This window comes from Phyllobacterium sp. CL33Tsu (genome assembly GCF_900113985.1).
GTDB lineage: Bacteria > Pseudomonadota > Alphaproteobacteria > Rhizobiales > Rhizobiaceae > Phyllobacterium > Phyllobacterium pellucidum.
In genome coordinates this window covers 57,259-169,051 of the sequence record NZ_FORJ01000001.1, presented here as the reverse complement: position 1 = coordinate 169,051, position 111,793 = coordinate 57,259, and the positions used below count along the sequence as shown (strand labels likewise).

Sequence of the window (111,793 nt, the reverse complement as noted above, 5' to 3'; positions counted from 1 at the left end):
TTTACAGCGATCTAGTCGACTGTGCTAAGCTTGCCGCGGGCACCTTAACAGCCGACTCTAGGGAGACGGACGATGACGGCTTACCTGATTGCTGACGTGAAGGTGACGGACGATAAATGGATACCGAAATACGCGGCGGCGGTGCATGACATAGCGCACAAGCACGGCGGCAAGTATCTGTCGCGCAGCGGCAATATTACCTTGCTGGAGGGAAAGCCGCTCGACACGACGTTGATTGCGATCATCGAGTTTCCTTCGACCGAGGCGGCCGAAGCCTTCGCCAGCGATCCGGAATATGCGCCCTATGCGAGTGCGCGGCAGTCAGGCAGCGAGAGCCGCTTCCGCATCATCGACGATACGGATCTTGCCGGGAGCATCCCCTATCTGCCGAAGGGGTGATTCTCCAATCAGGCTATGCAGCGATGGCGTCGAGGTGTTTCCGCACCTCGGCGAACACGCTCTTGAACATGGCTTCGGTCAGGCGGCCGGTGTTGGTGTTGTAGCGCGAGCAGTGATAGCTCGAGAAAATCTGGACATTGCCAATCTCGGCTCTGCCGCCATGGCTGAATGGATGGGCGGACACCGGCTGCTTCAGCGCACGAATTGTCGATTGGTGCGCAATGGTGCCGAGCGTCACTATGGCGCGCAGACCGGCAAATTGTTCGATGGTCGGGGTCAGGAAGCGGCGGCAATTGCTGATCTCGCCGCCGACGGGCTTGTTCTCCGGCGGAACGCAGCGCACCGCATTGGTGATGGCCGTATCGATCAGTTGCAATCCATCGTCCGGCCGCGCCGCAAAGGTGCCGCGGGAAAATCCGAACTCGCTTAGCGTTCCATAAAGAAGGTCACCGGCGTAATCGCCCGTGAAGGGCCGGCCCGTACGATTGGCGCCGCGCAGGCCAGGCGCCAGGCCGATTATAAGCAGACGAACGGATTGAGCACCACCGGCCGGCAGGAACGTCGGAACGGGCGCGTTGTGCCACCCCGGTTCCTTGTCCCGCCAAGCGGCGATGAAATCATGCAGACGCGTGCAAATAGGGCAGTCCGGAGAAGGCTCCGGACCCGTCAATTCTGCGATCAATAATCGACCTGTTCTTCTTCGACGCGGCGTGGTGTGCGTTCGGAAGGCTCGCGGCCGATTTCTGCACGCAGCGACACAAGGTCGATGAAGTGATCGGCCTGGCGGCGCAGTTCGTCGGAGATCATCGGCGGCTGCGTCGAGAGCGTCGATACGACGCTGACCTTGCGGCCCTTGCGCTGCAGCGCTTCGACGAGGGAGCGGAAGTCGCCATCGCCGGAGAAGATGACGAAATGGTCTACCGTGTCCGTCAGTTGCATGGCATCGACGGCAAGTTCGATGTCCATGTTGCCCTTGATCTTGCGGCGGCCCGCAGAGTCGGTGAATTCCTTCGCCGGCTTCGTTACAACCTTATATCCATTGTAGTCGAGCCAATCGATCAGCGGACGGATCGAAGAATATTCCTGATCCTCAACCAGTGCAGTGTAGTAATACGCACGAAGCAGGTAGCCGCGCTTGTGGAAAGCAGCGAGCAGCTTGCGATAATCTATATCGAAGCCGAGTACCTTGGAAGCCGCGTAGAGATTTGCACCGTCAATGAACAAGACGATCTTTTCTCGTGGATCAAACATAATAACGTTCCATTTCAAAAATCTAAGCTTAACTTCAAATCAGCTTGCTTATAATAGAGCCCGATCTGAACTTAATACGAAAGTAGGATATTTAGTACGTCGGGTCGAGGCAAAAGCCAATAGGTTCGTTGATATTTTGTCGAGGTTTCCGCCGACATGCGGTGATTGGCCCACGGCGCGAAGCTGTAAATTGCGCGAAAGCGTCAATATGCATCGGTGGCTTTTGCTTGTTTTTTGCGTTCATCCGCGTTATGTGCGGAGCAATCCGCTAATTCAGAGAAAAATGAAAGGGGCAGTTTATGGCCCGTGTCACTGTTGAAGATTGCGTTGACAAGGTTGAGAACCGGTTCGAACTCGTTCTCCTCGCCAGTCACCGCGCGCGCCTGATTTCCCAGGGCGCAGCGATCACGATCGATCGCGACAACGATAAGAATCCCGTGGTAGCCCTGCGTGAAATCGCCGATGAGACCCTTTCGCCGGGCGATCTTAAAGAAGATCTGATCCATTCCCTGCAGAAGCATGTCGAAGTGGATGAGCCAGAAGCTGTTGCGGTACCGCAGGTGACTGCCGGCGACAATGTGGCAGCCGATGTCGATGCCGACAGCGAGGCAGAAGACAACATCTCCTTCGACTCCATGTCGGAAGAGGAACTGCTGGCCGGAATCGAGGGTCTCGTGGCCCCGGAAAAGAGCGACGACTACTAAGTCAAATGTCGCGCCCCGGCGCGGTAGCGGCCGGCAAGGCTTTTGATGCGTCGCAGCTTTCTGCGGCGCATTATTTTTGCGGCTCCCGTGGTGCAATACCATATAGTCGCCATAACAATTTCGTGTTCGGCCAATTCTGTGTGTGAGGTCTTCGTCCATGATGCGTCAGTATGAGCTTGTCGAGCGTGTCCAGCGTTACAAGCCTGACGTCAATGAAGCGCTTCTGAACAAAGCTTATGTCTACGCCATGCAGAAGCACGGCCACCAGAAGCGCGCGTCGGGTGATCCCTATTTCTCGCATCCCCTGGAAGTCGCGGCGATTCTCACCGACATGCATCTCGACGAGGCGACGATCGCCATCGCCCTGCTGCACGACACGATCGAAGATACGTCCGCGACCCGCCAGGAGATCGACACGCTGTTCGGTCCGGATATAGGCAAGCTCGTCGAAGGACTGACCAAGCTCAAGAAACTCGATCTTGTCTCGAAAAAGGCGGTGCAGGCGGAGAACCTGCGCAAGCTTCTCCTTGCGATCTCCGACGACGTGCGCGTCCTCCTCGTCAAGCTCGCTGATCGCCTGCACAATATGCGCACGCTGCATCACGTGCCGGAAGACAAGCGGCTGCGCATTTCCGAGGAGACGATGGATATCTATGCGCCGCTCGCCGGTCGCATGGGCATGCAGGATATGCGCGAGGAGCTGGAGCAACTCGCCTTCCGCTACATCAATCCCGAGGCCTTCAACGCCGTCACCAACCGGCTCGCGGAACTGATGGAGAAGAACCGCGCAACGTTGAAGCAGATCGAGACCGACCTCTCCAACCTCTTTGCCAAGCACGGAATCAAGGCCAGCGTCAAAAGCCGCCAGAAGAAGGCGTGGTCAGTGTTTCGCAAGATGGAAAGCAAGGGCCTGTCATTCGAGCAACTGTCGGACATCTTCGGCTTTCGCGTCGTCGTCGATACCGTCGCCGATTGCTACAACGCGCTTGGCATCATCCACACCACCTGGTCTATGGTGCCTGGCCGCTTCAAGGATTACATCTCGACCCCGAAGCAGAACGACTACCGCTCGATCCATACCACCATCGTCGGGCCGTCGCGCCAGCGTGTCGAACTGCAGATACGCACTCGCGAGATGAACGACATCGCCGAATATGGCGTTGCGGCGCATTCGATCTACAAGGATCGCGGCAGTGCCCAGAACCCGCATGTGATTTCGACCGAGACAAACGCCTATGCATGGCTACGCCAGACCATCGAGGCGCTTGCCGAGGGTGACAATCCTGAAGAATTTCTCGAACACACCAAGCTCGAGCTTTTCCAGGATCAGGTCTTCTGCTTCACGCCGAAGGGCCGGCTGATTGCCTTGCCGCGCGGCGCGACCCCCATCGACTTTGCCTATGCGGTCCACACCAATATCGGTGACAGTTGCGTCGGGGCAAAGGTGAACGGTCGCATCATGCCGCTCATGACCGAACTCCACAATGGCGACGAGGTCGAGATCATTCGCTCCAAGGCGCAGACGCCGCCGGCCGCCTGGGAATCGATTGTCGTTACCGGCAAGGCGCGGGCTGCCATCCGCCGCGCCACGCGCATCGCCGTTCGCAAGCAATATTCTGGCCTCGGCACGCAGATCCTCGAGCGCGCCTTCGAGCGGGCAGGGAAGGTCTATTCGCGCGACGAACTGAAGAAGGGGCTGCAACGCCTCGCACGCAAGGAGCTTGACGATGTGCTTGCCGCCGTCGGCCGCGGCGAACTGCCGTCGTCGGATGTGATGAAGGCGGTCTATCCCGAATATCAGGACTCCAAGCCGAAGCCCGCTACCGAGCGCGAGGAGGGCTGGGTCAATTTCCGCAATACATCCGGCATGATCTTCAAGATGCCGGAGGGCGCGGAAGCCGAGGGCATGACGCCCGGCGGTCCCAATGCGTTGCCGATCCGCGGCGCAAGCCCGGACATGCCGGTACACTTCTCGCCGGAAGGTGCAGTGCCGGGCGACCGGATCGTCGGCATCCTGCAGCCTGGCGCGGGCATGACCATCTACCCGATCCAGTCTTCGGCGCTGATGGCCTATGACGATCAGCCGGAGCGCTGGATCGACGTCCGTTGGGACATCGACGATAACAGCCGCGACCGTTTTCCGGCCCGTATCAGTATATCGGCCATCAATGCACCCGGCTCGCTCGCCGAGATCGCGCAGATCATCGCCGAGAACGAGACCAATATTCACAATCTCTCGATGGTTCGCACCGCGCCCGACTTTACCCAGATGATCGTCGATCTCGAAGTGTGGAACCTCAAGCATTTGAACCGGATATTGTCGAAACTTAAAGAGAGCAAATGTGTCAGCGATGCGCAGCGCGTCAATGGCTAGCCATAATTGATTGAGGGAAAGATGAACACGAGCGAAGTTCTGGATGTATTCCGTGATGCGGGAGCGATACTCGAAGGTCATTTCATTTTGACGTCGGGCTTGCGTAGTCCGATCTTCCTGCAGAAGGCGCGGGTTTTCATGCATGCGGACAAGACCGAACGCGTCTGTAGTGCCCTCGCCGAGAAGATCAAGGCGGCAGGGCTTGGCCAAATTGACTATGTGGTCGGGCCGGCCATTGGTGGTATCATCCCGGCCTACGAAACCTCCCGCCATCTCGGTGTTCCGGCGATCTGGGTCGAGCGCGAAAACGGCATATTCAAGCTGCGCCGGTTCGACATAGCCAAAGGCGCGCGGGTGGTTATCGTGGAGGACATTGTAACGACAGGGCTTTCGATCCGCGAGACGGTGACGTGCCTGAAGGAGCTCGGTGCAGACGTGTTGGCGGCCGCCTGCATTATCGACCGTTCCGCCGGCAAGAGCGATGTCGGCGTGCCGCTGGTTGCTTTGGCCGAGTATGAAGTGCCAGCCTATCCCGCGGATAAACTTCCGCCGGAACTTGCCGCAATTCCGCCCGTTAAACCGGGTAGTCGCAACATCTGATCCCTTATTTGGCAGAGGCGACGACGCGGCTTATTGCCGGCGGCGCGGCATATCGAGGATATTGAACCAGAATGCTTTTCAAGAGGCGCAACAAACCTGATTTTCGCGAGCGGCTGCGCCTGGCGCTATGGCCGCGTCGTTCGGTCGGGCGGTCGCTGCGCTATTTCGGCAAGCGGGTGCTTCGGCTTCGGGCGACCCCGCACGCGATCGCGTCCGGCTTTGCTTGCGGCATCTTCGCCGCTTTCATCCCCATTCTCGGCGTGCACATTGCGGTCGCACTCGCCATTGCCTGGCTGATCGGCGGCAATGTTGCTGCAGCCGTCATCGGAACGACGCTCGGAAATCCGCTGGTCCTGCCCTTCATCTGGGCGGCGACGCTGGAGGTAGGCCGGTTCGTCATGACCGGTTCGCTGCAAGGCGAGCCCATGCCACAACATCTCGGCCATATGCTGAGGCATCTCGATATTTCGGTACTGTGGGGTCCGGTGATCGAGCCGATGCTGATCGGCGCGGTACCGCTCGGGCTCCTTGCGGCCGTAATCGTTTATTTTCCCGTGCGCTGGGCCGTCGCCGGCTTTCAGCATCGCCGCAGGCACCTCCATCGGCACCATCACCGGGTTCCTGAGCCAACATGATCATCGGCATCGGCAGCGATCTGATCGATATTACCCGCGTTGAAAAGACGCTGGAGCGCCATGGGGAGCGTTTTATATCCCGGGTTTTCACGCCGATCGAGCGGGCAAAGTCCGAACGGCGCAAACAGCGTGCCGCATCCTATGCGAAGCGGTTTGCGGCGAAAGAAGCCTGCGCCAAGGCCCTCGGTACGGGCCTGGCGCAAGGCGTGTTCTGGCGCGACATGGGCGTCGTCAACCTGCCGAGCGGCGCGCCGACGATGCATCTGACCAATGGCGCCGCCAAACGGCTCGAGACGATCGTTCCAAAAGGCCACACCGCGCGCGTTCATCTCACGATCACCGACGACTTTCCGCTTGCACAAGCATTCGTGATTATTGAAGCGTTGAAAATCGAAGAATAGCCTTATTCAAAAGCCATTGGCTGCATTGCCCCGTGCGCTTCGAGCGGCTAAGAGGGGTCACATTGAGTTTACGGAGATACGACGAGCGTGAGTGACAAAGCTGTTGTGAAGAAATCTGGTGGTCTTGGCGAGACGATCAGCGTCATCGTGCAGGCGTTGCTGCTCGCACTTGTCATCCGGACGTTGCTGTTCCAACCGTTCAACATTCCGTCCGGCTCGATGCGCCCGACGCTGCTTGAAGGCGACTATCTCTTCGTTTCGAAATTCTCCTACGGCTATTCCAAATATTCGATTCCGTTTGCTCCGGACCTGTTTTCCGGCCGCATCTGGAGCGGCGAGCCGAAGCGCGGCGATATCGCGGTCTTCCGCAAGCCGAACGATACCTCGCTCGATTTCATCAAGCGCGTAATCGGCCTTCCTGGCGACAGGATTCAGGTGCGCCAGGGCGTGCTCTATATCAATGATGTTGCCGTTCCGCGCGAGAAGGTCGGCCAGATCGACAATCCGGACGTCACCGAGGTCAATCGCCCGGTCGACGTCTACCGCGAGACCCTGCCAAATGGCATCACCTATGACACGCTCGACCTGACGCCGAACGGCATCGGTGATGACACGCGCGAATTCGTCGTCCCCGCCGGTCACTACTTCATGATGGGCGACAACCGCGACAATTCGAGCGATAGCCGCTTCGATGTTGGCTACGTGCCGCTCGAAAACTTCATCGGCCGCGCCAATATCATTTTCTTCTCGATTGCCGGGAAGGCGAGCCCGCTCGAAATCTGGCGCTGGCCGTCGGAACTCCGCTTCGATCGCCTGTTGCACAGCGTAAACAGCGCGCCAAACACCGTGAAAACCAATTGATGAGCCGATGAACCTGTCCGCCGACGCCGTTCGCAGACTGGAAGAAAAAACGAGGCACACTTTTCGCGATCTCGGCCGGCTTGAGCGTGCGCTGACCCATGCGAGCGCTCGACCCTCGGCCGGTTCCGATTATGAGCGTCTCGAATTCCTCGGTGATCGCGTGCTCGGGCTGGTCATCGCCGAGCTTCTGTTTCGCGCCTATCCGACGGCGAGCGAGGGCGAGCTTTCGCTGCGCCTGAACTCGCTCGTCAATGCCGATACCTGCGCGGCCGTCGCCGACGAGATCGGGCTTCACGAGTTCATTCGAACGGGCTCGGACGTGAAGGGACTGGCAGACAAGCGCTTGAAGAGCCTGCGCGCCGACGTCGTCGAATCGCTGATCGCCACAATTTATCTGGACGGCGGTCTTGAAGCGGCGCAACCTTTCATCGAACGCTACTGGAACGCGCGCTCGCGTGAAATCAATTCGGCCCAGCGCGACCCGAAGACTGAATTGCAAGAATGGGCGCATCAGCAGGATGGCGCGCAGCCGATTTACAGCGTCGTTGACCGGACAGGGCCCGATCATGACCCCCTGTTCACCGTCAAGGTTGACGTAAAGGGCTTTGCGTCCGCCACGGGCACCGGCCGCTCGAAACGTATCGCCGAGCAGAACGCTGCCGTGGAACTACTCTATCGCGAAGGTGTCCGTCAGAAGACGCAGGAAGAAGAAGAGAAATGACCGAACAACAACAGGAAACCGGCGTACCGACGCGTTCAGGATTCGTAGCGCTTATCGGCGCGCCGAATGCCGGTAAATCGACGCTGGTCAACCAGCTGGTCGGCAGCAAGGTATCGATCGTCACCCACAAGGTGCAGACGACGCGGGCGCTTGTGCGCGGCATCGTCATTCACGGGCCGACTCAGATGGTGCTCGTCGATACGCCCGGCATCTTCAAGCCGAAGCGGCGGCTCGACCGCGCCATGGTCACGACCGCCTGGGGCGGCGCCAAGGACGCGGATTTGATCCTCGTTCTCATCGACGCCGAACTTGGCATCAATGAAGAGGCCGAGGCGATCCTCGACAGCCTCCACGAAAAGAAGCGCAAGGTCATCCTCGTTCTCAACAAGGTCGACAGGATCGAACCGCCGAAGCTGCTCGAACTCGCTCAAGCCGCCAATGACAAGGTAAAGTTCGACAAGACCTTCATGATCTCGGCGCTGAAAGGCTATGGCTGTAAGGACCTCGTACAGTATCTTGGCGACAATCTCCCCGAGGGACCCTGGTATTATCCGGAAGACCAGATCTCCGACATGCCGATGCGCATGCTCGCTGCTGAAATCACCCGCGAAAAGCTCTACCTGCGCCTTCACAACGAACTTCCCTATTCCTCGACCATCGAAACCGAAAGCTGGGAGGAGAAGCCGGACGGCTCCGTCCGTATCAGCCAGGTGATCTATGTCGAGCGCGACAGCCAGAAGAAGATCGTTCTCGGTCACAAGGGCGAGGCGATCAAGTCGATCGGCCAGGCGGCGCGCAAGGAGCTGATGGAGATCCTCGAGCAGAAGGTTCATCTGTTCCTCTTCGTCAAGGTGCGCGACAATTGGGGGAACGACCCCGAGCGCTACCGCGAAATGGGCCTTGAATTCCCGCACTGATAGCGCGACCATCTTCAGATGGAATGGCGTGATGAAGGGATAATCCTCGGGACGAGGCGGCATGGCGAAACCAGTGCCATCCTCGAGCTGATGACGTGTGACCATGGCCGGCACCTCGGCCTGGTGCGCGGCGGTCGTTCCCGGCGCATGCAGCCGATGCTTCAGGCAGGCAACCGCGTCGACGTGATCTGGCGCGCGCGCATGGACGAGCACCTCGGCATGATGCAGGTCGAGCCGGTGGCATTCGCGGCAGCGCGGCTGATCGAACAGCCGGTCGCGCTCTATGGCCTTCAGCTTGCGGCCGCCCATTTGCGTCTTCTGCCCGAGCGGGATCCGCATCAGAACCTCTTTGAAATTCTCAATGTCATTGTCGAGCATTGCGACAATTCGCTGATCGCCGGTGAGCTTCTCCTCCGCTTCGAACTGACGATGCTCGAAGAGCTTGGCTTCGGCCTCGACTTGAAGTCCTGCGCCGCTACGGGTGGCCACGAGAACCTTGCCTATGTCTCGCCGAAATCGGGACGGGCGGTATCGCGCGATGCCGGCGCACCGTGGGCTGAAAAGCTTCTCGAAATGCCGCCCTTCATGTCGAGCCCCACGGTGCGCGCCGCGTCGCTGAGCGAAGTCATCAGCGCCTTTCGCTTGACCGGCTACTTTTTCAACCGCCATATCTGGGAGCCGCGGGCGCAGCGATCGCCGGAAGCCCGCGACGGTTTTCTCGCCGCGCTCGGGCGTTCATTGTCAAATGCAGCCGGGGCAACGGCGCCAGTGCAGGAAAGGTCGATCCTTCCATGAGCTATGACGACGTGTCTCCGGTCGAGTTCCCAGGCGGTGTCGGCCTGCTTCCGCTCGCCGACCTCGCCACACGCGGCGGCCTCGACATCCTGCAGGCGATGTTGCGCGGCGACTATCCCGCGCCGCCCATGGCCCAGACGCTGTCCTTTACCTTGCATGAAGTCGAACAGGACCGCGTCGTTTTCAAGGGCTTGCCGCGGCCCGAGCATCGCAATCCGCTGGGCGGAATCCATGGCGGCTGGGTTGCGACGCTGATGGACTCGGCTCTTGCCTGCTGCATCATGACCACGCTCAAACCGGGCGAAGCCTATACGACTGCAGAATTCAAGGTAAACCTCGTGCGGCCGTTGACCGCCGATATGGGCCTCGTTCTGTGCGAGGGGAGGCTCATTCACCGTGGCCGCACGCTTGCAACATCCGAGGCGTTCCTCAGGGACAAGAACGGCAAGCTGCTAGCGCACGGCACCGAAACTTGCGCGATTTTTCCGCTCGAGAGTTTCGTGCGCAGCAAATAGAGCCTCGTGTTCAAAACAGGCAGTCGGATTGTGACGGGTGCCGCAAATGCGCGGCAAGTAAGTCACACTTTCCATAAATTTTGTTGAAAACCCTTTGTTTTTCGCTTCTGTCGCGACTTGGGCGTTTGTCGCACGTTGACGGCTGAAATTTTGCATTGATAAACATTGATATTGGGCAGAATACAAAAGTTCTGCTGGGTGAACGCAGTCCGCGCGACTGCCGGGGAGGAAAACATGGATAGTTTTTTGGCGGGCCTCAAGGCCGCTGTCGACGCAATGGGACCGACGGTCCTCTTGCCGATCGTAATCTTTATCATTGCGCTGGTGCTCGGCGCGAAGCCGGGCAGGGCGTTTCGCGCCGCTGTCACCATCGGCGTCGCCTTCATCGGCATCAATCTCGTTCTTGGCCTGATGCTGACGTCGATTGGCGATGTCGCGAAGGCCATCGTTACCAATACGGGCATTCAGCGCGATATCGTCGATGTCGGTTGGCCGTCAGCCGCGGCGATCGCTTTCGGCTCCTCCGTCGGCCTTTGGGTGATCCCGATTGCCATCGTCATCAACATCATTCTCCTGGTGACGCGCCTGACCCGTACGCTCAACGTCGACGTGTGGAATTTCTGGCATTTTGCCTTCATCGGATCGCTTGCCGTAGCCGCGACCGACAGCCTTGCCTATGGCCTCGTCGTTGCCGCGCTCATGGTTGCGCTTTGCCTGCTCTTTGCTGATTGGTCGGCGCGGGCAGTGCAGCAGTTCTACGGCATTCCGGGCATTTCGGTGCCGCATCTCGCCTCGGCGCAGATCCTGCCGATCGCGATCGTGATCAACTGGATCATCGATCGTATTCCGGGCATCAACCGCATCGAACTCAATACCGAGACCTTCGAGCGCCGTTTCGGCGTGTTCGGCGAGCCGGTCATCCTCGGCCTCATCATCGGTCTCGTCCTCGGCGCCATCGCCTATTACAATGCCGGCGATTTCGGTACGGCGCTGACGAAGATCCTGCAGACGGGCATGACGCTCGCCGCCGTGATGCTGCTTTTGCCGCGCATGGTCAAGATCCTGATGGAAGGTCTGCTGCCGGTTTCCGACGCCGCACAGGAGTTCGTGCGCAAGCGCACCGGCGACCGCGAACTTCTCGTCGGCCTCGACTCGGCGATCCTCATCGGTCATCCGGCGGCAATCTCGTCGTCGCTCATCCTGGTGCCGATCGCGATCATTCTGTCGGTAATCCTTCCGGGCAACCGCGTCATTCTCTTCGCCGACCTTGCGGTCATTCCGTTCATCGTTGCCATGACGGCGCCGCTCCTCAAGGGCAATGTGTTCCGCATGGTCATCGTCGGCACGATAACGCTCGCGGTTGGCTTCTATGTCGCGAACGCGCTTGCACCGCTATTCACGGCCGCTGCCCAATCGTCGGGCTTCCAGATGCCTGCCAATGCGGTGCAGATTACCAGCGTGGTCGACGGCTTCCTGTGGATACCCTATGTCGTCATCGCGTTGATCCAGAACCTCGGCGTCATTGGTCTCGTCGTGCTTGCGGCCATCATCGCCGCCGCATTCTGGGCCTATCGCCGCAACACGGCCGCATGGGAACGCGCCGCGGGTGCCGACGACGCTGTAGACCAGAACGCCTGAACCAAGTGGAGTGAATGAATGGCTGAGGCCTTGTTGAATACGCTTGATCCCGGGGCAATCGTCCTCGGGGTCAAGGCATCGAGCGACGAAGAGGTAATCCGCATTCTCGCGGCGCGCCTCGAAGGGCTCGGATATGTGAAGCCGAGTTACGCCGATGCCGTCGTGGCGCGCGAAGCCGCGCTGCCGACGGGACTGCCGCTCGGCGGCGCAAACAATGTTGCGGTGCCCCATACCGATCCGCACCATGTCATCAAGCCCGGCCTTGCGCTTGCAACGCTTGCCGAGCCGGTGCTGTTCTCGAACATGGAGGACCCCGACGAGAAGCTTCCGGTCAGCGTCGTTTTCGTCATGGCGCTCAACGACAAGGACAAGCAGGTCGAAATGCTGCAGGAGATAGCCGGAACAATCCAGTCGCCGGAAATCATCGCTGCGCTCATCGCCGCAAAATCCGCGGAAGACGTGCTGGGACTTCTCGGCTAGGTTGGATATTTCAAGGAGGAAAAAGAACAGATGGCCAAGCAGAAGACAGTGCTATTTGCCTGCGGAACCGGCATTGCCACCTCGACCGTCGTCGCACACGCGGTCGAAGAGGCGCTCAAGGATCGCGGCATCCGCATCAACACCCGCCAGTGCAAGGCGACGGAAGTGGCCGGACAGATCGATGATGTCGATCTCGTCGTATCGACCACCCAGTTGCCGAAGGACCTCGGCAAGCCGGTCATCACGACGCTGGCGTTCCTGACCGGGATCGGCAAGGCCGATGCCCTCGACAAGATCGAAGCCGCTCTGCGCGACTGAGCGGAAGAGGTTTTTCAAGCGAAATAGCGCGGCATCAGGCTTCTATCGCTTGCCGCGCGGCACTTGCCAAAAAGGCGGCGCGCGTCAATCCGCGCGCCCTTGCTGTTTCATCGATCGCCCGCAGCAAGCCGCGTTCGAAAGTGACATTGGCCCGCACCACGCCGGTATCGTTGTCGATGAGCGGCACAGAGATGAGAAAAGCGCCATTCGCAAGTTCCTCGCGAATGCTTTCCCTCGCCATGATTTCGGCGTGACTTGAAGGAGCGGGAAGCTCCATGTCTTCCGCGTAAAGTCGCAGCGCGTCGACTGCGTTTGACACGATATTGTCAACATCGTCAGAGGCCGAGTAGACGCCGGCTATATCCGGAAACTGGATGCCGTATGCACTATCGTCGTCGTGTTGGACGAGGGCAAAATAGTGGCGCATGGATATTGCTCCTTGTCTTGTCATCAAATCCATCCCGCGTCCTTTGCGATGGAACGTGCCGTTCCAAGCGGCAGGTCCTTTCTGGGATGCGGGATGATGAGGGTAATTTCGCCTTTGCGAAATTTGTGGTGGGAACCGCGAACTGAGACGAGTTCAAACCCTTCGTCCTTGAGGCGTTTGATGATCTTTTTGCTATCGCGTTCCACACGCAAACCCCAACAATGCGCATCTATATACGCATTGTTGCGCAAGTTCGTCAAGTTTGGTGCGCATCGAAATGCGCACTACCAGAACAGTTACTCCGCCGGCTGCAGCGCAGGGCGAACTGCGGGCGTTTCCTCGATCGGCCAGTGCACGATGGCCGCAAAAATGCCGAGCGCCACGCCGAGCCACCAGACGGGATTATAGCTGCCGAAATGATCGTAGAGGTAGCCGCCGAGCCATACGCCGAGGAACGAGCCGATCTGGTGTGACAGGAACACGATGCCGCCGAGCATTCCAAGGTGCTTTGTTCCGAACATGATGGCGACGAGCGAATTCGTCGGGGCCACGGTCGAAAGCCACATCAGGCCCATCAGGATCGAGAAGATGATCACTGAGGTGCCGGTCTGCGGCAGGAGCAAGAAGGCGGTGACGAGCGCCGAACGACCGAGGTAGAGGAAGGAAAGGAACTTCGGCTTCGAATAGCGCTGGCTGATGATGCCGGATGCGAGCGAGCCGATGATGTTGAAGAAACCGATCAGGGCGAGGGCAAGGACGGCGTATTTCGCATCGATTCCGATATCGCCGATATAGGCCGGGAAATGCGCGGTAATAAACGCAACCTGAAATCCGCAGACAAAGAAGCCAGTGGTCAGGAGGATATAGCTCTTGTGCCCGAATGCCTCGCGCAACGCTTCGCCGATCGATTGCTTGTAATGGCTTTCGCTGACCCTGCCGCTCGAGGAATTGCCCCGCAGCGGAATGGCAAGGACCGGGATGATCAGCATGGCAAGGCCGAGATAGACGAGCGCGTCAGACCAGCCGAAACTTTCGATCAGCCCCTGGCTGATCGGCGCGAAGACAAACATGCCTGCCGAACCCGCCGCAGTCCCGATGCCGAATACCAGCGTACGGTTGGCCGGCGTGACATTGCGGGCAAAGGCCGAAAGGATGATGCCGAAGGAACCGGCCGCGACGCCAAGCCCGACCAGCACACCGCCGCCGAGATAAAGGAGGCCGGGTGACGTCGCCCAGGCCATGACGAGAAGACCGCTGCAATACAGAAGCGCCGAAAGAAGCAGGACACGCCACGTTCCGAATTTGTCGGCGATCGCGCCAAAGATCGGTTGGCCGGCACCCCAGAACAGGTTCTGCAACGCCATCGCCATGCCGAAGGTTGTGCGGTCCCAGCCTTTTTCGGAAAGAAGCGGCAACTGGAAGAAGCCCATGGCCGAACGCGGGCCGAAGGTAAGGAGGGCGATCAGGCAGCCGGCAATGATGATGAGCCAGGGCACGCCCGGCTGCTTGGCGGTCGATGCTTGGGCTTGGGACATGGTATGCGCTCCTTTGAGAGCGCTGAGCATTAGCGCTTTCTTCCATGCAATCAATTGAATTGAGTTGATTGTTGCTTAAATGAGTTTGATGGGTTGGGCGTCCTTGCTCGGTAAAATCAAGCAAAATGAGAGATTTGGCATATGCAACCTTCGCTAGCGCTTTTGTCGATAAGTCTGCTTCTTCTCGCCGGATGCGCAAGTTCGGGTGATATCAGCCCGCTGGTGTTCTGCGATCGTCCGACGGATTTCAACGCGAGGATTTTTACCGACTGCACGCCGCGCCTCGGTGGCGACAGCCCGTTCAAACACGATCAGCAGTATCGCTACTACAACGATAACTACCGCCATCGCTGATGATTGCTTCGACGGAAAGAGAGTGCCTTTTCTTTCGAACAACGCTTGAAGCCAGCAAAATAATCTCCTATGTAACTGCCCACGGCCTTGCCGTTTTTCTTTTGCCCATAAATATGCTCAATTTGAGTATAAATGGGAGGCGTGTTCAGGAGGAAATGGATATGACTAACCCCGCCCGCATTTCGGCAGAGCGTTCCACGGTGAGGACCGCGGCGGACCGCTTCGGCGTCGTCGATATGCCCGATCTGTCGTATACGCCCAAGGTAGCGGCCGAGACTGAACACCTCTACCAGCGCGTCGCGCATCACATTCCACGGCTCGAATGGCCGGTCTATGCGCCCTATGTGGCTGCGATCAACCGGCTGAAGAAGCAGCGCAATGCCGTCATTCTCGCGCACAACTACCAGACGCCCGAAATATTCCACTGCGTTGCCGATATCGTCGGCGACTCGCTCCAGCTTGCCAAGGAAGCAACCAAGGTCGATGCGGAGATCATCGTCCAATGCGGCGTGCATTTCATGGCCGAGACCTCGAAGCTGCTCAATCCGCAAAAGACTGTGTTGATCCCGGATATGAAGGCCGGCTGCTCCCTTGCCGAATCGATTACCGGCGCCGACGTGCGCCTGCTGCGCGAGACCTATCCTGGCGTTCCGATCGTCACCTACGTCAACACCTCGGCCGAAGTGAAGGCCGAGAGCGATATCTGCTGCACCTCGGCCAATGCGGTTGAGGTGGTGGAGAGCTTCGGCGTCGACCGTGTCTTGTGCATTCCCGATGAGTTTCTCGCCCAGAACGTCGCCGCGCAAACCAAGGTGAAGATCTTGACCTGGAAAGGTCACTGCGAAGTGCACGAGCGTTTCACGGCCGAGGAATTGCTGGCCTATAAGGCCGCTGATCCGGACATCCAGATCATCGCCCATCCGGAATGCCCGCCGGAGGTCGTTGCCGTCGCCGACTTTACCGGTTCGACCAGCGGAATGATCGGTTATGTGAAGGACAATCGCCCCGCCAAGGTGCTGCTTGTCACCGAATGCTCGATGGCATCGAACATCGAGTCCGAGGTTCCTGGCGTGAAATTCATCAAGCCGTGCAATCTTTGCCCCCACATGAAGCGCATCACGCTGCCCAAGATATTGGAAAGCCTCGTCTATATGCGCGACGAAATTCACGTGGATCCGCTCGTCGCCGAGCGCGCGCGGCTTGCGGTCGAGCGCATGGTGAACCTCAGGCACTAATCGGAGGCTGGCCCCGATGTCCAATCAAATGGAACACGTAATTATCATCGGTGGTGGTCTTGCAGGGCTGTTCTGCGCCCTGAAACTTGCTCCACGGCCTGTCACGGTGCTCGCCGCCGCTCCTATCGGGCGCGGAGCCTCGTCCGCGTGGGCGCAGGCCGGTATCGCAGCCGCTGTCTCGGAAGGTGACACCATTGAGAAGCATGTTTCCGATACTGTCGCCGCAGGCGATGGCATCGTTGACGAGACCATCGCCCGGCTGATGGCAAGCGAGGCGGCGGCGCGGGTGCACGATCTTCTTGGCTATGGTGTACCTTTCGACCGCGACCTCGAAGGCAGGCTCCAGGTATCGCGTGAGGCGGCCCATTCGGAAAGCCGCATCGTCCGCGTGCGCGGCGACATGGCTGGCCGCGCCATCATGCAGGCGCTGGTCAAGACGGTCGAAACGACGCCTTCGATCCGAGTGATGGAAGGTTACGTTGTCGAGGACATCGTTACCGCGCAAGGTTCGGTAAAGGGCGTGATCGCCCGCAGCGAGGCTGGTCGCGGACCCCAGGTTCAGCTCGCCTCTTCCAACGTGGTCATTGCGACCGGCGGCATCGGTCATCTTTATGCGGTCACGACCAATCCGCCCGAGGCACGGGGCGAGGGCATAGGCATGGCCGCTCGCGCCGGCGCGATGATGGCGGACATGGAATTCGTCCAGTTTCACCCGACGGCGATCAACGTCGACAAGGACCCGGCGCCGCTCGCGACGGAGGCCCTACGTGGCCATGGTGCGACATTGATCAACGACGCCGGCGAACGCTTCATGCTGAAGATCGATGCCGATGCCGAGCTTGCGCCGCGCGACGTGGTCGCGCGCGGCATCTATGCCGAAGTTAAGAGCGGGCGGGGTGCCTGGCTCGATTGCACCGAGGCTGTAGGGGCCTCATTCGCCGAAGAGTTTCCGACCGTCTACAAATATTGCCGCGATGCCGGGATCGACCCGGCCGTCCAGCCGATCCCGGTTGTGCCCGCCGCGCATTATTTCATGGGTGGCATCCTTACTGATGCTGATGGCCGCACCTCGATCGATGGCCTGTGGGCCTGCGGCGAGTGCACGTCCACCGGCGCCCATGGCGCAAACCGCCTTGCATCCAACTCCTTGCTCGAAGCTGTTGTATTTTCAGCAAGAATTGCTGCGAGAATCGGCAATGATGGCGAGGCTTTCGCCAGCGACTGGTCGAAGGGATCGGTCGATCGCGACGACCTCACCGCGGAGGCGGATACGCCGGCAATGACGCGTTTGCGCAACACGATGAGTGCGAGCTTCGGCGTCATTCGCAACCGGACGGACATGCTGGAAGGTCTGAAGACAATCCTCGAACTTGAGACCGGCAATCGCGACACGGCATTCCGCAATGTGCTTGCAACGGCCAAACTGGTCGCGGTGAGCGCCTTGCGCCGCGAGGAGAGCCGTGGCGGCCACTTCCGCACGGATTTCCCCGAGGTGCGTCCGGAGTGGCAGCACCGCACCTTCCTGACCTTGGCAGATGCCGACGGCTCAGTCGAAGACATGCGTGAGGTCGCGTGATGGCGCGCCGGCCCCCTGGTTCTGCGTTTCCGCCTTCGCTCCCGCAGCTCCTGATCGAGGAGGCCGTACGCGGCGCCTTGCGCGAGGACCTCGGGCGTGCCGGTGATATAACGACGAACGCCACACTTTCCGAGGAAGCCACTGCGACCGCCGTGCTCTCAAGCCGCGAGGCTGGCACCCTGTGCGGCATGGGCTTTGCACGGACAGCGTTCGCGCTGATAGATCCGAGGCTCGAATTCGAGGCGTTCGCGAAAGATGGCGAGACCATTTCGCCCGGCCAGGATATCGCGCGGGTCTCGGGCAATGCACGGGCCATTCTTTCGTCCGAACGCGTCGCCCTCAACTACCTGATGCACCTCAGCGGAATCGCGACTTATACCGCCAAATTCGTCGATCTTATCAAGGATACCGGCGCTCGCGTCTGCGATACCCGCAAGACCATCCCCGGCATGCGCGCCTTTGCCAAATACGCCGTGAAGTGCGGCGGCGGCGCCAATCACCGGTTCGGGCTCGACGACGCAATTCTCATCAAGGACAATCACGTCGCCGTTGCCGGCGGGGTGACGAGGGCGATAAAGGCCGCCCGCGCCTATGCCGGTCACCTTGTGAAAATCGAGGTCGAAGTCGATGGTCTGGAGCAGTTCGAAGAGGCGCTGGCAGCCGGAGCCGATGTGATTCTGCTTGATAATATGGGCCCGGAACTCCTTGAAAAGGCGGTTGGAATCAATGCGGGCCGCGCGGTCCTCGAAGCGTCCGGCGGGATAGGCTTCGAAACAATTAAAGCTGTTGCGCAAACAGGCGTGGACTATATTTCGACATCAAAAATCACTATGGCTGCGCCAACGCTCGATATCGGACTGGACATTGAAATCGCATGAAAGTCATCGCTACGGTTGCGGAGCTGCGCGCAACGCTCAAGGCTGAACGCCAGAAGGGCAAGGCGATCGGCCTCGTCCCGACCATGGGCTATCTGCATATCGGTCATATGGAGTTGGTCCGCCGGTCCAAAAGCGCGACCGACGTCACAGTCGTTTCCATATTCGTCAACCCGACGCAATTCGGCCCCAACGAAGACCTTTCGACTTACCCGCGCGACATGGACGGCGACCTTGCCAAGCTGAAGGCCGAAGGTGTCGATTATGTCTTTACGCCGGAAGTCGCGGAAATCTATCGGCCTGGCGCGCACACGATCGTCGACAATCTGGTGCTTTCGCGCATCCTCATCGGCAAGATTCGCCCCGGCCATTTCCGCGGTGTGACTACCGTCGTCACCAAGCTCTTCAATATTGTCCAGCCGGACAAGGCGTACTTCGGCGAGAAGGACTACCAGCAGCTGACGATCATTCGCCGCATGGTGGATGATCTGAACATGCCGATCGATATTATAGGTGTCCCGACGGTTCGCGAAGCGGATGGATTGGCTTGCTCGTCGCGCAATGCCATGCTTACGGCAACGGATCGCAAGGCCGCGGTCATTCTGTCAAGGTCGCTGGCCAAGGCGGAGGAAATGGTTGCGCAGGGCCAGCGCTCGGTTCCCGCTATCCGCAATGCGGTGCGCGGCATACTTGAAGCGGAAAAACGCGGTACCATCGAGTCCGTCGATATCCGCGACGCCAAGACGCTCGATCCCGTTTCAGGCAAGTTCCGGCAGCCCGTGGTCATTCTGCTCATCGTGCGCTTCGGCAAGGTCCGCCTGATCGACCAGCGTGTCATCGGCTGACGTAGCAGGGGAGGAGACCCTATGAGCCAGGAAATCGTAACGCGCCGGATCACTGCACCGGAGATCCTCGGCCGCAAGGGCGGCGAGCCCATTGTCGCACTGACGGCCTATCACGCCAACACCGCGCTGATCGTCGACAATCATGCCGACATTCTCCTCGTCGGCGATAGTCTCGGCATGGTGCTCTACGCCATGGATTCGACGCTTGGCGTTCCGCTCGATCTGATGATTGCCCATGGCCGCGCAGTGGTCCGCGGGTCGAAGCGCGGGCTCGTCGTTGTCGATATGCCCTTCGGCTCCTACGAGGAAAGTCCGGCGGTCGCATTTCGCAATGCCGCGCGGATCATGGCGGAGACCGGCTGTGGCGCGGTCAAGCTCGAGGGCGGCGTGCGCATGGCCGATACGATCCGTTTTCTCACCGAGCGCGGCATCCCGGTCATGGCGCATGTCGGCCTGACCCCGCAATCGATCAACACGCTTGGCGGTTTCAAGACGCAAGGCCGGGACACGGCGCTATGGCCCCTCATCAAGGCGGATGCACAAGCCGTCGCCTCGGCGGGAGCATTCGCGGTTGTGCTCGAAGGGATCGTTGAACCGCTTGCGGCGGAAATTTCGCGCGAAAGCAGCATTCCCACCATCGGCATCGGCGGGTCACGGGAGTGCGACGGCCAGATCCTCGTCCTTGAGGACATGCTCGGATATAATCTGAAGCCGCCACGTTTCGTGAAGGTCTATGGCGCGGTCGGAAGTGCCATCGACGTGGCAGTCAAATCCTATGCGGACGATGTCCGCTCGCGGACATTCCCCGGCGACGAGAACGTGTACCCGTTGAAGTAGAACTACTTCAACGGCTTTCCCTGCGTATCGGCGTTTTGCCAATAGTCCATTTTGGCCGCGCGGTCATAGCCTTCACCCATGAGGCGCACGCCGACGCGTCCCGTCTCGGGGTAAAAGATCACGTCGTTCGGGTTCTTCTCGCCGATGATGATGAAGCGGCAGGGCGCATCGCTGTGGTTGAAGAAGGAATGTCCTGCCTTCTGGCCGGCCGGAAAGCACACGTGGTCGCCGGTTTTCATGCGATAGGTCTTATCGCCAAGCCGCAGTGTCATCTCGCCCGCAAGCACGAACGCCTGCTCTTCTTCGAGCATATGATAGTGGTTGAGGCTCGACTCCATTCCGGGCGCCAGCTCTTCGAGCGCCACGCCCACATGGGTTGCGCCGCCGTGACCGGAAAGGTAGCGGAAGCGCGTTCCATAGCGGCTGCCTTCCGACCATTCCTCCCACGGAACGTTTTCTGCCGCAAAGGGCTCGGAAATGCCGTCGGCATTGATCGATACAGGTTTCGTGCTCATGGGTTCCTCCCTAGGTCCGCCCGCCAACCCTGAGGCCCGCGACGCTGCGCTCTTCGAGCACATTATGCCGGAAGCGATAGAGAGCTGCGGGCCGCCCGCGCGGTTGCGATTGCTCGGCGCCAGTGGGCTCCACCAGTTCCGTGGTCTCAACCAGGCGACGAAAGTTCTGCTTGTGCAGGTGGCGGCCGGAAATCGCCTCCACCGTCTCCTGCAGGGCGGTCAATGTGAAGGTGGACGGCATGAGCTCAAAGACGACGGGCCGGTACTTCAGCTTGGCGCGCAGCCGGGCAATCGCGGTAGCAAGGATGCGCCGGTGATCGAAGCTCATCGAAACGCCGAGCTGGCGCGACAGAGCCGTATCGTTGGTCCGCCCGTCGCGCACGGCTTCCTCGATAAGGCCAGCCTCATACAGCAATTCGTACCGCTCAAGCACGCGCTCTTCGTCCCAAGCGATGCCATCCTCCCCGAATGCGAGCCGCAAGCGGCTGAGACGCGCAGGAACACCGCCACTTTCCGCCCAGCTGCGCAGGGCAGGACGAACCGTCTCGTCGATCAATGCGGGCTTGCCGCCGCGCCAATCCTCCCAGGGAAGAAACGAATACCAGCTGCGCCAGCGCGCGCCTGATTTGCGCAGGGACTCCTTGTTGTCGTCGGTAATTCGGGTGAGGGCGAGATAACCTACCGAAACGATGTGAAGATCGCGATCTTCCGCAGTCTTGTGCCGCCCACGATCACCGAACGTATAGAGTTGTTCGACATAACCAAGCCGCAAGGGGGTCTGCTCGGCGACCCATTCGCGCAGGCCCGCCTCAAAGGTGCGGTGCTCCAGCGGATTGAACGGACCGAATGGTAGCTCGTCGCGTTCGATGTCGTCACTGGAAGCTGTGGTTAGGATCAACGGGTCGTTGTTGGCCACAGCCGCAATGGCTGCGCTCAAATTGATCTCGACCGCGTTGGGTGTACCCGTCATACGGAAATGCTCAGGGGCAGGATGAACGGCGTACCCTCGAAGGCCTCTTCGCCTCGCCCGATCGCCTTGACCGCATCGACCATGCGGCCTCTTCGCCCGAGCATGTCGTCGGCAAGGGCTATGAGGCGGCTGTTGGGCGTGGCCGATGGCGCGTTGCGGCGCAGTGCCTGCGCCAGGTCCGCTTCGTCAAGCTCCGGATTGAGGGCGAGCGCCGTGATATAGGCGGCCGCGGTCGAGCGCGATATGCCGGCATAGCAATGGATGAGCAGCGGCGCCTGCCGGTCCCAGCGCCGGCCGAAGATCAGAAGCTGGTGGATATGGTCTACCGCCGGCAAGGTCATGCCTTCGGCGGGCTCGATGATGTCGTTGAACCCCAGGAAAAGGTGCCGTGCCTCGGCGATTTCGGCAGGCCGCATTACCGGCGTGCCGGTGTTGATGAGCGTGATCATGTCGCGAGCGCCGAAGCGGATTGCGGATTCGGCGATGCGGGATAGGGGAGAAACGACGATGTGCGGCATGGATCTAACCTTGGTCTTGTGAACGTCGCCCGTCAAGTTCGGCAAAACGTTGTAAAAAAGCGTCTTGAACATCCTGTGTCGGCAGCGCGGTCACGTCGATGCCATGCGGGCTGATACCGCGCGGGCGGCCGAAGAATTGCACGGCTTCCTTTTCGGCGAATCCGGCAAGTCGGGTCGCTTCGAAATAGGCGGCCACCGCATCGGCGCGTTTGATCAACAGGCGCAGGTTCTGATGGATGACCGGAGCAAGCGCGAAGCGGACATGAATGGCATGCTGCAGCCGCAATTCCACGCTCTTGTAATCGCCGCCGACCACCGCCTTGAACGGCGAAATCATGTCGCCGATCACATATTCAGGCGCATCGTGCAGCAGCGCGATCAGCCGCTGATCGGTTGTCGCCTCCGGCACGATCCTGCCAAATATCTCTTCGACGAGCAGCGAATGTTGCGCAACGGAAAAGGCGTGATCGCCGACGGTCTGCCCGTTCCAGCGTGCAACACGGGCGAGCCCTTGGGCGATGTCGACGATCTCGATGTCGAGCGGCGATGGATCGAGCAGGTCGAGCCTGCGGCCGGACAGCATGCGCTGCCAGGCCCTGAGTTCCGTTCGCTTGTCCGTCTGCGGCTTCGCCGGCATCAACAATTCCCGATCACGCTTCCTGCGTCGTCACCGGAAATGTAAAGCGGTGTTCGGGGGGAATGGCAAGGTGAACCGCAACATCTCCTGCCATAATGGGCACGCCGCTATCTACAGCATCCTTGACCCGGTCGATGCGGACAAGGGCGAGACCGTCTTTCGCTACGACTGTGCCGAGTGTACCAATCTCGCGGCCGCCCGCAGTTAGGGGCGTTCCCTGCGCCGGCAGGTCAACGGCGGCCGCTGCGACCAATATTCGCCGCCGCGCGGTGCCGCGATGCTGCATCCTTGATACGACCTCCTGGCCGACGAAACAGCCCTTCTTGAACGAAACGCCTCCAGTCTGGTCGAAGTTGACGTCGTGGGGAAATGCTTCGCCGAGTGCATAGTCGTCCGGTGCTTCGGCGACGCCGTATGCGATGCGAAGCGCATTCCAGGCGTCAACGTCCGAGCCAGCCTCGGCAGGTTCGCCGTACCGGCGCCTGACGCTGAAGCTTTCGGGAAACCGGCGGTCGGTTAGGATTGAATCAGTTTCAGAGGCACTTGAATCGTCATTCCAGGAAACCGTGACAAGCAACTCTTTATCCACGGCAAATTGAACCTTGGCGCGAAGCCGGTAGAGCGTGAGGCGCTTCACGAGATCGTCTATAGATGAAGCATTGAGATCAAGGCGCAGCCCGGCCCCGTTGCGCGAAACAAGGAATTCAAACAGGATTTTTCCCTGCGGCGTCAGCAGGGCGCCCGGCTTCAATTCACCTTTGCCGAGCGTATCGAGATCGGTCGTGATAATGTTCTGGAGAAAATCTTCGGCGTCGTCGCCCTTGACGTCGAGGAGCGCGCGTCCACTTAAACTTGCCGATGGCATAGCATTGTCCTTGCCTTTATCGTCCCTGTTACCTAATTCGCTCTAGGCAGGTTCGCAAGGCTGGATGGGAAAGCAAATGGTGCAGACGTTCGACACGATTTACCGCAGCGGTTTTGTCGTCAGTCAGGATGGGGTCGGCCTGCGGGATATCGGCGTCAGCAATGGCCGTATCGCCGCGATCGGTAATCTCGGCCACGCCTCGGCAGGCGAGCTCGTCGATGCGGCCGGGCTGCACATCCTGCCCGGCGTCGTCGACAGCCAGGTGCACTTCCGCGAACCAGGCCTTGAGCACAAGGAGGATCTGGAAAGCGGTTCGCGCTCCGCTGTCCTTGGCGGCGTCACCGCCGTCTTCGAAATGCCGAACACCAAGCCCCTGACGACGTCGGCCGAAACGCTTGAGGACAAGATCAGGCGCGGCCGCCATCGCATGCATTGCGACTTCGCCTTCTGGGTGGGGGGCACGCGCGACAATGCCGATCAGGTGGCCGAACTGGAGCGTCTCCCCGGCGCTGCGGGCATCAAGGTTTTCATGGGCTCGTCCACCGGCGACCTTCTGGTCGAGGATGACGAAGGCGTCCGGTCGATCCTCAGGAACACGCGCCGCCGCGCCGCCTTCCATTCGGAGGACGAGTTTCGGCTGCGGGAACGCGAGGGCCTGCGCATTGCCGGCGATCCCGCGTCCCATCCCGTTTGGCGTGACGAAATCGCAGCGCTCAAATGCACCGAACGGCTGGTGCGCATCGCCAGGGAAACCCGGGCGCGCATCCATGTCCTGCATATATCGACGGCCGAGGAAATCGAATTCCTCAAGGATCACAAGGATGTGGCAAGCTGCGAGGCGACGCCGCACCATCTGACGCTCGAGGCAAGCCAGTATGCGACGCTCGGCACGCTGCTGCAGATGAATCCGCCGGTCCGCGATGCACGGCACCGCGATGGCGTTTGGTCAGGCATCACGCAGGGTATCGTCGACGTTCTCGGCTCCGACCATGCGCCGCATACGCTTGAGGAAAAGTCGAAACCCTATCCGGCGTCCCCGTCGGGCATGACGGGCGTTCAGACACTCGTACCTATCATGCTCGACCATGTGAACGAGGGGCGCATGTCGATCGAGCGCTTCGTTGACTTGACCTCGCACGGTCCGAACCGGCTGTTCGGCATGGCGCGCAAAGGCCGCATCGCCGTCGGATATGACGCGGATCTGACGATCGTCGACATGAAGCGGCGCGAGACGATCACCAATGCGAACGTCGGCTCCAAGGCGGGCTGGACGCCCTATGATGGCAAGATCGTAACCGGCTGGCCGGTCGGAACAATCGTTCGCGGCCAAAGGGTGATGTGGGAGGGCGAGATCGTCACGCCATCCACAGGCGAACCTGTGCTTTTCGGTGAGGCGCTGCCTGGGTAACGCCCGCTGCCGCTGCATTGTGCTAAGGATCCATTCTTCTCCGTCATCCTCGGGCCCAACCCGAGGATCCATTCTGTACCACTGCGCAGGTGGGTCCTCGTGGATCCCCGGAACAAGTGCCCCGCGGACGACGGCGGTAAGGGTTGGCGCAAAACGCACCAACCTCCAGCCTTCAAGCACTCCCGCCTGGAATTGCCTGCGCAAACTGCAGGTGGCGCAGTTTCTCCGGATTGCGGACAATATAGATCGCCTTGATCTTGCCGTCCTCGATCTCGAGCGCCGTGGTTTGCGGCAGTCCGTCGAACTCGGTGGTCACAAAGCCGGGAAGGCCGTCGATCAGGCCCTCATACAATAGCGGCGAGAACCGATAGCCGGCGGTCCGCCCGATGCCGTCGAAGAAGCGTCCGACCTTTGCCCGCGAATAGATTGGATTGATCGTGGATGTGCGGTTGCCGCCGCCATCGGCATACATGACGACGTCATCGGCGAGAAGCGCCTGCAGTGCCTGGATGTCGCCGCTGCGCGATGCATTGTAGAAGGCTTGGGCGATATTCTTGCCCTGTTCGTCGGAAACGGGAAAGCGCGGCTTTGCTTGCTGAACATGGGTGCGGGCCCGGCTCGCCAGCTGGCGGCAGCTTGCCGGATCGCGACCTATCGCATGCGCCACCTCATTGAAATCCTGGCCGAAAACATCGTGCAGCAGGAACGCCGCCCGTTCCAGCGGCGACAGCCGCTCCAGCGCCATCATCAGCGTCAGCGTGATATCGGCATCCGTCTCGTCTTCGCTCGGATCAAATATCGGTTCAGGCAGCCAGCTTCCCACATAGGTCTCCCGTCGAACACGTGCGGATTTGAGGTGGTCGAGGCAGAGCCTCGTGACGATGCGAACCAGGAAGGCTTCCTCGCTGCGTACCTCCGAACGATCGGCCTGATGCCAGCGAATAAAACCTTCCTGGACAATATCCTCCGCCTCCGCGACCGATCCGAGCATGCGATAGGCGATGCGGATCAGTCGCGGTCTGAGGCGATTGAATATACTCGACGTGGCTTCAGGCTGCTGCGGCACTATCTTTCGACACCGGATGCACTGACCGGAATCCGATGGCGAGCCGGTTCCAACCGTTGATGGTAACAATGAGCATGCTCAGTTTGACGATCTCCTCTTCGCTGAACTGCGTCTTCAATTCCTCATAGACATTATCCGGTGCGTGCGTCTTGGCAATCAGCGTCAATGCCTCGGTCCAGGCGAGGGCAGCGCGTTCGCGCTCGCTATAAAGCGGCGACTCGCGCCAGGCGTCGAGCAGATAGAGGCGCTGTTCGGTCTCGCCGCGCTTGCGCGCATCCTTCGAATGCATGTCGAGGCAGAAGGCGCAGCCATTGATCTGCGAGGCGCGCATCTTGACGAGTTCGATAAGGCTCATCTCGAGCCCGCTGGAAACGGCGCTCTTCTCCATCTCGATCATGGGCTTTATTGCGTCGTGGTTGTAGGGGTTCAGTCTCGGTTTCATCATTGATCTCCTTGTGCGGCATTGCGTTGCCTGAAAACAAGACGAGACAGCATTTTCTAATGTGACATCGCTCAAAGATTATTTTTGGGACAGGCTGCGTTTGTTGAGCGGAGATCCATTTTTGACGCCCCGCATTGGGTCGGACTAACCTCAATCTGTTGCTGTAGGGCGCGTCGGCTCAAGGGTCGGAGGGGCATCGCCCGCCTACGATAACGTCAACGTAGCGCGCCGACGCTGGCGATCAGGTCATTGTCATTGTTGCAACCGGTGAGATGTATAGGTGGAGGACCGGTGGGATCATTCTCAAGCGCCCGAGAATCGGCTTACGCGCGCTTCAATCCGTGCTGGATCAACCGGTGGATCAGTTCCGGATAGGGTATTCCGGTCCCGCCAAGTACCTTGGGATACATGCTGATATTGGTGAATCCCGGTATCGTATTGACTTCGTTGATCACGGCGCTGCCATCGGCGCGAAGGAAGAAATCAACGCGCGCCATGCCCTCGCATCCAAGCGCACGAAAAGCTTGTTCTGCCATATCCTGTAGAGACTGGGTCTCGTCGGGGCTGATGCGGGCAGGCACGGTAAGGTCCGCTCCATCCGCATCGAGGTATTTTGCTTCGTAGGTATAGAAGTCGTGCGTGTTGGACGGAGCGATTTCACCGGGCACCGAAACAATCAAGGTGCCATCTGCCGCTTCGAGCACGCCGAGTTCGATCTCTCGGCCTTCAATGAACTCTTCGATGAGGACATGGTCGTCGAACTGCAATGCCGATTCAACCGCCAGATGCAGTTCCTCGGCTGTCCTCGCCTTGCTGACGCCGACCGATGAACCCTGCCGGGCCGGCTTGACGAAGACGGGCCACGAAAGCGTTTGGGAAAAGGCGTCGAGATCAATGTCCGAGGAGCGCTTTACCATGATGCCAGATGCAACGGGCAGGCCGTCATGGGCCAGCAGGCACTTCGCCTGATACTTGTCCATGGCGGCGGCGGATCCGAAAATCCCGCTTCCGACATAGGGAATGTTGGCGACTTCCGCCAGGCCCTGCACGGAGCCGTCTTCGCCAAAGGGTCCGTGAAGAATCGGCAGCAGCACGTCTATAGGCGTGATCTCATAGGCCGGGCCGGATATGGGAAGAGCAAGCGCGCGGCCCCGGCCACCCGGAAGCAAGGTAATTTTCGTACCATCGCCCGGTACGGATTGCGGAAAGCCGCCGTCGACGAGCAGCCACTCGCCCTGCCGGGTCACCGCAACGAGAACTGTTTCGTAAACCTCCGGGTCAATCGCCTCGAAGACATTTCTCGCGGACATGACGGAGACATCGTGTTCGGAAGATCTGCCACCAAAGAGAATTGCGACGCGCGTTCTGGACATGGTGGAGTTCTCACGAAAGATCGGCGATGGGGATTCAAGTGGAGCGCTTGGCGCGCCGGCTCAGTCACCAGTGACGAAGAAGCGCCAGCGTCCCTTCGGCGTGATGCCAAGGCGGTAGAAGACATAAGTGCCGAATTGCTTCATCTCGTCATAATCGCCCGCGGTGACGATCTGAAAGAGTTCGACCTTCTGCTTGGCGTCGAGCTTGTCGAGCGGATAGGCGAAAAAGTAGGGCCACACATAGAGCTCGTCCGGCGTGCCGGCATCGAGGTGGACATAGCCGGATTCAAGCACGTCTACGAGGATTGCAAGAATTTCCATGCCGTCTGGATCGCCCGCCAACGACTTCAGATAGGCGAGGGGATCGCCCTCGATCTCGGTGAGCGAGAGCATGGTGACATCGTCGCCGGAGCCGATCAGAGGACGCAGCGCCTCGATATTGCCGGACTTGGCCGCCGTCAGGATCAGTTCGTGCATCTTGCGCACGGGGAACGGCAGCTTGCTGAGGTCGTATTCGACCTGCGCGGCCGCGGCGCCTTCCTTGGCATTCGGCATGGCGATGCTGCTGTCGGGGACGACGGCGCCGTCATTGGCGGCGGGCGTATCCGCATCGCCGTCGCTCGGAGCCGCCGGTTGGTCGGTCACAGCTGGCGGCGTCTCGCCTGCCGGCTTCTGCGTTGCGTCGGGCTTGGCAGGCTCTGCAGGCTTGGGAAGCTCTTCCTTCTTCAGTTCGCTCAAGGCAAGCTGGACGGGTTTGCCGCTGGCGGCGGCAGCAGGAAGGCTGAACGCACAGGACGCGGCCACGATGACAATTGCGCGGGCAATCGCGGGCGCGGAAAAGTGCTTCTCAAGCATGCTGGATCACCCGGGCGTTACTGGAGAACGCGATTCGTTGAAAATTCACCTGCGGAAATACGTTCACGCAACACTTCAAGCAACGCAAGAGCGGAGGCTTCGCCATTGTCGCGGATCAGTTCGATCAGCGCGGTTGCGAATGCTGCCTCGGCCATAATTTCAGGTTCGATACCCTCGAGCGTGCCATCTGCCCAGACTTCATTCTGATATTCGATCGCAACCAGTTTTTTTTCTTCTGCAACCAACCTATCGAGGTCCGTCGATGTCATGTTCATGTCATACCGTCCTTGGCCGAAGCCAATTCTTAAACTACCGCTAAACTCTATCATATGTTTTGTTTAAAATGCGGCCCATTGGCTTCAACAGTTAAAGCACAGTTAATTTCCATAGCCCGATACGATCTCGGATGAAAGCCTCATTCCTTCGGCCTGGTAGCGGTCAATCGCCGCAATCGCCTGGCTGGTGCAGGTGGAGTAAGTCTCGTTGAAAGTGCGGTAGCCGCGGTTGAAGCTGGCGATGAGACGCGCCCGCCGTGCCGGGTCGGGGTTTTCCGCCAGAAGCAGCGTATCCATGCGATCGCGCCACTGGCTGCTCTTCTCGCCACACAGATTGCGCAGCGAATGGATCGATCCCATTACCTCGGCGAGGCGCAGGAGCTTGGCCTCGTAGAGCGGATCGACAGCATATGCCGGGACAGCGCTGGCGAGTGTCGCAAGAAACGCTGTGATCAATGCTGCTCGCCGCACGAAATTCCCCAAGCCTGTTCGCCTTTCGCGACATGTTGCCCGAAAGCAAGGCGCCTTCAAGGCGTCGATCGGCGATACCCTCAACTTTCGAAGGAACGCGCCAGGAAGTGCACGACCTCGAGCACGCTTTCGGTCACGTCAAATGCGGCCATTTCGTCGGCGCGCAGCCAATGCACGGCCGCAGCATCGTCGGCGGCGACGGCGTCTCCCGTTGCGTCATGCGCGAGGAACACAGCGAGGCGGAACGCCTTGGGCGACGGAAACTCGGGTGTCGAGTAATCGAAGGTATAGGTGGTCAGATAAGTGACCTCGTGCGCGATGATGCCGGTCTCTTCGAAGAGCTCGCGCATTGCAGCTTCCTGCGGCGTCTCGCCGTCCTCACGCCGTCCACCCGGAAAGGCGAGCCAGCCTTTCGAGGGCTCGCGGCCGCGCTCGACGAGCAGGAATGCGTGGTCGCGGATACAGACCGCGGAAACGCCATCGACAGTTGCGGAGAGGGGAATTTGATCCATATCTCAGGGGTAAGCGGCATCAACGCATTTGACAAGGTCGCCTTGACGGGCGACCGCAAATCGGGAAGATCGCCGCGGTCACTAAGGGCTCGTTATAAATGTGCGGACGTTTTTCCCTCCTCGGAACACCGGAAGAGATCGAAGCCTGGTTCGATCTTATGGAGCTTGAGGATTTCCCGCCCCGCTACAATATCGCGCCGACCCAACCGATCCTCATGGTCGTCAGCGGGGAAACGCCGCCGCCCGGCAGCAACCGGTCGAACCGGCGTGCGCTTCTGGTACGATGGGGGTTCATTCCGGGATGGGTCAAGGATACGGCAAATTATCCGCTTATGATCAACGCCCGCGCCGAGACCGCGATCGAAAAGGCATCGTTCAAGGCGGCGATGCGCCATCGCCGCGCGCTGATCCCGGCCTCGGGCTTCTATGAGTGGCGCCGCAACGGCGACCGGAAGGCGCAGGCCTATTGGGTGCGCCCGCGCGATGGCGGCGTTGTCGCCTTTGCCGGACTTTACGAGCCCTGGGCGAATGCCGAGGGGTCGGAGATGGATACCGGCGCGGTGCTCACCACGGAGGCGAGCGAGAATCTGTGTTTCATCCACGACCGCATGCCCGTCGTGATCGAGCACAAGGATTTCTCGCGCTGGCTCGATTGCAAGTCGCAGGAGCCACGCCATGTCGCCGACCTCCTGAAACCGGCACGCGAGGACCTGTTCGAGGCGATACCTGTCTCCGACAAGGTCAACAAGTTCGAAAACACCGGGCCGGAAATCCAGGAGCGGGTCGAAGATACACCGCCCGAGGAACGCAAGAGACCGCAGCGTTCAAAGCCGCCGCAATCCGACGCACAGATGAAACTTTTCTAGGCCTTTACGCGCCAACTTCAGGACACAGACGATATGCTTTCAGCCGCTCTTTCCGGTTTTCTCCTTGGCGCGTCGCTCATAATCGCGATCGGCGCGCAAAACGCCTATATCCTGCGGCAGGGCCTGCTGCGCGAACATGTCTTCATCCTGAGCTTCATTTGCGCGCTGTCGGACGCCTTGCTGATCGCGGCTGGCGTTGCCGGCCTCGGCACGCTGATCGCACAGTCTCCGAAACTGATTTCCTTCGTGACGCTGGGCGGAGCGGTGTTTCTCTTCTGGTACGCATCGGTCGCCTTTCGGCGTGCGTTTCATCCGGAAGGCTTGCGGGCGGCGGGTTCTGGCGGAAGCTCACTCAAGGCAGCCGTCGGCACAGTGCTCGCGCTGACATTCCTCAATCCGCACGTCTATCTCGATACAGTCGTTCTATTGGGCGGGCTCTCGGCCCGCTTCGAAGGCGTCAACCGCGCGGCCTATGGCGTCGGCGCGGCGCTCGCTTCGTTCATCTGGTTCTTCAGCCTCGGCTATGGGGCGAGGCTGCTGCAACCGGTGTTCGCCAAGCCTGCGGCCTGGCGTGTCCTCGACATCCTGATCGGCCTTGTCATGGCCGGCATTGCAACGAGCCTGTTAGTCCGTTTCCTGCACAATTGAAGCAAGCTTCAGCTGCGGACGCTTGCGCACGGTGCTCAGCACCGCGGCAAGGATCGCGGCGGGGCCGATGGCATTATATTTGGCAACGAGATTCTCGGCGCGGACGCTTTCGCGCGGCTTTGCCGTCTGCTGGATGGTGTTCATGGGTCTGGTCCTATCCCCTTTTTCGGATAAGTCAGGATTCCCGGTCAAATGAGCCGGAAAAAAGGCACTTTCCGGGAGGATTTTGGGCTATTCGGTTAAGATGGATTAACCACGAGGAAGCAGGCAAAAATGCAACACCCGCGTTTCGCGGCGACACGCTTGACGATCGACCCGCAGTCGATCATAAATGCGGCCATGAAAACGTTGCCCGTAACCATCATTATTACCTGTCGGATCATTATCAGCTAGCACTGCGCTGGCCCGGCCGTTTTCGTCTCAAAATTCAGCAAAAGATGTGAAACGCACCGGTCGCCAGACCAGTGGAATGATATGCGTTTGATGTTGAAACCCGAGATTTTGAGCAAACCGCCATGCCGCAGCAACTGAGCCTCTACAACACGCTCACCCGCACGAAGGAAGTGTTCGTGCCGATCGATCCGAACAATGTGCGCATGTATGTTTGCGGACCCACTGTCTATGACTATGCCCACATCGGCAACGCCCGACCGGTGATCGTCTTTGACGTTTTGTTTCGGCTGCTGCGCCACGTCTACGGCGAAAACCACGTTACCTATGTGCGCAACATCACCGACGTCGACGACAAGATAAATGCGCGTGCCACCCGTGACTTTCCGGAGCTTCCGCTCAATGAGGCGATCCGCAAGGTGACGGAAACGACGAACCGCCAGTTCCAGGCTGATGTGGCGGCGCTTGGCAACCTGCAACCAACGGCCCAGCCACGGGCAACGGAATATATCGCCGAAATGGTGGCGATGATCGACCGTCTCGTCGATCGCTGCATCGCCTATGTCGCCGATGGCCATGTCCTGTTCTCACCGGCGGCGATGAACGCCGCCAGGGGGCCGCGCTACGGCATGCTTGCGCGCCGCTCCGCCGACGATATGCTCGCCGGTGCCCGCGTCGATGTCGCCTCCTACAAGCGCGACGAGATGGATTTCGTCCTGTGGAAACCGTCAAGGGAGGGTGAGCCAGGCTGGGCCTCACCGGCGGGGATCGAAGGTCTTGGCCGTCCCGGCTGGCATATCGAATGCTCGGCCATGTCCATGGCGAAACTGCTCGAGCCGTTTGGCGGCGGACTGCAGTGCGACGATCCGCAGAAGAACATCTTCGACATCCATGCCGGCGGCATCGACCTCGTTTTCCCGCACCACGAGAACGAGATCGCACAGTCGTGCTGCGCGCTCGGCATCGACCGCATGGCCAATGTGTGGATGCATAACGGCTTCCTGCAGGTCGAGGGCCAGAAGATGGCAAAGAGCCTCGGCAACTTCGTGACGATCAACGAGCTTCTCGCGACCGAAACGTTCGGCGGGCGCAAGTGGCCGGGCGACGTGCTGCGCCTCGCCATGCTGATGACCAACTACCGCGAGCCGATCGATTTCAGCGTCAGCCGGCTCGAGGAGGCGGAGAACATTCTTGCCAAGGCGCGCGAATATGTGGGCAATGCCGAACCCGGTGCGATCCCGAATGAGGTGATTGCCCTGCTTGCGGATGATCTCGCCACGCCGAGCGTGATCAACTGGCTGTCTTCGGCGCGGCGCTTGCGCGCGGTCGAGCCTGGCGATTACCGGGCCGCCTTCGCACTTCTCGGCTTCGACTTGCAGGCTGATACAGTGTCGTCAGAGCTTGCGGACGAAATCGAGGCGAAGATCGCCGACCGGCTCGCTCTGCTTGCTGCAAAGAGCTTCGCCGAGGCCGATCGCATCCGCGCCGAATTGCTGGATCAGGGTATACAGCTCAAGGACAGCAAGGATCCTGAAACGGGCGAGCGGGTTACGACCTGGGAGGTGAGGCGGTGATGGACGGGCGTGGATCGCACCCCCCTCTGTCCTGCCGGACATCTCCCCCACAAGGGGGGAGACCAGCCTTTAAAGAGGTTGAGGCCAATCTCCAGGGTTTACATTTGAGCGACACGCTCGATGACAATTCAGTCTCCCCCCTTGTGGGGGAGATGTCCGGCAGGACAGAGGGGGGTGACTGACCATGCCATCCCACACGCCAATTCCGGTGAAGATCCGCCAATATGCGAAGTCCATGCGGCGGGCGCAAACCGAGCCGGAATTGAAACTTTGGAATTGCCTCCGTGCTCACCGACTGATGGGCTTGTCGTTCAAGCGGCAGGTTCCAATCGGCGGTTACATCGTTGATTTCGCCTGTGCTGCGGCTCGCATCGTTGTGGAACTCGACGGTTCTCAACACGGTGAAGATCATAGTCAACAGTATGACGGCGCAAGAACCGAACGCCTGAACCGCGACGGGTGGACGGTTTTGCGGTTTTGGAATGACGATGTGCTTCAAGATATCGATGGCGTCTGTCAGCATATCGTCAGCACAGTTTCCGCAGGGAGCCCCGCCCATGAGCCTTGACAACAAACCCATATACACCGGCGGGTGTCAGTGCGGAGCGGTTCGGTTTCGCGTCGAGGGCCGCGTGGACGACACCTCGATCTGCCATTGTCGCATGTGCCAGAAGGCGTTCGGCAATTTCTATGCGCCGCTCGCATCGGTGCGCGGCGCCCACTTCCAGTGGACGCGCGGCGGACCCAAGCGCTACCAGTCGTCCAATCACGTCAAGCGCGGTTTTTGTGCCGAATGCGGCACGCCGCTGACCTATGAGGCGCCCGACGGCCTCGCGCTGGCGATTGGTGCTTTCGATCATCCGGAGGAACTTGCCCCTGTCCTGCAATGGGGTCTTGAAGGCAAGTTGCCCTATGTCGACGATCTCGGCGCGCTGCCGGGCCATACGTCGGAAGGCGATCCTGAATCGGCTGAATTTCTCAAAACAATGATATCCTATCAGCATCCCGACCATGACACGGATCAATGGCCGCAGGCCGGGGACGGGGAAACGAGCAAGTGACCAAGGAACGCATCTACCTCTTCGACACCACTTTGCGCGACGGCCAGCAGACGCCAGGCATCGATTTTTCGGTCGAGGACAAGAAGGTCATCGCCGCCTTGCTCGATGATTTCGGCTTCGATTATGTCGAAGGCGGTTATCCCGGCGCCAATCCCACCGACACGGCGTTCTTCAGCGAGAAGCGAACGAAGCGTGCCAAGTTCGCGGCTTTCGGCATGACCAAGCGGGCAGGGGTCTCCACCTCCAACGATCCCGGCGTCACGGCGCTGATCCGTTCCGCCGCCGACACGGTCTGCTTCGTCGGCAAGAGCTGGGACTATCACGTGCGCGTTGCGCTCGGCTGCACTAACGAGGAAAACCTTGAAAGCATCGCCGCCTCGGTCACGGCCGCTGTAGAGGCCGGCAAGGAAGCCATCGTCGATTGCGAGCACTTCTTTGACGGCTACAAGGCCAACCCGTCCTATGCGCTCGCTTGCGCGCAAACCGCCTATGACGCCGGCGCGCGCTGGGTCGTTCTGTGCGATACCAATGGCGGTACGCAGCCGGCGGAAGTGGCGACGATCGTACGCGAGGTGACGAAGTCGATCCCCGGCGATCATCTCGGCATTCATGCCCATAATGACACCGAGCAGGCGGTCGCCAACTCGCTGGCTGCGATCGATGCCGGCGTGCGCCACGTGCAAGGCACGCTCAACGGTATCGGCGAGCGTTGCGGCAATGCCAATCTCGTCACGATCATTCCGACGCTGATGCTGAAGCCTGCCTGGGCGGACCGCTTCGAGACCGGCATCAGTATGGAGAAACTGCAGGGGCTGTCGCGACTCTCGCGCAGCTTCGACGAATTGCTCAACCGTGCGCCCAACCCGCAGGGCGCATTCGTCGGGACGTCGGCTTTCGCGACCAAGGCCGGCATCCACGCTTCGGCCCTGATCAAGGAGCCGGCGACTTACGAACATGTCCCGCCGGAGACCGTCGGCAATCGCCGCAAGGTGATGGTCTCCGACCAGGGCGGCAAGTCCAACTTCATCAATGAGTTGGAGCGCCGCGGCATCAGCGTGGCAAAGTCCGATCCTCGGCTCGACACGCTCATTGCCCTCGTCAAGGAACATGAGGCGGAAGGCTATGCCTATGAGGGCGCCGATGCGAGCTTCGAACTCTTGGCCCGGCGCACGCTTGGCACGGTCCCGGAATTCTTCAAGGTCGACTCGTTTCGATGCATGGTCGAACGCCGCTTCGATGCCAACGGCAACATAAAGACGGTCTCGGAAGCGGTGGTGAAGGTCGACATCGACGGCGAGACCCGTATGTCCGTCGCCGAGGGCCATGGCCCGGTCAACGCACTCGATCTAGCGCTGCGCAAGGATATGGGCCGTTACCAGAACGAGATCGATGATCTTGTGCTCGCCGATTTCAAGGTTCGTATCCTCAATGGCGGCACGGAGGCAATCACGCGCGTTCTGATCGAGTCGACGGATTCGAGCAATGCGCGTTGGTGGACGGTCGGCGTATCCGACAACATCATCGACGCCTCCTTTCAGGCGCTAATGGATTCCATTGTCTACAAGCTGATGAAAAACCGCGATCTCGCTGGCAAGATCGCCGCAGAATAGCTGGAAATCGCTCATAATTTGTTCGAATCGCCGTAAAAAACATCAACTGTCTTGATGTATCGATCAGCCGAATTCAATGGACGCGCCGGGAAGCGAGGACTAGGAGTCGGCGCATCATGACTGAACAGATAGCTTCCAATCGCGCCGTGACCGCTGGCCTTGTCACAACCGAAGGTCCAGGCGGCATGTCCGACGGGAAGAAGGGTTTCATCTTTGCGCTCTCGGCCTATCTGCTCTGGGGCGTCCTTCCGTTCTACCTGAAGTCGGTTGCCCATATGCCGGCGCTGGAAGTGGTGGCGCATCGCATCATCTGGTCGGTACCCATCGCCGCGCTGCTGCTGTGGTGGCTCGGATTGTTCGGCGATCTGAAGGTCGCGCTGACGACGCCCCGGATGCTTTTCATGGCGATGCTGACGGCCTCGCTCATCACGCTCAACTGGGGAACCTATGTTTGGGCGATCGGCAGCGGCCACGCCATCGATACCGCGCTCGGCTACTACATCAACCCGCTGGTGAATGTCGTGCTCGGCGGCATTTTCCTTGGCGAGCGCCTGTCGAAGCCGCAGGCCGTGGCGGTCGGGCTCGCCGCCTGTGCCGTTCTCCTTTTGACGGTCTATTCTGGCGGCTTGCCTTGGATTTCGCTGGTGCTAGCCTTCAGCTTTGGCTTTTACGGCTTCTTCCGCAAAACTTTGCCGATCGGCCCAACGCAGGGTTTCATGCTTGAAGTCCTGCTTTTGTCGGTGCCTTCGCTCGCCTTCATCGCCTGGACCGTCTCGCAGGGCACCAGCCACTTCTTCAATGGCAGCGCCCACGACGTCGGCCTTCTGCTCTTCGCCGGTCCGGCAACGGCGGTGCCGCTCATCCTTTATGCATTCGGCGCCAAGCTGCTGCGCTATACGACGATCGGACTGATGCAGTACATCGCACCGACGATCGTCTTCCTCAGCGCCATCTTCGTCTTCGGCGAGCCTTTCTCGCATATCCAGTTCCTCGCCTTTGCGCTGATCTGGACGGCGCTTGCCATCTATACGTGGTCGATGTTGCAGCAAGCCCGCAAGGTGAAGGCGGCTTAACACCTGTTCCCGCCGATCCTGCGCACAATCAGATAAACCGCCGCGGAAATCGCGAGCGCGATGAAAGCGATGATCCAAAAACCGTGCGCGCTTTCTGCAAGCGGTAGCCCGCCGGTATTCATCCCGAAAAGCCCGCTGATGACCGTGCTCGGCAAAAGAACAGCGGTCATCACCGACAAAACGTACAGGAACTGGTTCGATTGGTCGGTGAGCTTGGCCATCAGTTCGTCCTGCAGCAACCGAGCGCGCTGCTGCAACTGGTCACCCTCCGCATGCAGGGTTTCGGCTCGCCGCGACAGGGCCTCGATGAGGTCGTCCAACTCCTCAGGCAGAGCCCTGCGGTCGGCATGGTCGATATGGCGGAACAGGCTGATCGCCGCTGTCAGATAGCGGTGGAAGACCACGATCTGCCGCCGCACCGGCACCAGCCGCTCCCGTTCGCCCTGCCAGTTCTCGCCGACAATGTGATCCTCGATCGAATCGAGCGTTTCCGAAAGCTCGGCAATTTCCGCCTTGAGCAGTTCAAGGAAACGCCGGAAAACCGCATTGAACAGGGTGAGCGGCGATGGAAGCCGGATTTTGCCCCGGCCTATCGCCTGGCGTATGTCATCGACCGACTGCAGCGGATGGCGCCGCGCGCTGATGAAGAGCCCATCATTGAAGGCGAAGCGGAAATAGCCGAGCTCGCGCGGATCGCCGTAGTGCTCATGCTGGAGATCGGGCAATTCGCCGTATAACCAGCCATCATCGAAATTGATCTGGCATTGGTCGCCGGAGGCAAGCAGGACCTCGCGTACCGCTTCGGGCAGGGTAGCGTCGGTTTCGAGGCTGCGCCGTGCTCTTGCATCGGCCAGCGCATAGCTTTTCCACGTCCATATGGCAGGATTGGAAGCGCCAGGATGCGGGATAAGCGCGCCATCCGCACCGAATGCGTGGCTTATGACAAAGTCGTCGCTGGCGAGTTGCTTGCTGTTGGGATCCAAGGCCTTCGTATCCACCTATCGATCCCTTTTCCGTAGCTACATCCGTTCGATGATCGACTCATCGCCTTCCCGGTCACCTCGCGCAGCGGCGTTGAGGATCGCCGGCACGATCTCATCCGGGTTTTCTACCACAAGAGGATTGACCAAATGTGACGTATGCACGAACCCTTCGGCTTTCATGTGGTCGATGAGCGCAAGCATCGGATTCCAGAAGCCGTTGACATTGGCAAAGACCATCGGCTTGCGATGCCGCCCGAGCTGGGCCCAAGTCATGATCTCGACGATCTCCTCGACCGTGCCGATGCCCCCGGGCAGCGTGACGAAGGCGTCGGAGCGCTCGAACATCTTGTGTTTGCGCTCGTGCATGTCTTCCGTGACAATCAGTTCGGAAAGCTGGCCAAGCGCGTGTTCGGTGGCTTCCTTGTTCATCAGGAATTTGGGGATGATGCCGGTCACCCGACCGCCCGCGGACATGACGCCGTCCGCAACCGCGCCCATGATGCCTTTGGTGCCGCCGCCATAGACGAGTTCAAGCCCATGTGCGGCAATCGACTTGCCGAGCAGCCTGCCGCTTTGCTTGTAGATCGGATCGCGGCCCGGCGAGGATCCGCAATAGACACAGATGGATCGAATCTTGCTCATGCGACGAGTGGTGCCTCCTGCATCGCCAAACGTCAAGGCAGTAGTAATGCGACAAAAGTTTGCTACCCCAGATTTGTTCTTGATAAGTCTAAAGACTAGTCCTGAATCTAAAGGGTTTTCTTGTAGCATCGGCGAAAAGGCGCTAGACCAAAAAGAGAACAATAGGAATGGGGAACGATGTTCGAGAATAAAATTGCGGTTTTGGGGCTCGGTACTGTCGTTGCCGCTGGGCTCGTCGCCGCTGTCGTGGCGTTGCTGCCAGGTGAGCCGACTTCTGACAAACCCGTAGCGCTTGCGACCAGTCCTGCACAGACACAGCAGCCAGCCGCTGCACCAGCACCGGCCCCGCAACAAGAGGCCAAGGTAGAGAGCCCGACGCTCCCTGCGGCCAACGCGCCCGCTGCCCAGCCGGACGCTTCGGTTCCGCAAGGCGAAGCGACGATAACTTCGAGCGGACCCACCTTCGACATTCTCCGCGTCGAACCCTCCGGATCGATCGTTGTTGCCGGCAAGGCGGCAAAGAACGCTACAGTCGATCTTTTGTCTGGATCGCAGATCGTCGGCACCGGCAAGGCGACAGATACCGGCGACTTCGTCATCGCCCTCGATACGCCGTTGAAACCCGGCGACTATCAGCTTGTGCTGCGCTCGACACTGCCCGATGGCAGCGCGCTGACATCGCTTGAGACCGCCATTGTCTCCATACCCGAAAACAAGTCCGGACAGGTGCTGGCGCTCGTCGAGCAATCTGGCCAACCGAGCCGCATGATTACGACGCCGCAAGCCACGACACCAGCTGCACCGGCCGAAGCGCAGACGGCAACGGCGACCGCCTCCTCGCCGGCCGGCGACAAGCCCGCCACGCCCGCCGAGAGGGCTCTCGTCGCCGTCGAGGCTGTCGAGATCGAGGGCAACAAGATTTTCATTGCCGGCACCTCGGAGCCAGGCTCGACAGTCAAGCTCTATGCCAATGACGATCCGCTTGGAACGACGAAGACGGCGCCAAATGGCCGCTTCCTGCTGCAGACGGTGCAGGAGCTTGCTGTCGGCGATTACATTATCCGCGCCGAAATGATGGGCCGGGATGGCATGACCATAATCGCGCGTGCGGCAGTACCGTTCAAACGTGAGGCGGGCGAACGCGTCGCAGCGATTGCTGATGCCACGCCCGGCGACAGCGCCACCGGCGCCGTTCCGCAAGGCACGGATCCGGCAGCGCAGAACAGCGAGGCGCCGCTCAAGAATGTCGACGGTTCGGTTATCATTCGCCGGGGCGACAATCTCTGGCGGATTTCCCGCCGCACCTATGGCGCGGGCGTTCGCTACACGACGATCTACCTTGCCAACAAGGAGCAGATCCGCAACCCGAACAAGATCTTCCCCGGTCAGGTCTTCACCTTGCCGGATCAGGAAAAATCGGCTGTCGAGTGACATGATTGCGCTATTCCGGCACCTCAAGCCGGAATAGCGTTTTTACTATTCGGCTTGCTTTGGAAATTTATATCGTTTATCGCCGATGGACGATGAATTGTACCAATCCGTTTGAACGCTCTTTGTCGGACGCGGAAACCGCCCGGATCCTTGCCGCGCTTGCTCATCCGGCGCGCTTGCGCATCGTTCGGCAGCTCGCCTGTCTCGACCGCTCCTGTTGCAAGGATATCGTCGCGCAGCTTGACCTTGCGCAGTCGACGGTCTCGCAGCATCTGAAAATTCTCGTCGAAGCTGGCCTTGTCCGCTATCAGCCCTCAGGCCAGAGCTCGCACTACAGTATCAATCCGGATGCATTCGTCACCGTTGCCGCGTTTGTCAGCGACATGGCGAGCCTTTGCTGTTCCGATGAAGGGATGGTTCGGGGCCGTGCCTCGCTGCACCCCGCGATCCACAAGGAATAAAAGTGGCCAACAAGACCGTTTCCGCCGACTCTGGAAAGACACTCCAGACCATACGCAATCTCTGGCCATACATGTGGCCGATGGAGCGGCCGGACCTGCGCATGCGCGTGATCTGGGCCACGGTCTATCTCGTCATTTCCAAGGTCGTTCTGATCCTTGTTCCGTATTTCTTCAAATGGGCGACCAATGCCTTAAATGGCAAGTTCGAGCCCTCGGACCTCGTGCCAGCTCTGCTCGTTGGCCCGCTTATGCTGGTCGCGGCCTATAATCTGGCCCGTATCGTCCAGGCAGGTCTCAACCAGTTGCGCGACGCGCTGTTTGCCAGCGTCGGCCAGTACGCCGTGCGAAAACTTGCTTATAAGACCTTCGTGCATATGCATGATTTGTCGTTGCGCTTCCACGTCGAACGGCGCACGGGCGGCCTTTCGCGCATTATAGAGCGCGGGACCAAAGGCATCGAAACGATTGTCCGCTTTACGATCCTGAACACGGCGCCGACGATCCTTGAATTCCTCATGACGGCCGTAATCTTCGCCGTAACCTATGGTTTCTCCTATGTCGCCGTGGTCGTTGCCACGGTCTGGCTCTATACGTGGTTTACCGTCCGTGCCAGCGATTGGCGCATCGGCATACGCCGCGACATGAACGCTTCCGATACGGACGCCAACTCCAAGGCGATCGACTCGCTGCTCAATTTCGAGACGGTCAAATATTTTGGCAACGAGGCCATGGAGGCCAAGCGCTTCGACGGAGCGATGGCGCGTTATGAAGTATCGGCGACCCGCATCTGGACGTCGCTCGGCTGGCTCAACTTCGGTCAGGCCGTCATCTTCGGCGCCGGCATGGCGGTGATGATGATCATGTCCGGCAGGGAGGTTCTCGCCGGCACACAGACACTTGGCGACTTCGTCTTCATCAATGCCATGCTGATGCAGCTGTCGATCCCGCTCAATTTCATCGGCTTCATCTATCGAGAGGTGCGCCAGGGCCTGACCGACATCGAGCAGATGTTCGATCTTCTGGATGTGGAGCAGGAAGTCCAGGACAGGTCGGACGCGCGGCCGCTTGACATCGAGCGCGGTTCCGTTCGCTTCGACAATGTTCACTTTGCCTATGACCCGAAGCGCCCCATCCTGAAGGGCGTCAGTTTCGAGGTGCCGGCCGGCAAGACGATTGCTATTGTCGGGCCTTCCGGTGCGGGGAAATCGACCCTTTCCAGGCTGCTTTTCCGCTTTTACGATATCCAGAGCGGCTCGATCAGCGTTGACGGGCAGGATATTCGCGACGTTACGCAGGAAAGCCTGCGCGCCGCGATCGGCATGGTGCCGCAGGATACGGTGCTGTTCAATGACACCATTGCCTATAATATCCGTTATGGCCGGATCGCAGCAAGCGATGAGGAAATGCGCAACGCCGCTGAACTTGCTCAGATCGGTCCGTTCATTCAGACATTGCCGGACGGCTACGAGTCGATGGTCGGCGAGCGTGGGCTGAAGCTTTCCGGCGGCGAAAAACAGCGTGTCGCCATTGCCCGGACGATCCTGAAGGCTCCGCCCATTCTCATCCTCGACGAAGCGACGTCGGCGCTTGATAGCGCCACGGAGCATGAAATCCAGTCGGCGCTCGATCTTGTCAGCCGCAACCGCACAACGCTGGTCATTGCCCATCGTCTTTCGACTGTCATCGGCGCTGATGAAATCATCGTCCTCAAGGATGGCGTGATTGCCGAGCGTGGCACGCACCTGACGCTGCTTGCCCGCGGCGGCCTCTATGCTTCCATGTGGAATCGCCAGCGCGAAGCCACCGAGGCCGAGGAGCGGCTGCGCCGTGTGCGCGAGGAAGACGACCTTGGCGTGGTCCTGCGCGGCGAGCCGGCAGCATAGCGGTTTCAGTGAACTGGCGAGCGAAGCGTTTGCCCCGGCCTCCAATCTCCGATAAGTAACGCGCGAAACGCATTGGCGCGCCTTGGGTTTCGCGTGTGCGTTACCGGGACCAGCAGGAAGCAACGAATGAGCCTTGTCGATACCATCCGCAATACATTTGTGCCGATTCATCGGGAGGGATATCCGTTTATCGCCGGTTTTGCCGGTGCGACGATCATTCTCGGCTATTTCTGGGAGCCGTTGTTCTGGATCGGCTTCGTGCTGACGGCCTGGTGCATCTATTTCTATCGTGATCCGCAGCGCGTGACGCCCATCGACGACAAGCTGGTCATAAGCTCCGCGGATGGAATTGTTTCAGCGGTGGGCCCAGCCGTGCCCCCACGCGAACTCGGCCTCGGCACCGGCGAGATGACGCGCATTTCCGTGTTCATGAACGTTTTCTCGTGTCACATCAACCGCGCTCCGGTGCGCGGACGCATCAAGAAGATCGTTCACAAGCCGGGCAAGTTTTTGAATGCCGAGCTCGACAAGGCGAGCGCCGAGAACGAGCGCAACAGCCTCCTGATCGAAAGCCCGAATGGCGAGATCGCCGTGGTGCAGATCGCCGGGCTGGTTGCGCGCCGCATCGTGTGCTGGGCTGACGAGAACAACGCGCTGTCGATCGGCGAGCGTTTCGGGCTCATCCGCTTCGGCTCGCGAGTGGACGTCTATCTTCCCCAGGGCTTTACCCCCCGCGTCGCAATTGGCCAGATGGCGGTTGGCGGCGAGACCGTCATCGCGGAATTCGGCGGGGCGGCGAGCGCGCCGCTGGTGCGGATCAGCTGAGGTTGCGGCATGAACGACATCGAATCCGATCCGCTGTTTGACGACAAGCCTCGGGCACACGAACCTCGGGGCAGGCGCATTCCGCTGCGCTATCTCGTCCCGAATGTGATCACTGTGCTTGCCATCTGTGCCGGGCTGACAGGCATTAGGCTCGCCTTCGAGAATCGCTTCGAACTTGCCGTCGCCATGGTGCTGCTTGCCGCCTTTCTCGACGGCATTGACGGACGTATTGCCCGTATGATGAAGGGCTCGAGCAATTTCGGCGCCCAGATGGATTCGCTCGCCGATATCGTCAATTTCGGCGTTGCGCCGGCCCTCGTGCTTTATGCCTATATGCTCGATCAGGCGCGGTCCTTTGGCTGGATCGCGGCGCTGCTCTATTGCATCGCCTGCTGCCTGCGCCTTGCCCGTTTCAACGTCATGCTCGATGCCGTAGGCCAGCCCGCCTGGCAAAAGAACTTCTTTACAGGCGTGCCAGCACCCGCCGGAGCGCTTCTGGTAATGCTGCCGGTCTATCTCGGCTTTCTCGGTCTTGCCCCGACGCGGGCTGTCGCCTTCGGGGCGGCCGCCTACACCGTGATTGTCGCCAGCCTGATGATCAGCCGTCTGCCCGTCTATAGCGGCAAGGCGGCGGGTACAAAGCTGCGCTCCGACTGGGTCATGCCGATTTTCCTGTTCATCGTCGTCTACGTTGCGTTCCTGATGAGCTACACATGGCAGACGCTGACACTGACGACGATCGCCTTCTTCATCAGCCTGCCTTTCAGCACACGCGCCTGGAAGCGCTTCGAAGCGGCGGATGCACTCAGCGCCGCCACAGCTTCTCCAAACAACGAGGCCGAAGCCGCATCGTCGTGAGGTTCGGGTTTTCGGCCGTTACTCGGGCCTAGCTTGCCGTCATCCGGTCTCACCCCCGTCATACTCGGGCCCTTGTCCCGAGGATCTATCTTGGACGCTGTTGATCACGCAAAACGAAGCTTGGTCCTCGGGTAAAAAGCCGAGGATAACGGCTGAGAGGAGGATGATGTGAAATCAAACACCTTCCGGCAGAACGATGTTAATGGTCGCCAAGACCGCAATCATGGCTTCTCGCAAGAGCCGTGCTCGAGTCGGCAGAAATTGCAAACAACGCCTGCTCGACCGATACGGCTACGCTAGCTCGGATCGTTGTAGCTCAGAAGCTTGCCTTCGCGCACGTCATAGAGCTTGCCGGTGACATCGAGTGCCGGGTCAAGCATAAGCGCGATCTGGGCGGCAACGTCGTCCGGCGTCGGCAAGGTTTCCGGATCTTCGCCGGGCATTGCCTGGGCGCGCATTGCCGTGCGCGTTGCGCCGGGATTGACCGAGTTGATACGAAGGCGCGTCTGGCGCGTCTCCTCGGCCCAGCTGCGCGCCATTACTTCGACCGCGGCCTTGGAAGCGGCATAGGGACCCCAGTAGGCTCTCGCCGTGTGGGCGACCCCCGAGGAAAGGAACAGCGCACGGCCGGCATCCGAGAGCTTCAGGAGCGGATCGGTGGTGCGGATCAGGCGCCATACACTCGACACGTTGATCGCCATCAGCTTGTCGAACACCTTCGCTTCCACATGGCCGATCGGTGATATCGTGCCGAGGAAACCGGCGTTCGCAACCATGATGTCGAGCTTTCCCCAACGCTCGTGGATCGAGCCGCCAAGCCGGTCGATGGCCGGCAAGTCGGTCAGGTCGAGCGGCACCAGCGTCGCGCTACCGCCCGCGCTCTTGATCTCGTCGTCGAGATCCTCGAGCCCGCCGACTGTCCGGGCGACGGCGATGACATGGGCGCCGCGTGCGGCAAGATCCTTCGCCAGAAAATAGCCGATGCCGCGGGATGCGCCAGTGACAAGCGCAAGCTTGCCGTCCAGCCGGAAACTGCCGTCAGAAATCATTGTGTCGTGAACTCAACCGTTATTTGCGAGAAGCGAGAGCTTGTGGACGTTGCTCGGACCATCCTTGTCGAGAAGGCGGGTCGGATAGTCGCCAGTAAAATAGTGATCGGTGAACAGCGGCGTACGGGAATCGCGCGGCTGGCCGCTGACGGCTTTGTAGAGACCGTCAATCGACAGGAACGCCAGCGAATCCGCGCCGATGTAACGGCACATGGCGTCGAGATCGGCGTATTGGTTGGCGAGAAGCTTGTCGGCGTCCGGCGTGTCGATGCCATAGAAATCCGGGTGGAAGATCATCGGGCTCGCGACGCGTATATGAACTTCGCTCGCCCCGGCATCGCGGATCATCTGCACGATCTTGACCGACGTTGTCCCGCGCACGATCGAGTCGTCGATGAGAACGACGCGCTTGCCTTCGATGACGGCACGATTGGCCGAATGCTTCAGCTTCACGCCGAAAGCGCGGATCGACTGCGTCGGCTCGATAAAGGTGCGTCCGACATAGTGGTTGCGGATGATCCCGAGCTCGAACGGGATACCGCTGGCCTGGGCAAAGCCGATCGCGGCGGGTGTGCCGCCATCTGGAACCGGTACGACGACGTCAGCCTCAAGCGGCGCTTCTTTGGCAAGGTTGATGCCCATGTTCTTGCGCGCGGTATAGACGTTGCGGCCGCCGACGACGGAGTCGGGACGGGCGAAATACACATATTCGAACAGGCAGAGCCGCTCCTGCTTCGGAGCCTGGGGCTTGAAGGCGTCGATGCTGATCGAGCCGTCCGGCTGGATCTCGCAAACGACGACTTCACCGTTCTCCACGTCGCGGATGAACTTCGCGCCAATGATGTCGAGCGCGCAGGTCTCGGATGCGAAGATCGGCTTGCCGTCGAGTTCGCCCATGACGAGCGGGCGGATGCCGATCGGATCACGCGCGGCAATCAGCTTGGTGCGGGTGAGGGCAAGCATCGCATAGCCGCCTTCCATCTGGCGGATCGCGTCGATAAAGCGATCGCTGGACGAGGCATGGCGTGAGCGCGCGATAAGGTGGAGGACGACCTCCGTATCGGAATTCGACTGGCAGATCGCACCGTCGGCGATCAACTGGCGGCGCAGGGTCAGGCCATTGGTGAAATTGCCGTTATGGGCGATGGCGATGCCACCGACTTCAAGCTCGGCGAGGAGCGGCTGCACGTTGCGCAGAACCGTGTCGCCCGTCGTCGAATAGCGCACATGGCCGATGGCCCTGTCGCCCGGCAACTGGGCAAGCGTGGCGGGGTTGGTGTAGTGATCGCCGACAAGGCCCATGCGCCGCTCCGAGCAGAACTGGCGTCCGTCGTAGGAAACGATACCGGCAGCTTCCTGCCCGCGGTGCTGCAGCGCATGCAATCCGAGCGCCGTCAGCGTGGCCGCATCGGTGTGCCCCAAAATGCCAAACACACCGCACTCTTCATGCAGTGTGTCGTCATCGAGGGACATCAATTGGGTATCGTCACGAGAAATGTCGGTCATTACCGCCAGCCTTTCGCCGCAGATTCAATTGAGCCTAATTCGTATTATGCCATAGGAGGCAATCGACTAACAGGGCAGGACCCGCGTCCACGTGTCAATCGAAGCCCCTATATGGTGTATAAGCGCCAAGACTCCAAGTCACTGGTTTGTCGCACCACCTTCCGGCGGGATATCTTCCTTCGGTTCCGGCGCAGTCGTCGCGTCGGGCGATGCTTCCGGCGCGGTCGTGCCGGGTTTCAGCCGCTTCAGGATGGTCGATTCGGGATCTTCCGGCAGAAGGCCGACAAGTTTCGCGCCAAGCTGGTCGATCATCGGCTTCGATTTGGCGTTTCCAACCCAGGCTGGCTGGTTTTCCGGCACGAGCCAGTTGAAGAACAGCATGGCGACGACAACGAGAAGTATGCCGCGCGCTGCGCCAAACAGGAAGCCGAGCGTGCGGTCGAGCGCGCCGATGCGGCTGTCGATGATGAAATCGGCAATCTTCATGGTGATAATAGACACGACGATCAGCGTGACGACGAAGACAAGGCCCGCCGCTGCAATCTGCACGATGGTGTCGTTGCTGATGTACGGGGTAAGGAAGGGAACAACAGGCTTGTAAAAGAGATAGGCGGCCGCTGCCGCCGCTGCCCAGGAAACAACCGACAACACTTCGCGCGAAAATCCGCGCACCATGGCGAGGACCGCCGATACGAGGGTGATGCCCAATAGAATTCCGTCAAGCAACGTAATCGGCATTTACTTTCATCCCCATGTCACTGCCCGATGGCCCCATCCGGTCAGTCTGCGCGTTGTTTCTTGCCTGGTCCCGAAGCCGCGATCCGGGCCACAAGGTCCGGCAACGAAGCCGTTTCGGTCAGAGCGGCATTGCCGTTCTTGGCAACATCGTTGCTTCCCTTGGGAAGAACCGCCTGCTTGAAGCCAAGCTTATCTGCTTCTTTCAGTCTCTGTACAGCATGTGCAACCGGACGCACGGCGCCCGATAGGCTGACTTCGCCGAAATAGACGCAATCGGCCGGAAGGGCAATACCGGCGATAGAGGAAACCAGCGCAGAGGCGACGGCGAGATCAGCGGCCGGTTCAGTAATGCGATAACCGCCGGCGACGTTCAGATAAACGTCGTGCTGGCCGAACCGAACGCCGCAATGGGCTTCGAGCACGGCGAGAATCATCGACAGGCGGTTGCCGTCCCATCCGACGACCGCGCGCCGCGGTGTTCCGAGCGTCGACGGCGCAACCAGCGCCTGGATCTCGACGAGGATCGGGCGCGTGCCCTCCATGCCTGCAAACACCGCTGCGCCCGGGGATTTTTCGTTGCGCTCGCCGAGAAAAAGCTCGGATGGGTTCGCAACTTCGCGCAAGCCGCGGTCGGACATTTCGAAGACGCCGATCTCGTCAGTGGGTCCGAAGCGGTTCTTCACCGTGCGCAGGATGCGGTAGTGATGGCCACCTTCGCCCTCGAAATAGAGCACGGCATCGACCATATGCTCGACGACGCGCGGACCGGCAATCTGGCCTTCCTTGGTCACGTGGCCGACGAGAACGACGGCGGCGCCGGTCTGCTTGGCATAGCGGATCATCGCCTGTGCGCCGGCGCGTACCTGCGTCACCGTGCCGGGCGCCGAATCGGCCGCGTCCGTCCAAAGGGTCTGGATCGAGTCGATGATGATGAGGTCGGGGCGCTTCGAATCGGCGATAGTCGCCAGAATGTCCTCGACATTGGTCTCGGCCGCTAGCTGCACATCGGTGTCCGCAGCGCCGAGGCGCTGCGCGCGCAACCTGATCTGCGCCACCGCCTCCTCGCCCGAGACGTAGACCACGCGGTTGCCACGCCGCGCCAGCGCTGCTGCCGCCTGTGTCAGCAATGTGGACTTGCCGATACCGGGATCGCCGCCGACGAGAATGGCGGAACCGCGTACGAATCCACCGCCAGTCACTCGGTCGAGTTCGCCGATCCCGGAGCGGATACGCGGCGCATCCTCGATCTCGCCAGAGAGGCTGGTGAGGGCGACGGCTCGCCCCTTGCGGGCCGAAAGGCGTCCCGGGCCGCTCCCGATCCCGCCGGAGGTGCCTTCCTCGACCAGCGTGTTCCACTCACCGCATTCGTCGCACTTCCCCGCCCAGCGTGAATGTACAGCGCCGCAGTTCTGGCAGATGAATTGAACCCGGGCCTTGGCCATCAGCTACGCTTTCCCGAATAAAGATAGCGGCGGTGATAGCGATTGCCGAGGCTGGTGAGCATCTCATAGCCAATGGTGCCGGCGGCGCGCGCGGCCTCATCCAGCGCAATGTTGGCGCCGATCAGTTCGATGAAGTCCCCGGGCTTTACGGCGTCTGACGGAAGATCCGTCACATCGAATGAGGTAAGGTCCATGGTGACGCGGCCGATCACGGGCACTCTCTGACCAGCGATGAACCCTTCGCCGCCCTTGGTGACAGCGCCGCGCAACGGCACGCCGCTTCCCGAGGCCGAGCGGAGGTAGCCATCGGCGTAGCCGACCGAACAGATCGCAATCCGCGTATCGCGCTCGAGCGTCGCGGTGGCGCCGTAACCGACCGTCTCGCCTTTGCGGCCGTTACGGATTTGTACGATGCGCGCCTCCACCGTCACCACGGGACGCATCGGATTGGCAACGCCGGAGAGCGGCTCGCCGCCATACAGGGCAACGCCTGGGCGACTCAAATCGAAGCCCGTATGCAAGGTATGAAAGACGCCGGGCGAGTTGGCGATACTTGACTGAATGCCTTTGAAAGCGGCTCGAAGCTTTTGAAATGATTCAAATTGCTTGGCCGTCAAGGCATGGGCTGTGTCGTCGGCCGCCGCAAGATGGGTAATCAGGAGCACCGGGGCGGGTGCGCCGGGCCTTGCGGCATATGCCAGCGCCTCGTCAACCGTCAGCCCGAGGCGATTCATGCCGGTATCTACATTCAAGGCGAATGGCAGCGGCTCGGGACGACCAGAATTTGCGCGCTCCCAAAGCTCGATTTCGTGGGGCGATCCGAGAACCGGGATGAGGTCCGATTGCTCGTAGGCGGGAAATGCGCCCTCGAAAAATCCGTTGAGGACGAAGACGCGCGCATCCGGGGCAACAGCTTTGACCCGCAAACCTTCTTCTGCAAGCGCAACGAAGAAGCTGCGGCAGCCAGCCTGCCAAAGGGCGGGCACGACATGCACGATCCCGAGCCCATAAGCGTCGGCCTTGACCACGGCCGACGTTTCGGCTGGCTTCGATTTCTCCGCGAGCAGCTGCCAGTTGGCAATGAGGGCATCGAGGTCGATGGTCAGACGCCCGCCGGCCAGCCGCGGGTCGGCGCCGGTCGTGGTCACATTGGTCTTGATGTTCAAATCGTCACTCGAATCGTTCTGGAAGATGCGAATCCTCGGCAAGATCGGTGAAGCGCGTGAACTCTGACTGGAACGCAAGCCTCACGGTTCCTGTCGGGCCGTGGCGCTGCTTGGCGATGATGACTTCCGCCTTGCCTGAAGCCTCGTTGAGATCGGCCTGCCACTTGAAATGCTCTTCCGTCCCTACTTTCGGCTCCTTGTTCTTGATATAGTATTCATCGCGATAAACGAAAAGCACGACGTCGGCGTCCTGCTCGATCGAGCCGGATTCGCGCAAGTCCGAAAGCTGCGGGTGTTTGTCTTCACGGCTTTCCACCTGGCGTGAAAGCTGGGATAGGGCGATGATCGGCGTGTTCAGTTCCTTGCCAAGCGCCTTCAGGCCGGTCGTGATCTCGGTGATTTCCTGAACACGGTTTTCCGAGGCGCGCTTGGAAGACCCCTGCATCAGCTGAATATAGTCGATGACGAGAACGTCGAGCCCGCGCTGCCGCTTGAGCCGCCGTGCCCTTGCGGCAAGCTGGGCGATCGAGATACCGCCGGTCTGGTCGATATAGAGCGGCACGCGTTGCATATGCTGCGAGCAGGCGACCAGCTTTTCGAAATCGGCCTCGCTGATTTCGCCTCGGCGGATTTTCGAGGAACTGATCTCCGATTGCTCGGAAATAATACGCGTCGCCAGCTGTTCCGACGACATTTCGAGCGAAAAGAAGCCGACGACGCCGCCATTCTTGGCCTTGAAGCTGCCATCCGCCTGCTGTTCCGGCTCATAGGCCGCGGCGATGTTGAACGCGATATTGGTCGCAAGCGAGGTCTTGCCCATGCCGGGACGCCCGGCGAGTACGATAAGGTCGGAAGGCTGCAGCCCGCCCATGCGCGCATCGAGTGCGCGTATGCCGGTGGAGATGCCGGAGAGGTGGCCGTCGCGCATGAAGGCGGCATTGGCCATGTCGACCGCGGACTTCACCGCGTCGGTAAAGGTCTGGAACCCGCCATCGTACCGGCCGGTTTCGGCAAGCTCGAACAGCCGCCGCTCAGCGTCCTCGATCTGGCCTTGCGGTGCGACATCGACGGGAGCGTCATAGGCGATATTGACCATGTCCTCGCCGATGGTGATCAGCGCGCGGCGGGTCGCAAGATCGTAGATGGCGCGGCCGTAGTCCTCGGCATTGATGATTGTCACCGCTTCGGCCGCGAGACGGGCGAGATATTGCATGACCGTCATGTCACCGACCTTCTCGTCAGCCGGCACGAAGGTTTTCAGCGTCACCGGATTCGCCATCTTGCCCATCCGGATCATGTCGGACGAGATTTCGAAAATCTTGCGGTGCAAAGGTTCGTTGAAATGGGTCGGCTTCAGGAAATCGGAAACGCGGTAGAACGCATCATTGTTGACCAGGATGGCACCCAGAAGGGCCTGCTCTGCCTCGATATTATTGGGAGCCTCCCTGTAGAAGGCGTCGCGCGCCTCATTGATCTTGCGTACCGTTGCTTCAGCCATTTCGCTTTTTCCTGTTATCCCTTCACTATGGCCACCGGGCATTTGACCGCGCAATGCGGGGTCGAAACATACATTTCAATCCACAACAAAAGCAGACTCGGATTGTTTGAAGCTTGACTCAGAGAGGCAGATTCGGGGCGCGATTCGCCTTCCTGAATCTACACCCGGCGTAGGAAATTGTGCAAATGCAGGCGTCAATAAGCTGTGCGACCGCTGGCCACTCCGCACAGCTAAAGTGAGACCAGTGCTGATTCTTTCGTGGGGAATGGATCCTCGGGACGAACCGGATAACGGCAGCATAGGCCCGAGGGTGATCTTGGGCATACCGGGCGCAAGATGACGGCGAAGGGGAAGAGGGGCGGCCTAGCGCCCCGCTACCGACTCCTTCGTATTGACCTGGCTGTTGGCGGAACTGCGCTCGCATTCGAGACGCCTCAGCCGCTTTTCTGCCTCGAATATATAGTCGCGGGTCAGCGGCACGGCCTCCTGCTGATGCGCCAGCTGGATCTGGAACACGACGAGGTTCTGCCAGCGGAAAGCAGCTTCCGAGGCGGCGAGGTAGAATTCCCACATCCGGCAGAAGCGTTCGTCATAGATCGCCTTGGCCTGTTCGCGATTTTCCATGAAGCGCTCGCGCCAGATACGCAGCGTCTCGGCGTAGTGGAGACGCAATATCTCGATATCGGTGACGACAAGGCCTGCCTTCTCGATATGCGGGACGACTTCCGACAGGGCCGGGATATAGCCGCCTGGGAAGATGTATTTCTGGATGAACGCATTCGTGTAGGACGGACCGTCCGAACGGCCGATGGAATGCAGGAGGAACACGCCATCCTTTTTCAGAAGTCGGGCCGTGTGCTGGAAATACTCGGCGAAATGGCCGACGCCCACATGCTCGAACATGCCGACGGAAACGATCCGGTCGAAACCGTCCTCTAGCGTGCGATAGTCGCGCAGATCAAAGCGCGCGCGCGCCGAGAGGCCCTCGTCGAAGGCGCGCTTGTTGGCGACGCCATGCTGCTCCTGCGAAAGCGTGACGCCGGTAACGTCTGCTTCGAGATATTTGGCAAGGTAAAGCCCGAGGCCACCCCAGCCGCAGCCGATATCGAGCACCTTCTGGCCCTTCCTGGCGAGAAGCTTTGCGGAAATATGGCGCTTTTTCGCGAGCTGCGCCTCTTCGAGGGTCGCGTCAGGGCGCTCGAAATAGGCGCAGGAGTACTGCATGTCGCTGTCGAGGAAGAGACGATAAAGGTCTCCCGAAAGGTCGTAGTGCCGCTGCACATTGTTCGATGCGCGGGTCAGCGTGTTCATCTGGTGCAGTCTGCGCGTGGCGCGGCGGATGCCTTCGATTGCCAGCATCCAGGGTTCCCGGGCGACCGTTGCCCCGGTATTCTCGAATATGATCTTGAGGACATCGTAGATATTGCCGTCAAGAACGTCGATTTCGCCGTTCATATAGGCTTCGGCAAAGTGCAGCGACGGGTCGAACGCGATTTTCCGCTCTGCGGCGGCGCTGTTGATGCGAAAGGCGATCGGTTCGCCCGTTCCATCGCCAAACGTCCGGGATTTGCCCGAGGCGTCCGTTATTACAAGGGTACCAGTGTGGATCAGACGTGATAGTGCAGCCTTTAGAATGGCATTCATGAACAATCTCCATCATTGACGATAGAGCTCGGCCATCAGAGCAAAGGATGTCCAAAAGGTATGTCTTCTTGGGCGGAAACCCGGCGTTCCGGGCAGATTCGGAATAAATTCTGCGGGCTTTGGCTCGACCGATGCGATCGGTCTAGCCGGACCCTTTGACCGTATCCCGAATTTCCTCCGGCAGAATGGTGCCATTTGGATATCCTTTGCTCTAGAAGACTCAACCTTGAGTCTAGGTCGGGCATGGGTAGGACAAGTAAATCTACTCAATTTTTTCATTCTGAAAAGCAAAAAAACACCCGGCATCTCTGCCGGGTGTTTTGTGCGACTCAAGTAAAGCAGTTACCTGATGGTAACCGAAGTACTATCAGGCGTTTTCTTCGCCTTCTTCGTCCTCGTCGAAGAATTCGTCCGAAAGCGGTGCTTCTTCAATTCCGTAGATCGCCTGAGCCGAGGTAAGGTCTTCGCCCTTTACCTGACGCTCGGCTTCGTCGGCCGTGCGGGCGATGTTGATCGTGACCGATGCCTCAACTTCCGGATGCAGGGCGAGAACGACCTTGTGGAGGCCGATCGTCTTGATAGGCAGGTTGAGTTCAACCTGGTTGCGGTTGAGCGAGAAGCCTTCGGCCGTGATCAGGTCGGCGATATCGCGCGTCGATACCGAACCGTAAAGCTGACCGGTCTCGCCGGCCGAGCGGATGGCGACGAAGGTCTTGCCGTTGAGCTTGTCGGCAATTGCCTGGGCTTCGGACTTGCGCTCGAGGTTGCGGGCTTCGAGCTGGGCCCGCTGGCCCTCGAACTTCTTCTTGTTGGCTTCGTTTGCACGAAGAGCCTTGCCCTGCGGCAGGAGGAAGTTGCGGGCAAAGCCGTCCTTTACCTTGACGGTGTCGCCCATCTGGCCGAGGCGGCTGATACGTTCGAGAAGAATGACTTCCATTTTGAGTTTCCTTTCAAGTTCAATTGTCGTTGTTGGGTGTTGTATTCGCAGCCTTCGAAACCGGCGCGCTGCGCGATGTGTCGAACAGACCGGCGAGAAGGAAGAAGAAAAGCACGAAGACGAAGAGCATCACGGCGAAGTAGGCGAACCACAGCGCCACCGGACGCCACGCGGCTCCGCGTGTCCGTGCGTGAAGCATGGCAAAGCCGGCCATGATGAAGCAGGCACCAAGGGCGCCGGCAAAGGCGGTTGCGGCATAGCCGATACCGCCCGGAAGGAAGCACGCGGCACAGGCAACTGCAAAAACGGCGAGCGCCGGGCGGGGCATGCGCAGGGCGCGCGGCCAGTCATCCCTCGGACGGCGCAGTTTGCCCGACGCTGCGGTGAGTCGCAGGGCAAGGTAGAGATTGGCGACGATGATCATCACCCAGACGGCCGGCTGCATGGCCGGCAGGACGCGCACGACGAACAGCGCCATGTCCTGAACGGCTTCCGCATTGGCGGCAAGTTCTGGATTGCTCGCGGCAAGCTGCTGTCCAAGCGACGCGGCAAGCTGCGCGGCAAAATCATCGCCGAAGCCGATCATCACCCCGATGGCGACGAAACTTGCGCCGACGATCAGCGCGAGGCGAAGCAGCATGTCGGCGATCGGGTACCAGACATAGGTATCCTTTGGGCCGCCGATCTCTTCGGCAGGACGTGCAAGGCCAATGAAGTAGGAAGCTGCCGCGGCGGGCAGCGCCGTGATAAGCACGACGACGATGGCGGCCGTCGGTGCGGCAAGCACCGAAACGGCAACGGCCATGGAGAGGGCGGCAATGAAGCCCGCGCCGGTGCCCCAGCCGAGGGCGGCAACGAAAATCGGAAGCGGGGAAAAGAGCAGGAGCGCCATGGCGAGCGTCGACTGCGTGATGACGCCGACCGAGAGCAGCGCGGCTGCGAGCCCCGCCATTACTCCAACGCCAATATCTTTTGCAGTCAGTTTCATCTCGCTCGCTGTCCTGCTTCTTCAGCAGTTAGAGGCGGTTCTTCGACCAGAGCCTCAACTTGGGTTTTTTTGTTTGCCAGGCCCACGCCCATCGCGGATGGCAAGGAAGGCGGCGGCTGGGCTGCCGCCTTCGGTCTTGTCTTACTTCACAACGTAGGGCAGGAGGCCGAGGAAACGTGCACGCTTGATCGCCTGGGCGAGTTCGCGCTGCTTCTTCTGGCTGACAGCCGTGATACGGGAAGGAACGATCTTGCCACGCTCGGAAATGTAGCGCGACAGGAGCTTGATGTCCTTGTAGTCGATCTTCGGCGCATTCGCACCCGAGAACGGGCAGGTCTTGCGGCGGCGATGGAAGGGACGGCGGGTCGGGATCTGATTGATATCAACCATTATTCTGCTCCTTCACCGGCTTCGTTGTCACGCGGACGACGCGGACGGCGCGGACGATCGTCGTCGCGGCCACCGAACTTGTTGTCGTCACGGTCACGGCGATCGTCGCGACGTGCGAGCATGGCCGACTGGCCTTCCTCGTGTTCGTCGACGCGGATCGTCATGAAGCGCAGGACGTCTTCATTGATGCGCTGCTGGCGCTCGAGTTCGGCAACAGCCGCTGCCGGAGCAGTGATGTTGAGAAGCGAGTAATACGCCTTGCGGTTCTTGTTGATACGATAGGTGAGGGCACGCAGTCCCCAGCTTTCGATACGCCCGACTGATCCGCCATTGGTCTCGATGATGCCCTTGTACTGTTCTACAAGCGCATCGACCTGCTGCTGCGAAATGTCCTGTCGGGCAAGGAACACATGTTCATAAAGAGCCATTGTCTTTGCCTTTCTTCGTTAATATTGCCCGGTATCAACGGTAAACCTCTGCGAATCTCTCTGCCGGAGGACCGGGGAAGAAAGGACGCTGATGGAGACGATCGAGAGCGGAGACACGGGAGGCTGAAGCTTTAAGCTTCGACGGATGCTTGATCCGGCCCTCCGTTCAGCCCCCAGCTGACGCCGAGCAATGAACGGGCGGCTTATACGGGCAAAAGGTCAAAGAAGCAACCCGTCCGTCCGAGAATATTCGATGCAGCGGGATCAGACGATTGAAAGCCGATTGAGGCCTCAGATTTCGCGCGAGCTTGCCCAAATACAGCCGTCGCAGTCAATATAACAATTGGTTCAATACTGTGGGCTTGCCGGCCGCTGCAGCATCAAAGCTTGACTTCGCGCTTGCCGATAGGCACATCGCGCGTCAGATTGACAAGCGAGCGAACGATTGGAGGCCCTTCCATGTCCATAGCATTCACCTTCCCGGGACAGGGAAGCCAGGCCGTCGGCATGGGCAAGGCGCTGGCGGACAACTTCGCGGAAGCCAAGGCAGTGTTCGACGAGGTGGATGAAGCCCTTGGCGAGAAGCTATCGGCAATCATCTGGGAAGGCCCGGAAGAGACCCTCACCCTGACAGCCAATGCCCAGCCGGCGCTGATGGCGGTTTCCATTGCCGTCCTGCGCGTCCTTGAGGCAAAGGGTGTTTCGCTGAAGGACAAGGTCGCCTGCGTTGCCGGGCATTCGCTCGGCGAATATTCGGCACTTTGCGCGGCCGGCACGTTCTCGCTCGCCGACACGGCCCGGCTTCTGCGTATTCGCGGCAATGCCATGCAGAAGGCCGTTCCCGCCGGCGAGGGCGCTATGGCAGCCATCATCGGGCTGGAGCACGCCGATGTCGAAGCCGTTTGCAAGGAGGCGTCTGCCGGGGGACCAGTACAGATCGCCAACGACAATGGCGGCGGCCAGCTGGTGATTTCCGGGGCGAAGGCCCCCGTCGAGGTGGCGGCGGCGCTGGCAACGGCGAAGGGCGCAAAACGCGCTATCATGCTGCCCGTATCCGCGCCCTTCCATTCGGCACTGATGGCGCCAGCGGCGGATGCCATGCGCGAAGCGCTCGCCGCTGTGCGCATGCAGGATCCGATCGTGCCGCTCATTGCCAATGTGCGCGCAGCGCCCGTCACCTCCGCCGATGAAATCGCCCGGCTGCTGGTCGAGCAGGTCACCGGCCAGGTGCGCTGGCGCGAAACCGTCGAGTGGTTCGGCGCAAATGGCGTGACGACGCTCTATGAGATCGGTGCCGGCAAAGTACTGACCGGACTTGCCCGCCGTATCAACAAGGACATTTCCGGGGTCGCCATCGGTACGCCGGAAGACATCGATGCGGCAGTCGCCGCGCTCAACGCCTGAGACAAGAGGGACATACCATGTTTGATCTGACCGGCCGCAAGGCGCTCGTGACGGGCGCGACAGGGGGCATTGGCGAGGCGATCGCGCGGATGCTGCACGCACAGGGCGCCACAGTCGGGCTGCATGGCACCCGTGTCGAGAAACTGGAATCGCTGGCCGGCGAATTCAGCGACCGCGTCAAGATTTTTCCGGCCAATCTTTCGAGCCGCGAAGAGGTCAAGGCGCTCGGCGAGAAGGCGGAAGCCGACCTCGAAGGGGTCGACATCCTCGTCAATAATGCCGGGATCACCAAGGACGGTCTTTTCGTTCGCATGAGCGATGCCGATTGGGACAGCGTGCTTGAGGTCAATCTGACGGCCGTCTTCCGGCTGACGCGCGAGCTGACGCATCCGATGATGCGCCGCCGCTACGGCCGCATCATCAACATCACCTCCGTCGTCGGGGTGACCGGCAATCCGGGCCAGACCAACTATGTTGCGTCAAAAGCCGGCCTGATCGGCTTTACGAAGTCGCTGGCGCAAGAGATCGCCAGCCGCCACGTGACCGTCAATTGCGTAGCGCCCGGTTTCATCGAATCGGCCATGACCGACAAGCTCAACGACAAGCAGAAGGAAAGCATCATGGCCGCCATCCCGATGCGCCGCATGGGCACCGGTGCCGAGGTTGCTTCGTCGGTTGCGTACCTTGCCAGCAGCGAGGCCGCATACGTCACCGGCCAGACCATTCACGTCAACGGCGGCATGGCAATGATTTGAGCCTGTTAGTGCAGGTATCGGTGGGTATTGGGTCCAATCCCATTTATGAGATTGAGGCGACGAATAAAGCGTGATAAGTCGCGCACCAGTTTGGGCAGTCAAACCGATTTGATGTCCTTTCAAATTCCGCAAGGAAAGAGCCGCATGGGTGGGTGTTTTGGCTGCCGAACAGGGTAAAACAACCATCTTATTGCTTGATTAGAGTCATCCGTGCCGCTAACCAAGGCATAGGAAAAAACAAACAGGTTGAGGTTCCACATGAGTGATACTGCAGAACGCGTCAAGAAAATCGTCATTGAACATCTGGGCGTTGATGCCGAGAAAGTCACCGATGGTGCGAGCTTCATCGACGATCTGGGCGCCGACAGCCTTGATACTGTCGAGCTCGTGATGGCCTTTGAAGAAGAATTCGGCGTCGAAATTCCCGATGATGCTGCTGAGACGATTCTGACAGTCGGCGATGCGGTCAAGTTCATCGACAAGGCACAGGCCTGATTTTCGTTCGGCTCGCCACCGCGTGGATGGTGATGTAAGGTGTTCTGCCTTCCTCGTTCATGCGTGGAGCCGGAAATAATCATGTTGCATATGACATTGAAGGATCGGCCATGAGGCGCGTTGTCATAACCGGCCTTGGGCTGGTGTCTCCTCTCGCATCCGGTGTTGAAGCCACCTGGTCTCGTTTGCTCGCAGGCCAAAGTGGTGCCCGGCGCGTCACGGAATTCGAAGTTGATGATCTGCCCTGCAAGATCGCTTGCCGCATTCCGGTTGGCGACGGCACCGACGGGACGTTCAATCCGGATGAATGGATGGAGCCCAAGGAGCAGCGCAAGGTCGATCCATTCATCATCTACGCCGTGGCGGCCGCCGACCAGGCGCTTGCCGATGCCAAATGGGCGCCGGAGAGCGATGAAGACCAGATTCGCACCGGCGTGCTGATCGGATCGGGCATTGGCGGTCTCGAAGGTATCGTCGAGGCTGGTTATACGCTGCGGGACAGAGGCCCCCGGCGCATTTCGCCATTCTTCATTCCGGGCCGCCTGATCAATCTCGCCTCCGGGCACGTTTCGATCAAGCACAAGCTGCGCGGGCCGAACCATTCGGTAGTTACAGCGTGTTCGACCGGCGCGCATGCGATCGGCGATGCCTCGCGTCTGATTGCCTTTGGCGATGCCGACGTGATGGTTGCCGGCGGTACGGAATCACCGGTCAGCCGCATTTCGCTTGCCGGCTTTGCCGCATGCAAGGCGCTCTCGACGGCGCGCAACGATGATCCCACGGCTGCTTCGCGGCCCTATGACGAGGACCGCGATGGGTTCGTCATGGGCGAGGGTGCTGGTGTTGTCGTGCTTGAAGAGCTCGAACATGCCCTGGCACGCGGTGCAAAGATTTACGCTGAAGTGATCGGCTACGGTCTTTCTGGCGATGCCTATCACATCACCGCCCCGTCAGAGGATGGCGAAGGTGCGCAGCGCTGCATGGAAATGGCCCTGAAGCGCGCTGGTATAACGCCTGACGATATCGATTACATCAACTCGCACGGTACCTCGACCATGGCCGACACCATCGAACTCGGTGCGGTCGAGCGCGTTGTCGGCGATGCTGCATCGAAAATTTCCATGTCTTCGACGAAGTCGTCGATCGGCCACCTTCTCGGCGCGGCAGGTTCCACCGAGGCTGTGTTCTGCGTCCTCGCCATTCGTGACAATATCGCGCCTGCCACCATCAATCTCGACAATCCGTCGAAGGAAACCAAGATCGATCTCGTCCCGCACAAGCCGCGCGAACGCAAGATCGATATCGCCCTGTCCAATTCCTTCGGTTTCGGCGGCACGAACGCTTCGCTCGTATTGCGGCGTTATCAACAGTGATGCGAGCATGGCGGGAGCGCTCATTCGCGCTTTCGCCATATTCGCAATCGATTCTACCGGCTCTAGAGCAGAGGATATCCGAGGTGCTTGAGTGAGCTCAGATCAACAGTCTGGAGACGCGAACGCCGGCAGTGCGCCGGCGCGCAAACCGATCGTGCCGCAATCGGCGTCGGAAGCTTTGCGTCCTGAGCCGGGTACGCCGCCGCCTGCGCCGAAGAAGCGTTCGCGGCGCGCCCGCAGCCAGATCGTCGTTTTCGCGAATTTTCTGTTCTCGCTGGTTGTGCTGGTGGTGTTGGCCGCCGCCGCTGCGGTGTACTTCGGCAAAATCGCCTTCAACGAGGCGGGGCCTACCGAAGTTACAACCAATTACGTGGTGAAGAGCGGTACAGGTTTTGCCGAGATTGCCGACGGGCTTGAGCGCCGGGGCATCATTTCCGATGCCCGCGTGTTTAAATATGCAGTGCGCGCCTACGGCTTTCAGAACGATATGAAGGCCGGCGAATATGAGATCAAGGCCGGGGCGTCGATGCACGAGATCATGGATCTTCTGCGCAGCGGCAAGTCCGTGCTTCATTCGCTGACAATTCCCGAAGGACTGACGGTCGAGCAGATTTTTGAGCGCATTCAGGAGGACGATGTTCTCACTGGTGATCTGCCCGCAGTTTTGCCGGCGGAAGGTTCGCTCTTTGCCAATACGATGCGCTTCTCACGCGGCACGACGCGCGAGGAACTCGTCAAGAAGATGCAGGCCGACCAGAAGAAGCTTGTCGACGACATCTGGGAGCGCCGCGACCCCAGCGTTCCGCTGAAGACCATCGATGAATTCGTCACGCTTGCCTCAATCGTCGAGAAAGAGACCGGCAAGGCGGATGAGCGTCCGCGCGTCGCCGCTGTCTTCATCAACCGCCTCAACAAGAAAATGCGGCTCCAGTCTGATCCGACGATCCTCTACGGGTTGTTCGGCGGCAAGGGCAAACCGACGGATCGGCCTATCCTGAAATCGGACCTCGAAAAGCCGACACCCTATAACACCTATACGGTGAACGGGCTGCCGCCTGGGCCGATTGCCAATCCCGGGCGCGATGCGCTGGAGGCCGTTGCCCATCCATCGCAGACCAACGAGCTTTATTTCGTTGCCGACGGGACCGGCGGTCATGTGTTTGCTGCGACGCTTGAAGAACATAATGATAATGTGAAGCGCTGGCGCGAGGTCGAGAAGAATCGCCTGGATGAGGCGGCCAAGGCGGCGACAGGCGACAAGAACGCCGCACCGGACGTCGATAGCGGCAACTAAACGGACGAGCCCGCATTGAAGCCGGGCTCGAGGGGGCACAATGTCACTGCAAAGCATGACGGGGTTTGCCCGGCACCTTCGCAATATGGCCGGCGCACAGATTTCCTGGGAGATCAAATCGGTCAATGGCAAGGGTCTCGACGTGCGGTTTCGACTGCCGGCAGGGCTTGAAGCAATCGAACAAAAGGCGCGCAATTTCGTCGCGCAGCATTTCAAGCGTGGCAACTTCCAGGCGACGCTGACCGTGGATCGCACAGCGAATATCGGTCGCGCCATCGTCAACGAGCCGCTCCTCAAGGAGTTGGCTTCCATCGCGGCACATCTTCGCGAGGAGTACGGCCTTGCGCCGTCGACGCCGGAGGGCCTGATGGCATTGCGCGGCGTGCTGGACGTGCCGCAGGAGGTGGTCTTGCCGGGCGACCAGAGCGAACTCGAACACGCGGTCCTGGCTGTGCTTGACGAAACGCTCATCGAACTTGCGCATAATCGTCAGGCCGAAGGCAAGGCGCTCGGCGAGATATTGCGGGTGCAGATCACGACGATCGAGATGCTGGTGCAGCAGGCGCGGCTTGATCCGAGCCGCTCGCCAGAAGCCATTCGTGCCCGTCTCGCCGCTCAGGTCGCCCTTCTTCTTGATGCGGCGCCTGCTCTCGATGAGGCGCGCCTGCACATGGAAGCGGCTTTCCTCGCCACCAAGGCGGATATACAAGAAGAACTCGACCGGCTGGAGATGCATGTGGCATCGGCGCGCGCGCTTCTGAAAGAAGGCAATGGCGTCGGCCGCAAGCTCGATTTCCTTACGCAGGAATTCAATCGCGAGTCCAATACGCTCTGTTCAAAGGCCAATGCTGCGTCGATCACGACAATTGGGCTTGACCTGAAGGCCGTTGTGGATCAATTGCGCGAGCAAATTCAGAATCTGGAGTAATCATGTTCAACAGCATCAAGCGACGCGGTCTCATGCTGGTCCTGTCGTCCCCGTCCGGCGCAGGAAAATCAACGCTCGCCCGGTTGTTGCTCAATGATACCGGATTGAAGCTCTCGCTTTCGATCAGCGTGACGACGCGCCCGCGCCGCGCCAGCGAAATCGAAGGCGTGCACTACCACTTCATCTCGGTTCGTGAATTTGAACGCCTGCGCGACAGCGACGCGCTGATCGAATGGGCCGAAGTGCATGGCAATTTCTACGGAACGCCGCGTGAGGCTGCTGAAAATGCTCTCGCCGACGGTCAGGACATGCTTTTCGACATCGACTGGCAGGGCGCCTTGCAGCTCCAGGAAAAGATGAAGGGCGACATTGTCAGTATCTTCATCCTGCCGCCCTCGATGGCGCACCTGAAGCAGCGCCTGCATCGCCGCGCCGAGGACACCGAGGAAGTCATCGACATGCGACTGCGCAATGCGCGCAACGAAATCGAACGCTGGCGTTCGTATGACTATGTCGTGGTCAACGAGGATCTCGACGAAGCATTTCACCAGGTACAGTCGATCGTCACCGCCGAACGGCTGCGGCGTGACCGCTGCCCGGGCCTCTTCGATTTTGTCAGCGGTCTGCTCGAAGAAAAGCTCTAAAGAGCGTTCGCGAGCGCGACGAATTCTTGGATCGAGAGCGTTTCCGCGCGCCGGGTCGGGTCGATCCCGACCTTCTGAAGCAATGCCTCGCCGCCGAGCGGCTTGATGCTCTGCCGCAGCATTTTTCGTCGCTGGCCGAATGCTGCCTGGGTCACACGCCCGAGCGTCGCCGCATCGCACGCGAGTGGCGACTGGCGCGGGACGAGGTGGACAACCGATGAAGTCACCTTGGGCGGCGGTGTAAACGCTTGCGGCGGCACATCGAAGGTGATTTTTGCCTCGGTCCGCCAGCCTGCGAGAACGCCGAGCCTGCCATAGGCGTCGGAACCCGGCCTCGCGACGATCCGTTCGGCCACTTCACGCTGGAACATCAGCGTCAGCGACGCGTAGAACGGCGGCCAAGGCTCGCTGAGGAGCCAGCCTATCAGCAATTGCGTGCCGACATTGTAAGGCAGGTTGGCAACGATCTTGACCTCGCTGCCATTGGCCAACTGCGTGAAGTCGACTTCCAGCGCATCGCCGGGAATGACCTTGAGCGCACCCGGATAGTGGTCGGCTATTTCCTGAAGGGCAGCGAGGCAGCGTTCATCGCGCTCGATGGCGATGACGTTGGCGCCTTGTGCGAGCAGGGCGCGCGTCAATCCTCCAGGACCAGGCCCGACCTCGATGACGGTTTGTCCCGCGAGATCACCCGCTTGCCGCGCAATCTTCGCTGTCAGATTGAGATCAAACAGAAAGTTCTGCCCGAGCGATTTCTTCGCCATCAGGCCATGCCGTTCGATGACTTCTCGCAGCGGCGGCAGGCTGTCGATACTCATGCGGCAGGGCGCTTCAATTGGGCGCGCTTGGCGTGAAGCTCGCCGGCCAGCCGAAGCGCGGCGATGAGGCTGTCGGGCTTGGCTTTTCCCGTGCCGGCTATGTCGAATGCGGTGCCGTGGTCCGGCGAGGTACGGACAAATGGTAAGCCGAGGGTTACGTTAACGCTGTCATCGAAGCCGAGCGTTTTTACCGGAATGAGCGCCTGATCGTGATACATGCAGATGGCTGCGTCATATTGGGTGCGCGCCGCGGCGTGGAACATGGTGTCGGCCGGAAGCGGTCCACGCGCGTCGATACCCTCGGCGAGCAGCGTCTCGACGGCTGGACGAACAATCGTTTCGTCTTCCATGCCCATGCTGCCGTGTTCGCCGGCGTGCGGGTTGAGCCCGGCAATGGCGAGGCGCGGATGAGCGATACCGAACTGCTCTTTCAGGGCGAGGGCGGTGATGCGGGAAACCGTGAGAATTGTCGCTGCATCCAGGATCGTCGCCACTTTGTTCAGCGCAATGTGGATGGTGACTGGCACCGCGCGAAGTTCGGGACCCGCCAGCATCATGACAGGCGTGAACTTATGGCCGAGATGTTCGCCGGCAAGATGCGCAAGAAACTCGGTGTGCCCGGGATATTTGAATCCTGCTTCGTAGAGCGGCTTCTTGGCGATGGGGCAGGTGACGACCGCATGGGCTTCGCCCGCCAGCGTGAGCGCAACCGCGCGCTCTATTGCCTCGATCGTCGCGGCAGCATTCGCGACCAGCGGCACACCCGGCCTGTCGATCTGCGGGTGCTGCAACGGTATGACCGGCAGCGCCCGGTCGAAAACTCCTGCCGCAGCTTTAGGGTTTGTCGGCTCAACCGGAACATCCAGCCCCAACCGCAATGCCCGCGAGCGAACGAAGTCCGGATCGGCGAGGAGGAAGAAGGCAGGGATTTGCATTTCCTGGCGCAATTGCCACGCGGCAATGGCTATGTCGGGGCCAATGCCCGACGGATCACCGGAACTAACGGCGAGAGCAGCATTCATGCGCGTGCAATCCGATCATTCGTTGACGATTTTCGCCTTGCTGCGCAGTTCTTCGATGTATTTCTTATCGACGGCTTCGGCGGTTGCATCCTTCTTGCCGTCGCCCGTGGCCGCAGCGTCCTCCTGCGAGAACACCATGCGGGCAACGCGGTCGTCCGACACCTGGCGCGAGGCGCAGACACCAAGGAATTCAACTCCCTTGCCAGTATCGAGTGTCGTTGTCGCCTGGCCGACCGGCGTCGAGATGACCTGCTTCGACCATTCCGGCGGCAGTTCCTGTTCGATGAACTTGCCGAGATCAAGCACCGTCACGTCGAGTGTGCCCTTGGCGATCTCACGCGTGTTTTCGCAGCCGTTGAAGCGGGCGCGGAGGGCGTTGGCTTCCGCCCGCCGTTTCGCGAGTATGCCGCGATTATTCGCCGGCACAACAAAGATGACTTGCTGCAACTTGTACTCGGTAGAGACCGGTTTCTTGCCGCCATCCTTCAACATGCGTTGGACGGCTTCCTGCTCCGATACGCGAACGCCGCCCTGGGATTTGTTGCGCGTGGAAAGCGCGCGGCCCCAGCTCATTTGAATGCGGATATATTCCTTGAAGTGAGTGGAAGTGACGCCAGACTTATCGAGAATAGTATTGAGCTGATCGAGCGACATCTTGTTGTTGGTGGCAAACCGCGCATAGGCGTCGTTGACTTCACCGTCCGAAACGAGAAGATTGAGCCGCTTCAGTTCCTGGCGCTTGAGCGCTTCGGTCGTCAATTCGTCCCGGGCTTCCTGGTTGAGGTTGCCCTTTTTCTTCTGCAGTTTGAGGAATGCGGCCCGCTTGGTGATGTCGTAATCGGTGATCGGATTACCGTTGACGATGACCTTGACCTCGCTCGCCGCGGCAGGCAGGGCCATTCCGCCCAGGAGCGTAGAGGTTAAAGCGGTAGCAATAAGTGCTACAAGTAGATGTTTCCTCGCCATCATGTTCCACTATATCCGATCATAGGCCATTCTTGACGAATGGATGGTAGTCTTATGGGTTCTCGTGACACTCTATTGTCGCTCTAGTAAGGCAAAAGCATGACTTGCTGCAAGTACAGCCTGTCATGCGAGCGATCAGATACCGCCGATATCAACCGGCTTGCCGAATTCCCACAACGTCCGGAACGAAATATTGAAGCCGAACTTCGTCGTTTCGTCGCCCTTATCACCCGTCGAGGTGATGGGTTGTTCCTGCTGGTAGTACATCATGTAGGTGAAGCATTCGTCGTCATAGGCGAGGGCCGCCGTACGCTTGACCAGCGCTTCATGGAAGATGTCGTACGTGCCGGATCCGAGAACCCGCCAGTTCGGTGTCATCTTCAACGATCCACCGACCGTTGCCTCATGCCTGTCGTCAGAGAAGCCATAGGTCGGCTGCGCGTCGATGAAAGCATATTTGACGAAGAGCGTGCCGTATTTGCCCGTTTCGGTGCTGGCAACTTCGGCGCGCCGGACTGCAAACGAGTCCTTGTCGAAACGGCCGCCGGTTGTCAACGTGAAGCCACCGCGATTGGCGCCGATCATTGCCACATAGTCGGATCGCGCCGAATCAAGCCCGGATTCGGCACCAGCATTGACGAAATCGGGCCCGGCAAAGGAATTCAGGCCACCAAGCTGGAAGGATTGGCCGGCGATACCGTTGAGCGACCAGCCATTGTTGAACGTGCCGGAATAACGGAAACCGAGATTGGCGCGCGTGCCGCCTTCAATGCGGTCATAACCGGAATATTTGTCGCGGTCGAAAAGGCTGGAGGCGTCGAAGACGAAGCTCTGCGCGTCTTCGTTCGGCATGTCGCCATTATAGGGCTCGTCGTTGCGCACGAAGAGCTGCGCAGTGGGCTCGAGAATATGCGTCGAACTCGTCGTGGAGAAGAGTATCGGCCATTTGGTTTCCATGCCGGCTGTCGCCATGCCCCGGAAGGCCTCGGATCGGGTCACGCCGATCGAGTCGGAATCGACGTACATGCCATCAGCGCGCAAAGCGAGAATTGGGGTGATCACCAAGCCGTTATCGGCGATGAATGTGCGTTTCCATTCAGCTTCGCCAGTAATGCGGCCGTCATTGCCCTCGATACCCGAGAGATAACCGGCACGGTTCAAGCCGATGGGCGTCGTGCCGTCCTCTTCATCGCGATGCAGATTCTGCAAATTCACGTCGAAACTAAGTTCGCCGCCGGCCACTGATTGTGGCAGGTAATAGGCATAGTCGACGACTGGCAGGACGTATGGCTGCTTCGGCTGCGAGGAACCATTCGGCGTTCCGTCGGGGTTCTGATCCGGAATGCTTTCCTGGACGTGGAAGCGATAGAGCCGCGCATCAAAATAGTTACGATCGTTAAGTCCAGTCAGATAAATCTGGTCGGTGATGTTGTAACCCGAATAGCCTTCGATGCCATAGCGGTACGCGAACGACTTGTCCGACTGGGCCATGAGATTCCAGCCGTAGGACCAGCGTGGATTGATCTGGAACGCGCCCGTCGACCCGATCATGCCGCGATTCGTTTTTTGATCTTCGGGCTCGCTGTCGGAGAATGTACCTGGATCCTGCTGGCTGATGCCGGCGAGCCTTAACGTATAGGCGCCGTTGGCCAGCCTGTGCCGCCACTCAACATCGCCCAGAAAGCCCTGCTTGGTATAGTAGGTGCCAGTCGTCGTCAGGTCGTAGTTCGGCGCAAGGGCCCAGAAATAGGGAACAGAAATGCCCGAGCCAAGCTCGGTTTCATGCTGGTAACTCGGCATGAGGAAGCCGCTCTTGCGCTTCACGGTCGGGTCGGCAATTTCGAATGATGGCAGATAAGCCAGGGGCATGCCGAACATTTCGAAGCGGCCGCGCTCGAAGCGGATGGTTTTCTTCTTGCCGTTCCATACGATCTTCTGGGCGCGAACCTGCCAGATCGGCGCACGATCGGGCTTGGCGCGGCACGGTTCGCACGCCGTATAGATACCATTGTTGAAGACGGTCAGCTCGCCGCCGATACGTTCGGCGCTCTCTGCCGCAAATCGGGTATTGTCGGCTGCTTCAACGCGCAAGGCATTGACGAAGCCTTCGCGGAAATCGTCGGTGACGTCGAGATTTTCGGCATAGATGCGATTGCCGTCTTTTTCGACGAGTTCGACCTTGCCCATCGCCTTGAGACGCCCAGTCTTCTGGTCATAGGTAACCTGACGCGCAACAAGCCTGTTGCCGTCATAATCGATCTGTACACCGCCGACTGCGGAAATGGTCTTGGCGTTGATGTCATAGACGAGTTCGTCCGATTCCAGCAGAAGCTGGGCATTCGGGTTGGTCTGGACATTTGCGGTAAGCGCATCAGCGCCGCCCATCTGGGCATAGGCTGGGAGTGAAATCCCGCCCGCAAGGCATAGAACCGCCGTCCCGCACGCCAGCCGTGCGAACCACGTCGGCAACACCGAGCGCGTTACATTCAATCCCACTCTAACCATCCTCCTTGTGCAACAGAAAGGAGACCCCAAAAAATGTTGCAATCAGCACGGGTGTCCATGCGGCGACGAAAGGCGGGACGAATCCTGCGTTCCCGAATGCCTTGACCACAACAGTGACGACATAAAGCACGAAGCCTGCGAGGACGCCACCCAGAATCATCGTCCCCGATTGTCCGAAACGAACAAATTTCAACGAAACGGTTGCAGCGATTAAAGTCATCGCCATCAGAAGAGCCGGCAAAGCCAGCAAAGACTGGAAATGCATGTCAAAAGCGTTGGCCGGATAGCCAAATGAGCGGGCTGCGGCAATTTTGTTACGCAGCTCAAAAAAAGGAATGGTCTCGGGCCGAGCGAGGCTTTCTTCAACGAATTCAGGGCGAAGATGCGTCGGGATCCGAACCTCGTCCTGCGCGACAGGGGTCGAGCCGAGGACGAATTTGGTAACGTCGGCGAGCTTCCAGTAGCCCTCTTCAAGGTCGGCTACCTTGGCGTCGAGCCGCTCGAGAATGTCCTGATTCTTGTCGAGCCTGATGAAGGTCGCATCGACCAGGCGCAACCCACGATTGACCACTGACTTTGCACCGATAATGGTCTCGCCATCTTCGGTCTTTTGCCGCAGCCAGGGCACCCGATCGGCCTGCACGTCATTGGCCTTGCCGGCACGCCAGTTTGCCGTGATCTGCTCGCTGCGGTCGAAGCCCCAGGCGGCGAGGGGGTTGACGACCAAAATAGCGACGAGGCCGAACAGGAGTGCGCCGGTGCAGGCGGGCAGGAGGAACTGCCAGGCGGAAACGCCGACCGAACGCGCGACGACCAACTCATATTTGCGATTGAGCGAAATCAGCGTCGCCATTGCCGAGAACAAGGCGAGGAAGGGAAACACCTGCTGCATGATGTAGGGAACGCGCATCACCGAAAGGCCAAAGGCCTGGATTGCCGAATAGTCGGGGAGCGAAGAGAGCTTTCCCGAGAGTTCGGTGAAGTCGAGAATCAGCGCCAGTGCGAAGCTGCCGAAGAGGAAATACATCGTGATCTGCACATAGCGCAGGAAGAAGTAGCGCCCGAGGGTCCAGCCGATCATGAGCGTCCTCCGCGTCCGCGACGGAAGAGCCTGGCGCCGGCTCCGGCAAAGGCGGTCTGCGGCGTCGCAAAGGCATCGCGAACCCAGTTGCTCCACTTTACCGGGACGCCAATCTGGCGGTTGGTAACAAGTGCATAGGTCGCCAGCAAGGCCGCGCCGATCGGGAATGCAAAGAGCAGGGGCAATACCGAGGCATTCTTGTCGCTGCTCTGCCCGGCGGAATAGCCGAGCCAGAACACGATCAGGCTAAGCGTGATCGCCGTAAACGATGCCGATACCCGGGCTTCGCGGTGCGAGCGCGAATCCGCCGCGGCTGCGAGCGAGATCAACGCAAAAACAATGGGATACATCCAGTCGGTCAGCCGCTTGTACAGTTCGGACTGGTAGCGCAGCGGGTTCTGCTGGAAATATTTGTCGTTGGGATCCGGGCTCAGCAGATAGGTCAGTGGCCGGTCCTTCGGAAACAGGGTGACATTGTCGTCGTCCGCCGGCAGCATTGCTGCAAGGTCAAGCGCGTAGGTGTTGAACTTGATGATCGAGACATTGCCCGTCTGGACGTCGCGGCGATCGATCTCGCCATCCTTCATGATCAAAAGGTTTTGCTCGCCCGTATCGAATACAAGACCGTCCTTGGCGTAGTAGATGAGGTCGGTCGTCTTGTCGCGCGAATCGGAGACGAAAAGCCCCTTTATCGCGCCGTTTGCGTCGCGGTTTTCGATCTGCAGATAGAGGTCCGTGTCGATCTCCTTGAACGTGCCCTGTTGCACGACGAGGTTGATGACGTCGGAGCGCGCTTCGGCAACCATCTGCCGCATGTTCATCGATGAGTAGGGGACGATGAAATTGTTGATGAGGAAAGACGCTGCCGAAATGACGACCGCAAACAGCAAAACGGGGCGGATGACGGCGGAGCGTGGCGCACCGGCGGCATTGATGACGACGAGTTCCGAATCCTGATTCATGGTCGAGAGCGTCTGCGCCACCGCGATCACGAGTGCGAACGGCATCACGATCGGAAATGCTGCCGGCAGCAGGTTCGAGCTGAATTTCAGGATGTAAAGAAAACTTTGGCCGCTGGTGGTCAGGAAGTTGATGCGGTTCAAAACCTGAACGATCCATGTGATCCCGACCGCCGATAGCAGCACGGAAAAAAACATGACGACGATCCGTCGCAAGATATATATCTCAATCAGGCGCATGTCATGTTTCGCAAAAGAGTACCGCCACTTTGTTCGACCGACCGGCGACAAAACACCGGTTGCTTAATCCATGCCATGAACTCCATGGCATTATTTTTGCCGCACTATGGGACGAACCCGTTACATGTTCAATAAACCCGACATATGTTCACTCTAGTCAGGCTTGGCTAAAAATAGGCGAAGAAAGCTGGTTAACAAGGTGTTAGTCAAGGTTCTTCGCAACCATCCCTTCTTTCACCGCTCTGGTGAATAGGAAAATCACGTTTTTGTTCGATCTGGAGATATCATGTCCAAACGCCCATCCATCGGTTTCGCCAAATTTGCAGCCGTCGAAAAAGGTACTGCCATCGTGCTTGTCGCCGCAGAGGGCAAGACCGCTGCAGAGGCCGAATCTATCGTCGGGCAGGCGCTGCTCTCGCGTATCATCGGTGTCTCGGATTTCAAGGGAAAACTCGCTGCAACCGTGTCGACTGTAGCGCCCTCCACCGAACTCGAAAGTCTCGTCCTCGTCGGCACCGGCGACCCGGCCAAGCTCAAGGCGGATGACTGGTTGAAGATCGGCGGCGCGGCGTTCTCCAAATTGGGCAAGTCAAAGGATGTTTCGGTGATCCTGGCTTTGCAGGCCAGCGAAATTTCCGCCGAAAACGCTGCCGAGTTCGCGCTGGGCATGCTGCTGCGCGCCTATACCTTCGACAAATACAAGACGAAGAAGGGCAAGAACGAGGATGAGGCCAAGGAGAGCAAGTCGGCGGCCAGCATCACCATTCATGTTGCCGATCCGCAGGCGGCAAAGAAGGCTTTTTCGGACGTCGAGGCCATCGCTGACGGCGTGACCCTGGCGCGCGACCTTGTGAACGAACCCGCCAACATTCTTGGCCCGGTCGAATTTGCCGAACGTGTCGAGGAGTTGAAGAAGCTCGATGTGAAGGTCGAAATCCTCAGCGAGAAGGACATGAAAAAGCTCGGCATGGGCTCGCTTCTGGGCGTTGCCCAGGGCTCTGTCCGTCCGGCGCGCCTTGCGATCATGGAGTGGCACGGCGGGAAGGGCAAGGACAAGCCGATCGCTTTTGTCGGCAAGGGCGTTACCTTCGATTCCGGCGGCATTTCAATCAAGCCCGCGGCCGGCATGGATGAAATGAAAGGCGACATGGGCGGCGCCGCTGCCGTGACCGGTCTCATGCACGCCCTCGCGTCGCGCAAGGCCAAGGTCAACGCGGTCGGCATCATCGGTCTCGTCGAGAACATGGTGAATGGCGAGGCGCAGCGCCCCGGCGACATCGTCACGTCGATGTCGGGCCAGACGATTGAAGTGCTGAATACCGACGCGGAAGGCCGTCTCGTCCTCGCCGATGCGCTCTATTATTGCAACGACCGGTTCAATCCGAAGTTTATGGTCAACCTTGCAACGTTGACCGGCGCAATCATGGTGGCGCTCGGCGTCTACCGCGCCGGCCTTTTCTCCAACGACGATACGCTTGCCACGCAACTCTTCGATGCAGGCGAGGCGACTGGCGAGAAGCTTTGGCGCATGCCGCTCGGCGATGAATATGACAAGCTGATCGACACCAAGAACGCCGACATGAAGAACATTGGCGGGCGTCACGGCGGTGCGATCATCGCCGCGCAGTTCCTGAAGCGCTTTGTCGGCGATACGCCTTGGGCCCATCTGGACGTTGCCGGCACGGCGATGGGCTCACCGGCAACCGAATACAGCCAGTCCTGGGCCTCGGGCTTCGGCGTTCGGCTCCTCGACCGCCTGGTAAGGGACAATTTCGAAGGCTAGTCTGGTGGACGTCACACTCTACGGTCTCGATGAAAGCGTCTATACGCGGATCGTGCGGCTCGTCCTTCACGCTAAGGGCTTGGCGTTCGATCTGGTCGAGACCGATCCGTTCGAAGGCGGAACAGTGCCGGGGGGTTACGATCTACGCCATCCCTTCAAGCGCATTCCGGCCATCGAGATCGATGGCGTTCGCCTCTATGAGACGGACGCCATAGTCCACTATATCGATGCCATCGTAGAACCATTGAGCCTCACTCCGACGGACGTGGAAATGGCGGCGCGCATGCGCCAGCTGATGCGCATCATCGACAATTACGGCTATCGGCCGCTCGTGTGGGGCATATACGTTCCGCTCTGGTGGCGCGACGGCGAGCAGCCTTCGAGCGAAAGCATTGAAGACGGGCGGCGCGTCCTGCGGGCTCTTGAGGGATCTGTCGCCGCATCGCCCGGTGCCGCGTTTGCCGACCCGACGCTGGCGACGTTTTATCTCGCAAGCGTGCTTGCTGCGGCCGACAGCGTGGCGATCGGCTCGAACCTCATTGACGAACAGCCGCGCTTGCGTGAATGGTGGAACGGTGTTCGAACGTTGCCGATCTTGGCGTCCACGCGTTCGCAACATACGAAATTCTGATCGCCGAGACCCCATGACCGAGATCCTTTTCTACCATCTGACGGAATCGACGCTCGAAAACGCGCTTCCCGGCTTGATCGAGCGATCGGTGGAGCGCAAGTGGAGGGTGGTTATCCAGACAGGGTCGGAAGAGCGCCGCGACAGCCTCGACAACCATTTATGGACTTGGTCAGACGCCTCGTTCCTCGCTCATGCCACCGATCTGGAGCCACACCCGGAAGAACAGCCGATCATCCTGACGACCGGCGACGGCAATCCGAATGGCGCAACGGTGCGCTTCCTTGTCGATGGCGCCGCACCCCGCAACGTGGAGAAATACGACCGGCTGGTGCTCATGTTCGATGGCCACGACCAACAGCAACTCGAACAGGCGCGGGAACAGTGGAAAGCGTTGAAGGCCGAAGGTCACACGCTGACCTACTGGCAGCAGAACGCAGAGGGCCGTTGGGAGAAGAAAGCATGAGCGCTGTCAGATGCGGCTGATTCTGTTTCTCATTCTCCTGGCCGGAATCGCCCTTGGCGTAGCCTATCCCTGGGCGACCACCAATTTTTCCGGTGAAGAGATCGGATCGTGGCGCGTCTACGACCGGCCCGGTCCCTACAAGCCGGTTACGGTCCGCCTCGACGTTAACGATGCGCCGGTGCGCGCTTTTGTCGATATGCAGCCCTTGCGCAATTTTGTGCCGACGCAGGGGCGCACGGCCCTGACGGCAGTGGTGACGCGGAACGGCAAGGACATTCTCGTCAAGACGCTGGATTATCTGAACGGGCGGGTCGGCAACAAGGGCTCGCCGCAGGGCCCTCAGTTCTATCGCGCCAGCATCGGCGATATCGATCCGGTCGAATCGGGCAATTATACCTTCACCATCGGTCCCGGCGATTTTGACGGGCTCGAGGTCGCCGGGGTCGATCTGATCCTGCGCCGCGGTGCAAGGAGCATAGATTGGCGTATCGTTTCGGGCGGCGTTGCCTTGATCGCGATCGGTGTTTTCGGCCTCATCCGGTCGCGCCGCCGCAAATCCGTTGAACAAGTACCGACGCAGCCGAAATGGGGCCGGTGATGGACCGGTCGTTTCCGGTAATTACGACGAAGCGGCTGCGCTTGCGGCAGTTCGAGGCCCCCGACGACCGCGGTCTCCACGCTTGCCTCGGCAATGAACGCCTCATGCGCTACTGGGATTTCGTCGCCTGCGAGGATATCGACGAGACGCGGCGCTGGGTGCGTATTCTTGCGAAGACGACATCGCCCTATGACGCGCTTGCCTGGGCTGTCGCCGATGCCAAAACCGATGAATGCATCGGCATGGTCAATTATCATCATCGCGAAGCGCGCAACCATCGCCTGGAGATCGGCTATATCCTCAACGCAAATTGGCATGGGCGCGGACTGATGCGCGAAGCCGTGCAGGGACTGGTGGCGCACTGCATCGAAAACCTCAAGACAAGGCGGATCGCTGCGATCATTCACCCGGATAATGCCCCTTCGATCCGGCTGGTGACCAAGCTCGGATTTGAATGCGAGGGCGGTCCATTGCGCGACTACTGGCGAACTGGGACCACCTATATGAGCCCGATGCTCTACAGCTTCATCGCCAGCTGACCCTTGCTGGTTGGCCTGATCCGGTAGGCGCAGCGGCGAGCGCCCTTGAGGATGTGCTCGAACCTTTCGACCGTGACATCGGGCCCAAGCGCGGCCTGAAACACCTCGAGCTCCGATCTGCACAGTTTCTGGCAGGCCTTGGCCGCAACACAGATCGGACAGTGATTCTCGATGAGTATCAAATCGCCATTGGGGTCGCGCCTGGCTTCCGCCATGTAGCCCTCCGCCGAGCGGATTTCGGCGAGCTGCTCGACTTTCCCTTCGATAGAGTGAATTGGGTCAAGTGCCGCGCGGTACTGGCTCAACGTCGCCTGCTCGCGGTGCGAGATCAGCCGGTCAAGGCCCGCTTCGCCGAACACGGATGAAACCGAGGCCAAGAGATCGGCGGTAAAACCGGCATGATTGTCGGGGAATTGCGCATTGCCGGCATCGGTCAGGTGCCAGAAGCGCTTGGGCCGTCCGACGCTTTCGCGGCTGTCTTCAAAGGCGACAAGGCCGCCCTCATGCAATCGCCCAAGCATTTGACGGACAGCGACGGCGGTAATATCCAGTCGGTCGGCGAGGGCGGCGGCGGTCTGCGGACCAGCCACTTTCAGTGAATATAGCATGCGGTTTGTCGTACGGTCCTGCATGGCTTGAGCTTATGGAAAAAAATTAAAAAAGCTATTGCTTGTTTAATTGGACGGAATATAAAAATACAAAACTTATTAAATCAGGAATTGCCATGTCGGAAGTAAAGGAAAATGCCGGCGACGCTGGCTGGTCGGAACTGCTGGATCCGCGCTACTCGGCTGCAACGACGACGCTCTGCCTCGGCGTTGCGCTCTTTGCCTTCAACGGCTTCCTCGTCTCGACATCGCTGCCGACCGCTGTTCGCGAAATCGGCGGTCTGGAACTGATCTCCTGGGCCTTCACGCTTTATCTGGTGCTGTCGATCGTCGGTGGCGCCAGCGGCGCGCTTCTGAAGGGAAGGTTCGGCGCGCGCACGACACTCGTCGGCTCCGGGCTGATTTTTCTGCTCGGCACGCTCATCGCCGCCTTTGCGTCTTCAATGCCGGAGGTGCTCGTGGGCCGCGCCTTGCAGGGACTGGGCGAGGGCATCATCGCCGCCATCTGCTATGCGCTCATTCCCGAACTCTTCCCGTCGCGGCTGGTCGCCAAGGTTTTTGGTGCCGAGGCCCTGGTCTGGGCCACCGCGGCCTTTGGCGGCCCGCTGGCATCCGGGCTTTTGACCGAGCATTTTTCCTGGCGCGCCGCCTTCCTCGTCAATGTTCCGCTGGGGCTGATTTTCATCGCCCTTGTTTTGCGCATCGTGCCGAAATTTTCCGGTGAAGTATCACGCCATTCTGTGCCGATCTTTCGCCTCGCGGCGATCGGTACTGGTATCATGCTCGTTGCTCTTGCCGGCATCGCCAACAATCTCGGGCTTGAGGTCGTGTTCGTTGCAGCGGCCGGCCTGGTGCTCGTCTGCGTTATCATCCTCGACCGCCGCAGCCACACGCCGCTCTTTCCTTCGGACGCCTTTGCTTTGAATTCGACGGTCGGTATCGGCCTCTGGGTCGTCCTGCTGATGCCGGTGGCACAGGCATCGACATCCGTCTACCTGGTGATGACTCTGCAGGACCTCTGGTCCTACGGTCCGACCAAGGCAGGTGCCTTCAGCGCGACCTTTGCCATCGCCTGGAGCACCTGCGCTATCCTCGTGGCCAATATTCAGAGTCCGTCTCGCCGCGCCTTCTTGATCCGGCTTGGGCCGGCCCTGCTGGTTGCTGGCCTCGCCGTCATCGTCGTCGGCTTCTCGCTGGATCTTCCGCTCGTCGTGATGCTCGGCCAGATCAGCATTGGCACCGGCTTTGGCGTAAGCTGGGGCTTTCTGAGCCAGAACGTCATGGAGGCTGCCCGCAGCGGTGAGCGTGACCGCGCCTCGGCGCTGCTGCCGACCTTGCAATCGGCGGGCTATGCGATCGGCGCAGCAGTGGCGGGTCTTACCGCCAATGCCGCCGGTTACCCCGAGGCGACGACGCCCGATGGCCTACGCGATGCAACGATTACCATATTCACGGTTTCGGCGATCATTGGCCTCGGCGCAATGATCGCGGGCTTTGCCCTGCCGCTTCGCAAGAAGAATCCGCTGGCGATCGAATTGCACAAGCCGCTATAGATAGCGCATGGCGAATGAAGACGATTTGAAAGCCGATCCGGCGATTGTCGGGATTTGGGCGAAAGGATGGGCGCTGACACGGCAGGTGGCGGCGCCCGTTTTCGAGCATGGCGCTTACCGCATCGAGGTCGGCTTGCCTGACCAGAAGCGGCGGCACTTGTTTCCGGCATATTCCGACCATGTCCTGGAGCACGCTGAAGCCATCCGCGAGCCTTTCGTCTTCCTGAAAGTTTGCGCGCCTGCGCAAACGGTCGGGTTAAATCTGCCGCGCCGATGGCACATCGGGCCGCCGGGATACATGATGCTGCTTTCCGGAGAAATGTTCGGGCAAGATGCGTCGCTGCCGGACGGCTATTCCTTTTCCCGCGAGGAGCTTGGCGCGGGTGTAACGCTTCTCAATATTCTGGACGGTGGCGGTGAGATCGCTGCGACCGGGCGCATCGCATTTCCCGGCGAACTCGCCGTTTATGACCGCATCCGCACGCATGAAAACCACCGCCGCCGCGGGCTCGGCCGTGCGCTCATGAAGCAGCTGGAGCGTCTTTCGCACGAGAACGGCATTCGCCATGCCGCCCTTGTCGCAACGCCGGATGGACGTGCGCTCTATCAGACCTTAGGCTGGCAATTGCACTCGCCCTATACGACCGTGCTGATCCCGCCCGAAGCTTAGGCACAGTTTACTGCGCCAGTTCCGCCATCGCTTCCTCATATTCGCCCGATAGCGTCAGCCATTCCTCTTCGGCGCGGGCGAGCGAAGTCTTGGCATAGCCGATCTCCTTGCCGATCTGCGTCGCCTTGGCAGGTTCGCGCGAATAGATGACCGGATCGGCGAGCTGCGCCTGCAACGTGTCGATCTTCTTCTGGAAGCGCTGAACCTGCGCCTCCGCCTCATGAATCTTCTTCTGCAGGGGCTTCAACGCTTCGCGCCGCTGCGCCGCCAGCTTGCGTTGCTCGGCCTTGGTCAGCTTCTGCCCTTCATCGACGGTCGCCTTGCCGCTACCGGAGCGTTCCGCCTTTGCATCGGCAAGCACGAGTGCGCGATAAGCGTCGAGATCGCCATCATAGGGCGCAACCCCGCCGTCACGAACGAGCCACAGCCTGTCCATCGTCGCCTCGATCAGGTGGCGGTCGTGGGCGATGAGGATGACCGCGCCGTTGAAATCGTTGAGCGCATACATCAGCGCCTCGCGGCTATCGATGTCCAGATGGTTGGTCGGCTCGTCGAGGATGAGCAGGTTTGGACCGTGGAAGGTCGCAAGGCCCATCAGGAGGCGCGCCTTCTCGCCGCCGGAAAGGTCCTTTGCCGCCGTGTTCATCTTGACCGTCGCAAGACCCATCTGCGCGACGCGCGCGCGTACCTTCGCTTCGGGCGCATCCGGCATCAGTTTGCGCACATGCTCGATCGCATTGTCTTCCGGCACCAGATCATCGAGTTGGTGCTGGGCGAAGAAAGAGATCTTGAGATTGGGCGCAACGGTCATGCGACCGCTCTGCAAGGGCAGGCGACCGCCGATGAGCTTTGCGAGCGTCGACTTGCCGTTGCCGTTCGAACCAAGGAGGGCGATGCGGTCGTCGGCGTCGATGCGCAGATTGAGGTGCCGCAATACAGGCTTGCCCGGCGTGTAGCCGACTTCGCCGTTCTCGATGGCGATGATCGGCGATGCCACGACCTTTTCGGGCTCGGGAAAATGGAACGGCCGGACATGATCCTCGATGACGGCGGCGATGGGCTTCAGCTTTTGCAACGCCTTCAGGCGCGATTGGGCCTGCTTTGCCTTGGATGCCTTGGCCCGGAAGCGCTCGACAAAGGATTCCATGTGCTTGCGCTGGGCTTCCTGCTTGGTGCGCTGCTTTTGCTGCAGCTCCAGCGCTTCACTGCGCAGGCGCTCGAACTGGTCATAATTGCCCTGCCACAGCGTCAGCTTGGTCTGGTCGAGATGGATGATCGCGTTGACCGAGGAATTCAAAAGGTCGCGATCATGGCTGATGAGGATGACCGTATGCGGATAGCGGCGCACATAATCTTCGAGCCACAAGGTGCCTTCTAGGTCGAGATAGTTGGTCGGCTCGTCAAGGAGCAGAAGATCGGGTTCGGCGAACAGCACTGACGCCAGGGCAACGCGCATGCGCCAGCCGCCCGAAAAAGACGAGGCTGGCCGCTTCTGCGCCTCCGCGTCGAAGCCGAGACCCGAAAGGATCGCGCCGGCGCGCGCTTCCGCCGAATGCGCGTCGATATCGGCAAGCCTTATATGAATATCGGCGATGCGATGCGGGTCCGTTGCGCTCTCGGCTTCCGCCAAGAGGGCGCTGCGCTCAGTATCGGCGGCCAGCACGATCTCGATCAGCGAGTCTTCGGTACCCGGCGCTTCCTGCGCCACCTGGCCGATGCGCACGTTCTTCGGCAGCGAGAAATCGCCCGTCTCGGCGTGAAGCTCGCCGGTGATGACCTTGAACAGTGTCGACTTGCCGGCGCCGTTGCGCCCGACCAGTCCGGCCTTCGTGCCCGAAGGCAGGTTGAGGCTGGCGTGATCGATCAGTAAGCGGCCGGCCATGCGCACGGATATATTGTCGAGAATAAGCATGGCCGCGCTTTTGCACGGGAAATGCCGATTTCGCAAGCCGCTCCTGTTGCAGATATGTTCCGAACGGACCGGAAAATGGCGTCAGCCGTAGGGGCGGCCTTCTTCCGTTCGCTGAAACTGGATCAGATCGAAGGATGGAGCCGTCTTGCCGAGCGCCGTCAGAATGGCATGCGCCTGTCCGCGATGATGCGTCTGGTGGTTGAACAGATGCGCCAGCGCCGGGGCAAGCCTTTGGCTGATCGTGCGCATATCGCTCACGGTAGTATAGGTGAAGCGCCCGCCGATGGCCGCTGCATCCAGGCTGCTGACCCAGTCGATGATGCGGGCATCTTCCTTTACGCGCGCAATCCTGAGATCCTCGAACGTGTCGAAGAGGATCGCATCGAGTGCCTTCGGCGCTTCGCCTTCACCAGTGAACCTGAAAAGCCAGATGCGGTCGGTGACGAGAAGATGGTTGAGCGTCCCATGCATCGACGAAAAGAAAGCGCGCATATCGCGGCAATACTCCTCGTCACCGAGTTCGGCCGCTACCGCGTATAGCCGCTCGTTCGCCCAGCGGTTATAGGCTGCGAACATGCGAAAATGCTGTTCCATGACGTTGACGTTCCGCCGATAAGAGTCAGTCCTGCTGACACATTATCCAAACGATAGCGTCTTTCCACGCGATTTTATTCTGCGCCAAGGATGGGCGCGCCCGAGCATGGCAGGCAGCGATGAGTTTGGCGGCTTTCGTCTTTATCGCGGCGAGCCCTTGGCAAAAGCACTGCCTGCCGCTATAGGGTCGCCACCAATTTCCCTCATGACAAGGTTTACTCCCATGGCGATTGAACGCACTTTCTCGATGATCAAGCCCGACGCGACGCGTCGCAATCTCACCGGTGCCATTATCCAGAAGTTCGAAGAGGCCGGCCTTCGTGTCGTTGCTTCGAAGCGCGTTTGGATGAGCCGCCGCGAAGCCGAAGGCTTCTACGCCGTACACAAGGAGCGCCCGTTCTTTGGCGAGCTCGTCGAGTTCATGTCCTCGGGCCCAACGATCGTTCAGGTTCTCGAAGGCGAGAACGCGATTGCCCGCAACCGTGAAATCATGGGCGCGACCAACCCGGCCAATGCCGACGAAGGCACGATCCGCAAGCTGTTCGCCCTGTCGATCGGCGAGAATTCGGTACACGGCTCGGATGCTCCCGAAACCGCTGCCGAGGAAATCTCCTACTGGTTCTCGGGCACCGAAATAGTCGGTTGATACCTGATAATCGAATTGAAAAAGCCGGGCCAAGTGCCCGGCTTTTTTGTTTCTGAGGTCTATCGCGACAGGCGGGCGACGATCTTGCCGTCCTTGTCGTAGAGAAAGAGCTTTCCCGTAGCGGCCTCGACCGAATAGGTCCGCGCCTCTTCCAGGACAGCAAAGAATTTCTGCTCCTGGTCCATCACGGCAGGCGCACACATCATACGCGTCGCCGCAGCTGGCTTGAAGCTAATCTTCGCCCCGTTGATCGTCGCAGTCGTTGCGAAACGATTGCACCCTCCCGAGCCGCTCGCGGCGCCCGACGGCCCGATGAGCAGCGTCGTCTGCGCATAATCGATGACGCCGCCGCCATTGAGATCTTCCGCAACCCAGTTGATGTCGGTCAATTGCCTGGCGGCTTCCGCACTGCGCGCTGTCAGCGACAGTCCAAGAAGTACGACGGCGGCGATGAAGCCGATGACGAGCGATCCGATTGCTATCCGGTTCATTTGGTTTTCTTCTGCCAGCGCCTTAGCGCTTCCTTGTCCGTTGCCTTGGCTTCCACCCAGCTGTTCTCGCCATCCCTGCCCACGAGATGCTGTTTTTTCCAGAAAGGTGCGGCATTTTTTAGGTAATCCATCAGGAACGACGCGGCTTCGAAAGCCGCCTGCCGATGCGCCGAGGCCGCCACCACGAGGACGATGTTTTCGCCGGGCTTGATGAAGCCATAGCGATGGATGACCGTCAGCCCGTCCAGGCTCCAGCGCGCCAGGGCCTCGTCGGCAATGCGGGTGATCTCGGCTTCGGCCATGCCGGGATAATGCTCGATCTCGAGCGCGGCGAGCGTTCCTGCCTCGTCGCGGCAAAGGCCGCTGAATGTTACGACGGCGCCTATGCCGCGGCGGTTTTCGGTCAGGCGGGCAATCTCGGAGGCTGTATCGAAATCCTCACCCTGAATCCGGACGAGGGGCTTGACCGAACCCATTTCATCCCCCGGTCATCGGCGGGAAGAGGGCGATTTCGCGCGCACCCTGGATCGGCGCGTCGTGCTCGACATGCTCCTGGTCGATAGCGACCCGGATGACCTCGGGATATTCGAATGCCGCCTCATATTCGTCGCCGCGTTGCTTCAGATGCGCGAGAAGGTCGCCCACGGTCACGATCGATGGAGCAAGTTCGAGTTCTTCCTCGCCTTTGCCGATCCGCTCGCGTACCCATGCGAAATAGACGAGCTTGGTCATATCGAAACCTTTCTAATCGACGACGTGTTTCAGGCCGGCGCGGAAATAGTCCCAGCCAGTGTACAGCGTAATGAGCGCGGCAATCCACAATAGAATAATGCCGGTTATAGTCACGATCGGCACGATCTTGTCGCCGGCCGGGCCGGTCAGCAAGAACGCGATTGCGATCATCTGGATCGTCGTCTTCCATTTCGCCAGCCGGCTGACCGGCACGCTGACCTTGAGTTCGGCAAGATATTCACGCAGGCCCGAAACAAGAATTTCCCGGCAAAGGATGATGATGGCCGCCCAAAGGCTCCAGCCTGCTATCGTTCCGTCCGCAGCGAGAAGGAGGAGGACGGCGGAAACCAGCAGTTTATCGGCGATGGGATCGAGCATACGCCCGATCGTAGAAGTCTGTTGCCAGATACGGGCGAGATAACCATCGAAAAAGTCGGTAATGCTGGCGATCAGGAAGATGGCCAGCGCGCCCCACCGCGCAGCGTCGCTCGATTGCAGCCTGCCTTCGAGGAAGAAGCAAATGACGACGAGGGGAACCGCGATGATACGTGCATAGGTTAACAGGTTCGGCAGTGAGTAGGCGTTGTTTCTGGGCATGTTTCCAACCAATCAAATCAGTGCCGATCAAAGTGGCTCGACCGTCAAACGTCAAGCCAATCAATAAGAAGTCAGGCGCATTTATGTCCGAAAATCAGCTATGTACGGAAATGGTCGCGAATTGTAATCGCCATCGCTTCAGATATGCCGTCGACCTTCATCAAATCTTCGACAGCGGCGCGTGAAACTGCCTTTGCCGTGCCGAATTGATGCAGGAGCGCGCGCTTGCGCGACGGACCGATACCGGCGATCTCGTCGAGCGGATTCTTCACCATTTCCTTCTTGCGCTTGGCCCGGTGGGTGCCGATGGCAAAACGGTGTGCCTCGTCGCGCAGGCGCTGCAGGAAATAGAGAACAGGGTCGCGCGGCGGCAACGTGAACGACGGCTTGCCTTCCATGAAGAACCGCTCGCGTCCGGCATCGCGGTCGACGCCCTTGGCAACGCCGATAGCGGTCACCTTGTCAGCGATGCCCATCTCGTTGAGGATGCCGCGCACCGCGCTCATCTGCCCCTGTCCGCCGTCGATCAGGATGATGTCCGGCCAGGCGGGGAAGGCATCGGTATCTTCCTCGAATTCATCGACCTCAAGGTCCTCGGCCGGTGCATCGCGGTTCTCGGGCGTTCCGTGCTCTTTGACCAGCCGGCTGAATCGCCGCTCGATGACTTCGCGCATCATGCCGAAATCATCGCCCGGGGTAATCTCGGTCGAGCGGATATTGAACTTGCGATACTGGTTTTTGACGAAGCCCTGCGGCCCGGCGACGATCATCGCGCCGATCGCGTTGGTTCCCATGATGTGCGAGTTATCGTAGACCTCGATGCGACGGGGCGTCTTTTCCAGTCCGAACGTATCGGCGACGCCCTTGAGCAGGCGCGATTGCGATGAGGTCTCCGCGAGTTGCCGTCCCAGCGCCTCGCGTGCATTGCTCAAGGCGTGTTCGACCAGATCCCTCTTTTCGCCGCGCTGCGGCACGGTGATCGAGACCTTGCGGTCAGATTTTGCGGTGAGGGCAGCGCAGAGCAGTTCCTGGTCTTCTACTGTTTCCGACAGCATGATCAAGGCGGGGCATGGCTTGTCGTCATAGAACTGCGCAAGGAATGCGCCGAGAACCTCTGCGGCGGACAGCGAAGAGTCTGCCTTGGGATAATAGGCGCGATTGCCCCAGTTCTGTCCGGTGCGGAAGAAGAACACCTGAATGCAGGTCACGCCGCCATCCTGGTAGATGGCGAAAACGTCGGCTTCCTCGACGGATTGCGGATTGATGCCGGAATGCGATTGCACATGCGAGAGAGCCGAGAGGCGGTCGCGATAGATGGCGGCGCGTTCGAAGTCGAGTTCGGCCGAAGCCTCGCGCATCGCGTCGGAAAGGTGGGTTTTGACCGCCTGGCTCTTGCCCGAGAGGAACGCCTTCGTTTCGCGCACGAGTTCGTCGTAGTCGCCCTCGCTAACTTCGCCGGTGCACGGGCCCGAGCAGCGCTTGATCTGATAGAGCAGGCACGGCCGGCTGCGGTTCTCGTAAAAGGAATCGGTGCAGGTGCGCAAAAGGAAGGCACGCTGCAACGCATTGATCGTGCGTCCTACCGCCCCCGCCGAAGCGAAGGGGCCAAAATAGTCGCCCTTGCTGGAGCGCGCACCACGATGCTTGAAGATGCCGGGCGCCAGCCATTTTTCGCCGCGCTTCGGGGCGGTGAGCAGGATATAGGGGAAGGACTTGTCGTCGCGCATCAGCACGTTAAAACGCGGCCGTAAGCGCTTGATCAGATTCGCTTCAAGGAGAAGCGCCTCCGTTTCGGTGCGTGTGACGACGAACTCCATTTTGACCGTCTCGCGGATCATCCGGGAGATGCGGTTATTGTGCCCCTGTCCGCGCGCATAGTTGGAAACGCGCTTCTTCAGACTGTGTGCCTTGCCGACATAAAGAACGTCGCCGCTCGCATTGAACATGCGATAGACGCCGGGCTTGTTGGGAAGCCGCTTGACGAGGTCCGCAATCACGTCGGGACCGCTCGAGCCCTCGGAAACGACGCTGGTATCCCATTCGATCGCGCTGATCAGCGCGGCGACGTCGCGGACGGGCTCATTGCTTTCCTCGACAGGCTCGTCTTCCTCGTCGACGCCAAGGATGATGTCGTCATCGTTGGTATTGTCGGCGTGAAGCTCGTTCTTCTGGTTCTGATTGGCCGGGTCGCTCATTCAATAATTCCTGATACATCGGGCGTTTCCCACGCCAGATGCTGTCCGCCGTCAAGGGCGATCATCTGCCCTGTGATCGAGCGGGTCTCCCAGAGGTAGCGGATTGTGTGGCCAAATTCTGACAAATCGGGGCCGCGCTGCAACAGGAGCGCGTGAACCTGCTTGTCGAACGCGGCGGTATCCTGGCGGGAGCTCGGCAGGGTAGGGCCTGGGCCGATGCCGTTGACGCGAATACGCGGCGCCAGCGCCTGCGCCAGCGTTTGCGTCGCGGCCCACAGTGCCGCCTTCGACAATGTGTAGGATGTAAACGTCGGCATGAGCTTCAGGACGCGCTGGTCGATCATGTTGACAATCAGTCCCTCCGCTTCCAGTGAAAGGGCCGCGGCCATGGCGTCGGCGAGCAGCACCGGCGCCTTGACATGCACCGCAAAATGGCTGTCCCAGATCTCGTCATTGCCGAGATCGCCGATGCCGTCCGCGTGAAACACCGAAGCGTTGTTGACGAGGAGTTGCACCGGGCCCAGCGCGGCCCCGACATCGCCGATCAGCCGGCGAACCGCGTCGCTGTCGCTGAGATCGGCTTTCACCACGCAGCCCTTGCCTCCGCGCGCCTCGATTGAGCGAAGCAGGCCGCGCGCTTCATCAAGGCCGTTATGGCCATGAATGGCGACGGCAAAACCATGCGCCGCCAGGTCTTCGACAATCGCCTTGCCGATCCGTTTCGCGCCGCCGGTTACGAGAGCAACGGTTCGGTCAATCTTCAAGGTCCACTCCATCCATGCTGTGATTCAGGTCCGAATATAGGGTTCGGCGACGAAAAGCGCGAGGGTGAAAGGTCAGCAGTGAACAGAAGCAGTGGAACGGTGTTCTTTCGCTACGGCTTGCTCGCCGAAAGTTGCGTTGTTTGACGGGGGCAATGTCTCGCCGTCGATCTGTGCAAATATTAAGTAAATATTAAGTATTCTAATCGGAATTTAACCATTCTACGCGAGATAGTTTTGTTTATTATCAAATGTTTGTGAGCAATTCTTTCACAGCTAGACTGACATACTATTGCGCTTGGCCGCAATGTAGGATGTTGCGTAAAAAGCACATCGCATTTCGGCCACGATCTCGTCGGTTTCTTATCACACTGCCGCGCAAGTGCCGCCACAATGCGGCGCGAATGTCCGCCTCGTTAAGCGGACGCAATCCATGGTTTTCCCCCCGACCAGTGCCCGCTCCGTGTAAAAGAGTTTAAAAAAAGGAGATTGCCATGCGCACTCTTAAAACAACCTTCCTCGCGTCGGCCGCCGTGCTGATGCTTTCCGCTCCCGTATTTGCCGCCGACGCTGTCATGGAACAGCCGCCAGCGCCTGCTCCCGTGGAAGCAGCGCCTGTCGCATCCGACTGGTCAGGCGCTTATCTCGGTGCCTATGGCGGCTACGGCTGGAACAAGCACAAGACCGATGACGGCAAAATCAATGCCGACGGTTTCAAAGGTGGTGCTTATGGTGGTTACAACTTCCAGAACGGCCAGTTCGTATACGGTGGTGAAGCCGATCTCGGCTATTCCGGCGGCGATGAAACCCGCAACGGCATCAAGGCCAAGCAGGGCGTAGAAGGCTCGGTACGTGCCCGTGCCGGTATCGCCCTTGACCCCGTGCTGCTTTATGGCACCGGCGGTCTTGCCGTGACGAACAGCAAGCTTTCGGCCGATACCGGCAGCGATTCCAACACGCTGCTCGGCTGGACGGTCGGCGCAGGCGCCGAAGCCAAGATCACCAACAACATCGTTGGCCGCGTCGAATATCGTTACAACGATTTCGGACGCAAGGACTACGATCTTGGTGGCCTCAGCGACGTTTCGAGCAAGCTGACCACAAACGAAGTCCGCGTTGGCGTTGGTTACAAGTTTTAAGCCAGCCGGATGAAGAAAGGGGTCGGACAGGCAACTGTCCGACCCTTTTTTTGTACTATTTCGGCAGCAGCGCCGCAAGTTCGGGGTGCAACTCCTCGAAGCGCTTCTGCCAGCGCTTCAATTTGGAGCGGCCCTTTTCCCATTTGCCCTCGAAGCGCAGGCTTGCATAGGCGAGGGCCGCTGCGAGCGCGATATGCCCGCCATGGATCTTCTTTCCTAGGCGCGGCGGCGCGGCATTGAGGTGATCGAGCACGCGCACCGCCTTGCCCCATTGGCGATCGAGCCATGGCTGATGAATTTTCTCTTCCGGATGAAACCGTCTTTCATAGACATGTGCGAGCAGTACATCGCAAAGCCCGTCGGCTATCGATTCGAGCTGTTCGGCCTCAAGGCGCTTTTCCGCGTTGCGGGGGAAAAGCTTGTTGCCGGACAGGCGGTTGAGATATTGCGTGATCACCCGGCTGTCGAAAATCGCCTTGCCATCATCGAGGATGAGCGTCGGAATCTTGCCGAGCGGATTGGCGTCGATCAGTTCGGCCGGCTCGGCATTGCTGTCGACGAGTACGCTGTCGATCGGCACGCCGGAATAAAGCGCGGCCATGCGAACCTTGGTGCTATAGGGCGAGGCGGGGGAATAGAGAACTTTCGTCACGATGACGCTCCAGCGTGTTGCGATTCGATGGTGAAACGTAAACGCCGCGAGCGTTTTCGCAAAGCGGTCCCGATTATTGGGCAGCGGGCATTGCGACGGCGCGTTGCCGGCAACTCGAACGGTCAACCTCAGGGCACGCCCGGAAATTCAGATCCTTGGTCAGGCAGATGCGCACTTCGCGAAGATAATCACGGTCGCATGTCACGGCGACGCCCGCTTTCGGCATGCCGGGATTGGCGGATATGAATGCCTGTTCGATAACGAGCGGATTGACTTGCGGGTGCGCGGTCGGCTGGCGATATGCTCCGGGGATCGACACCCGATCCACCGCGCGGCGCATCACGGCGAAATAATCCTGCTGGCTGAGGCCACTGCAGGCGCCGTGCTTGCGCCATTCGTACGTGACGAGCCCGACAGAAGGCATGATGTCCGAAAGCTGCTTCGCTAAGGCGTAAGGCACATCACGTGGCCAGGTAGTGTCGCAATCCTCGGGATAGCCTTGCTCATATTGCGGCCACAGTCCGTGCACCACGAAGCCGTAGGGGCGGCCGGAACTGCATTGCTGCCGGTTGGCCTTCGCGCCCTCCGCCGCGCAGTAGCTCGGCGACCAGGAGAGGGCAAGGACATAGAAATCGAACCCCGAACCTATGGCGACTGGCTTTGCGTCCTTTGGAGTGGATCGTTGCGCTTCCTCCGAGATTTCGGGGACCGGCGCCGCCTCGGTGATTTGCGGCGCATTCTGTTCACGCAAATAGGTGAGAACTGAAATCGCGAGCAGTGCCGCAAACAGTGCGTAGCCGGCCCATTTGCCGATCGGCATCACCTAACGGGGTTTCGGCGGCTCAGTACAGCGTGCGGCACTGGCCGTCATAGACGTGCCAGCGATCGAACCCGGCCACGCAGAACTCGACATTGTTGCCGATGCCGACAAAGCCCATGCCGTCCTCGACCACGTACCAGACCGGGCGCTGGACGCCGTCGCTCAGATGCGCGGTCGCCTTGCAATAGTGGCGCTCGACGGCGGCAAGTTCGGGCTCGCGACTCGGCTCAAAGCGCGTCATGCGAACATCGCTGAAATTCTGTATGCCGACCTGCGGCAGGTTGGGCACGTGCCGCACCTGATAGGCAAACCGGTTCACGATGCGGTTGAGCACACTTGCCTGGCCGCAGGTATCGTCGTAGCCGCCCTGAACGTAGTCCGCTGCCCTAACCGGGATCCCTGAGGACAATACGACGCTGACCGCAAAGCCAACCGCAAGGAGGGGTGATAGGCGTGCCATGTATGTACTCTCCACTAATCTTTGCCGCAATTTCGACCAGCAGTTGCCTCCGGTCAAGCGTCAACTTGTTCCCCGCGTACCCAATCGACTGTAAAGCCTGCATTTTTTTCCTCAGTGAGGATTTTTGACAACGCCGGAAAGAGAATGCGCAGTTCCGCTTCCAGCGTGAAAGGCGGGTTGACGATGATCATGCCGGTGCCGTCGAGCCGCGGCTCGGCTGACGGCGCGCGAATCATAAGCTCCGTGCGCAGGATCTTGGGAATGCCGGTATCGCGCAGCGCTTCCGCGAAACGCCTGACTTCCTGGCGGTCCTTGACCGGGTACCACAGCGCAAAGGTTCCCCCGGAAAAGCGCTTGTATGCTTTCGTAAGGCTGTCGACCAGCCGGTCGAACTCGCCCGCAACCTCGAATGGCGGATCGACGAGGACGAGGCCGCGCTTTTCCTTCGGAGGCAGATGCGCGCCCATGGCGAGCCAGCCGTCGAGCTCGGTTACGCGCACCTGCACGTCGCCGGCAAAGAGTTCGCCGAGCTGCTCTGCATCCACTGGATGAAGTTCGAGGGCGGAAAGCCGGTCCTGACGCCGCAGCAAGTGGCGCACGATGAGCGGTGAGCCGGGATAGTGCCGCATCGCTCCATCGGTATTTTCGGACCGGACGATGTCGAGGTAAGGAGACACGAGCGCGGCGACGTCGGGATCGAACTTTGCCTCCAGCAGCCTGCCAATGCCGTTCTGCCATTCATTGGTCTTGCCGGCCTCGACACCCTTAAGGTCGTAGCGGCCGACCCCCGCATGGGTATCGATGACGCGAAACGCCTGTTCCTTCCGCTGCAGGTAAAGCACCAGCCGCGTCAGGATGATGTGCTTGACCACATCCGCGAAGTTGCCGGCGTGATAGGCGTGGCGATAGTTCATGCGCTGCTTGTTTCACGATGTCCCGCCGCTCGCAAGTATCCGGTGTGACCGCTGCCTTATTTTGATGCTGCGCGTGGACTGGGGCAGGGCCCGCACCCACAATCATTGCCGTATTCACCCACCACCATCCACCCACCACTACCGTCATCCACGGGCTCGTCCCGAGGACTCGGAAAAAGGCCGAATGCAAACCTTCAATTTCCCTGAACCTGTGCTTTCAAGCAACCAATTTGCCAAATGTCATAAATCTGTCCTATAGGGCCGCAGGGCACACTCGTATCGCTGGCGTGCTACGGGTTAGCAACATGTCCGGGACTGTCATTGTCATTGTGCTCTTTGCCGCGTTCATGCACGCGAGCTGGAATGCCGTCGTCAAATCCGAAGGCGACAAATTTCTCAACACGGTCGTCGTTGTCACGTCGGCAGGCCTCATCGCGGCAGTATGCCTGCCATTCCTGCCGCCGCCGGCGCGGGAGAGCTGGCCGTTTCTCGCCGCATCGGGCGTCGCGCAGGTGATCTACCTCATCCTCGTCGCGGCTGCCTATCGCAGCGGCGATATGAGCCAGGCCTATCCGATCATGCGCGGCACGGCGCCGCTGATCGTAGCGATTGCCAGCGGTCCGTTGATTGGCGAGGTGCTTTCGGTGCAGAAATGGGCAGGCATCGCGCTGATTTGCGGCGGCGTCCTCGCACTGGCGCTGGAGGCGAGGCGGCGGGCTTCCGCCAATCGCGCCGCGACGATGTTTGCGCTCGTGAATGCCTTCGTCATCGCCACCTATACGCTCATCGACGGCATCGGCGTGCGCCATTCCGGCGCGCCCGCCTCCTATACGATGTGGGTTTTCGTCCTCAATGCTGTACCGCTCTTCTTGTGGACCGTGGTGATGCGTCGCGGCGAACTCTGGCCGCATTTCACCAGGCGCATACGCCTTGCCACCATCGGCGGCGTCGGAACGCTTGGCTCCTACGGCCTCGCGCTCTGGGCGATGACGATGGCGCCGGTGGCGACGGTCGCGGCATTGCGCGAGACCTCCATTCTTTTCGCCGTTGCAATTTCCGCGCTGGTTCTCCACGAGCGCGTTGGACCGAAACGTATTGCCGCCGTGGCGTTGATCGCGGCGGGCGCGGCAGTCATGCGGCTCGCCTGACCACCTATTCGGGCCGCATATCGAAGTAGGGCCTTGCTTCCTCCACGGCGCGCGCGAAAGACGGCCGCTGCATCAGCCTGTCGAGATAGGCCGACACACCGGGATATTCGGCGCCGAAAGGCACGGACAGGTTGGCATAGAACAGCGCCGGGGAGGCCGCGCAATCGGCCATTGTATAACGCTCGCCCGTCGCCCAGGTCTTGCCGCCGAGTTCCTTTTCAAGCACGCCGTAGGCCGTATTGAGCTTCACTTTTGCCTCCTCGACGCCGAAACTGTCATTCTGGCCCTCGGGGCGAAGCTTGTCGGTCACGGTCTTTTGCATCGGTACCTGCACGTGCAGATCGAAGAACCGGTCAAGTCTGCGCGCCTCGAAAGCTTCCTCGCGATCCTCCGGCAATAGTTGCCCTTTGCCGGGATAATGCTGGTCGAGATATTCGATAATCAGGCTCGACTCCGGGATTATCCTGCCGCGTGCCGTATCGCGCAGCACTGGAAATTGGCGGATCGGCCAAATCTCGGTGAAGCGTGCGTTTTCCGCCGCATCCATGAAATTGACGACGTGCTTTTCGAAGGCGATGTCCTTCTCGTAGAGTGCCGTCAGAACCTTCTGGCAGAAGGATGACAAGGGGTGAAAATACAGCGTCAGCGACATTTCTTCCTCCGCTTTGATGATTACTAAAGTAATTGCTTAACTAACAACGATGATGGGACGCGGTCAAGCTTGTCACCAAGACAAAAAGCGGCATTTGTGCGGATGTGATTTTGCGCTATGGATCGAACATGAACAAAGCTGTCCTTCTTCGTACCGGCCATTCCGCATGCCCCCACGACTGCCCGTCGACCTGCGCGCTCGATGTGGAGGTTCTCGACACGGGCCATATCGGGCGGGTGCGCGGCGCCAAGGAAAATAGCTATACGGCCGGCGTCATCTGCGCCAAGGTCGCCCGCTATGCCGAGCGCATCCACCATCCGGAGCGGCTTTTGAAGCCGATAATCCGTGCTGGCGCCAAAGGCGAGGGGCTGTGGAAGGAGGCGAGCTGGGATGCTGCGCTCGACCTCGTCGCCGAACGGTTCCTCAAGGCTGAGGCAAAGTACGGCTCGGAAACCGTGTGGCCCTACTACTACGCCGGCACGATGGGGCTTGTGCAGCGCGACTCGATCCATCGCCTGCGCCACGCCAAGAAATATACCAACCAGTTCGACAGTATCTGCACCAATCTCGCCTGGAGCGGCTTTTATGCCGGCACCGGCAAGCTTGGCGGCGTCGATCCGCGCGAGATGGCAAAGTCGGATTGTGTCGTCATATGGGGCACGAATGCCGCAGCGACACAGGTCAATGTCATGACCCATGCCGTGCGCGCCCGCAAGGATCGCGGTGCAAAGATCGTCGCCATCGACATCTATGAGACCGCGACGGTGCGGCAGGCCGATCTAGGCCTCGTGCTCAAGCCCGGCACCGACGGAGCCTTCGCCTGCGCCGTCATGCACGTGCTCTTTCGCGATGGCCTCGCCGATTGGGACTATCTCAATACCTATACGGACGATCCGAAAGGACTTGAACAGCATCTCAAGGATAAGACGCCGCAATGGGCCGCGGCGATCACCGGCCTTTCAGTTGCAGAAATCGAAGAATTCGCCCGTCTTGTCGGCACGACCAAGAGGACGTTCTTCCGCCTTGGCTATGGATTTGCCCGCCAGCGCAACGGCGCAGTCAATATGCATGCGGCGCTGTCGATCCCTGCCGTCACCGGCGCCTGGAAATTTGAAGGCGGCGGCGGCTTCCATTCCAATTCCGGCATTTTCCGTATGGACAAGCGCGAGATCGAGGGGCGGGCCTTTGCCGATCCCTCGATCCGCCACATCGACCAGTCCCGCATTGGCCCCGCATTGACTGGCGACGCATCGGCGCTCTATGGCGGACCTCCCGTCACCGCGATGCTGGTGCAGAATACGAACCCCGCCAATGTCGCGCCCGAGCAGCGGCTGGTGAAACAGGGCATGCTGCGCGATGACCTCTTCATGGCCGTGCATGAGCAGTTCATGACAGATACGGCAAAGCTCGCCGATGTCGTGCTGCCAGCGACGATGTTCATGGAACATGACGACATTTATCGTGGCGGCGGCCAGCAGCACATCGTGCTTGGGCCAAAACTGATCGACGGACCCGGCGAGACACGCCCCAATCTTTTCGTCATCAACGAACTGGCCACGCGGCTCGGCGTCGCACACCTGCCGGGCTTTGATCTCGATGCAAAGACCCTAATCGACAATATGATGGCGGCGAGCAGTCTGCCGAGCTTTGACGCACTCAAGGCCATGCGCTGGCTCGACATCCAGCCCGACTTCGAGACCGCGCATTACGAAAAGGGCTTTGCCTGGCCGGACGGCAAGTTTCGCTTCAGGCCGGATTGGGTGAATGGACCGTCGCCCAACCGTCCGCCGCAATCTATGGGGCTGCAGGGGCCTTACAGCACGCTGCCGACATTTCCGGACTATTGGGAAGCGATCGAGGTGGCCGATGAAAAGCACCCGTTCCGGCTGGCGACATCGCCCGCGCATAACTTCCTCAATTCGACTTTTTCTGAAACGCCGACCTCGACCGCCAAGGAACAGCGTCCCGAACTTCTGATTCATCCGGAAGACGCTGCGGCGCTCGGCATTATCGATGGCGCGCGCGTCGAGATCGGCAATGAACGCGGCGAAGTCATTCTACACGCTCGCGTCGAAGCGCGGACGAAGCGCGGCGTCGTTATCTCGGAAGGCATCTTTGCCAATTCCGCCTTCGAACGCGGTGAGGGCATCAATGTGCTGACCGGCGCCGATTCACCGGCTCCCAATGGCGGCGCGGCTTTTCACGACAACAAGATTTGGGTGCGGCTGGCCTGAACCGGCCGCGCGCTTGTGAAAAAGCGAAGCCTAGTCGCTGAAAACGGTGCGCCCTTCGTGCATCGTAGCCTTGCCGCTGGCAACCAGCGCAAGCGCGCGCGCATAGGTTTCGTGCTCGACGGATAGAACGCGCTCCGCCAAGGTCGCCGGCGTGTCGCCGGACTTTACGGCAACTGCGGTCTGGGCAATGGCCGGACCCTCGTCCATGCCTTCGGTGACGAAATGCACGGTGCACCCATGCACACGCATGCCGGATGCGAGCACCTGTTCGTGGGTGTGAAGCCCCCTGAACAGCGGCAGCAGGGAAGGGTGGATGTTGAGCATCCGGCCTTCCCATTGCCTGACGAATTCCGGCGAGATCAGCCGCATATAGCCGGCAAGACAGACAATATCGGCGTTTGCCGCATGGAGCGCGGCGGAGACCGCGGCCTCGTGCTCAGCCTTGGAGGTAAAGTCGCGATGTGGGATGGCGATCGCTTCGATCCCTTCGGCGCGCGCCGCCGCGAGCCCGGCGGCATCGGCCTTGTTGGCAATGACGACAACGACTTCCGCCGGATAGTTGGGCACCTTTGCTGCTTCGATAAGCGCGCTCATGTTGGAGCCGCGCCCGGAAATCAGGATCGCCACCCGCTTCTTCTGCATTCCGGCGCTCACAGCGCCAGCTTACCCTGGTAGACGACGCCCCGATCGGCGCCGGCCACCATGGCCCCGAGGCGCACCGCATCTTCGCCCTGTGATTTCAATGCGGCGATTACCACGTCGACATTCTCAGGCGCTACGACTGCGATCATGCCGATCCCGCAATTGAAGGTGCGCAGCATTTCATCGCGCTCGACGCCGCCGGTGCTGGCGAGCCAGGAGAATACGGACGGAACCTTGATCGCGGAAAGATCGATGCTGGCGGTCAAGTGCTTCGGCAGCACGCGGGGAATATTGTCCGGAAAGCCGCCGCCGGTAATATGGGCGAGCGCCTTGATCGCCTTTGTTTCGCGAATGGCTGCAAGGAGCGGCTTTACGTAAATTCGCGTCGGCGTCAGCAATGCTTCGCCAAGCGGCGTACCGGATTTGAACGGTGCATTGTCATCCCAGTCGAGCCCGGAAAGTTCGACTATGCGGCGCACCAGCGAAAAGCCGTTGGAATGAACGCCCGAAGAGGCAAGTCCGAGAATGACATCGCCTTCGACGATGTCGCCGGACGGCAGCAGTTCGTTGCGCTCGGCCGCGCCGACGGCAAATCCAGCGAGGTCATAGTCGCCGTCGCGATACATGCCCGGCATTTCCGCCGTTTCACCGCCGATAAGTGCGCAGCCGGCCTGCAGGCAACCTTCGGCGATGCCGCTTACGATCGCGGCGCCCTGATCGGGGTCGAGCCTGCCGGTGGCGAAGTAGTCAAGAAAGAACAGCGGCTCCGCGCCCTGCACGACGAGATCGTTCACGCACATGGCAACGAGATCGATGCCGACCGTGTCGTGGACACCGGCATCGATGGCAATCTTCAATTTGGTGCCGACGCCGTCATTGGCCGCCACCAGGACCGGATCGGTGAAACCTGCCGCCTTGAGGTCAAAAAGGCCGCCGAAGCCGCCGATTTCACCGTCGGCGCCGGGCCGCCGCGTCGAGCGCACGATCGGCTTGATCTTTTCGACGAGCAGATTGCCGGCATCGATGTCGACGCCTGCCTGCGCATAGGTGAGGCCATTCTTGCCGGCTTGGTTCTTGTCACTCATCGTCAGCTCCGGATTTTGATGGCGAAATGGCACGACTCACGCGTGGCTGCAAGAACTTATGCCGGCAGCGGCGGAGAAAACGCCACTTATTGACACTTTGCCCTGCGCGAGTACTTGAGCGTCAGCGTTCATCGCGCCATGTAGAGCAGAGATGCATGCCTTGAGGAAGACGCGTGACCATTCCCAACTACATCACCATCTTCCGTTTTATTCTGGTTCCGTTCATCGTCATGGCGCTGTTGTCCGGCTACGTCGGAGCAGCTCTTGCTGGATTTATCGTTGCCGGTGTTTCGGACGGTGTCGACGGGTTCATCGCGCGCCGCTACAACCAGAAATCCGACCTTGGCGCCTATCTCGATCCGATTGCCGACAAGGTATTGCTCGTGTCGCTGTATGTGGTCCTTGGTTTCCTCAAGGAGTTGCCGGTCTGGCTCGTCGTCATTGTCGTTTCACGAGATATCTTCATCATTGGAGCTGTGGTGCTCGGCACTGTCATTGACAGGCCGGTCGCAATGCATCCATTACTGGTCTCAAAGGCGAATACCGTATTTCAAATCATACTCGTCGCGGTGACGCTTGCCGATATTACATTTGATTATTCATTTACCGGCATCCGCGCCGTGCTCACCTGGGGCGTTGCCCTCTTGACCGTAGCTTCCGCGACTGCCTATCTCGTCGCCTGGACAAAACACATGGCTGGATATGACAAAGACTGAAAGCAAGGGCGTAGTCACGACCAAGACACAGGCGATCCCGGTCGAAATTCCCGATCGTGACATCCATGTGGAAGTTGAGGTCAACACGCTTGCCAGCAGCGTGCGCCGTCAGGCGGTGTTCTGGACAGCCGCTCTCCTTTTCCTCGGCCTTTTCCTCTATATGTTCTCCTCCATCCTGCTGCCATTTGTGGCAGGCATGGTGCTGGCCTATTTCCTTGATCCCGTGGCAGACCGGCTGCAGCGGCTCGGCCTGTCGCGACTGCTTGCGACGGTGGTCATCCTTGTCCTGTTCATCGTGACATTCGCGCTGCTCCTCATCATCCTCGTGCCCGTTCTCGCTTCGCAGATGAGCGATTTCATCGCGCGCCTGCCAAGTTACGTGGCGCGCCTGCAGGAGTTGATCGCCAACCGCGATTCGCAATGGCTGAAGAATTTCATCGGCGTAGACGCTTCGGTGATCCGCAACAGCCTCGATTCGCTGCTGCAGCAGGGCGCGGGTTTCCTGACCACGCTGCTGCAATCGATCTGGAGTTCGGGCAAGACGCTGATCGATGTCTTTGCGCTCTTCGTCGTCACGCCCGTCGTGGCATTCTACATGCTGCTTGATTGGGACCGGATGGTTTCGAAGATCGACAACCTGGTACCGCGCCAGCACGTCTATACGATACGTGCCATTGCCCGCGACATGAATAAGGCGATCGCCGGGTTCGTCCGCGGCCAGGGCACCGTCTGCCTCCTGCTCGGCGTCATCTATGCCGTCGGTCTTACCATTGTCGGGTTGAACTTCGGCCTTCTTATTGGCCTCTTTGCCGGCCTGATCAGTTTTATTCCCTATGTCGGATCGCTGGTCGGCCTTGTTGTTGCGCTCGGCGTGGCCATGGTGCAGTTTTGGCCCGAATGGGGCCATATTCTCGGTGTCGCCATCGCCTTTGGCGTCGGCCAGTTCATCGAAGGCAATATTCTTCAGCCGAAACTCGTCGGTTCGTCCGTCGGCCTGCATCCGGTATGGCTCATGTTCGCGCTGTTCGCATTCGGAACGCTCCTCGGCTTCACCGGCATGCTGATCGCCGTACCTACCGCCGCTGCCATCGGCGTTCTCGTGCGGTTCATGATCGGACGCTATCAACAATCCCCGCTCTACACAGGCGACTACGCCAAATCCGATGAGCCCAAACAATTGAGGTGACAGGGCAGGAGAGCTGGCTGTATTTCATCGCCATGACCAGCACGACTTCGCCCCGCCAACTCCCGCTCGATCTCGGCCATGAGCCGGGATATTCCCGCGACGACCTTATCGTGTCCTCATCCAACATGGCGGCCGTGGATATCGTCGATCGCTGGCCGGAATGGATTGCGCCCGTCGTGGTGCTCGCAGGGCCGACCGGTTCGGGCAAGACGCACCTTGCTGCAATCTGGAAGGCCGAGGCCAATGCCCTCGTCGTCGATCCGCGACGGATCGGCGCCGCTGCGGGTGAGGCGGGTCCATTCCTCATCGACGATATTGGCGACGCCCCAATCGACGAAGCCGGTCTCTTCCACCTCATCAATAACGTCCGGCAGAGCGGTTCGAGCCTGTTGATGACATCGCGCAAATGGCCGGCCAACTGGCCGGTGACGCTGCCGGACCTTGCCTCGCGCCTGAAGGCGGCGACGACGATGGAAATCGGCGAGCCCGACGACATGCTGTTGTCCGGCGTCCTCTACAAGCTTTTCGCCGACAGGCAGATTGCCGTCGAACCCAGCGTAATCGGCTTTCTTGTAAGCCATATCGAGCGATCGCTCTCGACGGCAAATCGGATCGTTGAGCGGCTGGACAGGGCAGCTCTTGAGCGCAAATCGAAGATAACCCGCGCGCTCGCCGCCAGCCTGGTGACGGCTATCGACGAAGGGCAGGCCGCTTTCGATCTTTAGTTTAGAAGGGGTCCTACCGAGCCCGAAGACGATCGACAAGCGCATTATCTATTGCCACGACGCTCAAGCGCAGTCGCGGGGCGGTATCAAAATAAATGCGAGATACCAGCCAGCGATCGCAATGTGGGCGATAGCGACTGGCCAGAGGCCGATGCCGAATAGTCCATGGCGGAACGCCACCAGCACCAGAACTGCGGAGACACCGAAATTATAGACAAGCATGGCCGCGACCAGCCCGCGCGTGGCATCGCTCGACACGTCGGCGCTTGCCCGCCAGCAAGCAATGCCAAGGGCAAGCAGCGCAACACCGGCTACACGCGCGACCGTGGCAGCGGTCGCATCGAGGCCCGTGCCGAGGAGCAGTTCGACAAGCATTGCAGGCGCAAGCAGAAGCGCCACTCCGGTCGCGCCCTCGGCCGCAGCCATCACGGAGAGAAGCGGCTTCGGATCTGCGAGCCCCGGCATTATCGGTTGCCCCTTTCTCTACTGCCCGAGCCTGAAGGTCACTCTGTCGATCGTTCCCGTAAACTTGAACGGGGAATCGTAGCGGTATTCGACGAGCGAAACTCCGGTGCGGGTATCGAGGCCAACATCAAAACTCTCATCCTCGGGGAAGGTAACCGGAATGGTGTGATCCATGGTGTTGCTGGCAACTTCCTTGCCATCTACTGAAAGGACGCCGGTCCCGCCCGTGCCGAGACCTTTACCGTCCGATTTGAAATCAAAGACAATTGTGTGCTTGCCGGGTTCCAGTTCCGGGCCTTCCCACATGGTCCGCTTGAGGTCGAGAAGGTTGTAGAGAAACACGATCTTGCCGCGACCGACGCCGAATTCGCCTTTGCTCAGGAACAGCCCGTAGCCGCCGAACCTTCCGCCCTCGGTGACGATCATACCTTCGGCACCGCCTGCGGGTATCTCCACGTCAGCACTGATGGTGTAGGACTTGTTGAGCGTACCTGGCGCGGCACTCGCCGGAACCCCGCTTAGTTCGCCAGAGTAAGTAAATTCCGTCCGGCCGGCCGTGAGACTTGGCCGCGGCGTGTTCCATCGCGAAAGCGTCGAATTGTCGAGCGGCAGGACGTCATACTTCGTTGCCTCCGCATAGAACAGGTCCTGAAGTTGCTTGAGCTTGTCCGGCATGGCTGCCGCAAGATCGTTGAACTGGGTCGGATCCTCGTCGACATTGTAAAGCTCCCATTTATAACCGGATATCACATCGGGCGGCGTTGCGGTGCTGAGCTCCCATGGCCGGGTTGCAGGCGTTGTCGCCGCGACCCAGCCATTGTCGTAGATGGCGCGATTGCCGAGCATTTCAAAATACTGCGTCGTGTGCCGGGTCGGCGCGGTGGCGTTTGCCTTGTCCCACGTATACAGCATGCTCGTCCCCTCTATGGGGCGCTGCTCGATCCCGTTGACCGTTTCGGGCGCTGAGATGCCGGTTGCTTCGAGCAAGGTCGGCACGATATCGATGACATGATGGAACTGGCGTCGGATACCGCCGACGTCCCCAATGTGGCCGGGCCAGGACATGGCGACGCCTTGTGAAGTGCCGCCGAAATGCGATGGCACCTGTTTGACCCATTTGAATGGCGTATCCATCGCCCATGCCCAGGCTGCCGCATAATGCGGGAACGTTCGCTCGGATCCCCAGAACGGATACCAGAGATACTGGTCCTTTACGGGCACGTCGACGCCGTTGAAGGTGGTGAACTCGTTCGGCGTGCCGTTGAGCATGCCCTCGGCACTCGCGCCGTCATCACCGCCGATATAAATGATCAGCGTGTTGTCCAGTTCGCCGAGGTCTTCGACGGCCTGAATAACCCGGCCAATCTCGTTGTCGGCGTAGGCAAGGTATGCCCCATAGACATCCGCTTGCCTGATGAAGAGCTTCTTCTCCTCCAAACCGAGCGAATCCCATTCGGGCAGTTCCTTCGGCCAGGGCGTCAGCCGGGCGTTGTCGGGCATGATACCGAGGCGCTTCTGGTTGGCGAAAATGGTCTCGCGAAGCTTGTTCCAGCCCTCGTCGAACAGGTGCATGGCGCTGATCTTCTTGATCCATTCCGGCGTCGGGTGGTGCGGGGCATGCGTGGCGCCGGGCACGTAATAGACAAAGAACGGCTTTTCGGGCGCGATTTCCTTCAACTGCTTCATATACAAGATCGAGCGGCAGCGCAAGGCCGATCAGATTGTTATCGACGCCTTTCAGGTGCAACTGAAATGCGCTCGTGCCGCCGAGGCGGAGAAGGTCGAACAGCATGAAACAAAGATTGCGGATTATGAGGCGAAACTTAGGGCCGCTGGCCGTTCCTGTCTTGTTGACCATGCTGATCGCGACTGGTTGCTCAAGCCTTGACAAGCAGTTGCACGATGCAGCGACGGTGCAAGGTGAAGCGCAAGCCGATCGCAACCTCCCGACTTGGCCGGACGATTGCCGCAAGATCGAACCTCATGCGCCGGTTGTTGTCGGCGCAAAAGCCCTGTCAAGCTGGAAGAGGGAACGACAGGCACTCGACAGGGCAAACGCGCGGGTGGGGCGCTGTGCGGGCTTCTATGACGATTTGGCGGGAAAGCCGCGATGATGGGCGAGCTCAACCTGAACGATATCTATAAGTCTATCGGCATCCTGACCGCAGAGGTTCAGGGCCTGCGCCGCGATATGGAAGCTTCGGAGCGACGAGCCGCGCTTGAAAACCGCGAAGCCGACGAAAAGCGCGCCATTGTCCATCGCCGGATCGATGAGATAGTTAGCGAGGTCGGGGACATCAAAACCGATATCGCCACGATCACCGAGCAGGTAAAGGACAGCAAGGTTGTCACCGACGAGGTTCGCAAATGGAAACTGATGGGCCTTGGCGCGCTCGGCGTCGTCGGCATCGCCGGAACCGCACTTGGCGTCAGTATTGCCAACTCATTCGAGTGGTTTTCACGCCTGTTCCATAAATAGCAATAGCCCGGGTTCGATACTGCCGGGGGCCTTGTTCCCTGGGCTGCGGCTAATTATTGCCTGTTGAACCATTTCTGACTATCTTCTGCTTTCTTGCCTACCGCTCTTGTTGCGTGGCGCCTTAGTGATTTTGAAGCAATAGTTTTTGCTTGTGCCTAAGGCAGCGCGTTGCGAGAAACACTAGTACGCCGATATGATCCGTTGTTTGATCCTCAAGGCGACCGTCTTGAGGAGACCGACCGTTGAAGTTTCGAGTACGAGCGGACCGGGATGAGGAGTAGATTCCTGAACGTTGTCCCATTCAACCCACGGTGTGTTCTTACCCACCTTCTCGTGAAAGTTATGGGCGGACATTCCTCGCTTTACTAGCTCTTCACTCGGTATTTCCAATAATAGTTCAATGCCGAGCTGATTGAACATAGTCTCATACATGCCGTGGTATTCTAGGAGATACCTCGCCTTCTCAAATTGCAACGCATGCGGTTGCTCTTCACGTACTGAACCAATATCGGTGAAACCGAAAGCAGCGTAAAAAATAGGCAATTAAAGATAATGGTCGGAGGGTCCAAATCGGCGCATTTGTTCGGGGGAGAATGAGTATGAATTCGTCACTTATAAATCGGGAATGTTTTCTGACGGCAGACGTATGGACGTATTTTAGATGTATAACTTCGTCCACCGCCTTCATTCTGGATGCGAATGAACTGCGCTGCGAGTGGAGCATATGGTAAAGAGAAGAACGGTAGTAGCTAAGGTGAGTGCTGTTGCCGGGTTGATGCCATTTCTCCTTAGCGCGCTCAATATTGTATTTATACTAATTCTTTCATATTTTATCGATTTCACACCGGTTTTGAACTCCTGGTACGCAAATGTATGGCCCTTAAATTATAGATATATAGAGGCCTTGCGAGGTTATTCTTTTACAGACAACAATATCGCCTATGCGGTGTTGGTTTTATCTAATACGGCAGCGATTGCGTATCTATACAGTATCATCATACTTGTGGCGTACATGATATCTATATTGTCTAATATGGTTTCTCTCAAATATTACAGAGATATTCTAGACGTACGTCAGGCTTGGTCTCTCATGTTATTTGCTATGATGTGCGCGGCATTCTTTCTGGTGTCAAATTTTGAGGACACCTTAAGCCTATATCGTTTATCTATACATCGGCCGTTGACTATTTCTATTATAATTATGGCGGTGGGAATTTTATGTTTGGTCAGTTCGGTTGCTGTTATTGCAGTCGTTCTGGCTAATCAGTTACTAACCACTATAACCCATGCTTGGGGAAAGCTCCGCAAGTAATTTTTCATCGACGCGCTTTCGGTGTGGGTTTTACTGTTGCCCATCACATGTCATGCCACTGGCTCGACCGGTAAAAGCAAAAGGTCTTAGATAGCATGACTGATTCACCAAAGACCTACGACGAAACCAGTCACTCGGGCGGTGGCGATCGGGTGAGTTCTACCGCGCGGATTTAGCGATTGAGACTGCCTCCTTGGCCTGGACTCAGCCCCCAGCAGGAAGAGCAGCGAGTCATCGCAGTGGAGAATATGCGACTCACTCTACTTTCTTCGTTGGCTGTCATCGCAGTCGCTCCGGTATTTTGGTTCCTTTACCGCGGGCCGTTGCAACCATTTCTGTGCATTTTTCGGGACAATCCCTACTTGCTAAAGTTGTGGCCTTCAAATCAGAACTATGTTTTAAATTTTGCGCAAGGTGCTTTTTCCCCCGAGGACCAATGTTTCTTCTTTGCCATGACATCAAGTTTCAGTTTTCTATGGCTGGTTTGGCTAGCTTTGCGTACTTTCCGCGAATTGCGTCGTGTAGACACGTTCTATATTAAACCTTGGTTGAGTGGTTACATGATTGCTACTCCGGTATGTATGCTTGGGTCTTACTTCAACTACTTCGGAGTTAGCGGGCATTTGCTACAACCAGGCCTATCAGAGCCCATCGCAATAGGTACACTGAAGATTTTGTTTTGCATTACAGCATTCTACTACATGCTCGGGGCGCTTTTTGAACAGTTGCTTCTTTATCGTCGTCGAGACAAGACGATTCCTAAATTTAGACCTTAGTCAGCGCTCCGGTGGCCGCATCGCCCTCATCGACTGCGGCACCAGTTCGAGTGTCTATGCGGAAAGCCTGCGCCAGGTAGATTGAGGATAAAACACCGGGTGGCCGCACATTAGCATCTATTGTGAAACAAAACGCTTCTGCTCAAGATCGACACGCTCCGATGGATAGCAAGCCTTCGCCCAGCCATAAGCAATTGCGGCACCATGGAATTTCCCGTGGAACTCGTCGACAGACCACTGGAGCAAACCTCCTTTCCAGAACATACCTGCCAGCTTCTCGCAACCGAAGCGTACACATCGGAATTGGACGGCGTTGGAGGGCGTACAAGTAAAGCCAAATTTCTGCAGCTTATTGGCTAGGAGAGTTCGATTGCCGTTTGCATCACTTGTCAGATTGTCAACCCATTGCTGATATTCGTTGACCCGAAGCGGCGGTTGCTCGTCAGCATTTAGGCTTGTTGCGCTGGCGGGGTAACACCAAGCAGAAATACAAATTACGAGGAGCAACCAATAATCACGATAACTGCTCAAAAGGGGCCTCCTGGTACAAATCATCTCGGAGCGCATCATTCGGTTTCCGGGTCCTGCACTTAAAGCAATGACGGCTGCTCTTCTTCGGCGGCCGGTTTAGGCAGCAGGATCAACTGCTCGTCAGCCAACGGCCGCTGCAATTTCAGGGCCTCCTCGGCTGGAGCATTCATCCATACGTCAATTTCATCAGTACTGGTCAGAATAACCGGCATTGCCTTTGGATGGATCGGCGCAACGATGCTGTTGGGATCAGTGGTTAGGAAGGCGAAAATATCGGCCTGGACCGGGCCTTCCTTCTTCGTGCGGATGCTGTACCAACTCGTCCAAATGCCGGCGAACCAGAAGAGCGGCCTTTCCTCGTTGCGCGCAAACCAGTGAATCGGCTTTTTTTTGGCGACGGGATCGGCGACCTCGCCATATTCCGAAAAGCTGGTCGCCGGAACGACGCAGCGGCTTTCGGGGCCCATCCACCGGCGCCAGTGCGAGGACGTGGGATTGCGGATATTGGTCACACCGCTATCGATCTCGGATTTAAGGTACTGTCGGGGCGTCGGCATGCCCCAGCGGGCGAGGGCAAGCTCGCGTTCACCCTCGCCATTCTTGCGGCCGATTGGTGCGTGATAGTCGGGGAAAATATCGATCTGCGGCGTCAGGCGATTGGTAAGGTCATGGATCGGCAGGAAGAGCTGCCGCATCGCTTCGTGGGTCGTGGTGGCATTGTACAGATTGCACATCAGGCTTACTGGTCCGTGGAGATTGGTGCACGATATCCGATCAGCCACCTGGCGCAAGCGTGGTAAGTCACGCGGCTGATCGCTCGTGCCAAATTCGTTGCCGCGCCGCGCCCCGCATGCCCGGCATACAAGCCTGCGGGAATATCTTGCGGCATCACATCGGCGCCGTAGCGTATGAACAACGCGGATTTTTCGATCTGGCCGATTTTGCCGCACTGAATGCAGGAGCCGAATAAATGATCCCACGCTTCAAGCTCCGAGAGCCGCGTCCTCTCCCTGATCGGCCGAAGATGCCGCTCCTTCATGGTCGCTTCAGCCAAAGCAAATACCACGAAAGACTGATCCGGCGGGTTAGTGACGCTTATGAAGGCCGCGTGCATTATGAGAAACGCACATATTCGACAGGAGCAATTTTTGACGCCCGAGCAATTTAAGGAATGCCTTTCACTCTTGCGCTGGACTCAGATCGACCTTGCTGCGGCATTGGAATGCGACATTTTTCTCACGAACGCTTGGGGCAACGGGCTTGAGCCGATCCCGGCGGATATTTCCGCGTGGCTCGAGAAACTCGCTAAGGCTCACCACAAAGCCGGTATTCCCGATGCATATAGGGGCGCAGTGCTGAAGATGAAGGTGGGAGGTTAGAAAGGAGGCCTTTACCCATTGATCCGCGAGGCTTTTGTGGTCCCGGTGTTAATGAACTGGCGCAAACGTGACAGCTCAACTTCGAGTTGGCACCGTTTGTCTTTGTGGACTGCGAGAGGCCCGATTAGCGGTCCAATAATTGCGGCCTCACAGATCAGACTATCCGTCCGAGCCACGCTGTCCCGCCGCATCGGGAGGACGTTCTTCCACTCAGAGGCTAAGGGCTCCGTTCATTGCAGCATTTATCAGGTATGTCAGCATGCCGAAATGTTCGTTGGCGGCTTTGGCCTATTGTGGCACCCGAAATGATTTATCAGATGATGAAATTCGCCCCCGGTGCCGCCATGGCGTTCGGGGGGTCTTTTCTTTCAGCGCCCGATCGTCTTTATGGATGCAGCACTACCTTGATTACGCCATCCTCTTTGTCGCGCAATTTCTTATACAGGGGCGGCGTTTCGGGATTCCGAATCAATAAATTTATTTATTGGGGGAACAGTCGCCTTGTCTGGACGCCGGCTCCGGCCAGTCTTGGTGGTTCAGTCGTTATTGGAAATTGACTTTGTCTACTCTCTCGGCAATCGCGCTTGAATTCATATTCCACCCCGTGATTTCGTTGTATTTCTGTAATAAAGTGCAATTCGTTCAATAGTGAGTGCCAATGTTAAGTAAACTCCTAGTATTATCGACGTTGTCTTAATAATTAAAATATAAATTGAATCACGCGTTGTTATAGAGAATAAACTATTCTTGTTACCGACGCCCAAAAGTAATATAACAATAAACAGCAGCATGCATAATAATAACCATTTTGTCGGCCACGGATTATATATGATTGTATCCTTTCTAAATATCAGCATAATTGACTGCCATAATATGAGAATCCACACAAATAATCCAAGAACAGATTGCATCGCAAAAAACATACATTTCTCATAAGTCGTATAATCTGAAGTTATGATCTCGTTTTGATTTATATAATTAATTGGCCCTATGTAGAAAATTGCTCTAACAGAAATGAACTTACATGCAATATCAGGATAAGAAGATAAGTACACACCTACACATAAAAGAAGTATTGGTATAACTAGAAATCCGATAAAGATCGGCTTCAAGTGTTCTCCATACGCTGTGATTAACTGCTTTTCAATTGTCATCGGTCCGTCACCTGTTGTCGCTAGGGAGACTATTCCGCCGCCAAATCATCATCATGATGGAACCCCGCCTCGTGAATATACAAACTCGGATCGGGCTGCTGGCGAACCTTCACATTGGCGGCTTTTGATCTCTATCATAGGTAAAATGTTCGGTTGCGGTATCGCCCGATTCAACACCATAATCACGCACAACGTTGAAGGTCCGCTCCACTTTGAGGAGCTTACCGTTTTGCTTGGATATCCAGGCCTTTGCGATCGCGAAATTCGGTTCGTAGCGCCAATCACCGGTTATGGTGATAGCAGCGGTTCCGCCCACGTCTTCGTCAGCCTGGCGCCGGCAACCATAAAACCGCGGAACGTTATTCACCATGGATTGCAACATATCCCGGTATTGCCTTGTCCACGCACCACCTGCCACTTTCCAATACCTGTTAATTCCATCCCACCGTTCTTCCGAATGTTGTTCAGGAGGCTTACCGGGCCTCTGCACATATATCACCTCCTGATAGCGGCTGGTGTTCCTGGTTTTGTCATAGGCCGCCAGGAGATCATGGCAGTCAGGATCATAGTTCGGATCGCCCGCGCGTGCGGTCTCGGCAGTGACCAACAAGCTTAAAGCGAGTGCGGGAATCAAAGCAGATTTCATAGGATGTCTCCCCTGGAGCAGCTCTAGCATCGGAGCTTAGGACCAGCGTAATCGCTAGTGCGCAAAGGTTTCGAAGCATTTGATTTCCCCAACTCTTTTCCCTCATACAAGCTTTTTTCTGAGTTCCTCAAAAGAAAAATCTGAGCTCCCTCTGGGAGGCGTCAAGGTTATTCTCTGCAGGGGGCAAGCAGACTAGCGCCCTTACTAGCGAATCTGTTGCGGGACGCGACTCCGTGGACGCCAACGGCTCTTCTTGCGGTCCTCTGGCGTGAGCCATTCGGCGCATCAGGCAGCCTGAAACACCTCGGCATTCGCACGGCTCGAGAAACAATAGACGCTGTAGTGAGCGGTTTCTTCATCGAAATAAAAGTGATGGCCGAGGGCGGATGCGCCGAGCTGCACAGCTTGGCCGCTGATGGCCCAGAGATGCTTTCGCATCTTCGCATCGTTCTTCAGCATGACCTGGTGCGGATAGTAGCGATCGACCATTGTCTTGGTCAGTGCGCCGCGACTTCGGCTCATTGAGGCGTCCTTTCAGATGCCCGTGCTCGCCCATCCCCGAACAGGGTTTTAAGAGTTTCAAATTGTGGTTGGACGGTCGTCGCTGCCGAATGTGTTCTATAAATGTTCTGGTTGGTCGCAGATGTCAATCTGGCCCGAAATAAAAAGCAACGCTATTGAAACCTGCCCCGTCGTCGTGCTCTTCTACATAGTTGTCAACACGGGGGTGGCATGCCGAACGGACTGCACTTAATCGCAAATGCCATCACCGCAATATGCAGCCTCATCTTAATCGTTAGCTTGTGGCGCAGAATCGCAAGGCGTGGGGACTTCTGGGCCGATCAGTACTATTCTTTCGGCAGGAGAGACCTTGATCGCAACCCTTTTATAACCTTCAAGCGAATGCGCGACCACAGGCTGCCGATCATATTGCAGGAATTCAAAGCGTTCTACGCTTCCTCACTCGGCAAAGCTGTCTGCTTTCTCGCAGCTGTCTCGTTGTTCCTATAGACCGCCGCATTTGCCGATGTCGCCGACATGACCAGTGCGAGTATCGGAACTTTCATTTGGATACATCTCGTTTTGGAAATCGGACGCGAAGTTATGCCCTACGAAGACGACCGGGATCGCGTCAACAAGAAGCGCGTCATCTGGCGACCAGTGAAGAGTGAAGAGCGTAACGACACGATTCGGTGCGACGATAGACAACCGGGTATGCGACTGAAAGCGAACTGGCGCTCGCGACAGGTTCAACTCGGGGCGAACGTATTCGTAGGGCGTGATAGGCCAAATGAGCGGCCAATAGCTATTTCTTGGGCGCTATCCGGGGCAGCCTGCCGTTTCCCAGCAAGTCGAGCATGAGATGATACGCTGCTGGATCGGACTGCTTAAGAATGTCATGCGGCCATTCCTGCGGATCACGCTTGCCGGCCTCGGTTGTCAAGAAGTGCGCGAACCTATGCTCAACCCAGTCTATAGCCTCACGCATGGTCAGGCATGAATCGGTGGCTGCATTTCCGATCTGCATTTTTACAGACCAAACACTGAGGTTGTCCGAATCCCTGTTGCGAAAGATGCGCGCGATCGTGATGTTCTCGACGTAGGCGCAGAAGTCGTAAGGAAGCTCATCCCTACCGATGACCCTGCGTTTCCAAGTGATGTGCATAACCGAGCATACCATCGCCTTGCGGAACGTCCAGTGAACATCCGGTGGGACTTTGGTGGGACTTTTTGTGCCGTAAGGTCCCACCGTTTGCCTTATTTTCCATATTTGTTCTTTTTGTCGCTTTGTGCTCTTGCCTTCTGAGGGCGAAAACTCTAGTGAAACCAGCGTCCAAGAACGGACGGAGCGTAGCGCAGTCTGGTAGCGCATCTGGTTTGGGACCAGAGGGTCGCAGGTTCGAATCCTGCCGCTCCGACCATTTTCAGTGAAGTTGCTGCTGGAGTTCGGCAAAAGCCTGTAATATATCGGCATTGCAGACAAAGGGATTCTTCGATGGCAGCGCGCATTTATCGTCCAGCAAAAACAGCTATGCAGTCAGGGAAGGCGAAAGCCGACACCTGGACGCTCGAATACGAGCCGGAACAGCCCCGCAAGGTTGAACCGCTGATGGGCTATACCTCGTCGCGCGACATGAAGAGCCAGATTCGCCTGACTTTCGAGACCAAGGAAGAGGCGATTGCCTACGCGCAAAAAAACGGCATCGCTTTCACGGTACTGGAACCCAAGGAAACGCGACGCCGCGCCGTCTCCTATTCGGAAAACTTTCGCTTCGACCGCAAGCAGCCCTGGACGCATTGATTTACTGAATTTTGCGACTATCCGTGAGGATGGGCGCGCCGATACCAAACGGTCCCGTAGCTCAGCTGGATAGAGCACCGGCCTTCTAAGCCGACGGTCGCTGGTTCGAATCCAGCCGGGATCGCCAAAATTAGTGCCCGGGCGAGCACTAGGACGAGGTAGCCAATGAACCGCCTTTTTGGGCCCGAGCGTTCTGGATCTGCTGCCAATCGAGTTGGCCCGGATATTTCAGACAGCGGCCGCGTTACAGATTCCGTGGACACTTCCAAGCTGATCGCCTTCTATCTGCCCCAGTTTCATCGGGTGAAGGAAAATTCCGCTTGGTGGGGTCCCGGCTTTACCGAGTGGACCAATGTCGCGCGCGGCCGGCCCAATTTCGACGGCCATTACCAGCCGCATATCCCGCGCGAGCTCGGCTTCTACGATCTGTCCTATGTGGAACCCCTCGCGGAACAGGCTGCGCTGGCGCGCAAATATGGCATCCACGGTTTCTGCTTTTACCATTACTGGTTCAGCGGACGACGCATTCTTGAGCGTCCCGCAGAAAACTTTCTCAAATCGGACATCGATATTAAGTTTTGCCTCTGCTGGGCCAACGAAAACTGGACCCGCACCTGGGACGGCGACGCCAGGAGCGTGCTTCTCGAACAGAAATATGCCGAAGGCGACGATGAGGCCTTCATCGCAAGCCTCATCGATTACTTCAAGGACGATCGCTATATCAAGATCGACGGCAAACCGCTGCTTGTCGTCTATCACGCCAAGGAAATTCCAAACCCGAAGAAGAGTTTTGCCGTCTGGCGCGAGTTTGCGAAGCGGCAGGGGTTTCCGGACCTGCACATTGCCGCGGTGGATTTTTATGATATCTCGGCGCCTGAAGAGTGCGGGGCCGATGCACTGGTCGAATTCCCGCCGCACAAATTCATCGGTTCGGAAAGCCGGCCCGACCGGTCACCGGTCACGACCAATCCGGAGTTCTCCGGCCGCTTTGTCGACTATCGCAAGATGGTGGCCCAAAGCGTCAACCGGCCGGTGCCCGCGTTTCGGCTTTATCGTGGAATTATTCCAAGCTGGGACAACACCGCGCGTCGCCAGAACACGGCAACGACAATAATAAATTCCAACCCGTCACTCTATAGCAGATGGCTGCGCTATTTGCGGGCCTATACGCGAACCGAGTTTGACACGGGCGAAGACAATTTCATCTTCATCAATGCCTGGAACGAGTGGGGCGAGGGGTGTCATCTCGAGCCCGACCAGAAGTGGGGATTGTCGTATCTTGAAGAAACGCGCGGCTCGTCCTTCTACAAGCGCGATGACGCAGCAGAACAGTCTATCGACGCCGCGCGCTCCTCTGCGATTGAAACTCTGACCCAGGCCTTTCTGGACTCAGACCCTGCCACCGACGCCAGGACGATTGCCGAGAAACTTTCAGACTACCGGCCTCCCAGCCAGTTCACGCGGAAATTGTCCGGCATATTGGTGAGATGGCCCTGGCTGCATCGCACGGTCAAGACAATCTTCCAAAAGATCAATGCGTGATCCTTGTAGCCATCCGGCTCGGCCCGCGCCGCGAAGCTGGCTCCAAGGCTGGCGCCGCCGCCGCCCACGTTCTGGACAATGACTGCTGGCCGAGGAGACCGGACATCTTGGCCGCGATCACGCGGGCGACAACATCCGTCGAACCGCCCGCAGCAAACGGCAAGACCAGCGTGACCACATGGATCCGGGAAACTACCTGCCGCTGCTGGCGCGTGGAAGGTATACGACTTTGGATCGCAATTGCCTGCTACGTTCACGACTTCGGTTAATTACCCGACCCTGCGATATACTAGATCGAAGTCGTGCGCCCAGTACGTGCCGTCTTGCGAGCGTTGCCACGAACCTTTGATCGTGTTTCCTCCGGTGTCGAACGTACCAAAATAGCGCTGAAAGAAACCCGGGGAATTGCGCCAAAGCTTCCACACGCCGTCACCTACCGTCATGTTGACGACGCGGTGTACGTGCCGCGCATCGGTGTAAAGCATCGTGAAAAGCCCGGTGGCATCATCGAGCCCTATGATGGACGTGATAGGAAACGGAGAGTTTTCGGTCCATTCACGCGGAAGGCTCGGCGCCATCTCCGCGTCGGCCCGCTGGATCACGAACTGCCTGTTGGCCAGCCATTCAAAGCGGGTATGACCGCTGGCCATGGGCTTGCCGCCAATGGTTGCGTCCGTGCGCCACTCTCCGATAAAAGGCATCAAGCGCTCGAGCAAGGCATCGGACATTTATCGCTCCCCGTTTTCGCCTCCTGCTTTTGGACCAATCCCGCCAGTTGTCGCAAGATGCGCTGCGTCATCGCTGACCTTATTGGTGCGACCGTCCCGACCCACCCATATAGGCGTCGCCGCCGCGCGGCAGGTAGATCTTCTGGTCCCCGTAACCGCCGTCGTTATTCGAGGACGGACGGGGATTTGATGGCGGGTTGACGTTCGGGCGGTTGTTGTCGCTGTTGCTGTAATGGCGGCGGTCGTCATTGCCATTGCGATCGTAACGGGAGCGATCGTATCTGTAGCGATCGTACCTGTAGCGGTCATTCCGGTAAGGGTTATAGCGGTAGCCGTTATAACCGGGACCATCATAAAATCCGCTATAGACGGTCGTCCCGTAATAGCCGCCATATCCGCCATAGCCGCCGTAATAAGGACCTGTCGTCTCGACGCAGCCCGAAAGAAAAACCGCAGAGAGACCCGCTGCTGCAGCCAGCGTCAAATATTTGATGGACATAGAAGTCTACCTCCCATACGGACCCGTTATTCTATCACTGTTCAACAACTGCGCGCCGG

Annotated in this window: 122 protein-coding genes, 2 tRNA genes and 2 pseudogenes (1 of these 126 cut by a window edge); 62 read left to right on the top strand and 64 right to left on the bottom strand. The window is 59.1% G+C overall.

Features of this window, described 5'->3' with window-relative positions; translation table 11 throughout:
- Positions 1–15, top strand: partial view of an SDR family NAD(P)-dependent oxidoreductase gene (locus tag BM074_RS00935; protein WP_091919130.1) — the final stretch only. 753 nt of this gene lie to the left of the window's left edge; only the last 15 of its 768 coding nucleotides appear in the window; the start codon falls outside the window, past its left edge; the stop codon is at positions 13–15.
- Positions 16–72: 57 nt separating this feature from the next.
- Positions 73–399 carry a DUF1330 domain-containing protein gene (locus BM074_RS00930; RefSeq protein ID WP_027229865.1) on the top strand — a complete coding sequence of 109 codons (327 nt, stop codon included), beginning with the start codon at positions 73–75 and terminating at the stop codon, positions 397–399.
- 13 nt (positions 400–412) lie between these two features.
- Here the strand turns inward: BM074_RS00930 and BM074_RS00925 are convergent, their stop codons facing one another.
- Positions 413–1,078, bottom strand: coding sequence for a uracil-DNA glycosylase (locus BM074_RS00925; RefSeq protein WP_091921346.1), 666 nt, complete (start codon positions 1,076–1,078; stop codon positions 413–415).
- Positions 1,078–1,650: a LabA-like NYN domain-containing protein gene (locus BM074_RS00920; protein ID WP_027229863.1), complete on the bottom strand. Its 573-nt coding sequence runs from the start codon at positions 1,648–1,650 to the stop codon at positions 1,078–1,080. The genes BM074_RS00925 and BM074_RS00920 overlap by 1 nt, the downstream gene beginning before the upstream one ends.
- A gap of 299 nt (positions 1,651–1,949) precedes the next feature.
- On the opposite strand from BM074_RS00920, the gene rpoZ reads away from it, so the two are divergent.
- The 13 genes from rpoZ (at position 1,950) to BM074_RS00855 (ending at position 12,609) form a co-directional block, all read left to right on the top strand.
- Complete coding sequence (gene rpoZ / locus BM074_RS00915) at positions 1,950–2,354, top strand: DNA-directed RNA polymerase subunit omega (RefSeq protein WP_091919128.1); 405 nt, start codon at positions 1,950–1,952, stop codon at positions 2,352–2,354.
- Positions 2,355–2,511: 157 nt separating this feature from the next.
- Positions 2,512–4,728, top strand: coding sequence for a RelA/SpoT family protein (locus BM074_RS00910; RefSeq protein WP_091919126.1), 2,217 nt, complete (start codon positions 2,512–2,514; stop codon positions 4,726–4,728).
- A gap of 21 nt (positions 4,729–4,749) precedes the next feature.
- A complete protein-coding gene (gene pyrE, locus BM074_RS00905; protein ID WP_091919124.1) occupies positions 4,750–5,328 on the top strand; it encodes an orotate phosphoribosyltransferase in 579 nt (192 codons plus the stop codon).
- 71 nt (positions 5,329–5,399) lie between these two features.
- The gene (locus BM074_RS00900; RefSeq protein ID WP_027229859.1) at positions 5,400–5,963 is read left to right on the top strand and encodes a DUF2062 domain-containing protein; all 564 of its coding nucleotides are present in this window, start codon (positions 5,400–5,402) and stop codon (positions 5,961–5,963) included.
- Positions 5,960–6,364, top strand: a complete 405-nt coding sequence (gene acpS / locus BM074_RS00895; protein WP_091919122.1) for a holo-ACP synthase — start codon at positions 5,960–5,962, stop codon at positions 6,362–6,364. Before BM074_RS00900 ends, acpS begins: the two co-directional genes overlap by 4 nt.
- Before the next feature lie 87 nt (positions 6,365–6,451).
- A complete protein-coding gene (gene lepB, locus BM074_RS00890; RefSeq protein ID WP_027229857.1) occupies positions 6,452–7,225 on the top strand; it encodes a signal peptidase I in 774 nt (257 codons plus the stop codon).
- A gap of 7 nt (positions 7,226–7,232) precedes the next feature.
- Positions 7,233–7,946 (top strand): ribonuclease III, encoded by a 714-nt coding sequence (rnc, locus tag BM074_RS00885; RefSeq protein ID WP_027229856.1) that lies wholly within the window; start codon positions 7,233–7,235, stop codon positions 7,944–7,946.
- Entirely contained in the window at positions 7,943–8,863 is a 921-nt protein-coding gene (era, locus tag BM074_RS00880; protein WP_091919120.1) for a GTPase Era, read from the top strand. The genes rnc and era overlap by 4 nt, the downstream gene beginning before the upstream one ends.
- 18 nt (positions 8,864–8,881) lie before the next feature.
- Positions 8,882–9,658: a DNA repair protein RecO gene (gene recO, locus BM074_RS00875; protein WP_091919118.1), complete on the top strand. Its 777-nt coding sequence runs from the start codon at positions 8,882–8,884 to the stop codon at positions 9,656–9,658.
- Entirely contained in the window at positions 9,655–10,173 is a 519-nt protein-coding gene (locus BM074_RS00870; protein WP_091919117.1) for a PaaI family thioesterase, read from the top strand. The genes recO and BM074_RS00870 overlap by 4 nt, the downstream gene beginning before the upstream one ends.
- A 234-nt stretch (positions 10,174–10,407) precedes the next feature.
- Positions 10,408–11,811 carry a PTS galactitol transporter subunit IIC gene (locus BM074_RS00865; RefSeq protein ID WP_027229852.1) on the top strand — a complete coding sequence of 468 codons (1,404 nt, stop codon included), beginning with the start codon at positions 10,408–10,410 and terminating at the stop codon, positions 11,809–11,811.
- A gap of 18 nt (positions 11,812–11,829) precedes the next feature.
- Positions 11,830–12,291 carry a PTS sugar transporter subunit IIA gene (locus BM074_RS00860; RefSeq protein ID WP_027229851.1) on the top strand — a complete coding sequence of 154 codons (462 nt, stop codon included), beginning with the start codon at positions 11,830–11,832 and terminating at the stop codon, positions 12,289–12,291.
- Between the two features lie 30 nt (positions 12,292–12,321).
- The gene (locus tag BM074_RS00855) at positions 12,322–12,609 is read left to right on the top strand and encodes a PTS sugar transporter subunit IIB (protein WP_027229850.1); all 288 of its coding nucleotides are present in this window, start codon (positions 12,322–12,324) and stop codon (positions 12,607–12,609) included.
- Between the two features lie 34 nt (positions 12,610–12,643).
- Here BM074_RS00855 and BM074_RS00850 read toward each other — a convergent pair whose 3' ends face one another.
- The 3 genes from BM074_RS00850 to BM074_RS00840 all read right to left on the bottom strand — a co-directional run bounded on the left by BM074_RS00850 (position 12,644) and on the right by BM074_RS00840 (position 14,571).
- The gene (locus BM074_RS00850) at positions 12,644–13,036 is read right to left on the bottom strand and encodes a type II toxin-antitoxin system HicB family antitoxin (RefSeq protein WP_027229849.1); all 393 of its coding nucleotides are present in this window, start codon (positions 13,034–13,036) and stop codon (positions 12,644–12,646) included.
- A gap of 23 nt (positions 13,037–13,059) precedes the next feature.
- Positions 13,060–13,242 carry a type II toxin-antitoxin system HicA family toxin gene (locus BM074_RS00845; RefSeq protein ID WP_027229848.1) on the bottom strand — a complete coding sequence of 61 codons (183 nt, stop codon included), beginning with the start codon at positions 13,240–13,242 and terminating at the stop codon, positions 13,060–13,062.
- A 90-nt stretch (positions 13,243–13,332) separates the two neighbouring features.
- Positions 13,333–14,571, bottom strand: coding sequence for an MFS transporter (locus BM074_RS00840; protein ID WP_091921344.1), 1,239 nt, complete (start codon positions 14,569–14,571; stop codon positions 13,333–13,335).
- Positions 14,572–14,712: 141 nt separating this feature from the next.
- Between BM074_RS00840 and BM074_RS00835 the strand changes: the two genes are divergently transcribed.
- The 6 genes from BM074_RS00835 to panB all read left to right on the top strand — a co-directional run bounded on the left by BM074_RS00835 (position 14,713) and on the right by panB (position 20,293).
- Positions 14,713–14,925, top strand: coding sequence for a hypothetical protein (locus tag BM074_RS00835; protein ID WP_091919115.1), 213 nt, complete (start codon positions 14,713–14,715; stop codon positions 14,923–14,925).
- Positions 14,926–15,086: 161 nt separating this feature from the next.
- On the top strand, positions 15,087–16,160 hold the full coding sequence (nadA, locus tag BM074_RS00830) for a quinolinate synthase NadA (RefSeq protein ID WP_175498850.1): 1,074 nt from the start codon (positions 15,087–15,089) through the stop codon (positions 16,158–16,160).
- A 16-nt stretch (positions 16,161–16,176) separates the two neighbouring features.
- Positions 16,177–17,736 carry an L-aspartate oxidase gene (locus tag BM074_RS00825; RefSeq protein ID WP_091919113.1) on the top strand — a complete coding sequence of 520 codons (1,560 nt, stop codon included), beginning with the start codon at positions 16,177–16,179 and terminating at the stop codon, positions 17,734–17,736.
- Positions 17,736–18,614, top strand: coding sequence for a carboxylating nicotinate-nucleotide diphosphorylase (nadC, locus tag BM074_RS00820; RefSeq protein ID WP_091919111.1), 879 nt, complete (start codon positions 17,736–17,738; stop codon positions 18,612–18,614). Before BM074_RS00825 ends, nadC begins: the two co-directional genes overlap by 1 nt.
- The gene (gene panC / locus BM074_RS00815) at positions 18,611–19,456 is read left to right on the top strand and encodes a pantoate--beta-alanine ligase (protein ID WP_091919109.1); all 846 of its coding nucleotides are present in this window, start codon (positions 18,611–18,613) and stop codon (positions 19,454–19,456) included. Before nadC ends, panC begins: the two co-directional genes overlap by 4 nt.
- A 21-nt stretch (positions 19,457–19,477) precedes the next feature.
- Complete coding sequence (gene panB, locus BM074_RS00810; protein WP_091919107.1) at positions 19,478–20,293, top strand: 3-methyl-2-oxobutanoate hydroxymethyltransferase; 816 nt, start codon at positions 19,478–19,480, stop codon at positions 20,291–20,293.
- Positions 20,294–20,295: 2 nt separating this feature from the next.
- On the opposite strand, the gene BM074_RS00805 is transcribed toward panB, so the two are convergent.
- From BM074_RS00805 to BM074_RS00785, 5 genes are read right to left on the bottom strand one after another with little or no spacing between them, the layout of a single operon-like run.
- Positions 20,296–20,808: a cupin domain-containing protein gene (locus BM074_RS00805; protein ID WP_091919105.1), complete on the bottom strand. Its 513-nt coding sequence runs from the start codon at positions 20,806–20,808 to the stop codon at positions 20,296–20,298.
- Positions 20,809–20,818: 10 nt separating this feature from the next.
- Positions 20,819–21,778 (bottom strand): NUDIX hydrolase, encoded by a 960-nt coding sequence (locus tag BM074_RS00800; protein WP_091919103.1) that lies wholly within the window; start codon positions 21,776–21,778, stop codon positions 20,819–20,821.
- Complete coding sequence (locus BM074_RS00795) at positions 21,775–22,296, bottom strand: tyrosine phosphatase family protein (protein ID WP_027229836.1); 522 nt, start codon at positions 22,294–22,296, stop codon at positions 21,775–21,777. Before BM074_RS00795 ends, BM074_RS00800 begins: the two co-directional genes overlap by 4 nt.
- A 4-nt stretch (positions 22,297–22,300) precedes the next feature.
- Entirely contained in the window at positions 22,301–22,933 is a 633-nt protein-coding gene (locus BM074_RS00790; protein WP_027229835.1) for a YfbR-like 5'-deoxynucleotidase, read from the bottom strand.
- A gap of 13 nt (positions 22,934–22,946) precedes the next feature.
- Positions 22,947–23,798: a CAF17-like 4Fe-4S cluster assembly/insertion protein YgfZ gene (locus BM074_RS00785; protein ID WP_091919101.1), complete on the bottom strand. Its 852-nt coding sequence runs from the start codon at positions 23,796–23,798 to the stop codon at positions 22,947–22,949.
- Between the two features lie 76 nt (positions 23,799–23,874).
- Here BM074_RS00785 and BM074_RS00780 point away from each other — a divergent pair, with 76 nt between their 5' ends.
- Positions 23,875–25,206 (top strand): dihydroorotase, encoded by a 1,332-nt coding sequence (locus tag BM074_RS00780; protein WP_091919099.1) that lies wholly within the window; start codon positions 23,875–23,877, stop codon positions 25,204–25,206.
- A 172-nt stretch (positions 25,207–25,378) separates the two neighbouring features.
- Here the strand turns inward: BM074_RS00780 and BM074_RS00775 are convergent, their stop codons facing one another.
- From BM074_RS00775 to BM074_RS00745, 7 genes are all read right to left on the bottom strand, one after another.
- Entirely contained in the window at positions 25,379–26,272 is an 894-nt protein-coding gene (locus tag BM074_RS00775) for a sigma-70 family RNA polymerase sigma factor (protein WP_210186466.1), read from the bottom strand.
- A complete protein-coding gene (locus tag BM074_RS00770; RefSeq protein WP_027229831.1) occupies positions 26,256–26,714 on the bottom strand; it encodes a carboxymuconolactone decarboxylase family protein in 459 nt (152 codons plus the stop codon). Before BM074_RS00770 ends, BM074_RS00775 begins: the two co-directional genes overlap by 17 nt.
- A gap of 323 nt (positions 26,715–27,037) precedes the next feature.
- Complete coding sequence (locus BM074_RS00765) at positions 27,038–28,087, bottom strand: D-alanine--D-alanine ligase family protein (protein ID WP_091919098.1); 1,050 nt, start codon at positions 28,085–28,087, stop codon at positions 27,038–27,040.
- 60 nt (positions 28,088–28,147) lie between these two features.
- Positions 28,148–28,942, bottom strand: coding sequence for a hypothetical protein (locus BM074_RS00760; protein ID WP_091919096.1), 795 nt, complete (start codon positions 28,940–28,942; stop codon positions 28,148–28,150).
- Positions 28,943–28,959: 17 nt separating this feature from the next.
- Positions 28,960–29,217 carry a hypothetical protein gene (locus BM074_RS00755; RefSeq protein WP_027229828.1) on the bottom strand — a complete coding sequence of 86 codons (258 nt, stop codon included), beginning with the start codon at positions 29,215–29,217 and terminating at the stop codon, positions 28,960–28,962.
- 102 nt (positions 29,218–29,319) lie between these two features.
- Entirely contained in the window at positions 29,320–29,670 is a 351-nt protein-coding gene (locus BM074_RS00750; RefSeq protein WP_228019501.1) for a TIGR02301 family protein, read from the bottom strand.
- A 98-nt stretch (positions 29,671–29,768) separates the two neighbouring features.
- Entirely contained in the window at positions 29,769–30,200 is a 432-nt protein-coding gene (locus BM074_RS00745; RefSeq protein ID WP_027229826.1) for an NUDIX domain-containing protein, read from the bottom strand.
- Positions 30,201–30,298: 98 nt separating this feature from the next.
- Between BM074_RS00745 and BM074_RS00740 the strand changes: the two genes are divergently transcribed.
- Together BM074_RS00740 and BM074_RS00735 are read left to right on the top strand one after the other, a co-directional pair.
- Entirely contained in the window at positions 30,299–31,066 is a 768-nt protein-coding gene (locus tag BM074_RS00740) for an SOS response-associated peptidase (RefSeq protein WP_091919094.1), read from the top strand.
- A gap of 33 nt (positions 31,067–31,099) precedes the next feature.
- Positions 31,100–31,714, top strand: coding sequence for a LysE/ArgO family amino acid transporter (locus tag BM074_RS00735; RefSeq protein WP_091919092.1), 615 nt, complete (start codon positions 31,100–31,102; stop codon positions 31,712–31,714).
- Here the strand turns inward: BM074_RS00735 and BM074_RS22900 are convergent.
- Positions 31,691–31,858 (bottom strand): hypothetical protein, encoded by a 168-nt coding sequence (locus BM074_RS22900; RefSeq protein WP_155810791.1) that lies wholly within the window; start codon positions 31,856–31,858, stop codon positions 31,691–31,693. The genes BM074_RS00735 and BM074_RS22900 overlap by 24 nt on opposite strands.
- A 371-nt stretch (positions 31,859–32,229) precedes the next feature.
- Here BM074_RS22900 and cysS point away from each other — a divergent pair, with 371 nt between their 5' ends.
- From cysS to rarD, 5 genes are all read left to right on the top strand, one after another.
- Positions 32,230–33,678 (top strand): cysteine--tRNA ligase, encoded by a 1,449-nt coding sequence (gene cysS, locus BM074_RS00730; protein WP_091919090.1) that lies wholly within the window; start codon positions 32,230–32,232, stop codon positions 33,676–33,678.
- A 184-nt stretch (positions 33,679–33,862) separates the two neighbouring features.
- Positions 33,863–34,246: an endonuclease domain-containing protein gene (locus BM074_RS00720; RefSeq protein WP_027229822.1), complete on the top strand. Its 384-nt coding sequence runs from the start codon at positions 33,863–33,865 to the stop codon at positions 34,244–34,246.
- Entirely contained in the window at positions 34,236–34,739 is a 504-nt protein-coding gene (locus BM074_RS00715) for a GFA family protein (RefSeq protein WP_091919088.1), read from the top strand. The genes BM074_RS00720 and BM074_RS00715 overlap by 11 nt, the downstream gene beginning before the upstream one ends.
- Complete coding sequence (gene cimA / locus BM074_RS00710) at positions 34,736–36,349, top strand: citramalate synthase (protein WP_091919086.1); 1,614 nt, start codon at positions 34,736–34,738, stop codon at positions 36,347–36,349. The genes BM074_RS00715 and cimA overlap by 4 nt, the downstream gene beginning before the upstream one ends.
- Before the next feature lie 185 nt (positions 36,350–36,534).
- The gene (gene rarD, locus BM074_RS00705) at positions 36,535–37,422 is read left to right on the top strand and encodes an EamA family transporter RarD (RefSeq protein ID WP_091921340.1); all 888 of its coding nucleotides are present in this window, start codon (positions 36,535–36,537) and stop codon (positions 37,420–37,422) included.
- Here rarD and BM074_RS00700 read toward each other — a convergent pair.
- Both BM074_RS00700 and BM074_RS00695 read right to left on the bottom strand, forming a co-directional pair.
- Positions 37,419–38,420, bottom strand: a complete 1,002-nt coding sequence (locus BM074_RS00700; RefSeq protein ID WP_091919084.1) for a CorA family divalent cation transporter — start codon at positions 38,418–38,420, stop codon at positions 37,419–37,421. The genes rarD and BM074_RS00700 overlap by 4 nt on opposite strands.
- Positions 38,421–38,441: 21 nt before the next feature.
- On the bottom strand, positions 38,442–39,047 hold the full coding sequence (locus BM074_RS00695; protein ID WP_091919082.1) for an LOG family protein: 606 nt from the start codon (positions 39,045–39,047) through the stop codon (positions 38,442–38,444).
- A 177-nt stretch (positions 39,048–39,224) separates the two neighbouring features.
- Here BM074_RS00695 and BM074_RS00690 point away from each other — a divergent pair, with 177 nt between their 5' ends.
- The 5 genes from BM074_RS00690 (at position 39,225) to pssA (ending at position 44,505) form a co-directional block, all read left to right on the top strand.
- Positions 39,225–40,478: a LysM peptidoglycan-binding domain-containing protein gene (locus tag BM074_RS00690; protein ID WP_091919080.1), complete on the top strand. Its 1,254-nt coding sequence runs from the start codon at positions 39,225–39,227 to the stop codon at positions 40,476–40,478.
- A 122-nt stretch (positions 40,479–40,600) separates the two neighbouring features.
- The gene (locus tag BM074_RS00685) at positions 40,601–40,939 is read left to right on the top strand and encodes an ArsR/SmtB family transcription factor (protein WP_228018711.1); all 339 of its coding nucleotides are present in this window, start codon (positions 40,601–40,603) and stop codon (positions 40,937–40,939) included.
- Between the two features lie 71 nt (positions 40,940–41,010).
- Entirely contained in the window at positions 41,011–42,822 is a 1,812-nt protein-coding gene (locus BM074_RS00680; RefSeq protein ID WP_244532758.1) for an ABCB family ABC transporter ATP-binding protein/permease, read from the top strand.
- 93 nt (positions 42,823–42,915) lie between these two features.
- Positions 42,916–43,647 (top strand): phosphatidylserine decarboxylase, encoded by a 732-nt coding sequence (locus BM074_RS00675; protein WP_280139071.1) that lies wholly within the window; start codon positions 42,916–42,918, stop codon positions 43,645–43,647.
- 9 nt (positions 43,648–43,656) lie between these two features.
- A complete protein-coding gene (gene pssA, locus BM074_RS00670; RefSeq protein WP_051614487.1) occupies positions 43,657–44,505 on the top strand; it encodes a CDP-diacylglycerol--serine O-phosphatidyltransferase in 849 nt (282 codons plus the stop codon).
- Between the two features lie 296 nt (positions 44,506–44,801).
- Here the strand turns inward: pssA and BM074_RS00665 are convergent, their stop codons facing one another.
- The 11 genes from BM074_RS00665 to rpsF form a co-directional block, all read right to left on the bottom strand.
- On the bottom strand, positions 44,802–45,554 hold the full coding sequence (locus BM074_RS00665) for an SDR family NAD(P)-dependent oxidoreductase (RefSeq protein ID WP_091919073.1): 753 nt from the start codon (positions 45,552–45,554) through the stop codon (positions 44,802–44,804).
- A gap of 12 nt (positions 45,555–45,566) precedes the next feature.
- Positions 45,567–47,060 (bottom strand): amidophosphoribosyltransferase, encoded by a 1,494-nt coding sequence (purF, locus tag BM074_RS00660; protein WP_091919071.1) that lies wholly within the window; start codon positions 47,058–47,060, stop codon positions 45,567–45,569.
- A 138-nt stretch (positions 47,061–47,198) separates the two neighbouring features.
- Positions 47,199–47,798 (bottom strand): CvpA family protein, encoded by a 600-nt coding sequence (locus BM074_RS00655; RefSeq protein ID WP_027229810.1) that lies wholly within the window; start codon positions 47,796–47,798, stop codon positions 47,199–47,201.
- 41 nt (positions 47,799–47,839) lie between these two features.
- Complete coding sequence (gene radA, locus BM074_RS00650) at positions 47,840–49,240, bottom strand: DNA repair protein RadA (RefSeq protein WP_027229809.1); 1,401 nt, start codon at positions 49,238–49,240, stop codon at positions 47,840–47,842.
- Positions 49,240–50,406, bottom strand: coding sequence for an alanine racemase (alr, locus tag BM074_RS00645; RefSeq protein ID WP_091919069.1), 1,167 nt, complete (start codon positions 50,404–50,406; stop codon positions 49,240–49,242). The genes radA and alr overlap by 1 nt, the downstream gene beginning before the upstream one ends.
- Before the next feature lie 4 nt (positions 50,407–50,410).
- The gene (locus BM074_RS00640) at positions 50,411–51,904 is read right to left on the bottom strand and encodes a replicative DNA helicase (RefSeq protein ID WP_027229807.1); all 1,494 of its coding nucleotides are present in this window, start codon (positions 51,902–51,904) and stop codon (positions 50,411–50,413) included.
- 363 nt (positions 51,905–52,267) lie between these two features.
- Positions 52,268–53,548: an SAM-dependent methyltransferase gene (locus BM074_RS00635; RefSeq protein ID WP_027229806.1), complete on the bottom strand. Its 1,281-nt coding sequence runs from the start codon at positions 53,546–53,548 to the stop codon at positions 52,268–52,270.
- A gap of 367 nt (positions 53,549–53,915) precedes the next feature.
- The gene (rplI, locus tag BM074_RS00630; protein ID WP_091919068.1) at positions 53,916–54,485 is read right to left on the bottom strand and encodes a 50S ribosomal protein L9; all 570 of its coding nucleotides are present in this window, start codon (positions 54,483–54,485) and stop codon (positions 53,916–53,918) included.
- Positions 54,486–54,504: 19 nt separating this feature from the next.
- Positions 54,505–55,473, bottom strand: a complete 969-nt coding sequence (locus BM074_RS00625; RefSeq protein ID WP_091919066.1) for a DUF2232 domain-containing protein — start codon at positions 55,471–55,473, stop codon at positions 54,505–54,507.
- 141 nt (positions 55,474–55,614) lie between these two features.
- Complete coding sequence (rpsR, locus tag BM074_RS00620; protein ID WP_027229803.1) at positions 55,615–55,863, bottom strand: 30S ribosomal protein S18; 249 nt, start codon at positions 55,861–55,863, stop codon at positions 55,615–55,617.
- The gene (gene rpsF / locus BM074_RS00615) at positions 55,863–56,291 is read right to left on the bottom strand and encodes a 30S ribosomal protein S6 (protein ID WP_027229802.1); all 429 of its coding nucleotides are present in this window, start codon (positions 56,289–56,291) and stop codon (positions 55,863–55,865) included. Before rpsF ends, rpsR begins: the two co-directional genes overlap by 1 nt.
- A gap of 459 nt (positions 56,292–56,750) precedes the next feature.
- Between rpsF and fabD the strand changes: the two genes are divergently transcribed.
- The 7 genes from fabD (at position 56,751) to gmk (ending at position 63,184) form a co-directional block, all read left to right on the top strand.
- A complete protein-coding gene (gene fabD, locus BM074_RS00610; RefSeq protein WP_027229801.1) occupies positions 56,751–57,695 on the top strand; it encodes an ACP S-malonyltransferase in 945 nt (314 codons plus the stop codon).
- A 17-nt stretch (positions 57,696–57,712) separates the two neighbouring features.
- Complete coding sequence (gene fabG / locus BM074_RS00605) at positions 57,713–58,450, top strand: 3-oxoacyl-[acyl-carrier-protein] reductase (protein WP_091919064.1); 738 nt, start codon at positions 57,713–57,715, stop codon at positions 58,448–58,450.
- Positions 58,451–58,708: 258 nt separating this feature from the next.
- On the top strand, positions 58,709–58,945 hold the full coding sequence (locus BM074_RS00600; protein ID WP_008128530.1) for an acyl carrier protein: 237 nt from the start codon (positions 58,709–58,711) through the stop codon (positions 58,943–58,945).
- 110 nt (positions 58,946–59,055) lie between these two features.
- Positions 59,056–60,318 (top strand): beta-ketoacyl-ACP synthase II, encoded by a 1,263-nt coding sequence (fabF, locus tag BM074_RS00595; RefSeq protein ID WP_027229799.1) that lies wholly within the window; start codon positions 59,056–59,058, stop codon positions 60,316–60,318.
- A gap of 91 nt (positions 60,319–60,409) precedes the next feature.
- Positions 60,410–61,612 (top strand): endolytic transglycosylase MltG, encoded by a 1,203-nt coding sequence (mltG, locus tag BM074_RS00590; RefSeq protein WP_036813190.1) that lies wholly within the window; start codon positions 60,410–60,412, stop codon positions 61,610–61,612.
- A gap of 40 nt (positions 61,613–61,652) precedes the next feature.
- On the top strand, positions 61,653–62,540 hold the full coding sequence (locus BM074_RS00585) for a YicC/YloC family endoribonuclease (RefSeq protein WP_027229798.1): 888 nt from the start codon (positions 61,653–61,655) through the stop codon (positions 62,538–62,540).
- Positions 62,541–62,572: 32 nt separating this feature from the next.
- Complete coding sequence (gene gmk / locus BM074_RS00580) at positions 62,573–63,184, top strand: guanylate kinase (RefSeq protein WP_027229797.1); 612 nt, start codon at positions 62,573–62,575, stop codon at positions 63,182–63,184.
- Here gmk and rsmA read toward each other — a convergent pair.
- The 6 genes from rsmA to BM074_RS00550 form a co-directional block, all read right to left on the bottom strand.
- On the bottom strand, positions 63,181–64,002 hold the full coding sequence (gene rsmA / locus BM074_RS00575) for a 16S rRNA (adenine(1518)-N(6)/adenine(1519)-N(6))-dimethyltransferase RsmA (protein ID WP_027229796.1): 822 nt from the start codon (positions 64,000–64,002) through the stop codon (positions 63,181–63,183). The two genes, gmk and rsmA, sit on opposite strands and share 4 nt — an antisense overlap.
- Entirely contained in the window at positions 63,999–65,024 is a 1,026-nt protein-coding gene (pdxA, locus tag BM074_RS00570; RefSeq protein ID WP_091919062.1) for a 4-hydroxythreonine-4-phosphate dehydrogenase PdxA, read from the bottom strand. The genes rsmA and pdxA overlap by 4 nt, the downstream gene beginning before the upstream one ends.
- Before the next feature lie 15 nt (positions 65,025–65,039).
- Entirely contained in the window at positions 65,040–65,993 is a 954-nt protein-coding gene (locus BM074_RS00565; RefSeq protein ID WP_091919060.1) for a peptidylprolyl isomerase, read from the bottom strand.
- A 132-nt stretch (positions 65,994–66,125) separates the two neighbouring features.
- Positions 66,126–68,486 carry an LPS-assembly protein LptD gene (locus BM074_RS00560; RefSeq protein WP_091919059.1) on the bottom strand — a complete coding sequence of 787 codons (2,361 nt, stop codon included), beginning with the start codon at positions 68,484–68,486 and terminating at the stop codon, positions 66,126–66,128.
- Between the two features lies 1 nt (position 68,487).
- Positions 68,488–69,576 (bottom strand): LPS export ABC transporter permease LptG, encoded by a 1,089-nt coding sequence (gene lptG, locus BM074_RS00555; protein ID WP_027229793.1) that lies wholly within the window; start codon positions 69,574–69,576, stop codon positions 68,488–68,490.
- Entirely contained in the window at positions 69,573–70,775 is a 1,203-nt protein-coding gene (locus BM074_RS00550; RefSeq protein WP_036813177.1) for an LptF/LptG family permease, read from the bottom strand. The genes lptG and BM074_RS00550 overlap by 4 nt, the downstream gene beginning before the upstream one ends.
- A 286-nt stretch (positions 70,776–71,061) precedes the next feature.
- Here BM074_RS00550 and BM074_RS00545 point away from each other — a divergent pair, with 286 nt between their 5' ends.
- The 5 genes from BM074_RS00545 to BM074_RS00525 are packed head-to-tail and all read left to right on the top strand — an operon-like array spanning position 71,062 to position 74,789.
- Positions 71,062–72,558, top strand: coding sequence for a leucyl aminopeptidase (locus BM074_RS00545; protein ID WP_091919057.1), 1,497 nt, complete (start codon positions 71,062–71,064; stop codon positions 72,556–72,558).
- 4 nt (positions 72,559–72,562) lie between these two features.
- Positions 72,563–73,189, top strand: coding sequence for a glutathione S-transferase family protein (locus BM074_RS00540; RefSeq protein WP_051614483.1), 627 nt, complete (start codon positions 72,563–72,565; stop codon positions 73,187–73,189).
- A gap of 13 nt (positions 73,190–73,202) precedes the next feature.
- A complete protein-coding gene (locus tag BM074_RS00535; protein ID WP_027229791.1) occupies positions 73,203–73,652 on the top strand; it encodes a DNA polymerase III subunit chi in 450 nt (149 codons plus the stop codon).
- Positions 73,653–73,662: 10 nt separating this feature from the next.
- On the top strand, positions 73,663–74,250 hold the full coding sequence (locus BM074_RS00530; RefSeq protein ID WP_027229790.1) for a hypothetical protein: 588 nt from the start codon (positions 73,663–73,665) through the stop codon (positions 74,248–74,250).
- A complete protein-coding gene (locus tag BM074_RS00525; RefSeq protein ID WP_175498846.1) occupies positions 74,250–74,789 on the top strand; it encodes a GNAT family N-acetyltransferase in 540 nt (179 codons plus the stop codon). Before BM074_RS00530 ends, BM074_RS00525 begins: the two co-directional genes overlap by 1 nt.
- Here the strand turns inward: BM074_RS00525 and BM074_RS00520 are convergent.
- On the bottom strand, positions 74,768–75,397 hold the full coding sequence (locus BM074_RS00520; protein ID WP_234576077.1) for a helix-turn-helix transcriptional regulator: 630 nt from the start codon (positions 75,395–75,397) through the stop codon (positions 74,768–74,770). The two genes, BM074_RS00525 and BM074_RS00520, sit on opposite strands and share 22 nt — an antisense overlap.
- Before the next feature lie 116 nt (positions 75,398–75,513).
- Here BM074_RS00520 and BM074_RS00515 point away from each other — a divergent pair, with 116 nt between their 5' ends.
- Entirely contained in the window at positions 75,514–76,950 is a 1,437-nt protein-coding gene (locus BM074_RS00515) for an MFS transporter (protein ID WP_091919053.1), read from the top strand.
- A 7-nt stretch (positions 76,951–76,957) separates the two neighbouring features.
- Positions 76,958–77,620: a GNAT family N-acetyltransferase gene (locus BM074_RS00510; protein WP_091919051.1), complete on the top strand. Its 663-nt coding sequence runs from the start codon at positions 76,958–76,960 to the stop codon at positions 77,618–77,620.
- Between the two features lie 7 nt (positions 77,621–77,627).
- Here BM074_RS00510 and BM074_RS00505 read toward each other — a convergent pair whose 3' ends face one another.
- Together BM074_RS00505 and BM074_RS00500 are read right to left on the bottom strand one after the other, a co-directional pair.
- On the bottom strand, positions 77,628–79,532 hold the full coding sequence (locus tag BM074_RS00505; RefSeq protein ID WP_091919050.1) for an ABC-F family ATP-binding cassette domain-containing protein: 1,905 nt from the start codon (positions 79,530–79,532) through the stop codon (positions 77,628–77,630).
- An 81-nt stretch (positions 79,533–79,613) separates the two neighbouring features.
- Positions 79,614–80,126 carry a DinB family protein gene (locus BM074_RS00500; RefSeq protein WP_091919047.1) on the bottom strand — a complete coding sequence of 171 codons (513 nt, stop codon included), beginning with the start codon at positions 80,124–80,126 and terminating at the stop codon, positions 79,614–79,616.
- Between the two features lie 223 nt (positions 80,127–80,349).
- Between BM074_RS00500 and ndk the strand changes: the two genes are divergently transcribed.
- Complete coding sequence (ndk, locus tag BM074_RS00495; protein ID WP_027229784.1) at positions 80,350–80,772, top strand: nucleoside-diphosphate kinase; 423 nt, start codon at positions 80,350–80,352, stop codon at positions 80,770–80,772.
- Positions 80,773–80,831: 59 nt separating this feature from the next.
- Here the strand turns inward: ndk and BM074_RS00490 are convergent, their stop codons facing one another.
- The 6 genes from BM074_RS00490 to BM074_RS00465 all read right to left on the bottom strand — a co-directional run bounded on the left by BM074_RS00490 (position 80,832) and on the right by BM074_RS00465 (position 85,563).
- Positions 80,832–81,263: an META domain-containing protein gene (locus tag BM074_RS00490; protein WP_091919046.1), complete on the bottom strand. Its 432-nt coding sequence runs from the start codon at positions 81,261–81,263 to the stop codon at positions 80,832–80,834.
- Positions 81,260–81,739, bottom strand: coding sequence for a molybdenum cofactor biosynthesis protein MoaE (locus BM074_RS00485; protein ID WP_091919044.1), 480 nt, complete (start codon positions 81,737–81,739; stop codon positions 81,260–81,262). The genes BM074_RS00490 and BM074_RS00485 overlap by 4 nt, the downstream gene beginning before the upstream one ends.
- A gap of 1 nt (position 81,740) precedes the next feature.
- Positions 81,741–81,995: a molybdopterin converting factor subunit 1 gene (moaD, locus tag BM074_RS00480; RefSeq protein ID WP_027229782.1), complete on the bottom strand. Its 255-nt coding sequence runs from the start codon at positions 81,993–81,995 to the stop codon at positions 81,741–81,743.
- 12 nt (positions 81,996–82,007) lie between these two features.
- Positions 82,008–82,592, bottom strand: a complete 585-nt coding sequence (pgsA, locus tag BM074_RS00475) for a CDP-diacylglycerol--glycerol-3-phosphate 3-phosphatidyltransferase (RefSeq protein ID WP_027229781.1) — start codon at positions 82,590–82,592, stop codon at positions 82,008–82,010.
- Positions 82,593–82,690: 98 nt separating this feature from the next.
- The gene (gene uvrC, locus BM074_RS00470; protein ID WP_348271656.1) at positions 82,691–84,721 is read right to left on the bottom strand and encodes an excinuclease ABC subunit UvrC; all 2,031 of its coding nucleotides are present in this window, start codon (positions 84,719–84,721) and stop codon (positions 82,691–82,693) included.
- Between the two features lie 62 nt (positions 84,722–84,783).
- Positions 84,784–85,563: an SDR family oxidoreductase gene (locus BM074_RS00465; RefSeq protein ID WP_091919042.1), complete on the bottom strand. Its 780-nt coding sequence runs from the start codon at positions 85,561–85,563 to the stop codon at positions 84,784–84,786.
- 479 nt (positions 85,564–86,042) lie between these two features.
- On the opposite strand from BM074_RS00465, the gene BM074_RS00460 reads away from it, so the two are divergent.
- Complete coding sequence (locus tag BM074_RS00460; RefSeq protein WP_027229778.1) at positions 86,043–86,687, top strand: outer membrane protein; 645 nt, start codon at positions 86,043–86,045, stop codon at positions 86,685–86,687.
- A gap of 55 nt (positions 86,688–86,742) precedes the next feature.
- Here BM074_RS00460 and BM074_RS00455 read toward each other — a convergent pair whose 3' ends face one another.
- From BM074_RS00455 to BM074_RS00440, 4 genes are all read right to left on the bottom strand, one after another.
- Positions 86,743–87,339 carry a glutathione S-transferase gene (locus BM074_RS00455; protein WP_027229777.1) on the bottom strand — a complete coding sequence of 199 codons (597 nt, stop codon included), beginning with the start codon at positions 87,337–87,339 and terminating at the stop codon, positions 86,743–86,745.
- 73 nt (positions 87,340–87,412) lie between these two features.
- Positions 87,413–88,159, bottom strand: coding sequence for a ribonuclease T2 family protein (locus BM074_RS00450; protein WP_091919040.1), 747 nt, complete (start codon positions 88,157–88,159; stop codon positions 87,413–87,415).
- Between the two features lie 22 nt (positions 88,160–88,181).
- Positions 88,182–88,619 carry a hypothetical protein gene (locus tag BM074_RS00445; RefSeq protein WP_027229775.1) on the bottom strand — a complete coding sequence of 146 codons (438 nt, stop codon included), beginning with the start codon at positions 88,617–88,619 and terminating at the stop codon, positions 88,182–88,184.
- Between the two features lie 53 nt (positions 88,620–88,672).
- The gene (locus tag BM074_RS00440; protein WP_091919038.1) at positions 88,673–89,533 is read right to left on the bottom strand and encodes a 23S rRNA (adenine(2030)-N(6))-methyltransferase RlmJ; all 861 of its coding nucleotides are present in this window, start codon (positions 89,531–89,533) and stop codon (positions 88,673–88,675) included.
- 305 nt (positions 89,534–89,838) lie between these two features.
- Between BM074_RS00440 and BM074_RS00435 the strand changes: the two genes are divergently transcribed.
- Positions 89,839–90,681, top strand: a complete 843-nt coding sequence (locus BM074_RS00435; RefSeq protein WP_091919035.1) for an EamA family transporter — start codon at positions 89,839–89,841, stop codon at positions 90,679–90,681.
- A 4-nt stretch (positions 90,682–90,685) separates the two neighbouring features.
- On the opposite strand, the gene BM074_RS00430 is transcribed toward BM074_RS00435, so the two are convergent.
- Positions 90,686–91,333, bottom strand: a complete 648-nt coding sequence (locus BM074_RS00430) for a glutathione S-transferase family protein (protein ID WP_091919033.1) — start codon at positions 91,331–91,333, stop codon at positions 90,686–90,688.
- Positions 91,334–91,461: 128 nt separating this feature from the next.
- On the opposite strand from BM074_RS00430, the gene BM074_RS00425 reads away from it, so the two are divergent.
- Positions 91,462–93,567 (top strand): molybdopterin oxidoreductase family protein, encoded by a 2,106-nt coding sequence (locus tag BM074_RS00425; protein ID WP_091921336.1) that lies wholly within the window; start codon positions 91,462–91,464, stop codon positions 93,565–93,567.
- A 30-nt stretch (positions 93,568–93,597) separates the two neighbouring features.
- Here BM074_RS00425 and purN read toward each other — a convergent pair whose 3' ends face one another.
- Both purN and purM read right to left on the bottom strand, forming a co-directional pair.
- Complete coding sequence (gene purN / locus BM074_RS00420; RefSeq protein WP_091919031.1) at positions 93,598–94,209, bottom strand: phosphoribosylglycinamide formyltransferase; 612 nt, start codon at positions 94,207–94,209, stop codon at positions 93,598–93,600.
- 8 nt (positions 94,210–94,217) lie between these two features.
- Positions 94,218–95,294: a phosphoribosylformylglycinamidine cyclo-ligase gene (purM, locus tag BM074_RS00415; RefSeq protein ID WP_091919029.1), complete on the bottom strand. Its 1,077-nt coding sequence runs from the start codon at positions 95,292–95,294 to the stop codon at positions 94,218–94,220.
- Between the two features lie 173 nt (positions 95,295–95,467).
- Here purM and BM074_RS00410 point away from each other — a divergent pair, with 173 nt between their 5' ends.
- The 3 genes from BM074_RS00410 to hdaA are packed head-to-tail and all read left to right on the top strand — an operon-like array spanning position 95,468 to position 97,921.
- On the top strand, positions 95,468–96,010 hold the full coding sequence (locus tag BM074_RS00410; protein ID WP_027229768.1) for a CDP-alcohol phosphatidyltransferase family protein: 543 nt from the start codon (positions 95,468–95,470) through the stop codon (positions 96,008–96,010).
- On the top strand, positions 95,997–97,196 hold the full coding sequence (locus BM074_RS00405) for an AI-2E family transporter (RefSeq protein WP_091919018.1): 1,200 nt from the start codon (positions 95,997–95,999) through the stop codon (positions 97,194–97,196). The genes BM074_RS00410 and BM074_RS00405 overlap by 14 nt, the downstream gene beginning before the upstream one ends.
- Before the next feature lie 32 nt (positions 97,197–97,228).
- Complete coding sequence (gene hdaA, locus BM074_RS00400) at positions 97,229–97,921, top strand: DnaA regulatory inactivator HdaA (RefSeq protein ID WP_091919016.1); 693 nt, start codon at positions 97,229–97,231, stop codon at positions 97,919–97,921.
- Between the two features lie 63 nt (positions 97,922–97,984).
- Here the strand turns inward: hdaA and BM074_RS00395 are convergent, their stop codons facing one another.
- Both BM074_RS00395 and BM074_RS00390 read right to left on the bottom strand, forming a co-directional pair.
- Positions 97,985–98,386: a hypothetical protein gene (locus BM074_RS00395; protein ID WP_091919014.1), complete on the bottom strand. Its 402-nt coding sequence runs from the start codon at positions 98,384–98,386 to the stop codon at positions 97,985–97,987.
- Between the two features lie 18 nt (positions 98,387–98,404).
- Positions 98,405–100,084: pseudogene (locus BM074_RS00390) on the bottom strand (sulfatase-like hydrolase/transferase); the annotation flags it as partial.
- Between the two features lie 415 nt (positions 100,085–100,499).
- On the opposite strand from BM074_RS00390, the gene BM074_RS00380 reads away from it, so the two are divergent.
- Positions 100,500–100,865 carry a DUF1515 family protein gene (locus BM074_RS00380; protein ID WP_175498844.1) on the top strand — a complete coding sequence of 122 codons (366 nt, stop codon included), beginning with the start codon at positions 100,500–100,502 and terminating at the stop codon, positions 100,863–100,865.
- Between the two features lie 1,491 nt (positions 100,866–102,356).
- The gene (locus BM074_RS00365) at positions 102,357–102,953 is read left to right on the top strand and encodes a hypothetical protein (RefSeq protein ID WP_139217605.1); all 597 of its coding nucleotides are present in this window, start codon (positions 102,357–102,359) and stop codon (positions 102,951–102,953) included.
- Positions 102,954–103,070: 117 nt separating this feature from the next.
- Here BM074_RS00365 and BM074_RS00360 read toward each other — a convergent pair whose 3' ends face one another.
- Genes BM074_RS00360 through BM074_RS00350 form a run of 3 tightly spaced genes read right to left on the bottom strand, consistent with a single transcriptional unit; the run spans position 103,071 to position 104,538 of the window.
- A complete protein-coding gene (locus BM074_RS00360) occupies positions 103,071–103,484 on the bottom strand; it encodes a hypothetical protein (protein ID WP_139217604.1) in 414 nt (137 codons plus the stop codon).
- Positions 103,485–103,543: 59 nt separating this feature from the next.
- Positions 103,544–104,218: an SOS response-associated peptidase gene (locus BM074_RS00355; protein ID WP_091919004.1), complete on the bottom strand. Its 675-nt coding sequence runs from the start codon at positions 104,216–104,218 to the stop codon at positions 103,544–103,546.
- Between the two features lie 5 nt (positions 104,219–104,223).
- Positions 104,224–104,538: a hypothetical protein gene (locus BM074_RS00350; RefSeq protein WP_139217603.1), complete on the bottom strand. Its 315-nt coding sequence runs from the start codon at positions 104,536–104,538 to the stop codon at positions 104,224–104,226.
- A 94-nt stretch (positions 104,539–104,632) separates the two neighbouring features.
- Here BM074_RS00350 and BM074_RS00345 point away from each other — a divergent pair, with 94 nt between their 5' ends.
- A complete protein-coding gene (locus BM074_RS00345) occupies positions 104,633–104,863 on the top strand; it encodes a hypothetical protein (RefSeq protein WP_027232348.1) in 231 nt (76 codons plus the stop codon).
- A gap of 1,263 nt (positions 104,864–106,126) precedes the next feature.
- On the opposite strand, the gene BM074_RS22635 is transcribed toward BM074_RS00345, so the two are convergent.
- From BM074_RS22635 to BM074_RS22630, 3 genes are all read right to left on the bottom strand, one after another.
- Positions 106,127–106,663, bottom strand: coding sequence for a hypothetical protein (locus BM074_RS22635; RefSeq protein ID WP_139217602.1), 537 nt, complete (start codon positions 106,661–106,663; stop codon positions 106,127–106,129).
- 285 nt (positions 106,664–106,948) lie between these two features.
- Complete coding sequence (locus BM074_RS00330; RefSeq protein WP_091918998.1) at positions 106,949–107,185, bottom strand: hypothetical protein; 237 nt, start codon at positions 107,183–107,185, stop codon at positions 106,949–106,951.
- Between the two features lie 784 nt (positions 107,186–107,969).
- Positions 107,970–108,536 (bottom strand): hypothetical protein, encoded by a 567-nt coding sequence (locus tag BM074_RS22630; protein ID WP_139217601.1) that lies wholly within the window; start codon positions 108,534–108,536, stop codon positions 107,970–107,972.
- Between BM074_RS22630 and BM074_RS00315 the strand changes: the two genes are divergently transcribed.
- The 4 genes from BM074_RS00315 to BM074_RS00300 all read left to right on the top strand — a co-directional run bounded on the left by BM074_RS00315 (position 108,509) and on the right by BM074_RS00300 (position 110,507).
- A tRNA-Pro gene (locus BM074_RS00315) sits at positions 108,509–108,585 on the top strand. The two genes, BM074_RS22630 and BM074_RS00315, sit on opposite strands and share 28 nt — an antisense overlap.
- Before the next feature lie 74 nt (positions 108,586–108,659).
- On the top strand, positions 108,660–108,965 hold the full coding sequence (locus tag BM074_RS00310; protein ID WP_027232353.1) for an ETC complex I subunit: 306 nt from the start codon (positions 108,660–108,662) through the stop codon (positions 108,963–108,965).
- A 50-nt stretch (positions 108,966–109,015) separates the two neighbouring features.
- Positions 109,016–109,092 (top strand) — tRNA-Arg (locus BM074_RS00305).
- Positions 109,093–109,130: 38 nt separating this feature from the next.
- On the top strand, positions 109,131–110,507 hold the full coding sequence (locus tag BM074_RS00300; protein ID WP_210186465.1) for a glycosyltransferase WbsX family protein: 1,377 nt from the start codon (positions 109,131–109,133) through the stop codon (positions 110,505–110,507).
- Between the two features lie 5 nt (positions 110,508–110,512).
- On the opposite strand, the pseudogene BM074_RS00295 reads toward BM074_RS00300, so the two are convergent.
- From BM074_RS00295 to BM074_RS00285, 3 genes and pseudogenes are all read right to left on the bottom strand, one after another.
- Positions 110,513–110,764, bottom strand: a pseudogene (locus tag BM074_RS00295) (tripartite tricarboxylate transporter substrate-binding protein); the annotation flags it as partial.
- A 12-nt stretch (positions 110,765–110,776) separates the two neighbouring features.
- The gene (locus BM074_RS00290; protein ID WP_091918994.1) at positions 110,777–111,235 is read right to left on the bottom strand and encodes a hypothetical protein; all 459 of its coding nucleotides are present in this window, start codon (positions 111,233–111,235) and stop codon (positions 110,777–110,779) included.
- A 79-nt stretch (positions 111,236–111,314) separates the two neighbouring features.
- Positions 111,315–111,734, bottom strand: coding sequence for a hypothetical protein (locus BM074_RS00285; protein WP_091918992.1), 420 nt, complete (start codon positions 111,732–111,734; stop codon positions 111,315–111,317).
- Between the last annotated feature and the right edge of the window lie 59 nt (positions 111,735–111,793).

Coding starts and splice junctions, on each gene's coding strand:
- BM074_RS00930 (WP_027229865.1), top strand. CDS start 73: ATGACGGCTTACCTGATTGCTGACGTGAAGGTGACGGACGATAAATGG.
- BM074_RS00920 (WP_027229863.1), bottom strand. CDS start 1,650: ATGTTTGATCCACGAGAAAAGATCGTCTTGTTCATTGACGGTGCAAAT.
- rpoZ (WP_091919128.1), top strand. CDS start 1,950: ATGGCCCGTGTCACTGTTGAAGATTGCGTTGACAAGGTTGAGAACCGG.
- BM074_RS00910 (WP_091919126.1), top strand. CDS start 2,512: ATGATGCGTCAGTATGAGCTTGTCGAGCGTGTCCAGCGTTACAAGCCT.
- pyrE (WP_091919124.1), top strand. CDS start 4,750: ATGAACACGAGCGAAGTTCTGGATGTATTCCGTGATGCGGGAGCGATA.
- BM074_RS00900 (WP_027229859.1), top strand. CDS start 5,400: ATGCTTTTCAAGAGGCGCAACAAACCTGATTTTCGCGAGCGGCTGCGC.
- acpS (WP_091919122.1), top strand. CDS start 5,960: ATGATCATCGGCATCGGCAGCGATCTGATCGATATTACCCGCGTTGAA.
- rnc (WP_027229856.1), top strand. CDS start 7,233: ATGAACCTGTCCGCCGACGCCGTTCGCAGACTGGAAGAAAAAACGAGG.
- era (WP_091919120.1), top strand. CDS start 7,943: ATGACCGAACAACAACAGGAAACCGGCGTACCGACGCGTTCAGGATTC.
- recO (WP_091919118.1), top strand. CDS start 8,882: ATGGAATGGCGTGATGAAGGGATAATCCTCGGGACGAGGCGGCATGGC.
- BM074_RS00870 (WP_091919117.1), top strand. CDS start 9,655: ATGAGCTATGACGACGTGTCTCCGGTCGAGTTCCCAGGCGGTGTCGGC.
- BM074_RS00865 (WP_027229852.1), top strand. CDS start 10,408: ATGGATAGTTTTTTGGCGGGCCTCAAGGCCGCTGTCGACGCAATGGGA.
- BM074_RS00860 (WP_027229851.1), top strand. CDS start 11,830: ATGGCTGAGGCCTTGTTGAATACGCTTGATCCCGGGGCAATCGTCCTC.
- BM074_RS00855 (WP_027229850.1), top strand. CDS start 12,322: ATGGCCAAGCAGAAGACAGTGCTATTTGCCTGCGGAACCGGCATTGCC.
- BM074_RS00850 (WP_027229849.1), bottom strand. CDS start 13,036: ATGCGCCACTATTTTGCCCTCGTCCAACACGACGACGATAGTGCATAC.
- BM074_RS00840 (WP_091921344.1), bottom strand. CDS start 14,571: ATGTCCCAAGCCCAAGCATCGACCGCCAAGCAGCCGGGCGTGCCCTGG.
- BM074_RS00835 (WP_091919115.1), top strand. CDS start 14,713: ATGCAACCTTCGCTAGCGCTTTTGTCGATAAGTCTGCTTCTTCTCGCC.
- nadA (WP_175498850.1), top strand. CDS start 15,087: ATGACTAACCCCGCCCGCATTTCGGCAGAGCGTTCCACGGTGAGGACC.
- BM074_RS00825 (WP_091919113.1), top strand. CDS start 16,177: ATGTCCAATCAAATGGAACACGTAATTATCATCGGTGGTGGTCTTGCA.
- nadC (WP_091919111.1), top strand. CDS start 17,736: ATGGCGCGCCGGCCCCCTGGTTCTGCGTTTCCGCCTTCGCTCCCGCAG.
- panC (WP_091919109.1), top strand. CDS start 18,611: ATGAAAGTCATCGCTACGGTTGCGGAGCTGCGCGCAACGCTCAAGGCT.
- panB (WP_091919107.1), top strand. CDS start 19,478: ATGAGCCAGGAAATCGTAACGCGCCGGATCACTGCACCGGAGATCCTC.
- BM074_RS00805 (WP_091919105.1), bottom strand. CDS start 20,808: ATGAGCACGAAACCTGTATCGATCAATGCCGACGGCATTTCCGAGCCC.
- BM074_RS00800 (WP_091919103.1), bottom strand. CDS start 21,778: ATGACGGGTACACCCAACGCGGTCGAGATCAATTTGAGCGCAGCCATT.
- BM074_RS00795 (WP_027229836.1), bottom strand. CDS start 22,296: ATGCCGCACATCGTCGTTTCTCCCCTATCCCGCATCGCCGAATCCGCA.
- BM074_RS00790 (WP_027229835.1), bottom strand. CDS start 22,933: ATGCCGGCGAAGCCGCAGACGGACAAGCGAACGGAACTCAGGGCCTGG.
- BM074_RS00785 (WP_091919101.1), bottom strand. CDS start 23,798: ATGCCATCGGCAAGTTTAAGTGGACGCGCGCTCCTCGACGTCAAGGGC.
- BM074_RS00780 (WP_091919099.1), top strand. CDS start 23,875: ATGGTGCAGACGTTCGACACGATTTACCGCAGCGGTTTTGTCGTCAGT.
- BM074_RS00770 (WP_027229831.1), bottom strand. CDS start 26,714: ATGAAACCGAGACTGAACCCCTACAACCACGACGCAATAAAGCCCATG.
- BM074_RS00765 (WP_091919098.1), bottom strand. CDS start 28,087: ATGTCCAGAACGCGCGTCGCAATTCTCTTTGGTGGCAGATCTTCCGAA.
- BM074_RS00760 (WP_091919096.1), bottom strand. CDS start 28,942: ATGCTTGAGAAGCACTTTTCCGCGCCCGCGATTGCCCGCGCAATTGTC.
- BM074_RS00755 (WP_027229828.1), bottom strand. CDS start 29,217: ATGAACATGACATCGACGGACCTCGATAGGTTGGTTGCAGAAGAAAAA.
- BM074_RS00745 (WP_027229826.1), bottom strand. CDS start 30,200: ATGGATCAAATTCCCCTCTCCGCAACTGTCGATGGCGTTTCCGCGGTC.
- BM074_RS00740 (WP_091919094.1), top strand. CDS start 30,299: ATGTGCGGACGTTTTTCCCTCCTCGGAACACCGGAAGAGATCGAAGCC.
- BM074_RS00735 (WP_091919092.1), top strand. CDS start 31,100: ATGCTTTCAGCCGCTCTTTCCGGTTTTCTCCTTGGCGCGTCGCTCATA.
- BM074_RS22900 (WP_155810791.1), bottom strand. CDS start 31,858: ATGAACACCATCCAGCAGACGGCAAAGCCGCGCGAAAGCGTCCGCGCC.
- cysS (WP_091919090.1), top strand. CDS start 32,230: ATGCCGCAGCAACTGAGCCTCTACAACACGCTCACCCGCACGAAGGAA.
- BM074_RS00720 (WP_027229822.1), top strand. CDS start 33,863: ATGCCATCCCACACGCCAATTCCGGTGAAGATCCGCCAATATGCGAAG.
- BM074_RS00715 (WP_091919088.1), top strand. CDS start 34,236: ATGAGCCTTGACAACAAACCCATATACACCGGCGGGTGTCAGTGCGGA.
- rarD (WP_091921340.1), top strand. CDS start 36,535: ATGTCCGACGGGAAGAAGGGTTTCATCTTTGCGCTCTCGGCCTATCTG.
- BM074_RS00695 (WP_091919082.1), bottom strand. CDS start 39,047: ATGAGCAAGATTCGATCCATCTGTGTCTATTGCGGATCCTCGCCGGGC.
- BM074_RS00690 (WP_091919080.1), top strand. CDS start 39,225: ATGTTCGAGAATAAAATTGCGGTTTTGGGGCTCGGTACTGTCGTTGCC.
- BM074_RS00680 (WP_244532758.1), top strand. CDS start 41,011: ATGTGGCCGATGGAGCGGCCGGACCTGCGCATGCGCGTGATCTGGGCC.
- pssA (WP_051614487.1), top strand. CDS start 43,657: ATGAACGACATCGAATCCGATCCGCTGTTTGACGACAAGCCTCGGGCA.
- BM074_RS00665 (WP_091919073.1), bottom strand. CDS start 45,554: ATGATTTCTGACGGCAGTTTCCGGCTGGACGGCAAGCTTGCGCTTGTC.
- purF (WP_091919071.1), bottom strand. CDS start 47,060: ATGACCGACATTTCTCGTGACGATACCCAATTGATGTCCCTCGATGAC.
- BM074_RS00655 (WP_027229810.1), bottom strand. CDS start 47,798: ATGCCGATTACGTTGCTTGACGGAATTCTATTGGGCATCACCCTCGTA.
- radA (WP_027229809.1), bottom strand. CDS start 49,240: ATGGCCAAGGCCCGGGTTCAATTCATCTGCCAGAACTGCGGCGCTGTA.
- BM074_RS00640 (WP_027229807.1), bottom strand. CDS start 51,904: ATGGCTGAAGCAACGGTACGCAAGATCAATGAGGCGCGCGACGCCTTC.
- BM074_RS00635 (WP_027229806.1), bottom strand. CDS start 53,548: ATGAATGCCATTCTAAAGGCTGCACTATCACGTCTGATCCACACTGGT.
- rplI (WP_091919068.1), bottom strand. CDS start 54,485: ATGGAAGTCATTCTTCTCGAACGTATCAGCCGCCTCGGCCAGATGGGC.
- BM074_RS00625 (WP_091919066.1), bottom strand. CDS start 55,473: ATGAAACTGACTGCAAAAGATATTGGCGTTGGAGTAATGGCGGGGCTC.
- rpsR (WP_027229803.1), bottom strand. CDS start 55,863: ATGGTTGATATCAATCAGATCCCGACCCGCCGTCCCTTCCATCGCCGC.
- rpsF (WP_027229802.1), bottom strand. CDS start 56,291: ATGGCTCTTTATGAACATGTGTTCCTTGCCCGACAGGACATTTCGCAG.
- fabD (WP_027229801.1), top strand. CDS start 56,751: ATGTCCATAGCATTCACCTTCCCGGGACAGGGAAGCCAGGCCGTCGGC.
- fabG (WP_091919064.1), top strand. CDS start 57,713: ATGTTTGATCTGACCGGCCGCAAGGCGCTCGTGACGGGCGCGACAGGG.
- BM074_RS00600 (WP_008128530.1), top strand. CDS start 58,709: ATGAGTGATACTGCAGAACGCGTCAAGAAAATCGTCATTGAACATCTG.
- fabF (WP_027229799.1), top strand. CDS start 59,056: ATGAGGCGCGTTGTCATAACCGGCCTTGGGCTGGTGTCTCCTCTCGCA.
- BM074_RS00585 (WP_027229798.1), top strand. CDS start 61,653: ATGTCACTGCAAAGCATGACGGGGTTTGCCCGGCACCTTCGCAATATG.
- gmk (WP_027229797.1), top strand. CDS start 62,573: ATGCTGGTCCTGTCGTCCCCGTCCGGCGCAGGAAAATCAACGCTCGCC.
- rsmA (WP_027229796.1), bottom strand. CDS start 64,002: ATGAGTATCGACAGCCTGCCGCCGCTGCGAGAAGTCATCGAACGGCAT.
- pdxA (WP_091919062.1), bottom strand. CDS start 65,024: ATGAATGCTGCTCTCGCCGTTAGTTCCGGTGATCCGTCGGGCATTGGC.
- BM074_RS00565 (WP_091919060.1), bottom strand. CDS start 65,993: ATGATGGCGAGGAAACATCTACTTGTAGCACTTATTGCTACCGCTTTA.
- lptG (WP_027229793.1), bottom strand. CDS start 69,576: ATGATCGGCTGGACCCTCGGGCGCTACTTCTTCCTGCGCTATGTGCAG.
- BM074_RS00550 (WP_036813177.1), bottom strand. CDS start 70,775: ATGCGCCTGATTGAGATATATATCTTGCGACGGATCGTCGTCATGTTT.
- BM074_RS00545 (WP_091919057.1), top strand. CDS start 71,062: ATGTCCAAACGCCCATCCATCGGTTTCGCCAAATTTGCAGCCGTCGAA.
- BM074_RS00535 (WP_027229791.1), top strand. CDS start 73,203: ATGACCGAGATCCTTTTCTACCATCTGACGGAATCGACGCTCGAAAAC.
- BM074_RS00530 (WP_027229790.1), top strand. CDS start 73,663: ATGCGGCTGATTCTGTTTCTCATTCTCCTGGCCGGAATCGCCCTTGGC.
- BM074_RS00525 (WP_175498846.1), top strand. CDS start 74,250: ATGGACCGGTCGTTTCCGGTAATTACGACGAAGCGGCTGCGCTTGCGG.
- BM074_RS00520 (WP_234576077.1), bottom strand. CDS start 75,397: ATGCTATATTCACTGAAAGTGGCTGGTCCGCAGACCGCCGCCGCCCTC.
- BM074_RS00515 (WP_091919053.1), top strand. CDS start 75,514: ATGTCGGAAGTAAAGGAAAATGCCGGCGACGCTGGCTGGTCGGAACTG.
- BM074_RS00510 (WP_091919051.1), top strand. CDS start 76,958: ATGGCGAATGAAGACGATTTGAAAGCCGATCCGGCGATTGTCGGGATT.
- BM074_RS00505 (WP_091919050.1), bottom strand. CDS start 79,532: ATGCTTATTCTCGACAATATATCCGTGCGCATGGCCGGCCGCTTACTG.
- BM074_RS00500 (WP_091919047.1), bottom strand. CDS start 80,126: ATGGAACAGCATTTTCGCATGTTCGCAGCCTATAACCGCTGGGCGAAC.
- ndk (WP_027229784.1), top strand. CDS start 80,350: ATGGCGATTGAACGCACTTTCTCGATGATCAAGCCCGACGCGACGCGT.
- BM074_RS00490 (WP_091919046.1), bottom strand. CDS start 81,263: ATGAACCGGATAGCAATCGGATCGCTCGTCATCGGCTTCATCGCCGCC.
- BM074_RS00485 (WP_091919044.1), bottom strand. CDS start 81,739: ATGGGTTCGGTCAAGCCCCTCGTCCGGATTCAGGGTGAGGATTTCGAT.
- moaD (WP_027229782.1), bottom strand. CDS start 81,995: ATGACCAAGCTCGTCTATTTCGCATGGGTACGCGAGCGGATCGGCAAA.
- pgsA (WP_027229781.1), bottom strand. CDS start 82,592: ATGCCCAGAAACAACGCCTACTCACTGCCGAACCTGTTAACCTATGCA.
- BM074_RS00465 (WP_091919042.1), bottom strand. CDS start 85,563: ATGGAGTGGACCTTGAAGATTGACCGAACCGTTGCTCTCGTAACCGGC.
- BM074_RS00460 (WP_027229778.1), top strand. CDS start 86,043: ATGCGCACTCTTAAAACAACCTTCCTCGCGTCGGCCGCCGTGCTGATG.
- BM074_RS00450 (WP_091919040.1), bottom strand. CDS start 88,159: ATGCCGATCGGCAAATGGGCCGGCTACGCACTGTTTGCGGCACTGCTC.
- BM074_RS00445 (WP_027229775.1), bottom strand. CDS start 88,619: ATGGCACGCCTATCACCCCTCCTTGCGGTTGGCTTTGCGGTCAGCGTC.
- BM074_RS00440 (WP_091919038.1), bottom strand. CDS start 89,533: ATGAACTATCGCCACGCCTATCACGCCGGCAACTTCGCGGATGTGGTC.
- BM074_RS00435 (WP_091919035.1), top strand. CDS start 89,839: ATGTCCGGGACTGTCATTGTCATTGTGCTCTTTGCCGCGTTCATGCAC.
- BM074_RS00430 (WP_091919033.1), bottom strand. CDS start 91,333: ATGTCGCTGACGCTGTATTTTCACCCCTTGTCATCCTTCTGCCAGAAG.
- BM074_RS00425 (WP_091921336.1), top strand. CDS start 91,462: ATGAACAAAGCTGTCCTTCTTCGTACCGGCCATTCCGCATGCCCCCAC.
- purN (WP_091919031.1), bottom strand. CDS start 94,209: ATGCAGAAGAAGCGGGTGGCGATCCTGATTTCCGGGCGCGGCTCCAAC.
- purM (WP_091919029.1), bottom strand. CDS start 95,294: ATGAGTGACAAGAACCAAGCCGGCAAGAATGGCCTCACCTATGCGCAG.
- BM074_RS00405 (WP_091919018.1), top strand. CDS start 95,997: ATGACAAAGACTGAAAGCAAGGGCGTAGTCACGACCAAGACACAGGCG.
- hdaA (WP_091919016.1), top strand. CDS start 97,229: ATGACCAGCACGACTTCGCCCCGCCAACTCCCGCTCGATCTCGGCCAT.
- BM074_RS00395 (WP_091919014.1), bottom strand. CDS start 98,386: ATGCCGGGGCTCGCAGATCCGAAGCCGCTTCTCTCCGTGATGGCTGCG.
- BM074_RS00380 (WP_175498844.1), top strand. CDS start 100,500: ATGGGCGAGCTCAACCTGAACGATATCTATAAGTCTATCGGCATCCTG.
- BM074_RS00355 (WP_091919004.1), bottom strand. CDS start 104,218: ATGTGCAATCTGTACAATGCCACCACGACCCACGAAGCGATGCGGCAG.
- BM074_RS22635 (WP_139217602.1), bottom strand. CDS start 106,663: ATGAAATCTGCTTTGATTCCCGCACTCGCTTTAAGCTTGTTGGTCACT.
- BM074_RS00330 (WP_091918998.1), bottom strand. CDS start 107,185: ATGAGCCGAAGTCGCGGCGCACTGACCAAGACAATGGTCGATCGCTAC.
- BM074_RS22630 (WP_139217601.1), bottom strand. CDS start 108,536: ATGCGCTACCAGACTGCGCTACGCTCCGTCCGTTCTTGGACGCTGGTT.
- BM074_RS00310 (WP_027232353.1), top strand. CDS start 108,660: ATGGCAGCGCGCATTTATCGTCCAGCAAAAACAGCTATGCAGTCAGGG.
- BM074_RS00300 (WP_210186465.1), top strand. CDS start 109,131: ATGAACCGCCTTTTTGGGCCCGAGCGTTCTGGATCTGCTGCCAATCGA.
- BM074_RS00290 (WP_091918994.1), bottom strand. CDS start 111,235: ATGTCCGATGCCTTGCTCGAGCGCTTGATGCCTTTTATCGGAGAGTGG.
- BM074_RS00285 (WP_091918992.1), bottom strand. CDS start 111,734: ATGTCCATCAAATATTTGACGCTGGCTGCAGCAGCGGGTCTCTCTGCG.